General features: G+C 67.8%; 83 protein-coding genes and 1 riboswitch. Of the genes, 33 read left to right on the top strand and 50 right to left on the bottom strand.

The genetic code is table 11. The annotated features are described in order from the left end of the window. Nucleotides 1–627: acyl-CoA dehydrogenase family protein (locus PMI12_RS00825; RefSeq protein ID WP_007827996.1), on the bottom strand; the 627-nt coding region annotated here is incomplete at its 3' end. 34 nt (nt 628–661) lie between these two features. Further along, nucleotides 662–1,774 carry a CaiB/BaiF CoA transferase family protein gene (locus PMI12_RS00820; RefSeq protein ID WP_007827994.1) on the bottom strand — a complete coding sequence of 371 codons (1,113 nt, stop codon included), beginning with the start codon at nt 1,772–1,774 and terminating at the stop codon, nt 662–664. 255 nt (nt 1,775–2,029) lie between these two features. On the opposite strand from PMI12_RS00820, the gene PMI12_RS00815 reads away from it, so the two are divergent. Further along, nucleotides 2,030–2,266, top strand: a complete 237-nt coding sequence (locus PMI12_RS00815) for a hypothetical protein (RefSeq protein WP_007827992.1) — start codon at nt 2,030–2,032, stop codon at nt 2,264–2,266. Between the two features lie 9 nt (nt 2,267–2,275). Here the strand turns inward: PMI12_RS00815 and PMI12_RS00810 are convergent, their stop codons facing one another. From PMI12_RS00810 to ruvB, 3 genes are all read right to left on the bottom strand, one after another. Beyond that, a complete protein-coding gene (locus PMI12_RS00810) occupies nt 2,276–3,145 on the bottom strand; it encodes a UDP-2,3-diacylglucosamine diphosphatase (RefSeq protein ID WP_042672564.1) in 870 nt (289 codons plus the stop codon). 124 nt (nt 3,146–3,269) lie between these two features. Beyond that, nucleotides 3,270–4,232 (bottom strand): CDF family Co(II)/Ni(II) efflux transporter DmeF, encoded by a 963-nt coding sequence (gene dmeF, locus PMI12_RS00805; protein ID WP_007827989.1) that lies wholly within the window; start codon nt 4,230–4,232, stop codon nt 3,270–3,272. A gap of 5 nt (nt 4,233–4,237) precedes the next feature. Then, nucleotides 4,238–5,302, bottom strand: a complete 1,065-nt coding sequence (gene ruvB, locus PMI12_RS00800) for a Holliday junction branch migration DNA helicase RuvB (RefSeq protein ID WP_042672563.1) — start codon at nt 5,300–5,302, stop codon at nt 4,238–4,240. 99 nt (nt 5,303–5,401) lie between these two features. Here ruvB and PMI12_RS00795 point away from each other — a divergent pair, with 99 nt between their 5' ends. The 7 genes from PMI12_RS00795 (at nt 5,402) to PMI12_RS00765 (ending at nt 11,972) form a co-directional block, all read left to right on the top strand. After that, on the top strand, nt 5,402–6,019 hold the full coding sequence (locus tag PMI12_RS00795; protein WP_007827985.1) for a CDP-alcohol phosphatidyltransferase family protein: 618 nt from the start codon (nt 5,402–5,404) through the stop codon (nt 6,017–6,019). Between the two features lie 32 nt (nt 6,020–6,051). After that, complete coding sequence (locus PMI12_RS00790) at nt 6,052–7,818, top strand: bifunctional alpha/beta hydrolase/class I SAM-dependent methyltransferase (protein ID WP_007827983.1); 1,767 nt, start codon at nt 6,052–6,054, stop codon at nt 7,816–7,818. Then, nucleotides 7,815–9,164 (top strand): phosphatase PAP2/dual specificity phosphatase family protein, encoded by a 1,350-nt coding sequence (locus PMI12_RS00785; RefSeq protein ID WP_007827982.1) that lies wholly within the window; start codon nt 7,815–7,817, stop codon nt 9,162–9,164. Before PMI12_RS00790 ends, PMI12_RS00785 begins: the two co-directional genes overlap by 4 nt. Beyond that, a complete protein-coding gene (locus PMI12_RS00780) occupies nt 9,154–9,600 on the top strand; it encodes a hypothetical protein (protein ID WP_007827980.1) in 447 nt (148 codons plus the stop codon). The genes PMI12_RS00785 and PMI12_RS00780 overlap by 11 nt, the downstream gene beginning before the upstream one ends. Nucleotides 9,601–9,724: 124 nt before the next feature. Beyond that, a complete protein-coding gene (locus tag PMI12_RS00775; protein ID WP_007827978.1) occupies nt 9,725–10,435 on the top strand; it encodes a lysophospholipid acyltransferase family protein in 711 nt (236 codons plus the stop codon). Beyond that, nucleotides 10,432–11,388: a phosphatidate cytidylyltransferase gene (locus tag PMI12_RS00770; protein ID WP_007827976.1), complete on the top strand. Its 957-nt coding sequence runs from the start codon at nt 10,432–10,434 to the stop codon at nt 11,386–11,388. The genes PMI12_RS00775 and PMI12_RS00770 overlap by 4 nt, the downstream gene beginning before the upstream one ends. Next, on the top strand, nt 11,385–11,972 hold the full coding sequence (locus PMI12_RS00765) for a YdeI/OmpD-associated family protein (protein ID WP_007827974.1): 588 nt from the start codon (nt 11,385–11,387) through the stop codon (nt 11,970–11,972). Before PMI12_RS00770 ends, PMI12_RS00765 begins: the two co-directional genes overlap by 4 nt. An 87-nt stretch (nt 11,973–12,059) precedes the next feature. Here PMI12_RS00765 and ruvA read toward each other — a convergent pair whose 3' ends face one another. Next, nucleotides 12,060–12,632: a Holliday junction branch migration protein RuvA gene (gene ruvA, locus PMI12_RS00760; RefSeq protein WP_007827972.1), complete on the bottom strand. Its 573-nt coding sequence runs from the start codon at nt 12,630–12,632 to the stop codon at nt 12,060–12,062. A gap of 29 nt (nt 12,633–12,661) precedes the next feature. Between ruvA and PMI12_RS00755 the strand changes: the two genes are divergently transcribed. Both PMI12_RS00755 and ybeY read left to right on the top strand, forming a co-directional pair. Then, nucleotides 12,662–13,609 (top strand): PhoH family protein, encoded by a 948-nt coding sequence (locus PMI12_RS00755; RefSeq protein WP_042672571.1) that lies wholly within the window; start codon nt 12,662–12,664, stop codon nt 13,607–13,609. A 1-nt stretch (nt 13,610) separates the two neighbouring features. Then, nucleotides 13,611–14,078, top strand: a complete 468-nt coding sequence (ybeY, locus tag PMI12_RS00750) for an rRNA maturation RNase YbeY (RefSeq protein WP_007827968.1) — start codon at nt 13,611–13,613, stop codon at nt 14,076–14,078. 10 nt (nt 14,079–14,088) lie between these two features. Here the strand turns inward: ybeY and dtd are convergent, their stop codons facing one another. Continuing rightward, nucleotides 14,089–14,532, bottom strand: coding sequence for a D-aminoacyl-tRNA deacylase (gene dtd, locus PMI12_RS00745; RefSeq protein WP_007827966.1), 444 nt, complete (start codon nt 14,530–14,532; stop codon nt 14,089–14,091). Then, nucleotides 14,529–15,446, bottom strand: a complete 918-nt coding sequence (locus PMI12_RS00740) for a cation diffusion facilitator family transporter (RefSeq protein WP_007827964.1) — start codon at nt 15,444–15,446, stop codon at nt 14,529–14,531. The genes dtd and PMI12_RS00740 overlap by 4 nt, the downstream gene beginning before the upstream one ends. Nucleotides 15,447–15,598: 152 nt before the next feature. On the opposite strand from PMI12_RS00740, the gene PMI12_RS00735 reads away from it, so the two are divergent. Both PMI12_RS00735 and PMI12_RS00730 read left to right on the top strand, forming a co-directional pair. Continuing rightward, nucleotides 15,599–16,135, top strand: coding sequence for a FecR family protein (locus PMI12_RS00735; RefSeq protein ID WP_007827961.1), 537 nt, complete (start codon nt 15,599–15,601; stop codon nt 16,133–16,135). Continuing rightward, nucleotides 16,132–16,752 carry an OmpA family protein gene (locus PMI12_RS00730; protein WP_007827959.1) on the top strand — a complete coding sequence of 207 codons (621 nt, stop codon included), beginning with the start codon at nt 16,132–16,134 and terminating at the stop codon, nt 16,750–16,752. The genes PMI12_RS00735 and PMI12_RS00730 overlap by 4 nt, the downstream gene beginning before the upstream one ends. Before the next feature lie 8 nt (nt 16,753–16,760). Here PMI12_RS00730 and tyrS read toward each other — a convergent pair whose 3' ends face one another. Further along, nucleotides 16,761–17,969, bottom strand: a complete 1,209-nt coding sequence (gene tyrS, locus PMI12_RS00725) for a tyrosine--tRNA ligase (RefSeq protein WP_007827958.1) — start codon at nt 17,967–17,969, stop codon at nt 16,761–16,763. 184 nt (nt 17,970–18,153) lie between these two features. Here tyrS and PMI12_RS00720 point away from each other — a divergent pair, with 184 nt between their 5' ends. After that, nucleotides 18,154–19,500: a M23 family metallopeptidase gene (locus PMI12_RS00720; RefSeq protein ID WP_007827955.1), complete on the top strand. Its 1,347-nt coding sequence runs from the start codon at nt 18,154–18,156 to the stop codon at nt 19,498–19,500. 44 nt (nt 19,501–19,544) lie between these two features. Beyond that, nucleotides 19,545–20,669, top strand: a complete 1,125-nt coding sequence (locus tag PMI12_RS00715) for an anhydro-N-acetylmuramic acid kinase (RefSeq protein ID WP_007827953.1) — start codon at nt 19,545–19,547, stop codon at nt 20,667–20,669. 6 nt (nt 20,670–20,675) lie between these two features. Here PMI12_RS00715 and mdtD read toward each other — a convergent pair whose 3' ends face one another. The 4 genes from mdtD to rplM all read right to left on the bottom strand — a co-directional run bounded on the left by mdtD (nt 20,676) and on the right by rplM (nt 23,598). Continuing rightward, a complete protein-coding gene (gene mdtD / locus PMI12_RS00710) occupies nt 20,676–22,100 on the bottom strand; it encodes a multidrug transporter subunit MdtD (RefSeq protein ID WP_007827951.1) in 1,425 nt (474 codons plus the stop codon). An 80-nt stretch (nt 22,101–22,180) separates the two neighbouring features. After that, nucleotides 22,181–22,546: an iron-sulfur cluster insertion protein ErpA gene (erpA, locus tag PMI12_RS00705; protein ID WP_007827949.1), complete on the bottom strand. Its 366-nt coding sequence runs from the start codon at nt 22,544–22,546 to the stop codon at nt 22,181–22,183. Nucleotides 22,547–22,761: 215 nt separating this feature from the next. Beyond that, nucleotides 22,762–23,154, bottom strand: coding sequence for a 30S ribosomal protein S9 (gene rpsI, locus PMI12_RS00700; RefSeq protein WP_007827948.1), 393 nt, complete (start codon nt 23,152–23,154; stop codon nt 22,762–22,764). Nucleotides 23,155–23,166: 12 nt separating this feature from the next. Continuing rightward, nucleotides 23,167–23,598, bottom strand: a complete 432-nt coding sequence (gene rplM, locus PMI12_RS00695; RefSeq protein ID WP_007827946.1) for a 50S ribosomal protein L13 — start codon at nt 23,596–23,598, stop codon at nt 23,167–23,169. Nucleotides 23,599–23,795: 197 nt separating this feature from the next. On the opposite strand from rplM, the gene PMI12_RS00690 reads away from it, so the two are divergent. After that, nucleotides 23,796–24,746 carry a 23S rRNA (adenine(2030)-N(6))-methyltransferase RlmJ gene (locus PMI12_RS00690; RefSeq protein ID WP_007827944.1) on the top strand — a complete coding sequence of 317 codons (951 nt, stop codon included), beginning with the start codon at nt 23,796–23,798 and terminating at the stop codon, nt 24,744–24,746. A 12-nt stretch (nt 24,747–24,758) separates the two neighbouring features. Here the strand turns inward: PMI12_RS00690 and PMI12_RS00685 are convergent, their stop codons facing one another. From PMI12_RS00685 to ahcY, 4 genes are all read right to left on the bottom strand, one after another. After that, the gene (locus PMI12_RS00685) at nt 24,759–25,379 is read right to left on the bottom strand and encodes a septal ring lytic transglycosylase RlpA family protein (RefSeq protein ID WP_007827928.1); all 621 of its coding nucleotides are present in this window, start codon (nt 25,377–25,379) and stop codon (nt 24,759–24,761) included. 62 nt (nt 25,380–25,441) lie between these two features. Further along, nucleotides 25,442–26,266, bottom strand: coding sequence for a methylenetetrahydrofolate reductase [NAD(P)H] (gene metF, locus PMI12_RS00680; protein WP_007827926.1), 825 nt, complete (start codon nt 26,264–26,266; stop codon nt 25,442–25,444). 10 nt (nt 26,267–26,276) lie between these two features. Further along, nucleotides 26,277–27,071 (bottom strand): TlyA family RNA methyltransferase, encoded by a 795-nt coding sequence (locus PMI12_RS00675; protein WP_007827924.1) that lies wholly within the window; start codon nt 27,069–27,071, stop codon nt 26,277–26,279. A 10-nt stretch (nt 27,072–27,081) separates the two neighbouring features. Next, nucleotides 27,082–28,521: an adenosylhomocysteinase gene (ahcY, locus tag PMI12_RS00670; RefSeq protein WP_007827922.1), complete on the bottom strand. Its 1,440-nt coding sequence runs from the start codon at nt 28,519–28,521 to the stop codon at nt 27,082–27,084. 65 nt (nt 28,522–28,586) lie between these two features. Beyond that, nucleotides 28,587–28,655: riboswitch (S-adenosyl-L-homocysteine riboswitch) on the bottom strand. 197 nt (nt 28,656–28,852) lie between these two features. On the opposite strand from ahcY, the gene phaP reads away from it, so the two are divergent. From phaP to PMI12_RS00655, 3 genes are all read left to right on the top strand, one after another. Further along, on the top strand, nt 28,853–29,344 hold the full coding sequence (gene phaP / locus PMI12_RS00665; protein WP_007827921.1) for a TIGR01841 family phasin: 492 nt from the start codon (nt 28,853–28,855) through the stop codon (nt 29,342–29,344). A 231-nt stretch (nt 29,345–29,575) separates the two neighbouring features. Then, a complete protein-coding gene (locus PMI12_RS00660) occupies nt 29,576–31,510 on the top strand; it encodes a trypsin-like serine protease (protein WP_237726024.1) in 1,935 nt (644 codons plus the stop codon). Nucleotides 31,511–31,660: 150 nt separating this feature from the next. Then, entirely contained in the window at nt 31,661–33,295 is a 1,635-nt protein-coding gene (locus tag PMI12_RS00655) for a peptide chain release factor 3 (protein WP_007827916.1), read from the top strand. 9 nt (nt 33,296–33,304) lie between these two features. On the opposite strand, the gene PMI12_RS00650 is transcribed toward PMI12_RS00655, so the two are convergent. From PMI12_RS00650 to PMI12_RS00640, 3 genes are read right to left on the bottom strand one after another with little or no spacing between them, the layout of a single operon-like run. After that, nucleotides 33,305–34,108 (bottom strand): ABC transporter permease, encoded by an 804-nt coding sequence (locus PMI12_RS00650; RefSeq protein ID WP_007827914.1) that lies wholly within the window; start codon nt 34,106–34,108, stop codon nt 33,305–33,307. A gap of 1 nt (nt 34,109) precedes the next feature. Then, complete coding sequence (locus PMI12_RS00645; RefSeq protein WP_042672570.1) at nt 34,110–34,946, bottom strand: ABC transporter permease; 837 nt, start codon at nt 34,944–34,946, stop codon at nt 34,110–34,112. 8 nt (nt 34,947–34,954) lie between these two features. After that, nucleotides 34,955–35,950, bottom strand: a complete 996-nt coding sequence (locus PMI12_RS00640) for an ABC transporter ATP-binding protein (RefSeq protein WP_007827910.1) — start codon at nt 35,948–35,950, stop codon at nt 34,955–34,957. Nucleotides 35,951–36,044: 94 nt separating this feature from the next. On the opposite strand from PMI12_RS00640, the gene PMI12_RS00635 reads away from it, so the two are divergent. Beyond that, nucleotides 36,045–36,893, top strand: coding sequence for an HAD-IIB family hydrolase (locus PMI12_RS00635; RefSeq protein WP_007827908.1), 849 nt, complete (start codon nt 36,045–36,047; stop codon nt 36,891–36,893). A 36-nt stretch (nt 36,894–36,929) separates the two neighbouring features. On the opposite strand, the gene PMI12_RS00630 is transcribed toward PMI12_RS00635, so the two are convergent. The 4 genes from PMI12_RS00630 to PMI12_RS00615 all read right to left on the bottom strand — a co-directional run bounded on the left by PMI12_RS00630 (nt 36,930) and on the right by PMI12_RS00615 (nt 41,678). Continuing rightward, nucleotides 36,930–37,904 carry a Bug family tripartite tricarboxylate transporter substrate binding protein gene (locus PMI12_RS00630; protein WP_007827906.1) on the bottom strand — a complete coding sequence of 325 codons (975 nt, stop codon included), beginning with the start codon at nt 37,902–37,904 and terminating at the stop codon, nt 36,930–36,932. A 128-nt stretch (nt 37,905–38,032) separates the two neighbouring features. Continuing rightward, entirely contained in the window at nt 38,033–39,073 is a 1,041-nt protein-coding gene (locus tag PMI12_RS00625) for a histone deacetylase family protein (RefSeq protein WP_042672556.1), read from the bottom strand. Between the two features lie 7 nt (nt 39,074–39,080). Beyond that, nucleotides 39,081–40,130 (bottom strand): ornithine cyclodeaminase, encoded by a 1,050-nt coding sequence (locus PMI12_RS00620; protein ID WP_007827902.1) that lies wholly within the window; start codon nt 40,128–40,130, stop codon nt 39,081–39,083. A gap of 135 nt (nt 40,131–40,265) precedes the next feature. Continuing rightward, nucleotides 40,266–41,678 (bottom strand): aminotransferase-like domain-containing protein, encoded by a 1,413-nt coding sequence (locus tag PMI12_RS00615; RefSeq protein ID WP_007827899.1) that lies wholly within the window; start codon nt 41,676–41,678, stop codon nt 40,266–40,268. Between the two features lie 163 nt (nt 41,679–41,841). Between PMI12_RS00615 and gabT the strand changes: the two genes are divergently transcribed. From gabT to PMI12_RS00580, 7 genes are read left to right on the top strand one after another with little or no spacing between them, the layout of a single operon-like run. Next, a complete protein-coding gene (gene gabT, locus PMI12_RS00610; RefSeq protein ID WP_007827897.1) occupies nt 41,842–43,134 on the top strand; it encodes a 4-aminobutyrate--2-oxoglutarate transaminase in 1,293 nt (430 codons plus the stop codon). Nucleotides 43,135–43,161: 27 nt separating this feature from the next. Continuing rightward, on the top strand, nt 43,162–44,256 hold the full coding sequence (locus PMI12_RS00605; protein ID WP_007827894.1) for an ABC transporter ATP-binding protein: 1,095 nt from the start codon (nt 43,162–43,164) through the stop codon (nt 44,254–44,256). A 55-nt stretch (nt 44,257–44,311) separates the two neighbouring features. After that, complete coding sequence (locus PMI12_RS00600) at nt 44,312–45,340, top strand: ABC transporter substrate-binding protein (RefSeq protein ID WP_007827892.1); 1,029 nt, start codon at nt 44,312–44,314, stop codon at nt 45,338–45,340. Nucleotides 45,341–45,394: 54 nt separating this feature from the next. Continuing rightward, nucleotides 45,395–46,618, top strand: a complete 1,224-nt coding sequence (locus PMI12_RS00595; protein ID WP_007827890.1) for an ABC transporter permease — start codon at nt 45,395–45,397, stop codon at nt 46,616–46,618. Between the two features lie 22 nt (nt 46,619–46,640). Continuing rightward, nucleotides 46,641–47,459 (top strand): ABC transporter permease, encoded by an 819-nt coding sequence (locus PMI12_RS00590; RefSeq protein ID WP_007827888.1) that lies wholly within the window; start codon nt 46,641–46,643, stop codon nt 47,457–47,459. 14 nt (nt 47,460–47,473) lie between these two features. Next, a complete protein-coding gene (speB, locus tag PMI12_RS00585; RefSeq protein WP_042672569.1) occupies nt 47,474–48,433 on the top strand; it encodes an agmatinase in 960 nt (319 codons plus the stop codon). A 37-nt stretch (nt 48,434–48,470) separates the two neighbouring features. Then, nucleotides 48,471–49,949 carry an NAD-dependent succinate-semialdehyde dehydrogenase gene (locus PMI12_RS00580; RefSeq protein WP_007827884.1) on the top strand — a complete coding sequence of 493 codons (1,479 nt, stop codon included), beginning with the start codon at nt 48,471–48,473 and terminating at the stop codon, nt 49,947–49,949. Nucleotides 49,950–49,988: 39 nt separating this feature from the next. Here PMI12_RS00580 and uvrA read toward each other — a convergent pair whose 3' ends face one another. Further along, entirely contained in the window at nt 49,989–55,838 is a 5,850-nt protein-coding gene (uvrA, locus tag PMI12_RS00575) for an excinuclease ABC subunit UvrA (RefSeq protein WP_042672552.1), read from the bottom strand. Nucleotides 55,839–56,016: 178 nt separating this feature from the next. On the opposite strand from uvrA, the gene PMI12_RS00570 reads away from it, so the two are divergent. Then, nucleotides 56,017–57,132, top strand: a complete 1,116-nt coding sequence (locus PMI12_RS00570; RefSeq protein WP_007827880.1) for an ABC transporter substrate-binding protein — start codon at nt 56,017–56,019, stop codon at nt 57,130–57,132. An 18-nt stretch (nt 57,133–57,150) separates the two neighbouring features. On the opposite strand, the gene PMI12_RS29135 is transcribed toward PMI12_RS00570, so the two are convergent. The 5 genes from PMI12_RS29135 to PMI12_RS00550 all read right to left on the bottom strand — a co-directional run bounded on the left by PMI12_RS29135 (nt 57,151) and on the right by PMI12_RS00550 (nt 60,665). Continuing rightward, entirely contained in the window at nt 57,151–57,297 is a 147-nt protein-coding gene (locus tag PMI12_RS29135) for a hypothetical protein (protein ID WP_007827873.1), read from the bottom strand. Between the two features lie 119 nt (nt 57,298–57,416). Further along, nucleotides 57,417–59,111 (bottom strand): MFS transporter, encoded by a 1,695-nt coding sequence (locus PMI12_RS00565; RefSeq protein WP_007827871.1) that lies wholly within the window; start codon nt 59,109–59,111, stop codon nt 57,417–57,419. Between the two features lie 170 nt (nt 59,112–59,281). Further along, complete coding sequence (locus PMI12_RS00560) at nt 59,282–59,926, bottom strand: 2-hydroxychromene-2-carboxylate isomerase (RefSeq protein WP_007827868.1); 645 nt, start codon at nt 59,924–59,926, stop codon at nt 59,282–59,284. Then, on the bottom strand, nt 59,923–60,180 hold the full coding sequence (locus tag PMI12_RS00555; RefSeq protein WP_007827867.1) for a DUF1289 domain-containing protein: 258 nt from the start codon (nt 60,178–60,180) through the stop codon (nt 59,923–59,925). The genes PMI12_RS00560 and PMI12_RS00555 overlap by 4 nt, the downstream gene beginning before the upstream one ends. Continuing rightward, nucleotides 60,177–60,665: a YbaK/EbsC family protein gene (locus PMI12_RS00550; RefSeq protein ID WP_007827866.1), complete on the bottom strand. Its 489-nt coding sequence runs from the start codon at nt 60,663–60,665 to the stop codon at nt 60,177–60,179. Before PMI12_RS00550 ends, PMI12_RS00555 begins: the two co-directional genes overlap by 4 nt. 394 nt (nt 60,666–61,059) lie before the next feature. On the opposite strand from PMI12_RS00550, the gene nirB reads away from it, so the two are divergent. The 4 genes from nirB to PMI12_RS00530 are packed head-to-tail and all read left to right on the top strand — an operon-like array spanning nt 61,060 to nt 66,570. Next, the gene (gene nirB, locus PMI12_RS00545; RefSeq protein ID WP_007827865.1) at nt 61,060–63,591 is read left to right on the top strand and encodes a nitrite reductase large subunit NirB; all 2,532 of its coding nucleotides are present in this window, start codon (nt 61,060–61,062) and stop codon (nt 63,589–63,591) included. 20 nt (nt 63,592–63,611) lie between these two features. Continuing rightward, nucleotides 63,612–63,953, top strand: coding sequence for a nitrite reductase small subunit NirD (nirD, locus tag PMI12_RS00540; protein ID WP_007827864.1), 342 nt, complete (start codon nt 63,612–63,614; stop codon nt 63,951–63,953). Nucleotides 63,954–64,004: 51 nt separating this feature from the next. Beyond that, nucleotides 64,005–64,817: a formate/nitrite transporter family protein gene (locus PMI12_RS00535; protein WP_007827863.1), complete on the top strand. Its 813-nt coding sequence runs from the start codon at nt 64,005–64,007 to the stop codon at nt 64,815–64,817. A gap of 10 nt (nt 64,818–64,827) precedes the next feature. Further along, a complete protein-coding gene (locus PMI12_RS00530) occupies nt 64,828–66,570 on the top strand; it encodes a bifunctional protein-serine/threonine kinase/phosphatase (RefSeq protein WP_007827861.1) in 1,743 nt (580 codons plus the stop codon). 15 nt (nt 66,571–66,585) lie between these two features. On the opposite strand, the gene PMI12_RS00525 is transcribed toward PMI12_RS00530, so the two are convergent. The 15 genes from PMI12_RS00525 to PMI12_RS00455 all read right to left on the bottom strand — a co-directional run bounded on the left by PMI12_RS00525 (nt 66,586) and on the right by PMI12_RS00455 (nt 83,255). Next, nucleotides 66,586–67,506, bottom strand: coding sequence for a hydroxymethylglutaryl-CoA lyase (locus PMI12_RS00525; protein ID WP_007827858.1), 921 nt, complete (start codon nt 67,504–67,506; stop codon nt 66,586–66,588). 168 nt (nt 67,507–67,674) lie between these two features. After that, nucleotides 67,675–67,980, bottom strand: coding sequence for an acylphosphatase (locus tag PMI12_RS00520; RefSeq protein ID WP_007827848.1), 306 nt, complete (start codon nt 67,978–67,980; stop codon nt 67,675–67,677). 10 nt (nt 67,981–67,990) lie between these two features. Next, on the bottom strand, nt 67,991–69,160 hold the full coding sequence (locus tag PMI12_RS00515; protein ID WP_007827846.1) for an acyl-CoA dehydrogenase family protein: 1,170 nt from the start codon (nt 69,158–69,160) through the stop codon (nt 67,991–67,993). Further along, nucleotides 69,157–70,383, bottom strand: coding sequence for a CaiB/BaiF CoA transferase family protein (locus PMI12_RS00510; protein ID WP_007827844.1), 1,227 nt, complete (start codon nt 70,381–70,383; stop codon nt 69,157–69,159). Before PMI12_RS00510 ends, PMI12_RS00515 begins: the two co-directional genes overlap by 4 nt. Before the next feature lie 121 nt (nt 70,384–70,504). Further along, nucleotides 70,505–71,521, bottom strand: a complete 1,017-nt coding sequence (locus PMI12_RS00505; protein ID WP_007827841.1) for a Bug family tripartite tricarboxylate transporter substrate binding protein — start codon at nt 71,519–71,521, stop codon at nt 70,505–70,507. 25 nt (nt 71,522–71,546) lie between these two features. Further along, the gene (locus PMI12_RS00500; RefSeq protein WP_007827840.1) at nt 71,547–71,936 is read right to left on the bottom strand and encodes a cupin domain-containing protein; all 390 of its coding nucleotides are present in this window, start codon (nt 71,934–71,936) and stop codon (nt 71,547–71,549) included. Then, entirely contained in the window at nt 71,933–72,682 is a 750-nt protein-coding gene (locus PMI12_RS00495) for an IclR family transcriptional regulator (RefSeq protein ID WP_007827839.1), read from the bottom strand. The genes PMI12_RS00500 and PMI12_RS00495 overlap by 4 nt, the downstream gene beginning before the upstream one ends. 92 nt (nt 72,683–72,774) lie before the next feature. Then, nucleotides 72,775–73,695 (bottom strand): 2-hydroxyacid dehydrogenase, encoded by a 921-nt coding sequence (locus PMI12_RS00490; RefSeq protein WP_007827838.1) that lies wholly within the window; start codon nt 73,693–73,695, stop codon nt 72,775–72,777. Nucleotides 73,696–73,883: 188 nt separating this feature from the next. Continuing rightward, nucleotides 73,884–75,974, bottom strand: coding sequence for an acetyl/propionyl/methylcrotonyl-CoA carboxylase subunit alpha (locus PMI12_RS00485; protein ID WP_007827837.1), 2,091 nt, complete (start codon nt 75,972–75,974; stop codon nt 73,884–73,886). Beyond that, a complete protein-coding gene (locus tag PMI12_RS00480; protein WP_007827835.1) occupies nt 75,967–76,638 on the bottom strand; it encodes a DUF4126 domain-containing protein in 672 nt (223 codons plus the stop codon). The genes PMI12_RS00485 and PMI12_RS00480 overlap by 8 nt, the downstream gene beginning before the upstream one ends. A 9-nt stretch (nt 76,639–76,647) precedes the next feature. Beyond that, nucleotides 76,648–77,439 carry an enoyl-CoA hydratase/isomerase family protein gene (locus tag PMI12_RS00475; RefSeq protein ID WP_007827833.1) on the bottom strand — a complete coding sequence of 264 codons (792 nt, stop codon included), beginning with the start codon at nt 77,437–77,439 and terminating at the stop codon, nt 76,648–76,650. After that, nucleotides 77,436–78,599, bottom strand: coding sequence for a hypothetical protein (locus tag PMI12_RS27780; protein ID WP_007827831.1), 1,164 nt, complete (start codon nt 78,597–78,599; stop codon nt 77,436–77,438). The genes PMI12_RS00475 and PMI12_RS27780 overlap by 4 nt, the downstream gene beginning before the upstream one ends. Before the next feature lie 36 nt (nt 78,600–78,635). After that, a complete protein-coding gene (locus PMI12_RS00465) occupies nt 78,636–80,261 on the bottom strand; it encodes a carboxyl transferase domain-containing protein (RefSeq protein ID WP_007827821.1) in 1,626 nt (541 codons plus the stop codon). Further along, the gene (locus PMI12_RS00460; protein ID WP_081502599.1) at nt 80,258–81,937 is read right to left on the bottom strand and encodes an AMP-binding protein; all 1,680 of its coding nucleotides are present in this window, start codon (nt 81,935–81,937) and stop codon (nt 80,258–80,260) included. Before PMI12_RS00460 ends, PMI12_RS00465 begins: the two co-directional genes overlap by 4 nt. A gap of 145 nt (nt 81,938–82,082) precedes the next feature. After that, nucleotides 82,083–83,255, bottom strand: a complete 1,173-nt coding sequence (locus PMI12_RS00455) for an isovaleryl-CoA dehydrogenase (protein ID WP_007827817.1) — start codon at nt 83,253–83,255, stop codon at nt 82,083–82,085. Between the two features lie 139 nt (nt 83,256–83,394). On the opposite strand from PMI12_RS00455, the gene PMI12_RS00450 reads away from it, so the two are divergent. Then, nucleotides 83,395–84,423 (top strand): AraC family transcriptional regulator, encoded by a 1,029-nt coding sequence (locus tag PMI12_RS00450; RefSeq protein WP_007827815.1) that lies wholly within the window; start codon nt 83,395–83,397, stop codon nt 84,421–84,423. 16 nt (nt 84,424–84,439) lie between these two features. Here PMI12_RS00450 and PMI12_RS00445 read toward each other — a convergent pair whose 3' ends face one another. The 4 genes from PMI12_RS00445 to PMI12_RS00430 all read right to left on the bottom strand — a co-directional run bounded on the left by PMI12_RS00445 (nt 84,440) and on the right by PMI12_RS00430 (nt 88,081). Further along, entirely contained in the window at nt 84,440–84,769 is a 330-nt protein-coding gene (locus tag PMI12_RS00445; RefSeq protein ID WP_007827813.1) for a thioredoxin family protein, read from the bottom strand. Between the two features lie 21 nt (nt 84,770–84,790). Beyond that, nucleotides 84,791–85,483, bottom strand: coding sequence for an HAD family hydrolase (locus tag PMI12_RS00440; RefSeq protein WP_007827811.1), 693 nt, complete (start codon nt 85,481–85,483; stop codon nt 84,791–84,793). Between the two features lie 53 nt (nt 85,484–85,536). Further along, nucleotides 85,537–87,423, bottom strand: a complete 1,887-nt coding sequence (thiC, locus tag PMI12_RS00435; RefSeq protein ID WP_007827808.1) for a phosphomethylpyrimidine synthase ThiC — start codon at nt 87,421–87,423, stop codon at nt 85,537–85,539. 223 nt (nt 87,424–87,646) lie between these two features. Further along, nucleotides 87,647–88,081 (bottom strand): YchJ family protein, encoded by a 435-nt coding sequence (locus PMI12_RS00430; RefSeq protein WP_007827801.1) that lies wholly within the window; start codon nt 88,079–88,081, stop codon nt 87,647–87,649. A 361-nt stretch (nt 88,082–88,442) separates the two neighbouring features. On the opposite strand from PMI12_RS00430, the gene PMI12_RS00425 reads away from it, so the two are divergent. Beyond that, nucleotides 88,443–89,192: a helix-turn-helix transcriptional regulator gene (locus PMI12_RS00425; protein WP_007827799.1), complete on the top strand. Its 750-nt coding sequence runs from the start codon at nt 88,443–88,445 to the stop codon at nt 89,190–89,192. Nucleotides 89,193–89,202: 10 nt separating this feature from the next. Here PMI12_RS00425 and iaaH read toward each other — a convergent pair whose 3' ends face one another. After that, the gene (iaaH, locus tag PMI12_RS00420) at nt 89,203–90,723 is read right to left on the bottom strand and encodes an indoleacetamide hydrolase (protein WP_007827782.1); all 1,521 of its coding nucleotides are present in this window, start codon (nt 90,721–90,723) and stop codon (nt 89,203–89,205) included. Between the last annotated feature and the right edge of the window lie 135 nt (nt 90,724–90,858).

The raw sequence follows: 90,858 nt of genomic DNA, 5'->3' as shown, positions 1-90,858 counted from the left end.
CTTCATGCCGATCTTGTCGAGCACGCGGCCCACGCGGAAGCCCTTGCAACCCTCGGTCTCGACGATGAGGATCGAGGTGCCCTTGGCGCCCTGCGTCGGGTCGGTCTTGCACACCACCAGCACCACGCCGGCCAGGAAGCCGTTGGTGATGAAGGTCTTGGAGCCGTTGACGACATAGCCGCCGTCCTTCTTCTCGGCGCGCGTGCGCACGCCCTGCAGGTCGGAGCCTGCGCCGGGTTCGGTCATGGCGATGGCGCCGACCAGCTCGCCGCGCGTCATGCGCGGCAGGTAGCTGCGCTTCTGCGCCTCGGTGCCGTGGTTGAGGAAGTAGTGCGCCACGATGCTGTGCACCGAGCTGGCCATGCCGGTGAGCGCGCGGCGCGACATCTCCTCGTAGAACACGGCTTCATGGCGAAAGTCGCCGCCGGCGCCGCCGTATTGCTCGGGAATGTCCGCGCACAGCAGGCCGATCGCGCCGGCCTTGCGCCAGACCTCGTGGCCCACGTGGCCGCGCCTGCGGGCTTCCTCGTCGTGCGGGAGCACTTCGGTTTCGATGAAGCGCACCACGTTGTCGCGGTACAGCTCCAGGTCTTCATCGCTCCAGGAGCGGCGGAAATCGATGGCCATGTCGCCTTTCTTCGTTTGTCGTCGGCTTGCTTCGTCAGGAAGCGCACAGCGGAGCGATGGCGTGGGCCGCCACGCCCCAGCGGCGCAGCACGGTCTCGCCGTCGTCGCGCGCGTCGGCCGGAGGCACGACCGGCGCGGTGCGGCTGAAGCGCGGCGCGGGCGCGGGCTGCACCACGCCGCCCACGTTGGCGAAGGTGCCGCGCGCCACGTTGTGCGGATGTTCGGGGGCCTCGTCCCAATCGAGCACGGGCGCGAAGCAGGCGTCGCTGCCCTCGAGCAGCACGCACCACTCGTCGCGCGTGCGGGTGCGGAACAGGTCGGCCATGCGCAGCTTGAGCAGCGGCCAGCGGTCGGCGTCCATCTGCGCGTCGAAGGCGGGGTCGTCGGCGATGCCGCAGCGCTCGCGCAGGAGCGCGTAGAACTGCGGCTCGATGGCGCCCACGGCCACGTACCTGCCGTCGGCGCAGGCGTAGGTGTCGTAGAAATGCGCGCCGCCGTCGAGCATGTTCTCGCCGCGCTGGTTGCTCCACCGGCCGGCCGACTTGAGGCCGTACATCATGGCCGACAGCAGCGCTGCGCCATCGGCCATGGCGGCATCGACCACCTGCCCTTGCCCCGACTGCTTCGCCTCGTGCAGCGCGGCGAGGATGCCGAAGGCCAGCAGCATCGCGCCGCCGCCGAAGTCGCCCACGTAGTTGAGCGGCGGCACGGGCGGCTCGCCCGCGCGGCCGATGGCATGCAGTGCGCCGCTGATGGCGATGTAGTTGATGTCGTGCCCCGCGGCATGCGCCAGCGGGCCGTGCTGGCCCCAGCCGGTCATGCGGCCGTAGACCAGGCGCGGATTGCGCGCATGGCAGGGCGCGGGGCCGAGGCCCAGCCGCTCCATGACGCCGGGGCGGAAGCCCTCGATGAGCACGTCGGCCTTCTCGACGGCATCGAGCACGGATTGCGCCGCGCCTTCCGTGCGCAGGTCGGCCTGCAGCGTGCTGCGGCCGCGCGCGAGGATGTCATGCGCATCGGGCTGCGTGCCCGGGCGGGCGATGCGGATCACCTCCGCGCCCATGTCGGCGAACAGCATCGCGCAGAACGGGCCGGGGCCGATGCCCGCCATCTCGATGACCCGCAACCCCTGCAGTGGACCCGCCATGCCTCGTCTCCTTCGGCTCCGCGCGGAACGCCTGCCGTGTGGCGCCATCTTGGCGCGCAGGCGCCCCGCAGGCATCGTCGGAAGCGACGAATGCGCAGGCGATGAGCCGCGCTTCGCGGCAATCACTAGCGCAGACTTTTGTTTTCATTTACTCGGGATAGTCCGATATCCCGCCGCGCCGGCAGATGTTTCAATTCGTACGGGAGTCGTTCCGGGCGTCACAGAAAAAGTGCGCCACCTTCGAAGGAAGCAACCTTGAGCTCTGTCATTCCCGGCTTCTCGCACGCCAGCGTCGAACGGCTGTGCGACTACGAACTGCCCGAACCACCGGCCCCTGCGCTGCGGGAAGCGGCGGAACCTCCTGGACCCGAGAACCTCGCCCTGGCCTGGTGGCTGTGGATGGACGAACTGGGCAAGAGCATGTTCAGGCACTACGACACCTGGCGCGACCAGCTCGGCCGTACGGCGGACGGCCCGGCCCGCAAGGGCTGAGCGCGTCGTTCAGGTCGCGACGGGTTCGCGCTGCGGCACGGCTTTCGCCGGCACGGGCATGTGCTTTGCCCAGTCGATGATTTCCAGCGTGCCGTCGGCATGCTCGGCCAGCGCGGTCAGGCTCTCGACCCAGTCGCCGTCGTTGCAGTAGAGGATGCCGTCGATGTCGCGGATCTCGGCGTGGTGGATGTGACCGCAGACCACGCCCTGCGCGCCGCGCTTGCGGGCTTCGCGGGCCACGGCCATTTCGAAGTCGCCCACGTAGCTCACCGCGCGCTTGACCTTGCCCTTGAGGTACTTCGAAAGCGACCAGTACGGCAGCCCCATGCGTGCGCGCAGCGAGTTGAGGTGGCGGTTGAGCTTGAGCGTGAATTCGTAGAGCGAATCGCCCACGTAGGCGAGCCACTTGGCGCACTGGATCACGCCGTCGAACAGGTCGCCGTGGATGATCCACAGCTTGCGGCCGTCGGCGGTTTCATGAATCCATTCATCGGCCACGTCGATGCCGCCGAAGTTGTGGTGCAGGTACTTGCGCGCGAACTCGTCGTGGTTGCCCGGAATGAAGATCACGCGCGTGCCCTTGCGCGCCTTGCGCAGCAGCTTCTGGATCACGTCGTTGTGCGCCTGCGGCCAGTACCAGTGCCGCTTGAGCTGCCAGCCGTCGATGATGTCCCCGACCAGGAACAGGGTCTCGCACTCGGTGTGCTTCAGGAAGTCGAGCAGCGCACGCGCCTGGCAGCCGGGCGTGCCCAGGTGCAGGTCGGAGATCCACAGGGTGCGGAATTGCAGGGGTGGACGAGCGCGATCGTCGTCCTCCGGGTCGAGGGCCCGGGTCGCGGTGTCGCGCCATGCGCGAAGGAAAGCGTCGTCGCGTTGCATGGACGGGTAGGCTCCCACCACCGCGTGACCGCATGACGGCACTGCCGTGACATTCCGGTGACGCGCGGCCAGGCATTGGCTTCGCATTTCTCCCTCCCCCGGAACGGGAAGGAGCAAGACCCACTCAATCCACGCAGCGCTGGATTTCGACCGTCGAGTGGCGGATTTCCTCGTGCATCGAGAAGCAGGCGCGCACCTCGTCGGCCGTCAGCGTGGGCGAATGCGTCACCACCGTCAGCGCGCAGGCATACGCGTCGCGCCCCACGCGCCACACATGCAGGTCGGCCACGCGCGTCTTCGAACCGGCCAGCATCGTCTCGACGCCTTCGCGGATTTCTCCGGTGACGGGGTGGTCCATCTCGCGGTCGAGAAGCACCTTGCCGGTTTGCTTCAGCAGCCCCTTGGCCCAGACCGCCACCAGCACCGCGCCGACGATGCCCATCGCCGGGTCGAGCCAGGCCCAGCCGTAGAACCAGCCGCCGAGCAGCGCCGCGATGGCCAGCACCGAGGTGGCGGCGTCGGCGACGACGTGCAGGTAGGCAGAGCGCAGGTTCAGATCGTGGCCGTGATCGCCGTGTGCATGGTCGTGGTCGTGCCCATGTCCGTGGTCGTGCCCGTGATGATGGTGGTGATGCGCCCCGCCCAGCAGCCGCGCGCAGACCAGGTTGACCACCAGCCCCAGCACTGCCACCGAAATGGCTTCGGGGTAGAGGATCGCCGAAGGCGACCACAGCCGCTCCAGCGAGCCGGCCACCATCAGCACCGCGATGCCCAGCAGCACCAGCGCGCTCGCGAAGCCGCCGAGCACCTCGATCTTCCAGGTGCCGAAGGCGAAGCGCGGGTCGCGCGCATAACGGCGTGCTGCCGCATACGCGAACGCGCTCAGCCCGATGGCCAGCGCATGCGAACTCATGTGCCAGCCGTCGGCCAGCAGCGCCATCGAGTTGAACCACCAGCCGGCACCGATCTCGACCATCATCATTGCGGCGGTGATCCACATCACGAGGCGCGTGCTGCGCTCGGCCGAAGAGGTGTCGGCGCCGAAATGATGATCGTGCTGCCAGGCGCTCAGGTCATGGGTGTGCATAAGGTTCAAGCGCCGAAAAGATCGGGCCCCTCGGCGCGGCCCGAAGGCGGCGCCACGCCCAGGTGCCGGTACGCCGCCAGCGTGGCGATGCGCCCGCGCGGCGTGCGCTGCAGGTAGCCCTGCTGGATGAGGTAGGGCTCGATCACGTCCTCGATGGTGTCGCGCTCCTCGCCGATGCTGGCCGCGACGTTGTCGAGCCCCACCGGGCCGCCGTCGAAGCGATGGATCACGGCTTCGAGCAGCTTGCGGTCCATCAGGTCGAAGCCCTGCGGGTCGACGTCGAGCATGGCGAGCGCCCTGTGCGCGATGTCTTCGGTGATGCGGCCATTGCCCTTCACGTCGGCGTAGTCGCGCACGCGGCGCAGCAGGCGGTTGGCGATGCGGGGCGTGCCGCGCGAGCGGCGGGCGATCTCGAAGCCGCCGGCCGTGTCGGTCTCGACCTTGAGCAGGCCCGCGCTGCGATGCACGATCAGCGCCAGCTCTTCGGGCGTGTAGAACTCCAGCCGCGCGACGATACCGAAGCGGTCGCGCAGCGGGTTGGTCAGCATGCCGGCGCGGGTGGTGGCGCCCACCAGGGTGAAGGGCTGCAGGTCGAGCTTGATGCTGCGCGCGGCCGGCCCCTCGCCGATCATGATGTCGATCTGGTAGTCCTCCAGCGCGGGGTACAGGATTTCTTCGACGACCGGGCTCAGCCGGTGGATTTCGTCGATGAAGAGCACGTCGTTCGGCTCAAGGTTGGTCAGCAGCGCGGCCAGGTCCTTGGGCTTCTCGAGCACGGGGCCGGAGGTCTGGCGCAGGTTCACGCCGAGCTCGGCCGCGATGATGTGCGACAGCGTGGTCTTGCCCAGGCCCGGCGGGCCGAACAGCAGCACGTGATCGAGGGCTTCCTGCCGCTTGCGCGCGGCGCCGATGAAGATCTCGAGCTGCTCGCGCACCTTGGCCTGGCCGACGTACTCGTCGAGCAGCTTCGGTCGAAGGGCCCGTTCGATCGCCTCTTCGTTGGGCGAAGCGGGAGCAGCGGACACCACGCGTTGGGGGGCGGGCGCGAAGTCGTCGGTCTGGATGGTCATTGCGAGGGGGTTCTTCGACGGCGAGTTTAGTGCCTGCCACACTGGCAGAATGCTCCGGCCGTGTATCCGGCCATATAACAAGCGAGGAGAAGCCAGCACGTGTCGATCTACGAACTGAAGCCGCGTTTCCAGGCCCTGTTGCGGCCGCTGGTGGTCCGCCTGCATGCGATGGGCGTCACCGCCAACCAGGTCACGCTGGCGGCATGCGTGGTGTCGGTCGCGCTCGGGCTCCGGCTCTTCTTCACGGCGCCTTCTCTGCGTGCCTTCGCGCTCATTCCGCTGTGGATGTTCCTGCGCATGGCCTTCAACGCCATCGACGGCATGCTGGCGCGCGAGCACAACCAGCAGAGCAGGCTGGGCGCCTTTCTCAATGAACTGACCGACGTGGTCTCCGACGCAGCGCTCTACCTGCCCTTTGCGCTGGTGGCGCCGTTCAGCCCGTTCTGGGTCGGCGCGGTGATCGTGCTGGCCGGGCTGAGCGAATTCGCCGGTGCGCTGGGCCCCACGGTAGGCGCCTCGCGCCGCTACGACGGCCCGCTGGGCAAGAGCGACCGGGCCTTCGTGTTCGGCGCGCTCGGCCTGTACGTGGCGCTGGGCTGGCCGCTGCCGGGCTGGACGGCCTGGCTGATGCCGCTGCTGGCCGCGCTGGTGGCCTGGACCACCGTCAACCGCATCCGCCGCGCGCTGGCCGAAGCCGACGCGGCCGGCCGCCACTGAACAAGACAAGATCCAAGGATCACAGGGATTCAATGAACGACACCACTCCACGCCTTGCCGCCGAGCATCACTTCCAGACGCACGACGGCGAATCGCTCTTCTACCGCCACTGGCCGGCCACCGGCGCCACGCGGCGCGGCGCCATCGCGCTGTTCCACCGGGGCCATGAGCACGGTGCACGCATGGCGCATCTGGTCGACGAGCTGGAGCTGCCCGACTTCGACTTCTTCGCCTGGGACGCGCGCGGCCACGGCCGCTCGCCCGGGCAGCGCGGCTACAGCCCCAGCTTCGGCACCTCGGTGCGCGACGTGCAGACCTTCGTGCAGCACATCGGCAGCGCGCACGGCGTGCCCGAGCAGGACATCCACGTCGTCGCGCAGAGCGTGGGCGCGGTGCTGATCGCCACCTGGGCGCACGACTACGCACCCAAGGTGCGCGGTCTCACGCTCGCCTCGCCGGCCTTCAAGGTGAAGCTGTATGTGCCGTTCGCGCGCGCCGGGCTCGGGCTGATGCACAAGCTGCGCGGCCTGTTCTTCGTCAACAGCTACGTGAAGGCGAAGTTCCTCACGCACGACCCCGAACGCATCGCAAGCTACGAGAGCGACCCGCTGATCTCCCGACCCATCGCGGTCAACATCCTGCTGGGCCTGTACGAGGCGGCCGACCGCGTGGTGACCGACGCCAATGCGATCACGCTGCCGGTGCAGCTGCTGATCTCGGGCGCCGACTGGGTGGTGCACCACAAGCCGCAGCACCAGTTCTTCGAGCGCCTGGGCAGCGCGGTGAAAACCAAGACCGAGCTGCCGGGCTTCTTCCACGACACGCTGGGTGAGAAAGACCGGGCGCCGGCGGTGGCCTCGATCCGCGAATTCATCCTGCAGCGCTTCGACGAGCCGGCCGTGCCGGTCGACCGCCGCGAGGCGCACCTGAGCGGCGACACGGCCGACGAATCGCGCGCACTGGCCGAGCCGCTGTCGCCCCTGTCGCCGCGCGGCGCCTACTGGGCGATGACCCGCGCCGGGCTGAAGCTGGGCGGCACGATGTCCGAAGGCATCAAGCTGGGCCACGCCACCGGCTTCGACTCCGGCAGCACGCTCGACTACGTGTACCGCAACCACCCCCAGGGCAGCTCGGCCATCGGCCGCTCCATCGACAACACCTACCTGAACTCCATCGGCTGGCGCGGCATCCGCCAGCGCAAGATCCATGTCGAGGAGCTGATCCGCGTCGCCATGGAGCGCCTGGCCGAAATGCACCGCGAGGTGCGCGTGATGGACATCGCCGCAGGCCATGGCCGCTACGTGCTCGATGCGGTGCTCGCAAGCCCCGTGAAGGCCAGCTCGATCCTGCTGCGCGACTACAGCGACATCAACGTGCGCGACGGTCGCGCACTCATCGCCGAGAAGGGCCTGGAAGACGTCGCGCAGTTCGTGCAGGCCGACGCCTTCGACCGCATGAGCCTCGCCACCGTGGCGCCGCGCCCCACGCTGGCCGTGGTGTCGGGCCTGTACGAGCTGTTCCCCGACAACGAGATGGTGCGCCGCTCGCTCGCGGGCGTGGGTGATGCGGTGGAAGACCGCGGCTATCTCGTCTACACCGGTCAGCCCTGGCACCCGCAGCTCGAGATGATCGCGCGCGCCCTCACCAGCCACCGCCAGGGCGAAGCCTGGGTGATGCGCCGCCGCACGCAGCACGAGATGGACCAGCTGGTGGAAGAAGCGGGCTTCCGCAAGATCGACCAGCGGGTCGACGAGTGGGGCATCTTCACCGTGTCGCTGGCGGTGCGCGTCGCGCAATGACCGCCTCTGCGGCACGACGGCCCTGGAAGCGCGCGGCCGCATGGCTGGTGTTCTTGGGGCCGCTGTTCTATGCGACCTACGGCCTCGCCAACTGGTGGGCCACCACGCGCGCCAACGTTCCGTCGATGGCTTTCGAGTGGGAGCGGCAGGTGCCTTTCTGGCCGTGGACGATCTTCCCGTACTGGACGATCAACGTCTTCTACGCGCTGTCGCTGTTCCTCGCGCGCAGCCGGCACACGCTGGACCGGCATGCGCTGCGGTTGGTGACGGCCACGCTCATCGCCTGCAGCTGCTTCATCGTCTGGCCGCTGCACTTCAGCTTCGGGCAGCCGCCGGTCGAGGGGGCACCAGCCTTCCTGTTCAATGCGCTGCGCGGCTTCGACCAGCCGTTCAACCAGGCGCCCTCGCTGCACATCGCGCTGGCGGTCATCCTGTGGGACTGGTACCGCCAGTTCATTCGGCCCCTGTGGGCGCGGCTGGTGCTGCACCTGTGGGCCTTCGCCATCTGCGCCTCGGTGCTCACGACGTGGCAGCACCACTTCATCGACATTCCGACCGGCGCGCTGCTCGGCCTGTTCTGCGTGTGGCTGTGGCCGCTGGAGCGCGTGGTGTCGATGCCGCGCGCATGGTGCTGCACGCGGGACGCCCAGCGCTGGAAGCTGGCGGGGTTCTACGCGGCCGGCGCGGCGCTGCTCCTGGCTGCCGCGCTGCGTGGCGGCGGCGTCGCGCTGTGGCTCGCATGGCCGGCCGCATCGCTCGCGCTGGTGGCGCTGAACTACGCCGGCTTCGGCGCCCGCGGCTTTCAAATGGACGGCCATGGCCGCATGGCCTGGGCAGCGCGCTGGATGCTGGCGCCCTACCGGCTCGGCGCCGCCGTCAACGCCTGGCTCTGGACGCGCAGGCTGCCTGCCTCGGTCGAGGTGGTGCCCGGCCTGCGGCTCGGCCGCCGCCCGACGCACGCCGAATGGCTGGCCGCCGGGCAGCCCCGGCTGGTGAGCCTGTGCGCCGAGTTGCAGATGCCGGCCGTCGTGCCGCATGCGCGCTGCGTGCCGCTGCTCGACCTGACAGTGCCGCCCACCGTGCGCCTGCAGCGCGCGGCGGCCGTCATCGAAGGCCAGCGGCGCAGCGCGGATGGTGCGACAGTGTGGGTCTGCTGCGCGCTCGGCTTCTCGCGCAGCGCGGCCGCGGCGATCGCCTGGCTGGGCCGCTACGGCGCGGCCGGCGGTGCTGCCCAGGCCGAGGACGCGGTGCGCCGCGCACGGCCGCAGATCGTGCTGCGAGGTGCGTGGCGCCTGTCGCTGGAGCCCTTCAAGCCTTTGCCGGAGGTGCCGCCCCATGACCGATGACAACGAACGAACCACCTGCGCCGCGCTGGCAGGCCTGCTGCGCGCCATCGCGCTGCTGGCCCTCTGGGGCTTCGCGCTCACCTGCATCTCGGCGCTGGTGCTCGCGCTGACGCTGCGCTCGCTCTCGACCACAGCCACCATGGGCTTCGGCGCGATCGTGATCCTCGGCGCGCTGGAGCGCTACTTCGCGTTCCGGTTGCGCTTCGACGAGGCCCTGTTCGACGGCCTCGCGCGCGGCACCGTCGCCTCGCTCGATGCGCTCGATCGCGCGCTCTCGGCCCTCGGGCTGCGCGAGCCGCCGCCGTCGCAGCACGCCCCCCGCCCGCTCGACGACCGCGTGCAGGGCACCCGCCAGCTCATGCAGCGCCACGCCATCGTGGTGGCCTGCCAGAGCGCCCTGTTCCTACTTGCCTTGATGACACAGGACTTGTCATGACTCTCCCCCAGGCTTGCCCACTGCGTGTGGCCTCCTCCCCCCTCGCCGGGGGCCGCACCGGCGGCCCGGCGAAGCCGGTTCCGCGGTGCGCACCGAACCAAGCGCGCACGCCGGAGGCAGCACTTTGAGCGACAGGACAGAAAAGCCCGACAGCACGGTGCTGCGGCGCGGCCTCGCCGTCGTGGCCGGCAAGCTCATCATCGGCGCCGCCGGGCTGCTGACCGGGGTGCGCGCCATCTGGTCGGGCACCACGCCGAAGGCCGAGCAGACGCTGTACTTCGCCAACCACACGAGCCACGGCGACTTCGTGCTGCTTTGGGCCACGCTGCCGCCCGACCTGCGCGGACTCACGCGGCCGGTGGCGGGGCAGGATTATTGGGAAGCCTCGAAGCTGCGCAACTTCATCGGCAAGGACGTGTTCAACGCGCTGATGATCCGGCGCGACGGCTCGGGCCAGGGCGGCAACCCGGTCGACCAGATGAAGGACGCGCTGGAGGGCGGCGACTCGCTCATCATGTTCCCCGAGGGCACTCGCAACACGGGCGAAGACATCCTGCTACCGCTGAAAAGCGGGCTGTTCCACCTGGCGCGCGCCTGCCCCCACGTGCGGCTGGTGCCGGTGTGGATCGAGAACCTGAAGCGCGTGCTGCCCAAGGGCGTGCTGGTGCCGATTCCGCTGGCCTGCACGGTGCGCTTCGGCACGCCGATCACGCTGGCGGAAGGGGAAGAGAAGGTGTCGTTCCTGGCCCGCGCGCGCGCGGCAATGCTCGACCTGCGCCCCGAATACGACCGCCTCGAACCCAACAGCAGGCAGGACGGAGGGACGGCCGCATGATCGAGCTCTCTCCTTTCGCGTGGACCACGCTCAGGCTCTTCGGTGGCGTCTTCGGCGTGCTGGTGCTGGCCTCGTCCATCGGCGCGCTGCTCAAGTGGCGGGTGGCGAGCGGCCAGCCGCATTCGGTGATCGACAACCTCAACTCGCGCGTCAATGCATGGTGGGTGATGGTGGCGGTGATCGGCATTGCCTTCGCCTTCGGCAAGGGCGGCGTGATCGTGCTGTTCTACCTGATCTCGTTCTACGCGCTGCGCGAGTTCATCAGCCTGGCCTACACGCGGCGCGGCGACCACGCGGCGATCGCGCTGGCCTTCTTCGTCGCGCTGCCGGGGCAGTACTTCCTGATCTGGATCGACTGGTACGGGCTGTATTCGATCTACATCCCGGTCTATGCCTTCCTGCTGCTGCCCATCCTGGCGGCGATGGGCGGCGACACGCAGCGCTTCCTGGAGCGCACCTCCAAGATCCAGTGGGGGCTGATGGTGTGCGTGTTCTGCATCAGCCACGTGCCCGCGCTGCTCACGCTGCAGATTCCGGGCTTCGAGGGCCGCAACCTGCTGCTGATCGCGTTCCTCGTGATCGTGGTGCAGGGCAGCGACGTGCTGCAGTACGTGTGGGGCAAGCTCTTCGGCAGGCGCAAGGTGGCGCCCGAGCTGTCGCCTTCCAAGACCTGGGAAGGCCTGGTCGGCGGCGTGGCAAGCGCCACCGCGCTGGGCGCGGCGCTCTACTGGGCCACGCCGTTCAACCCGTGGCAGGCGGCGCTGATGGCGCTCACCATCTGTTTGATGGGCTTCTTCGGCGGCCTCGTCATGTCGGCCATCAAGCGCGACCGCGGCGTGAAGGACTGGGGTTCGATGATCGAGGGCCACGGCGGCATGCTCGACCGGCTCGACTCGGTGATCTTCGCGGCGCCGATCTACTTCCACGCGCTGCGCTATTGGTGGGTGCCGTGAGCACGGAACGCGTTCCGCACGACACGCCGATCGAGTGCAGCAGCGCTGCGTCGTGGGCGCGCTGGCTCAAGCGCCACCACGCCAGCGCCGCCGGCGTGTGGCTGCGCATCGCAAAGAAGGAGAGCGGCATCGCCTCCATCGACTATCCCGCCGCGCTGGAAGAAGCGCTGTGCTGGGGCTGGATCGACGGCCAGCGCAAGAGCGAGGATGCGCAGTACTTCCTGCAGCGCTTCACGCCGCGCACCAGGCGCAGTATCTGGTCGCAGATCAACCGCGCCAAGGTGCTGAAGCTCATCGACGAAGGCCGCATGCAACCGGCCGGCCATGCCGAGATCGAGCGCGCGAAGGCCGACGGCCGCTGGGATGCGGCCTATGAGGGCGTCAGTGCGGCGACGGTACCGCCCGACCTGCAGGCTGCGCTCGATGCGAACAAGAAGGCCGCGAAGTTCTTCGCCACGCTCGATTCGCGCAACCGCTTCGCGGTGCTGTTCCGTACCCAGGGCGCGAAGAAGCCCGAGACGCGGGCGCGGCGCATTGCGCAGTTCGTGGAGATGCTGGCCAAGGGCGAGAAGATCCATCCCTGAGTGCCCCTTCTGGGGCGCGTGCGAAGGCCACCGGGTGCTCCCCTCCACGAATGCCCCCCGTCGGCGTGAGCGCGCCCTGAATCACGCTCACTTCGCCAGCGACTTCAACGCCAGCTTGATCCCCTCGCTCACGGTCGCATCCTTCGGCAGCGCCTTGAGTGCGAGCGCAGCTTCCTTATCGCTATAGCCGAGCGCGACCAGCGCCTGGAGGATGTCGGCCTGCGCGTCCGACGCCGCGTGCGCAGGCAGGCCGATGTCGGCACCGAGCTTGCCCTTGAGTTCCAGCAGAAGCCGCTCGGCGGTCTTCTTGCCGATGCCCGGGATCTTCACGAGCCGGCCCAGTTCCTGCGTCGTGATCGCCTGCGACAGTTCGCCCACGCTCATGCCCGAAAGCAGGCCCAGGGCCGTGCGCGGCCCCACGCCGGTGATCTTGATGAGCTGGCGAAAAGCCGCCCGCTCCTCGGCCGTGCCGAAGCCATAGAGAATCTGCGCGTCCTCGCGCACGACGAAGTGCGTGAGCAGCGACACGCGCTCGCCGGTGCCGGGGAGGTTGTAGAACGTGCTCATCGGCACATCGACCTCGTAGCCGACGCCGTTGCAGTCCACCACCACCTGCGGCGGATTGCGCTCAGCGAGCGTGCCGGTCAGTTTGCCTATCATGGGTGCCCTTTTTCCTTGAAATGTCCGGCGTGATTCTGCGACACACCTTTACCCCACTGAACAACTCGCGCCTCGGCCACCTGTGCGGACCTCTGGACGCGCACCTGCGCCGCATCGAGGAAGCGCTGGGCGTGAAGATCGCGCACCGCCACGAACAGTTCAAGGTCGACGGCCCCAAGGCCTCCGCGCAGCGCGCAATGGACGTGCTGCAGGCGCTGTACGAAATCGCCCAGCGCGTCATCGATCCGGCCGTGGTGCAGCTCACGCTGGCCGGCGACGGCTCGATGCTCGACGGCGACGACGACCTCGCGATGCTCGTCACCCGCCGCACCGACCTGCGCGCGCGCACGCCCACGCAGGCGCTGTACCTCGACAACATCGCCAAGCACGACATTACCTTCGGCATCGGGCCGGCCGGCACCGGCAAGACCTATCTTGCAGTGGCCTGCGCGGTCGATGCGCTCGAGCGCGCCGCCGTGCAGCGCATCGTGCTGACGCGGCCCGCGGTGGAAGCGGGCGAGCGGCTCGGCTTCCTGCCTGGCGACCTGACGCAGAAGGTCGACCCCTACCTGCGCCCGCTGTACGACGCGCTCTACGACCTGATGGGCTACGAGAAGGTGCAGAAGGCATTCGAGCGCAACGCGCTGGAAATCGCGCCGCTGGCCTTCATGCGGGGGCGCACGCTGAACAACGCCTTCGTGATCCTCGACGAGGCGCAGAACACCACCGTCGAGCAGATGAAGATGTTCCTCACGCGCATCGGCTTCGGTGCCAAGGCGGTGGTGACGGGCGACGTGAGCCAGATCGATCTGCCCAAGCAGCAGCTGAGCGGCCTGATCGATGCGGAGCGCGTGCTCAAGCGGGTGAACGGCATCGCGATCACGCACTTCACGAGTGCGGACGTGGTGCGGCATCCGCTGGTGGCGAAGATCGTCGATGCCTACGACGGCCAGCGCAAGCGCGCGGGAGGCCACTGAGATGGCCGCCTCCAGGCTCCCCGCACTTTCGCTCTCGCTGCAGTTCGGGCGCTTCAAGGGCGTGGAACGCCACCGCGCCGCGCTGCCGCGCCACAGCGTGACGCGCTGGATCCGCCATGCGCTCGACATCGACGGCGAGATCACCGTGCGCATCGTCGATGCCGACGAGGGCCAGCGCCTGAACCGCGAGTTCCGCGGCAAGGACTACGCGACCAACGTGCTGACCTTCGACTACGCGCAAAGCCCGCTGGTGATGGCCGACCTCGTGCTGTGCGCGCCGGTGGTGGCGCGCGAGGCGAAGGAAAACCGCAAGACGCTCGCCGACCACTACGCGCACCTGCTGGTGCACGGCACGCTGCATGCGCAGGGCTGGGACCACGAGACCAGCGAGGCCGACGCCGACGAGATGGAAGCCTACGAGATCGAGATCCTCGCGGGGCTGGGCATCCGCAGCCCGTACGGCAAGTAGATGGCGTCCGCTACGCCGCCATCTGCAGCGGGATGGTGACGGGCCCGTCGTTCAGCAGGTGCACCTGCATGTCGGCGCCGAACTCGCCGGTGGCCACCACCGGGTGCGCGGCGCGTGCCTGCGCCACGAAGTACTCGTAGAGCCGGCGTCCCTCATCGGGCGGCGCGGCCTGAGTGAAGCTGGGGCGGTTACCGGCGCTGGAATCGGCCGCCAGCGTGAACTGGCTCACCACCAGCAGGCCGCCGCCGATGTCCTGCACGCTGAGGTTCATCTTGCCGGCGTCGTCCGAAAAGATGCGCAGCTTGAGGATCTTGGCGAGCATGCGGTCGGCCAGCGCATCGGTGTCGCCGCGCTCGGCGCACAGCAGCACGAGCAGGCCCGAATCGATGGCACCGACGGTGCGGCCCGCAATATCGACGCGCGCATTCGCCACGCGTTGAAGAACAGCCTTCATAGGGGGTGATGTTCGCCGGCCTGGGTGGCGCGGGCTTCCATGGTCAGGGGCAGGAGCTGGATCGTGACGCGCAGGCCGGGCACCGCGTCCATCAGGGCCTGCTCCAGTTCGTCGCGCATGCTGGCGGCGTGCTGCAGGGTCCAGTGGCCGGGCACGTGCATGTGCAGGTCGGCAAAGCGGCGCTGGCCGGCGCTGCGCGTCACCATGTCGTCGAAGCGCAGCCGCGTGCCTTCGGGCATGCGGGCGGCAAACGCGTCGAGCGTGGCGCGCACGGTGGCAAGGGTCTCGGCGTCGAGCGCTTCGTCCATCAGACCCTGCGACGAGCGCCACACCAGCTTGACGCCCTCGCGCACGATGTTGAGCGCCACGCCGATGGCCAGCACCGGGTCGAGCCAGAGCCAGCCGCTGAATTGCACGCAGACGATGCCGACGACCACCGCGGCGGAAGTCCACACGTCGGTCATCAGGTGGCGGCCGTCGGCCTCCAGCGCGATCGAGCGATGCGTGCGGGCCGCGCGGAACAGCAGGAAGGCCAGGCCGGCATTGAAGCCCGAACTGATCACCGACAGCGCCAGGCCCCAGCCCAGTTGCTCGAGCGGCTGTGGCGTCAGCAGGCGTTGCACCGAGACCCAGAGGATCGCGATGGCCGCGCCGACGATCAGGATGCCCTCGAAGCCCGAGGAGAAGTACTCGGCCTTGTGATGGCCGTAGGGATGGTCGTCGTCGGCTGGCCGCTCGGCGATGGTCACCATGGCGAGCGCGAACATGGCGCTCGCCAGGTTCACGAAGGACTCCATCGCGTCGGAGATCAGGCCCATCGAGTTGGTCACGTAGCCTGCCAGGCCCTTGAGCACGATCGTGATCAAGGCCACGGCGACGGAAACGCGCAGCAGCGTCTTAGGGGTAAACGTCATGTAAAAATCATCGGAAATTGGGCAATAGGCCACACGAAAAGCGGTAAAAGGCCGCAAGAACTGCCTGAATTATCGGCCCCGTGTCTTCATGTAACGCCTTCGCATTAATATTCGCGACCATTGCGGAACACCGTTTCGCAGAGAGCCCCCTGATGATGAAAAAACTCGTGACCGCCTTGAGCGGCCTGGCCATTGTGGGCTCGGCCGCGCTGGCGCAGGCCCAGACTCCTTCGACCGCCCCGGTGGCGGTTCCCGCTGCCTCGCCCGCACCCGCGCTTGCGCCTGCGGCCCCGGCCAAGGCCGATCCCCAGGCGGGCTTCGTGAAATCCGTGCGCGGCAACGTGCAACTGCTCAACGGCACCGGTGCCACGCGCCCCGCCAGCCCGGGCGATGCACTGGGCACCGTGGACCGCATCGTGACCGGCCCCGATTCGTCCGCCTCCGTGGTGCTGCGCGACGACACGACGCTGGTGGTCGGTCCCTCGTCGCGGCTCGACCTGAAGGAATTCCACTTCGACGGCACGACGTACGAGGGCGGCATGCTGGTCTCGCTGCTGCGCGGCTCCATGCGCATGATCACGGGCCTGATCGGCAAGACCAACCCCGACGCGGTCCGGGTCGAAACGCAGACGGCCACTATCGGCATCCGCGGCACTGACTTCATCGTGCAAGCCGACGGCAAGCCATGACGATCTCCTCCAGGTCCCGCCCCGCATCGCTCTTCATCGCCACGCTGGCAGCCGCGCTTCTTGCCGCCTGTTCGACGCCGGGCACGCGGGTGGTGCTGCTGCCGCAGGCCGACGGCAAGCCATCGGCGGTGGTGGTGCGCGCCAAGGATGGCGAGGAAGTGCTCTCCAAGCCCTACCAGCGCGCCACGGCCGCAGTGGGCGCAAGCGGCGCCCCGGCGGTCGACCAGGTCGATCCGGCCAAGGTACAGGCTGAAAACAAGCCGCTTTTCGACATGCGCCCGCCCCCGCCACAGCGCTACACGGTGTATTTCGATATCGGTGGCACAACGCTGACCCCGGCATCGCAGCAGATCATGACCGAGGCATTGGCCGCTGCCCTGGCGCGCAGCGGCGGCGACATCGTGGTCACGGGCCACACCGACACCAAGGGCAGCGGCGAGCAGAACGACCAGTTGTCGCGCCGCCGCGCGCAGGAAGTGGTCCAGCTCTTCGTGGAGCGCCAGTTCCCGGCCAACCGCATCGAGGCCGTAGGCCGAGGCGAGCGCGACCTGGCCATTCCCACCGCCGACGAGGTGGACGAGCCGCGCAACCGGCGCGTCACCATCGAGGTGCGCTGAGCGGGCGCTCAGCTCAAGGTCACGCGGGCGAACTTGCGCTTGCCGACCTGAACCACGTAGCTGCCCGCAGGCAGCTTCAGGGCCTTGTCGCTGACCACGGCGGAATCGATGCGCACGCCGCCGCCGTCGATCAGGCGGTTGCCTTCCGACGCCGAAGAAGCGAGGTTTGCCTGCTTGAGGAGCTGGGCAATGCCCAGCGGCGCGCCCGGCAGCGACACCTCGGGAATCTCGTCCGGCACGCCGCCCTTGCTGCGGTTGATGAAATCCTGTTCGGCCGTATCTGCCGCCGCCGCGCTGTGGAAGCGCGCAGTGATTTCCTTCGCCAGCGCGACCTTGGCGTCCTTCGGATTGCGGCCACCCTCGATCTCGGCCTTCAGCGCCGCGATCTGCTCCAGCGACTGGAAGCTCAACAGGGTGTACCAGCGCCACATCAGGTCGTCGGAGATCGACAGCACCTTGGCGAACATGGTGTTGGCGTCCTCGCTGATGCCGATGTAGTTGTTCTTGCTCTTGGACATCTTTTCGACGCCATCGAGCCCTTCCAGCAGCGGCATAGTGAGTATGCACTGCGGCTCTTGCCCGTATTCCTGCTGGAGATGCCGGCCGACGAGCAGGTTGAACTTCTGGTCGGTGCCGCCCAGCTCGAGGTCGCTCTTCAAGGCGACCGAGTCGTAGCCCTGCATCAGCGGGTAGAGGAATTCGTGCACCGAGATCGACTGGCCGCCCTTGAAGCGCTTGTTGAAGTCGTCGCGCTCCATCATCCGGGCCACCGTGTACTTGGCGGCGAGCTGGATCATGCCGCGCGCGCCCAGGGGGTCGCTCCACTCGGAGTTGTAGCGGACTTCGGCGATATCGACGTTCAGCACCAGGCGCAGCTGGTCGAAGTAGGTCGCCGCATTGGCCTCGATCTGCTCGCGGGTCAGCGGCGGCCGGGTGCTGTTGCGCCCGGACGGGTCGCCGATGGTGGTGGTGAAGTCGCCGATCAGCGGGATCACCGTGTGGCCCAGGTCTTGCAACTGGCGCATCTTGTTGAAAACCACCGTGTGACCCAGATGAATATCCGGTGCCGTCGGGTCCAGACCGAATTTGATGCGAAGGGGGGTCCCGGTGGCTTCGGAGCGCTGGAGCTTGCGCACCCACTCGTCCTGCGGCAGCAGCTCGTCAGCGCCGCGGAGGGATATTTCTAGCGCGCGTCCTACACTATTTGAGAGGCTCATGGATGTAACAGATTCGGCCTTTACGGGCTTTTTTAGCTGACTTTGGGGGTGCCGAAGCTATACTCAGCCCGACTTTTCAAGCGCCGGATTCTAAGCGGCGCTTTTTTCCGCACCGTCTGCTGCCGCCCTGAACGTACTGGGCCTTGCAGCACGGATTTGCAGAACCTGAGCTGGAATTCACAGTTTGATCAACGGCATTCTTGCCGCCGAGGAGCTACTTGCTTCTCGCGTGGCCTATACATTCCGGACGTATCCCAAGCAGATCACCGCGCTCATCGCGGCGGCGCTGCTGAGCGCCGGCACCCTTGCGGTGGCATCGCTGGGCCCCGACGCCTCCGACCTCCCGGTCCACCAGATCCTCGAAGCGACGGCGCCGGTGTCGTTCGCCGACCAGGGTGAATCGCTCGAGAACTTCAGCTTCACCCTGTTCCGCACCGACGTTACCCGTTCGAGCGACACGGCCGAAGCCCTGATGAAGCGCCTCGGCATCTCCGACCCCGCCGCCACCGCCTTCGTGCGCGGCAGCGTCGAAGCCCGCAACGCGCTGTTCTCGCGCGCCGGCCGCACCGTGACGGCCGAGGCGACGCAGGAAAACCAGCTCAAGAAACTCAGCGCCCGCTGGATTCCCGACGGCGACGGCGGCTTCAAGCGCTTCGTCATCGAGCGCACGCCCACCGGCTTCGCCGGCGTGACCGAGCGCGACACGCTCACGCCGGGTACGCGCCTGGCGAGCGGCACCATCCGCACCTCGCTGTTCGCCGCCACCGACGACTCGCGCATTCCCGATGCGGTGGCGAGCCAGCTGGCCGACATCTTCGCGGGCGACGTCGACGTGCGTGCGCTGCGCAAGGGCGACCGCTTCGCCGTGGTGTACGAGACCTTCGAGGCCGACGGGCAGGCGCTGCGCAGCGGCCGCGTGCTGTCGGCCGAATTCGAGAACAACGGCAAGATCCACCAGGCCGTCTGGTTCCAGCCTCCGGGCGCGGGCCAGAAGGGCAGCTACTACCGCCCGAACGGCGACAGCCTGCGCAAGGCCTACCTGGCGACGCCGGTCGAGTTCTCGCGCGTGTCCAGCGGCTTCGCGATGCGCATGCACCCGATCCTGAACAGCTGGCGCCAGCACAACGGCGTCGACTACGCGGCGCCCACGGGCACCTCGGTGCGCTCGGTCGGCGACGGCACGGTCGATTTCGCCGGCACGCAGAACGGCTACGGCAACATCGTCATCATCAATCACCGCAACAACCAGCAGACGGCCTATGCGCACCTGAGCCGCATCGACGTCAAGGCAGGGCAGGCGGTGAGCCAGGGCCAGACGGTCGGCGCGGTGGGTTCCACCGGCTGGGCCACCGGCCCGCACCTGCACTTTGAATTCCGCGTGGGCGGCGTCTATCAAGACCCGGCATCCATCGCCCAGGAAGGCGGCGCGCCGATCACCGCGGCACTGCGGCCGGCCTTCGAACGCATCGCCGTGGGCGCGCGCACCGAGCTGGCAGCCGCCTTCTCGGTCATCCAGGCCAGCGCCGACTGATTCCGCCGCGCGGCAGGCGACCTCTCTCGAGACCCGATCCAGAGATGGCCGCCAAACTCTTCATCGGCCTGATGTCGGGCACCTCGCTCGACGGCGTCGACGGTGTGCTGGCCGACTTTTCCGGCGGCCGCATCGCGGTGCGGGCTTATGCCACGGCGCAATTTCCCGTGGCCCTGCGCGCCGAACTGCTGGCGCTGAACACGCCCGGCGACAACGAACTGCACCGTGCGGCACTTGCGGGCAACGGACTGGCCCGGGCGTACGCCGGCGTCGTCGCCCAGTTGCTGGCGGACAGCGGCATCGACGCCAGCGCCGTCGCCGCCATCGGCGCGCACGGCCAGACGGTGCGCCACCAGCCGCTCGAGTTCGACGAGGTCGGCTACACCCTCCAGGTCAACAATCCCTCGCTGCTGGCCGAACTGGCCGGCATCGACGTGGTAGGCGATTTCCGCAGCCGCGACCTCGCAGCCGGCGGCCAGGGCGCGCCGCTGGTGCCGGCCTTCCACCAGGCGCTGTTCGCACAGGCCGACGAGACGGTCGCGGTGCTGAACGTCGGCGGCATCTCCAACCTGAGCCTGCTGCCGGCCACCAATGCGGCCAGCGGCATCAGCGTGCTCGGCTTCGACTGCGGTCCGGGCAATGCGCTGATGGACCACTGGTGCCAGACCCACCAGGGCCAGCCCTTCGACCGTGGCGGCCAATGGGCCGCCAGCGGACAGGTGCTGCCCGATCTGTTGGCGCAAATGCTGGCGGACCCGTACTTCGCCAAGGCCCCCCCGAAAAGTACCGGGCGCGATCTGTTCAATCCGACCTGGCTGGCCGCGCAGCTGGGCACGGTGGCGATGGCGCCTGCCGATGTACAGGCGACATTGGCCGAACTGACCGCTCGTGCCTGCGCAGCAGATGTAAGTGGCTATGGAAAAGATAGCAACCTGCTGATCGTGTGCGGAGGCGGCGCCCTCAACGACCACCTGCTGGACCGCCTGCGCGCGCTGCTGCCCGGCGTCGACGTGGCGGCCTCGACCGAACACGGCCTGCCGCCCCAGCAGGTCGAGGCGGCGGCATTTGCATGGCTGGCCCGCGCCACCATCCGGCGCGAGGCGGGCAACCTGGCCAGCGTAACCGGCGCCCGCGGGCCGCGGGTGCTCGGCGCGATCTACCCTGCCTGAAACGGATCAGCCCTGGCCGGAAACCTCCGGCTGCGCAGGGCGTGTCGCGCGCACTTCTGAGGGCAGATGCCAAAAGATCAGCGCAGAAGCCACCGTGATCAGCCCCATGCTTGCGAAAGTGGCCTGGAAAGCATCCAGCGTGTGCGCCGGCGTCTCGGTGCCGAAAATGCCGTGGTAGCCCGTCAGCACGGCGCCCGCGGCGGCAACGCCCAGGCTCATTGCGAGCATCTGCACCATCGACAGCAGGCTGTTGCCGCTGCTGGCCATGCTGCCATCCAGATCCTTCAGCGTGATCGTGTTCATCGCGGTGAACTGCAGCGAATTGACCGCGCCGAAAGCCAGCAGCTGCAGCACATGCAGCGCCATCGGCTGGCCCGGCGCCGTCAGGCCGAAGCTGGCCATCGTGCAGCCCACGAGGATGGTGTTGGCCACCAGCACCTTGCGGTAGCCGTGGCGCGTGATCAACGGCGTGGCGAAGCGCTTCATGGCCATGCCCGCCAGGGCGATCGGCAGCATCATCAGACCGGCGCGCACCGGCGAATAGCCCATCGACACCTGCAGCAGCAGCGGCACCAGGAAGGGCATGCAACTGCTGCCCAGCCGCGAGAACAGGTTGCCGATCAGGCCGATGCTGAGGGTGGGCACATGGAAGAGCGAGGGCGCGAACAGCGGCTCGGGCGTGCGCGCGGCGCGCAGCCAGTAGCCGGCGATGCTGGCGAAACCGAAGATCAGCACGACCATCACGCCGCCCTGGTGCAGGCCCGCGCCGTCGAGCGAAAGCGAAATCGCCACCATGCCAAAGGCCAGCATCGCGTAGCCAACGCTGTCGAAGCGCTTCTGCACGGCACCACGCAGGTCGGGCATGTACTTGAGCGTGGCAATGCAACCCAGCAGCCCCACGGGCACGTTGATCAGGAAGATCCAGTGCCACGAGGCGTACTGCACGAGCCATCCGCCCAGCGTGGGGCCCAGCAGGGGCCCTATGAGCCCCGGGATGGCGACAAAGCTCATCGCCTGCAGGAACCCTCCGCGCGGCACGGTGCGCAGCAGCGCCAGGCGCCCCACGGGCAGCAGCAGCGCGCCGCCCAGGCCCTGCACCACCCGCGCAGCCACCAACTGGCCCAGCCCGTGCGAGAGCGCGCACAGTACCGATCCGGCGGCGAACAGCACGATGGCCGAGAAAAAGACACGCCGGGTGCCGAAGCGGTCGGCGATCCAGCCCGAGGCGGGAATCAGCATCGCCATGGTGAGCGCATAGGCCACCACCACCGACTGCATGCGCAGCGGGCTTTCGCCGAGGCTCGCGGCCATCGCCGGCAGCGCCGTGTTGATGATGGTGGCGTCCAGCGTCTGCATGAAGAAGCCGACTGCGACGAGCCACAGCAGGCTCTTTTGAACGGGATCGGCGGCGGCATCGGCCTTGAAGGTCATGGGCAAGGGAATGAAGCAGGAACTAAAAAGCCGCCCGGAGGCGGCTTTTGGAGGGAAGCTGGGTCAGCAGCATCCAGGCATCAGGCCGAGAAGCTCGATCCGCAGCCGCAAGTGCTGGTGGCGTTCGGGTTCTTGATCACGAACTGGGCACCCTGCAGGTCTTCCTTGTAGTCGATCTCGGCGCCGACCAGGTACTGGTAGCTCATGGCGTCGATCAGCAGCGAGACGCCGTTCTTGGTCATGGTGGTGTCGTCTTCGTTGGTGATTTCATCGAAGGTGAAACCGTACTGGAAGCCGGAGCAGCCGCCACCCTGCACGAACACGCGCAGCTTCAGGTCGGGATTGCCCTCTTCGGCGATCAGGTCGGCGACCTTGGCGGCCGCGCTGTCGGTGAAGACGATCGGCTCGGGCATCTGGGTCTGGATGTTTTCGGCAACGGCGCTCATGGGGTGATAACTCCTAGGGGGCCGGACATGCGGCCAATGAAACGAATGCTACTGCAATGCCGCATTCCCGGCAGGCCGGGTGTGGCGTGCACCCCAATGCAAGTGGGGTCGGACGCCCCCCGCACCAAGGGGCAGCTCCAGCGAAAAGGCACCCGAAGGCGGCCCCGGTAACGAAAAAGCCGCCCGAAGGCGGCTTTGTGTTCGCAGTGAACAGATCAGCGCTTGCTGAACTGCTTGCGACGACGGGCGGAGTGCAGACCGACCTTCTTACGCTCGACTTCACGCGCGTCGCGCGTCACGAAGCCGGCTTGGCTCAGCACGGGCTTGAGCGTCGCGTCGTAGTCGATCAGCGCACGGGTGATGCCGTGGCGCGTGGCGCCGGCTTGACCCGATTCGCCGCCACCGTTCACGTTGACCATCACGTCGAAAGCTTCGAGGTTGTTGGTCAGCGCCAGGGGCTGCTTGGCGATCATGATCGAGGTTTCGCGGCCGAAGAACTCTTGGATGTCCTTGCCGTTGACCGTGATCTTGCCGGTGCCTTTTTTCAGAAACACGCGGGCGACGCTGGATTTGCGACGGCCGGTGCCATTGTTCCATTCACCAATCATTCTCAAGGCTCCTTACAGTTCCAGCACTTTGGGCTGTTGGGCGGTATGCGGGTGCTCAGCGCCACCGTACACCTTGAGTTTCTTGATCATCGCGTAACCGAGCGGGCCCTTGGGCAGCATGCCCTTGACAGCCTTTTCCAGGGCGCGGCCCGGGTGCTTGTTCTGCATGTCGCGGAAGTTCGTCGCCGTGATACCGCCCGGGTAGCCCGAGTGACGGTAGTACACCTTGTCGATCGACTTGGCGCCGGTGACGCGCAGTTGCGCGGCGTTGATGATGACGATGAAGTCACCGGTATCGACGTGAGGCGTGTAAATGGCCTTGTGTTTGCCGCGCAAACGGAGAGCAACTTCGCTGGCTACTCGTCCGAGGACCTTGTCGGTCGCGTCAATCACAAACCACTCGTGCGTCACGTCAGCGGGCTTGGCGCTGAACGTTTTGGTCATGAGTTTTTCTCTTGAAAAGAGGGTTTGGCGGGCCCTTTTCCACGGTCGGCGTTCCTCTGACGGGAATCTCTTAGGTGGGTTTAAAGTCCTCGCCGCGGGGCCACAAAAACGCTGCGAAGCCCGCGATTATATAAAGAATGGCCCTGTGCTGGCAAATTCGCATATGCAGGGCCCAACACCGTTACCATCCTCCCCCTATGTTCAGTTACCGCCACGCCTTCCATGCCGGCAACCACGCCGACGTGCTCAAGCACACGGTGCTGATTGCCACGCTCGACCATCTGCTTGAAAAAGAGGCGGCCCTGACGGTCGTCGACACTCATGCCGGCGCCGGCCTGTACCGGCTCGACGGCGACTACGCCGGCACCAGCGGTGAAGCGGCCGACGGCATCCTGCGGCTTCTTTCGGGCAAGAAAATACCCGATGCGCCAGCCCCCGCCGCGAAGTCCGCTACCAAAAAAGTAGCACCTGAAGCCGAAATTCCAGTCGCCGACGCCATTGCGCGCTACCTGGAAGTGATTCACGACTTCAACCCCAACGGCGGAGCCCGCGTCTATCCCGGCTCGCCATTCATCGTGCAGCACCTGCTGCGCGACCACGACAGGCTCAAGCTGTTCGAGCTGCACCCGACCGACGGCCGCGCGCTGAGCGCCAACATCGCCCAGCTCGAGGCCGGCCGCCAGATCGCCGTGTTGAACGAAGACGGCTTCGGCAGCGCCACCAAGTTCCTGCCGCCGCCCTCGCGCCGCGCGCTGGTGCTGATGGACCCGAGCTACGAGATGAAGACCGACTACGGCCGCGTGCTCGACTTCGCGGCCGAGGCGCTCAAGCGTTTCGCCACCGGCACCTACGCGGTCTGGTATCCGATCATTCCGCGCCCCGAGGCGCACGACCTGCCGCGCCGGCTCAAGACCATGGCGACGAAAGCCGGCAAGTCCTGGCTGCACGCCACGCTGACGGTCAAGTCCAGCAAGATCACGACGGACGCATCGGGCGAAACGCACCGGCCGGGGCTGCCGGCCAGCGGCATGTTCCTGATCAACCCGCCGTACACGCTGAAGCCGCTGCTGGCGGCCGCCCTGCCGCAGTTGGCGGAGCGCCTGGCACAAGACCGGCACGCCGCCTTCTCGCTCGATTCGGGCGGCTGAGCCTTCCGGCCCCTATCTCCGGCGGCGGGGCGGCACGACCGCCTTGCGGCGTGCGGGCGCCGGCGACCTCGCCCGTTGCGGCGCAGCCGGTACTGTTGCGGACGCCAGCACGTCGCCCGCCTCCACCGGCAATCCGCCGCAACGCATCCCCTCGCGATCGACGACCGTCAACGCCACCTGCTTGATGCCCATGCTCGTCAGGCCGATGCGGTCGGCCGCCGCGCGGCTCAGGTCGATCACGCGACCTGCCGCGTACGGCCCGCGGTCGTTGATGCGCACCAGCACCTCGCTGCCGTTGACGAGGCTGCGCACGCACACGCGCGTGTTGAAGGGCAGGGTCTTGTGGGCCGCCGTCATGGCTGCCATGTCGAAGCGCTCGCCGCTGGCGGTCTTGCGCTGATGGAATTGAATGCCGTACCAGGAGGCACCGCCGCGCTCGAAGATTTCCCGCGTGCCCTCATCGCCGGGCACGCCGTCGTCCGGCGGCAGTTCGCCCGTGCCGGACACCGCAAGGTCATAGCGCACCGACGGCACGCTCGAACGCGCCGCCGCGCCCGGAGGCACCGCGATGGCGCGAGGCAAGGGCGTCAGCTTCGCCGTCGCCCCGCCTTCGGCGTCGGTCGCAGGTGGCATGGCGCAACCCGCGAGAACGCAGGTCGCAGCGACGAGCGCTGCACGAAGCCCCGCGCCCCCACTCAATCGAGGCGCTCCAGCACAGCCAGCGTGGCCGCCGACTGGTTCATCGTGTAGAAGTGCAGCGCCGGCGCGCCGCCTTCCTGCAGACGCGCGCACAGGTCGGTGACCACGTCGAGACCGAAGGCCTTGATCGACGCCGTGTCGTCGCCGAAGCCCTGCAGCCGCAAACGGACCCAGCGCGGAATCTCGGCGCCGCAGGCGTCGGAAAAACGCATGAGCTGCGTCGAGCTCGTGATCGGCATGACGCCCGGCACGATCGGCGTGTCAAGCCCCAGCTTGCGCACGTCGTCGACGAAGCGGAAGTAGGCCTCGGGGCTGAAGAAGTACTGCGTGATCGCAGAGTCGGCGCCCGCCTTCACCTTCGTGGCAAAGGCCTGCAGGTCGGCTTCGGGCGAGCGTGCCTGCGGATGGACCTCGGGGTAGCAAGCCACCTCGATGTGGAAGTCGCGGCCGGTCTCTTCGCGGATGAAGGCAACGAGGTCGCTCGCGTACAGGAACTCGCCGCCCATGCCATAGCCGCTCGGCAGGTCACCGCGCAGGGCCACGAGGCGCTTGACGCCCATGGCCTTGAGTTCGGCGAGTTGCTCGCGCACCGTGGCGCGGGTGGCGCCGATGCACGAGAAGTGGCTCGCAGCGTCCACGCCTTCGGACAGGATCTCCTGCACCGCACCGAAAGTGCCCTGGTGCGTGGAACCGCCCGCGCCGTACGTGACCGAGCAGAACTGCGGCTTGCGCACATACAGCTGCTGGCGCGCGGCGCGCAGCTTGACCGCGCCCTCGGGCGTCTTGGTCGGGAAGAATTCGAAACTCAACGGAAGGCGCACCTGCGTCTCCTTAGGAACCGTCGTTAGCGCCGTGAACAGCGCGAACGGCGTGAATGAAAAACTCGCGGTTGCCGTCGCCCCCGGCGATCGGGCTGTCGAACCATTGCAGCACCCGCAGGCCCAGCGCCTTGCAGGCATCGTGCAAGCGCTTCTCGACCACCGCGTACATCGACTCGTCGCGCACGATGCCGCCCTTGCCGACCTGGCCGGGCTGCAGCTCGAACTGCGGTTTCACCAACATCAGCAGGTGGCCGTCGTCGGCCAGGAACTCGACGACCGCCGGCAGCACCAGCGTGAGCGAGATGAACGACAGGTCGCCGACGATCAGGTCGAAGCGTGGATCGAATGGTTCCCCGCCCTCTTCCTGCAAGTCGTCAGCCGAGAGCGCGCGCGCATTGACGCCTTCGATGGGGACCACGCGTTCGTCCTCGCGCAGCTTCGCATGCAGCTGCCCGTGGCCGACATCCACGCCGACCACTTTGGCGGCGCCGCGCTGCAGCAGGCAGTCGGTGAAACCGCCGGTCGACTGGCCCACGTCGAGACACACTTTGCCGGAGGGATCGACACCGCTCACGGCAAGCGCGCCTTCGAGCTTGAGCCCGCCGCGCGACACATACCGGGCCTCGGCCGCATCGACCAGCTCGAGCTCGGCCGATTCGGGCACGTCGTCCTTGTTTTTGGCGACGGAACGCCACGCGTCGCTGGTGCCCGCGTCGCGCCATCGCAAGCCGCCGGCGATGAGCCGCACAGCCTGCGAACGCGACGCGGCCAGGCCGCGCTCTACCAACAGTTGATCGGCGCGCATGCGCTGTCGATCAGTAGCGGTACGTGTCCGGCTTGTACGGACCGTTCTTGCTCACGCCGATGTAGGCGGCCTGCGCGTCCGTCAACTCGGTGAGCATGGCGCCGACCTTCTTCAGGTGCAGGCGCGCGACCTTCTCGTCGAGGTGCTTGGGCAGCACGTAGACCTTGCCGGCCTGGTAGGCGTCGGGCTTGGTGAACAGCTCGATCTGGGCGATGGTCTGGTTCGCGAACGACGACGACATCACGAAGCTCGGGTGGCCCGTGCCGCAGCCCAGGTTCACGAGGCGGCCCTTGGCCAGCAGGATGATCTTCTTGCCGTCCGGGAAGGTGATGTGGTCGACCTGCGGCTTGATTTCTTCCCACTCGTACTTCTCGATCGACGCGACGTCGATCTCGTTGTCGAAGTGGCCGATGTTGCAGACGATGGCCTGGTCCTTCATCTTGACCATCGTGTCGTGCGTGATGACGTCCTTGTTGCCGGTGGTGGTCACGAAGATGTCGGCCTTGTCGGCGGCGTATTCCATCGTCACGACCTTGTAGCCTTCCATCGCGGCCTGCAGGGCGTTGATCGGGTCGATCTCGGTCACCCACACCTGCGCCGACAGCGCGCGCAGCGCTTGTGCCGAGCCCTTGCCCACGTCGCCGTAGCCGGCCACGCAGGCCACCTTGCCGGCGATCATCACATCGGTCGCGCGCTTGATGCCGTCGACCAGCGATTCGCGGCAACCGTACAGGTTGTCGAACTTGCTCTTGGTGACCGAGTCGTTCACGTTGATGGCGCGGAACAGCAGCGTGCCCTTGGCGCTCATCTCGTTCAGGCGGTGCACGCCGGTGGTCGTCTCTTCAGTCACGCCGATGATCTCGGCCGACTTGCGGGTGTACCAGGTGTCGTCCGCGGCCAGCTTGGCCTTGATGGCGGCGAACAGGATGCGCTCTTCCTCGCTGGTCGGGTTGGCGAGCACGCCCAGGTCCTTCTCGGCGCGCTGGCCCAGGTGCATCAGCAGCGTGGCGTCGCCGCCGTCGTCCAGGATCATGTTCGGACCTTCGCCCTTCGAGCCCTTGGGGCCGAAGTCGAAGATGGCGTGGGTGTAGTCCCAGTAGTCCTTCAGCGACTCGCCCTTGATGGCGAACACCGGCGTGCCCGCAGCGGCGATGGCCGCGGCGGCGTGGTCCTGCGTCGAGAAGATGTTGCACGAGGCCCAGCGAACGGTCGCGCCCAGGGCTTGCAGGGTCTCGATCAGCACGGCCGTCTGGATGGTCATGTGCAGCGAGCCCGTGATGCGCGCGCCCTTGAGTGGCTGTGCCTTCGAGAACTCCTCGCGGATGGCCATCAGGCCGGGCATCTCGGTTTCCGCGATCTTGATTTCCTTGCGGCCCCAGGCAGCGAGGGACAGGTCGGCAATCGCCTGGTCGGCGGTCGAAACGGGGGTGGGCTTGAGAACGGCGCTCATGGGAACTCCAACAAAACTGGTTTGAAAGATGCCACTGCCTACGGGGAAAGACTCACCGCGAGAACAGCGGGTGAGCGTGGTTGCGATGTGGTCCGAGCCTCACGCCTGACGGCGCTGCAACGCTCCTCGGAACGGCGGATTGTAGACGGGGGCAACAGGGCCAGCCAACCGCGCGGGTATCCCGCATGCCGGAAGGCAAGTTCCGCCACGACCAAGGGAAATCCCGCAGGCAAATTTTCCGGACGGGCCCCTCTGCGATGCCCGCCCGGCGTATCGTGGCACCGGTCCTTGTCACCCCTTACCGTTCACACGACACCAGGAGATAGCGCCCATGGCCACTGCCAAGAAAGCCGCCGCGAAGAAGACCACTGCCAGCAGCAGCACCAAGGAGGCCCCCAATGCCGCCGAGATGCTCAACCCACTGAAGAACCTCAAGGCCATGACCGACCGCCTGCAGGACCTCAACCTGACCGGTGGCGCGAGCAAGCTGCTCGAAAGCGGGCAAAAGGACCTCCAGGCGCTGATGCAGGCAAATGAGAAGTCCTACCAGGGCCTGCAGACCGTGGTGCAGCGGCAGACGGAAATGATCAAGAGCGCCATCGCCGAGTGGCAGACGGCCGCCAAGGAAATGCCCGGCAAGGATGCCAAGGCCAACCTCGCCAAGCTCGACGAACTCGGGCGCCAATCGTTCCAGCGCGCCATCGACGACATCAAGGAACTGGCCAATCTCGCCGCCAAGTCGCAGGCCGATGCCTTCGAGCTGGTGCGCCAGCGCATCCAGGCCAATGTGGACGAGGTAACCAAGATGCTCCAGCGCAAATAGAAACTTGGCGTAGTAATTATTTAGTTTTGATTCTTTTTAGACAACGCCACCTGATCGGGCAATCCATGCGCTGATTTGTGGCGGAATTTCGCATTTCCGCGTCATTTGCACAGCAGACGCACGGCGAATTTTAAAGAAAGGCCTTGCCTTACCGGACAATTGCGTGTCAATACGTAACGTCCAGGGAGGCAAGGTATGCGCGCAAGCGTCGGAATAAGTTTGAGCACGGTCATGTTGTCAGTTCTGCTGACCGCATGTGGAGGATCAGGCAGCGGCGGTGGATCTGTTCCATCCGCCGCGGTGTCGGGCACCGAAACGGCAGTCAAGACTGCGGAGCCAAGCCCTCCCGCCAGCGCTGCCCCCGTACTGATCGAGTCGAGGGTGCAGTCGCCGGAACTCGCGGCAACCGACGTCAGCCCCTTCAAGGATCGTCCCGTGGGGCGTGCCCCGACGCCACGGCATGTGGTTCTGCCAGCACTTCCGCCAGAGAGCGCCCTTCTCCAGAAGTCGGCCCCCGCGATCTTTGGCACTCCCACCAAGGTCGGTGTTGCACGCCGGATTGCCGAAACTGCGAGCGTCCAGGCCGTGTCCAGCATGATGAGCTGGACGCCTTCGGAACGGGGAGGCAAAGTGGCCGCTTTGCGATTCGCATCACCGAATGCGAAAGGTGTTCGCATCGGCCTGCGTGTCGAGAGCCTTCCCCCGGGCACCATGGTGCGCTTCTACGGCGACGCGAGCCCAAAGATCTACGAGGTATCCGCGCGGGAAATCCTCACGGTCATTCAGCGCAATCTCGACGCGGGCGATTCGAGCGACAACGCGCGCACCTTTTGGTCGCCCAACATGGGCGGTGAAGCCCTCACCGTCGAGATCGAGGCCCCACCCAACGCCGTGCTCGAAGCGGTCAAGGTGGCGGTGCCCATGCTGTCGCATGTGTCCATCGACATCACCAAGCAGGACTCGCTGGAGAAAGTGGGTGAAGCCGGCTCATGCAATCAGGACGTTACCTGTGCCTCCCAATACGACACCCTCAGCAAGTCCGTTGCGTTGATGGACTTCATCGACAACGGGAGCAACTATGTATGCACCGGCACCTTGCTCAACGACCGCATGTCGACCGGCACGCCATATTTCCTGAGCGCAAACCATTGCATTTCCAACCAGACGGTCGCATCGACTCTCTACACCTACTGGTCCTACAAGTCCGCCAGCTGCAACAGCACGCAGGTCAGTCCTGCGCTGACCGCCATGACCTCCGGCGCCACGCTGCTCTATGCGGAGCCGACGACCGACACGTCCTTCATGCGGCTGAATTCGCAACCGCCGGCCGGTGCGCTGTTTGCCGGTTCAAGCCCCTTCGACCCCAGTTCATTTGACGGCATTCAGGGCGTCTATGGCGTGCATCACCCTAAAGGCGATTTGCAGAAGTACAGTGAAGGCGACTATCTCGGAACTGCGGCTTGTACAAGTTCAAACTGCTCTTCTTCAACAGGAAGCAACGCCAAGTTTCTGGCAGTGAGATGGAATCGGGGCGTGACCGAGGGCGGCAGCAGCGGGTCGGGGCTGTTCCGGAGACTCAATGGCAAAGACTATCTCGTCGGGCAATTGTTGGGCGGAGCGTCTTCGTGCAGCCAGCCCGGCGGGTATGACTTCTACGGGCGCTTCGATCTCCCCTTCAACGCCGCGCTGCAGCCGTGGCTCAACGCACCCTCTACGACGGTGCGTACGGCCATCTACCGCTTCTACAACACTGGAACAGGCGCGCACTTCTATACCTCCAACGTGCCGGAGCGCGACCTCGTCATCACAAGGCTGCATGGGTACAACTACGAAGGCCCTGCCTTCTTCGCGTTTGGTGCTGCAGCAGCAGGCACCAGCCCGGTTTATAGGTTCTACAACACGCGCACTGGCGCGCACTTCTACACGATGAGCGAGCAGGAGCGCGCTAATGTGCAGGCCACCATGCCCTGGTATTCGTACGAGGGCGTGGCCTGGTACGCCAACACCTCGCAGACCGGCGGTGCCACCCCGATGTTCCGGTTCTACCAGACGAAGGTCCAAACTCACTTCTACACGATCAACGCAAGCGAGCGGGACAGCGTCCAGCAGAATCTTCCGATGTACACCTACGAAGGGGTTGCGTATTTCGGTTGGACGAACCTCTGATCCACGTAGCGCCGCGGCTACGCGGCGCCACCGGATCGGGTGTTCGATCATGAAATTCACTGCCACGGCAGGCCTTGAGCTGGGAATCCAGCACGGGCTCGCCGCTGGCAGATGCACATCTGCGAAAATCGCGGGTTCCCTGGAGTTCCCGTGTCATCCCCCTTCCTAGCCGAAACCCGCCGCCGCCGCACCTTCGCGATCATTTCCCACCCTGATGCCGGCAAGACCACGCTGACCGAAAAGCTGCTGCTTTTCTCCGGCGCGATCCAGATCGCCGGCTCGGTGAAGGCGCGCAAGGCCTCGCGCCATGCGACCTCCGACTGGATGGAAATCGAAAAGCAGCGCGGCATCTCGGTGGCCTCGTCGGTCATGCAGATGCTGTACCGCGACCATGTGATCAACCTGCTCGACACGCCCGGCCACAAGGACTTCTCCGAAGACACCTACCGCGTGCTGACGGCCGTCGATTCGGCCCTGATGGTGATCGACGCCGCCAACGGCGTGGAAGCGCAGACGCGCCGGCTGATCGAGGTCTGCCGCCAGCGCGACACGCCCATCATCACCTTCGTCAACAAGATGGACCGCGAAGTGCGCGAGCCGCTCGACATCCTCGACGAAGTGGAGCGCGAGCTCGGCATGCCCTGCGTGCCGATGACCTGGCCAGTCGGCCAGGGCAAGTCTTTCCGCGGGATCATGAACCTGCGCACGCAGGCGATGACGGTGTTCGAGTCGGGCAGCGAGCGGCTGCCGCAGGACTTCGAGACCATTCCACTGAGCGAGCGCGACACGCTGGTCAAGCGCTTCGGCGCCGACTTCGAGCACGCCATGGAAAGCATGGAGCTGGCCACCGGCGCCTCGCCGACCTGGGACCGCGAAGCCTTCCTGGCCGGCAAGCAGACGCCGGTGTTCTTCGGCTCCGGCGTGAACAACTTCGGCGTGATGGAAGTGCTCGACGCGCTGGTCGACCTCGCGCCCTCGCCGCAGTCACGCACCAGCACCACGATGGTCAACCGCCAGCCGGTGGTGAAGGAGATCCAGCCCGAGGACAAGGATTTCGCGGGCGTGGTCTTCAAGGTGCAGGCCAACATGGACGCCAACCACCGTGACCGCATCGCCTTCGTGCGCATGGCCTCGGGCAAGTACACGCCGGGCATGAAGCTCAAGGTGCAGCGCACGGCCAAGGAACTGCGCCCGACCAGCGTCGTGACCTTCATGAGCCAGCGCCGCGAGGCGGTCGAAGAGGCCTACGCGGGCGACATCGTGGGCTTCACCACCCACGGCGGCGTGCAGCTGGGCGACACCATCACCGACGGCGCGAGCCTGCAGTTCACCGGGCTGCCCTTCTTCGCGCCCGAGCTGTTCATGACCGTGATCCTCAAGAACCCGCTGCGCACCAAGCAGCTACAGCAGGGCCTGGCCCAACTCGGCGAGGAAGGTGCGATCCAGGTGTTCCGCCCCGAGGTCGGCGGGCCGATGCTGCTGGGTGCCGTGGGGCAGCTGCAGTTCGAAGTGGTGCAGCACCGCCTGAAGGCCGAGTACGACGCCGACGTGCGGCTCGAAGGCTGCCAGTACACGGGCGCGCGCTGGATCACGGCCGACACGCCGGCCGAGTTGCGCGAGTTCGTCAACGCCTATCCGGTGCGCATGGCCAAGGATGCGGCGGACACGCTGGCCTTCCTGTGCACCTCGCCTTACGACGTGCGGCTGGCGCAGGAGCGCTTTCCGAAGATCCACTTCCATCCGCTGCGCGAGCACGCGGGTTTGGCGCTGCAGAAGGCGGGCTGAAGCGGCGAGCTAGCTGCCGGTCGAGGCGTAGTGGCGCAGCCCGATGCGCCATGCGCCGAATGCCGCCGCCAGGAACACGAAACCGGCGAGCGGCGACGCCATGCCCACCCAGGCCGGCGCGCCCAGCGGGTCGGGCTTACCGAGGATCGCGAGCGCCGGGTAGTACGCGACGCAGGCCAGCGGCACGACGAAGGTCAGCACGCGGCGGAACCACTGCGCATAGAGCGCCAGCGGGTATTGCGCCGCCTGCACGCCGCCGTAGGTCAGCACATTGGCGATCTCCAGGCTCTCCACGGTCCAGAACGACAGCGTGCCCTGCAGCACCAGGATGCCGAGGAACAGCGCCACGCCGCCGGCCAGCGCGAACAATCCGATGCCCACTGCGGCCGGCGTCCAGCCGATGTCCGCCTGCACCGTCGCGAACGCCAGCACGAGGCCGCCCTGCAACAGCCGGCCCGCGCGGCTGATGCGGAAGTCGTGCCCCATCAGTTGCAACGCGACCGGGCGCGGGCGCAGCAGCAGCCGGTCGAAGGCGCCGGTGCGAAGGAACTCGGTGCCCAGCGTGTCGAAGCCGCGGCCCAGCGCGTCGGCCACCGCGAACATGCAGTTCACGAGCCCGTAGAACAGCGCCACTTCCCCGAGGCGCCAGCCCTGCACTTCGCCGAAGCGGTGGAACAGCGCCCACACCGCGATGACCTCGATGCCGGTGCCGAGGAACTGCCCCAGCGTCAGCATCAGCGCCGAGGCCGGGTAGCGCGCCTGGCCGCCGAGCGAAGCCTTCACAAGGCGAGCAAGAAGCGCGATGGACCCCATGTCAGCCGCCCTGCACTTCCAGCCTGCGCATCGTGCGGTCCATGGCGGCATGGCCCAGCGCGACCAGCACCGCGATCCAGAAGCACTGCAGTCCGAGCCCGGCCAGCGCATGCGGTCCGCTCATCAGCCCGAAGTAGAGCCGCGCGGGAATGTCGACCACGCCGGCCAAGGGTTGCATCAGCAGCGCTGCCTGCCAGGCGTCAGGCAGCAGCACCAGCGGCAGCAGGTTGCCCGAGAACACGATGACGACCGGGCCCGCCAGCGCGTTGATGCCTCGCTCGTTGAGCGCCGCGACCGTCGCGATGTTGAGCAGCATCACCATCGCGGTCGACAGCAACAGTGCGAGGACGGCCGATGCGAGGAACGCGACCGCGGCGGCAAGGCTCGCCGGCGGCTGCCAGGCCCAATCGCCCAATCCGGCCAGCGGCAGCGCGACGGCCGCGAAGGCGGCCATCAGCGCCACGCGCGGCAGCACGCGGGCCGCAATCCAACCCGCGCTGCGCACGAACCACAGCGCATAGGCATCCACCGGCCGCAGCCGGTCGTAAGCCACAGCGCCGGTGCGCACGGCCTGCGCCACCTCCGGGTCGCCGAGCCACGGCACCAGCACGAGCAAGCCCTGCGAGAGCCAGCTGTAGGTGATCGCCTGCGCGAGCGACATCGGCGTGCCGGCCATCGACGCGCCGCCGTAGAAGGCCGCCAGCACCATCACCTTGATGCCGCCCCACCAGCACTGCGTGCCGAAGCCCGCGAGCGCCGCCGTGCGGTACTGCAGCATCTGCAGGAAGCGAGACGCGAAGGCCGCGACGTAGGGGCGCACCAGTTCGCGCACGGGCATCGGCATCATCACGCTTCGGCCGCCCCATGCATCGCATAAAAGCGTGCGATGACGGCCTCGATCGCCAGGCCTTCAAGGCGGATGTCCTCCACCGCATGCGTGGCCGCGATGCGCGCGATCAGCGCGGGCGCCGTGGTCACGGCCGGATCGAAGTCCAGCACCAGTGTCTGCCCGTCGCGCGAATGCATCCTCGCGCCGGCCACCCGTTCGGGCAGCTCGACGTCCTGCGCGAAGTCGACCACCAGCCGCCGCTCCGCCATCACCTGCGCGCGCAGCGCCTCGACCGGGCTGTCGGCCAGCACGCGGCCGTGGCCGATGATGATCACGCGCCGGGCCAGCGCCTCGATGTCGTGCATGTCGTGCGTCGTCAGCAGCACGGTGGTGCCGCGCTCGCGGTTGGCGCGGCGCACGAAGTCGCGCACCGCCAGCTTCGACGGTGCATCGAGCCCGATGGTCGGCTCGTCGAGGAACAGGATGTCGGGCTCGTGCAGCAGCGCCGCAGCGATCTCCGCGCGCATGCGCTGGCCCAGCGAGAGCTGCCGCACCGGCTGGTCGAGCACGCGTTCCAGGTGCAGCAGCGCGACCAGTTCGTCGCGCGTGCGGCGGTAGCGCTGCGGGTCGACGCGGTAGATGTCGCGCAGCAGGTCGAAGCCGTCGCCCACGGGCAGGTCCCACCACAGCTGGGTGCGCTGACCGAAGACCACGCCGATGCGCGCCACGTGGCGCTCGCGGTCGGCGAAGGGATCGCGGCCGTCGATCTCCACGCGCCCGCCGTCGGGCCGCAGGATGCCCGCGAGGATCTTGATGGTGGTCGACTTGCCCGCGCCGTTCGGCCCGATGAAGCCCAGCAGCTCGCCCCTCTCCAGCGCGAACGACACGCCCGACAGCGCCTCCACCGTGCGGTGCCGGCGCTGCACGAGCCCGCGCAGTGCGCCCATCACGCCGGGATCGCGCTCGGAGATTCGATAGGTCTTGCGGAGGTGGTCGACGAGGATGTGAGGCATGGAAGGCGCCGCTCCGGCCTCGATGGCGCGGCAGGGGGCGGGATGCTACACGAAAGCGCCGCTACGATCACCGACTCCCCAAAAGATGCACGCCATGCCATCGCAGTCGCCTCCCTTGCCCTCCCCGCCCCATCACCTGCTGCCGCTGGCCCAGTGGCCGGCGGCCGCGCGCAGCGCACTCGTGGGCGTCTTCACCGACATCGACGACACACTGACCCACGAAGGCGCGATCACGCCCGATGCGCTGCAGGCGCTGGGCGACCTCAAGGCCGCGGGCCTTTGCGTCGTGGCGATCACCGGCCGGCCGGTGGGCTGGAGCCTGCCCTTCGTCAACACCTGGCCCATCGACGCCATCGTGGCGGAGAACGGCGCTGTGGCGCTGCTGCCCTCGGCCGACGGCCGCGTCGAGAAGCGCTACCAGCAGGACGCCGCCACGCGCGCCGCCAACTTCGCGCGCATGCAGGCGGTGCTGGAGCGCATCGAGCGCGAGCTGCCGGGCGTGGGCCGCGCTACCGACTCGCCGGGGCGCGAGACCGACATCGCCATCGACCACAGCGAGTTCGTTCAGCTGAGCGACGCAACGATCGCTCAGGTGGTGGCGTTGATGCGCGGCGAGGGCATGCACGCCACCGTGAGCAGCATCCACATCAACGGCTGGTATGGCGACAACGACAAGCTCGAAGGCGCGCGCTGGATCACGCGTGAGCTGTGGGGCCGCGCCCTCGACGACGAGATGGACCGCTGGGCCTACGTGGGCGACTCCACCAACGACCAGTTGATGTTCCGCACCTTCGCGCACAGCATCGGCGTGGCGAACGTGGCGCGCTTCGTGCCGCAGCTGGAACACCTGCCGCGCTATGTGACGCAGGGCGAGCGCGGTGCGGGGTTTGCCGAAGCAGCGCGCGCGATCATCTTGGCGCGCCCTGGCCTCGACACTGGCTGACCGGGCCGACGGGCAATCTGGATGAAAGCCGCAGGCTTACTTCTCCTTGGCCAACCCCAGCTTCTCGATCACCACCTTCTCCCGCACCACCGTGTCCTGCGCAAACTTGGTGTACTGCGCCGAACTCATGTAGTTAGGCAGCATGTCGTAGCGCCCCAGCGCCGCTACGTAGCTCGGCTCTTCCATCGCCTGCTTGAACGCGTCGTGCAGCTTCTTCACCACTTCGGGTGGCGTGCCCTTGGGGGCGCCGATGCCGAAGGGCGAGTTCTGCACCACGTCGTAGCCAAGTTCCTTCAGCGTCGGCGCGTCGGGGAACTTCGCGAGGCGCTTCTCGCCCCAGGTGTTCAGCACGCGCAGCTTGCCGGCCTCGACCTGCGGCGCGAAGCCGGTGCTGTCGGCGGCAGCCATGAGCTGACCACTGACCACCGCGAGCATCAGGTCGGCGCTGCCCTTGTAGGGCACGTGCTGCAGCTCGATGCCGGCCTTCTGCGCGACGATCTCGGTGGTCAGGTGCGGGCTGGTGAGGTTGCCGGTGGAGCCGTACGTCAGCTTGCCGGGGTTGGCCTTGGCGTAGGCGACAAAGTCGGCCCAGGTCTTGAAGGGGCTGTTGGCAGGCACGACGATGCCGAAGGCATAGCCCGTGACGTTGATGACGTACGTGATGTCCTTGAGCGGATCCCAGTTGATCTTGGTGGTGTAGCCCATGCGGAACACGCCCAGCGGGATCTGCGCGACGGTGTAGCCGTCGGGCTGCGAGGTCTGCAGCGCCTGCGCGGGCAGCGTGCCGGCGGCGCCGGGCTTGTTGTCGACGATCACCGGCTGGCCGAGGATCTTGCTCGCGTTGTCGGCGAGCTGGCGCATGGTGATGTCGGTCGGGCCGCCGGCCGGAAACGCGACGATCAGCTTGATGGGCTTGGTGGGAAAGCCCTGCGCGAAGGCCGCTATCGGAAAGGCGAGGCTGCAGGCAGCGAGCGTGGCGGCGGTACGGAGGAAGGTGGAGCGGCGGAGCATGGCTGACGGGGGTCCTGACTTTGAAACCGCCAATTGGGCCTTGCCCCGTTGGCGAAGGCAATCGGGGCTCCCCTGATTTCCACGGGGAAACCCGGGCCATCGTCACATCCGAGACGCCCGCGCGTCAGCTACGCCTGCTCGAAGCCTTCGAGCACGTTGACGGCGTTGATGCCCACCTCGGCCACCGCATAGCCGCCCTCGAAGACGAACACCGTGGGCAGGCCCGCGCGCGCGAGGTCTTCGCCCATGCGCAGGTAGTCGTCGCTCCCGAGCCTGAAGCCCGCGACCGGGTCGCCCTCGAAGGTGTCGACGCCGAGCGAGAGCACGAGCGCGCCGGCCTTCACCGCCGCGATGCGCTCGAGCGCGGTCTTCAGCGCCGCGCGCCACGCCGAGAAGTCCGTGCCGCGCGGCAGCGGCAGGTTATGGTTGAAGCCCTCGCCCCTCCCCGCGCCGCGCTCGTCGGCATGGCCCAGGTAGTACGGATAGTCGGTCAGCGGATCTCCGTGCAGGCTGGCGAAATGCACGTCGCTGCGCTCGTAGAAGATGGCCTGGGTGCCGTTGCCGTGGTGGTAGTCCACGTCGAGCACGGCCACGCGCTCGACGCCCGCATCGCGCAGCGCCTGCGCCGCGACCGCGGCGTTGTTGAGAAAGCAGTAGCCGCCGAAGAAATCGGCGCCCGCATGGTGGCCCGGCGGCCGCGTGAGCGCGAAGGCGGCGCGCTCGCCGCCAACGACGCGCTGCGCCGCGGTCCACGCGCAGGCCGCGCCATGGCGCGCCGCGGCCCAGCTGCCCGCCATCAGCGGCGTGCCGGCATCGAACGAGAACAGCCCCATGCGCGCCGGAAAGCTCTTCGGCAGCACATCGGTGCGCATGCCGCGCGTGGGCCAGTACGAGGGCAGCGCATCGCGCGACACGTTGGACGGGTCGAGCGCCACCCACTCATCCCACGCATGCGCGATGAAGTCCAGGTAACGCGGCGCATGCACCTTGGCCAGCAGCGCCTCGTCGAAGGCATCGGGCGCCTGCAGCGCGCCGAGGCGGCGGCGCTCCAGCTCGTGTTTCACATGGTCGACGCGGGCCGGAACCTCGAAGCACGGCACGAGTTCGCCGCGGAACATTTCGACTCTGCCCTGGTGAAGAACGTGCTGGTCGTTGTAGATCGTGAGCATGCCGCCATCATGCCGCACGCCGCAGCACCGCCCGGCGCCGGCCCGAGGCCGTGAGGCCGAACAGGTCCTTCGGGTCGTCGAGCTCGGGCACCAGCGCGATCTGCTGGCCGATGCCGCGCTCGGTGGCGAGGCGCTGTATGTAGCGAAGCGCCGTGTAGTCTTCCAGCGCGAAGCCGACCGAGTCGAACAGCGTGACCTGTGTGGGAGTTTCGCGGCCGGGCACTTCGCCGAGCAGCACGCGCCACAGCTCGTGCACCGGAAAGTCGGCCCCCACCTGCTGGATCTCGCCCTCCACGCGGGTCTGCGGCTCGTACTCGACGAACACGCGCGCCTTGTACAGCACGTCGGGGTGCAGCTCGGTCTTGCCGGGCGAATCGCCGCCCACCGCATTGATGTGCATGCCCGGCTCGATCATGTCGGGCGTGAGCACGGTCGCGCGCCCCTGGCAGGCGGTGACGGTGGTGACGATGTCGGCGCCGCGCACGGCATCCGCCACGGAGCCCGCGCGCACGATGTCCAGCGGCGTGCACGCCGACAGGTGCCGCACCAGCTTGTCGGTGGCGTGCGGATCGGTGTCGTACACGCGCACTTGCTCGATGCCCAGCAGCGCATGGAAGGCCAGCGCCTGGAACTCGCTCTGCGAGCCGTTGCCGATCAGCGCGAGGCTGCGCGAACCGGGCCGCGCCAATGCCTGGGCGGCCATGGCCGAGGTGGCGGCCGTGCGCAATGCGGTGGTGAGCGTGAGTTCGGAAAGCAGCACCGGGTAGCCCGTGTCGACTTCCGCCAGCACGCCGAAGGCCATGACGGTCGGCAGCCCGAGCTGGGTGTTGTTCGGATGCCCATTGACGTACTTGAAGGCATAGGCGCCGTCGTCGGCCACCGGCATGAGCTCGATCACGCCGAGGTGCGAATGGCTGGCCACGCGGGCCTTCTTGTCGAACTCGCGCCACCGCAGGAAATCGTCGCGCAACGCGTCGGCCAGGGCCGTGAGGAACTGCGGAACGCCGGTCTCGTCCACCAGGCGGACCAGGCTGTGAACATCGATGAAGCGGGTCATGGCATGGCTCCTTGCGTAGCCCTGCCGCGGCGCTTCATCCCCTCACATGTTTACTCCACCATGGCTGGTTCAGGATGCGCCTGCGCCAAGGGTTGAAGCCATTGTGCGCCTGCTTGCGCGACATTGCGAGCGACGTCAGTCGTACCTGCGCTGTTCTTCGATGCTGCGCTCCAGGAAGCGCCAGAGCCGCTCGTCCTCGCTGAAGGCCACGTTGAAGCGCAGCCAGCCGGTGGGATGCGGATTGACCAGGAACAGCTGGCCCGGGCCGAGCATGATTCCCTCGGCCGCGGCGCGCCGCGAGAGCTCGGAGCTGTCGGCGATGTCGGGGTGCCGGGCCCACAGGTACATGCCGGCCGCGGCCTCATGGAACAGCTCGAAGCCCAGCGCGTCCAGCCGCCTCGCGACGCTGCCCTGCGCCTGCGCGAGGCGGTCGCGCAGCGCCTTGAGATGCTTGCGCCAGCGGCCGTCGGTGACGGTGCCGAAGGCCAGGCGCTCGGTGATGTCGGAGGAGGTGAGGCCCGAGACCATCTTGAGCTGCGCCAGCTCATCGAGCAGCTCCGGCTGCGCGACCACGTAGCCCACGCGGATGTTCGGCGAGATGGTCTTCGAATAGCTGCCCACGTAGACCACGCGGCGCAGCTGCCCCAGGCTGGCGAGCGAGGGGCGCATCGACGCGTCCATCTCGGCGTAGATGTCGTTCTCGACCAGCGTGAAGTCGTGCGCCTGGGCCAGCTGCAGCAGTTGCACCAGCTGCGGCAGCGAAGCCATCGAGCAGGTCGGGCTCTGCAGCCGGGGCTGGGTGAAGAAGGCCTTGGGCCGGTGCTGAGCGAGCAGCGCCTCGAGCGCGGGCATGTCGTAGCCCGAAGGGATGCGCGGCACGCCGATGATCTCCACGCCCAGGAAGCGCAGCATGAACATCAGGTTCGGATAGCCGGGGTCGTCCACCAGCACCGCATCGCCCGGCTTGAGCAGCCGGCGCGCGACCAGGTCCAGGGCCTGGCTGGAGCCCTGGGTCAGCAGGACCTGGGCGGCATCGACCACGATCTGCTGCTCCGACAGCGCCTCGGCCGTCGCCATGCGCAGCGCCATGTGGCCGAAGGGCAGGCCGTAGCCGCCGATGTCGGTGCCTTCGGAGGCGAGGTGGCGCAGGCTGCGGCGCATGCCGTCCTCGAACAGCCAGTCGTGCGGCAGCCAGCCGCAGCCGGGCTTGAGCGGCAGGTTGCGGTTTTCGAAGATCTGCTGAAGGTACCAGCGGGCGTCGAAGCGGGGGTCCGGGCGGGGCGTGCTGGCCGCGCCGGCGGCGCTCTCGTCGCTGCGCCGCTTGACGAAGAAACCCGCGTTGGCGCGAGAGACCAGCAGGCCCTGGGCCACCAGCCGGTCATAGGCCTCGACCACCGTGAAAACACTGACGCCGTGCGCCGCGGCAAAGGCGCGGATCGACGGCAGCTTGCTGTCGGCCTTGAGCTTCTGGGAGCCGATCAGTCCGCGCAGCCCTTCCACGATCTGGCTTACCAGCGGCGTCGGCTGTTCGGGGCGAAGAATGAGCATCGGGGGGCGTCTCCGGCAGTCCGGGCTGCACCATATTGAGGAAAGTATGTACAGGATACAAGACCAGTACAGTCTTCCGGGCGATCACTTCCGGTGTACATGGCTGGATCGATTCGCGCGACCTAGAGTGCCGGCATTCCTCCTTCAAAGCACAGGTCGTACCATGCAACGCGAACCCAATCTCAGCAATGCCGCCCTCATGGCCCGCCGCAGCGCGGCCGTCGCCCGCGGTGTGGGCCAGGCCCATGAAATCTTCGTCGCCCGCGCCGCCAACGCTGAACTGTGGGACGTCGAGGGCCGCCGCTACATCGACTTCGCCGGCGGCATCGCGGTGCTCAACACCGGCCACTGCCACCCGGAGATCAGTGCCGCCGTGAAGGCGCAGGTCGATCTCTATTCGCACACCTGCTTCCAGGTGGTGGCCTACGAGCCCTATGTGGAGCTGGCCGAGCGCCTGAACGCACTGGCGCCGGGCGCGTTCGCGAAGAAGTCGATCTTCCTGAGCACCGGTGCCGAGGCGGTGGAGAACGCGGTCAAGATCGCCCGCGCCCACACCCGGCGCCCCGGCGTCATCGCATTCACGGGCGGCTACCACGGCCGCACGATGATGACGCTCGGCCTGACCGGCAAGGTCGCCCCCTACAAGATCGGCTTCGGCCCCTTCCCGGGCGAGGTGTTCCATGCGCTGTACCCGAACGCGCTGCACGGCGTGAGCGTGGACGACGCCCTGCACTCGGTCGAGCTGCTGTTCAAGAACGACATCGAGCCCGAGCGCGTGGCGGCCTTCATCCTGGAGCCGGTGCAGGGCGAGGGCGGCTTCTACGTGGCGCCCAACGACTTCGTCGAAGGCCTGCGCGCGCTGGCGGACCGCCACGGCATCCTCATCATTGCCGACGAGGTGCAGACCGGCGCGGGCCGCACCGGCACCTGGTTCGCCAGCGAGCAGTGGCCCGTGGCGCCCGACCTGATCACCACCGCCAAGTCGATGGCGGGCGGCTTCCCGATCTCCGGCGTGGTGGGCCGCGCCGAGGTGATGGACGCTCCCGCGCCTGGCGGCCTGGGCGGCACCTATGCCGGCAGCCCCATCGGCTGTGCCGCGGCACTCGCGGTGCTCAAGGTGTTCGACGACGAGCAACTGCTCGCGCGCAGCCGGGCGCTGGGCGAACGGCTCACGGCCGGCCTGCGCCGCATCGCGGCCGGCGAGCCGGCCATTGGTGACGTGCGCGGGCTCGGCGCCATGGTGGCCATCGAGCTGTTCGAGCAGGGCGATACCGCGCGGCCCGATGCCGCACTGACCCGCCAGGTGGTCGCGGAGGCGGCGCGGCGCGGGTTAATCCTGCTGTCATGCGGCACCTACGGCAATGTAATTCGTGTACTGGTGCCGCTCACGGCATCCGACTTGCTTGTGGACGAAGGCCTGGCGCTTCTCGCGGACAGCTTCGCCGCGCTGCGCTGATCGACCGATCCTTTCCCGGAATCCTCCATGACAGCAGAACCCTTGGTGCGCTTCCAGCGCGTCCAGAAGACCTACGACGGCGAACACCTGGTGGTGCGCCAGCTCGACCTGGACATCCACCGCGGCGAGTTCCTGAGCCTGCTCGGGCCTTCGGGGTCGGGCAAGACCACCACGCTGATGATGCTGGCGGGCTTCGAGTCGCCGACCTCGGGCGAGATCCTGCTCGACGGCAAGCCGATCACCCGCACGCCGCCGCACAAGCGCAACTTCGGCATGGTCTTCCAGAACTACGCGCTGTTTCCGCACCTGAGCGTGGGCCAGAACGTGGCCTACCCGCTCACCGTGCGCAAGGTTTCGAAAGACGAGCAGCAGCGCCGCGTGCAGCGCGCGCTCGACATGGTGCAGCTGCGCGGCATGACCGACCGCCTGCCCGGCCAGCTCTCGGGCGGCCAGCAGCAGCGCGTGGCGCTGGCGCGCGCGCTGGTGTTCGAGCCGCAGCTGGTGCTGATGGACGAGCCGCTCGGCGCGCTCGACAAGCAGCTGCGCGAGCACATGCAGCTCGAGCTCAAGGACCTGCACCGCCAGCTCGGCGTGACCTTCGTCTACGTGACGCACGACCAGGGCGAGGCGCTCACCATGAGCGACCGCGTGGCAGTGTTCAACGAAGGCGTGATCCAGCAGTTGGACACGGTCGACCGGCTCTACGAGACGCCATCCAACCGCTTCGTGGCCGGCTTCGTCGGCGACAGCACCGTGCTCAGGGGCCAGCTGGACCGCGGCGGCGAGCACGCCGAGATGAAGCTGCCCGACGGCCGCGTGCTGCGCGGGCTCAACGTCGGCGGCGCGGCCGCGGGTGCGGCCGTGGAGGCCTGCATCCGCCCCGAGCGCGTGGTGCTGCACCGCCGGCCGGAGACGCAGGGCACCAACATGCTCGCCGCCGAGGTGGCGCGCGTCATCTACTACGGCGACCATCTGCGGCTCTTGTGCAGCGTCGGCGGCGGCCAGACCGAAGCCACCGTGAAGCTGCCGCTGGACGGCCTCGACGGCGCCGCTGCGCCGCGGGCCGGCGAAGCGGTGGTGCTCGAATTCCCCACCGCGCACGCGCGCATCTATGCCCCCTGATCCCGGTCCGTTGTTGTTCCCTCGTTTCCTTTCATCACCCAGGAAGATTTCCATCATGAAAAAGACATTCCTCGCCTGCATCGTCGCCGCCAGCTTCGCGCTGCCGGCCCTCGCCCAGCAGCAGCTCACCGTGGTCAACTTCGGCGGCGCCAACGCCAATGCCCAGAAGAAGGCCTATTACGAGCCCTACGAGAAGACCGGCACCAAGATCATCCCGGTCGAATACAACGGCGAACAGGCCAAGATCAAGGCCATGGTCGAAACGAAGAAGGTCACCTGGGACGTGGTCGAAGTCGAATCGCCCGACGCGGTGCGCGGCTGCGACGAGGGCCTGTTCGAGAAGCTCGACTATTCGAAGATCGGCAGCAAGGCCGACTTCCTGCCGGCCGCGGTCACCGACTGCGGCGTGGGCCTGTTCGTGTGGTCGACCGTGATGGCCTACAACGGCGAGAAGCTCAAGACCGCGCCCACCAGCTGGGCCGACTTCTGGGACGTGAAGAAGATCCCCGGCAAGCGCGGCATGCGCAAGGGCGCGCGCTACAACCTCGAGTTCGCGCTCATGGCCGACGGCGTGAAGCCGGCCGACGTGTACAAGGTGCTCGCCACCAAGGAAGGCGCCGACCGCGCGTTCAAGAAGCTCACCGAGCTGAAGCCCAACATCCAGTGGTGGGAAGCCGGTGCGCAGCCGCCGCAGTTCCTGGTGGCCGGTGACGTGGTGCTGACCACGGTGTACAACGGCCGCATCGACGCGGCCAACCGCGAAGGCCGCGACCTCAAGATCTACTGGCCGGGCGGCATCTACGACCTCGACTACCTGGTGATCCCGAAGGGCGCCCCGAACAAGGAAGCCTCGCTGAAGTACATCCAGTTCACGATGCAGCCGGCCAACCAGGCGGTCTATGCCCAGAGCATCGCCTACGGCCCCACCAACACTAAGGCGCTGGCCTCGCTCAGCCCCAAGGTGCTGGCCGACCTGCCGACCTCGGCGGCCAACGCCAAGGATGCGCTGCAGTTCAGCGTCGGCTTCTGGGCCGACCAGGGCGAGGCGCTCGAGAAGCGCTTCGCATCCTGGGCCACGCAGTAAACGAACGGCGCGAAAAAGGCCATGCACGCGGCAACGTCTGTCCCCCAGGTTTCGATGCAGGCTCCGCCCGGCGAGCTTCGGCGTGCGCTGGGGCGCGCCGAAGCCCGCCGCAAATGGCGCGCCTTTGCGCTCACGGTGCCGCTGCTGGTGTTCCTGCTGCTGACCTTGCTGGTGCCCATCGTGGCGCTGCTGCAGCGCGCGGTCGAGAACCCCGAGGTGGCCAACGCGCTGCCGCGCACCGTGCGTGCGCTCGACGGCTGGAACCGCAAGGAGGCGCCCGCGCCAGCGGCCTTTGCGGCCATGGCAGCCGATCTCGCCCAGCTGCCCGACAGCTCCGACGCGGGCGCCCTGGCGCGCCGCCTCAACACCGAGATCGCAGGCGCCCGCTCGCTGGTGATGGGCACCTTCCGGGCGCTGCCGATCGCCGGCACGCCGGAAGAAGTCAAGGCGCGCATGCTGGAGCTCGACCCGCGCTGGGGCGAGGCGCCGTACTGGCAGGCGATCGCCAAGAACGGCTCGCGCTGGACGCCCGACTACCTGCTCGCCTCGGTCGACCTGCGGCGCGACGTGGCCGGCGAGATCGAGCGCATGCCCGCCGACCAGCGCGCCTTTGCCGGCATCCTGCTGCGCACCTTCCAGATCAGCGCCGTCGTCACCTTCTTCTGCCTGCTGCTGGCCTATCCGCTGGCGTGGTGGCTGTCGACGCTGCCGGCGCGCAAGGCCAACGTGCTGATGATCCTGGTGCTGGTGCCGTTCTGGACTTCCATCCTGGTGCGCGTGGCTGCCTGGATCGTGCTGCTGCAGTCCGAGGGGCTGGTCAACCGGGGCCTCATGGGCATCGGCCTGACCGACCATCCGCTGGCGCTGCTGTTCAACCGCACCGGCGTGATCATCGCGATGGTGCACATCCTGCTGCCCTTCATGATCCTGCCGCTCTACAGCGTCATGAAGAGCGTGCCGCCCACCTACCTGCGCGCAGCCGTCTCGCTGGGCAGCTCGCCGCTGGCGGCCTTCTTCCGCGTGTACGTGCCACAGACCTACCCGGGCATCGGCGCCGGCGCGCTGCTGGTCTTCATCCTGGCGATCGGCTACTACGTGACGCCGGCGCTGCTCGGCGGCGCGGACGACCAGATGCTGAGCTACTACATCGCGCGCTACACCAACGTGGAAATCAACTGGGGCATGGCGTGCGCGCTGGGCGCCGTGCTGCTGGTGGCCACGCTGGTGCTCTATGCCGTCTACCGCCGCATCGGCAAGGCCGAGCTGAGCCTCGGATGAGCCGCACGAAAGACAGACGAACATGTTCAAGCTTCCCCAATTCCCGGCCTATGCCACCTTCGCCGACAAGCTCGGCTGGTGGCTGGTGCGCGCCGGCTGCGTCGCGGTGCTAGCCTTCCTGCTGGCGCCGATCCTGGTGGTGATTCCGCTGTCGTTCTCCGACAGTTCGTTCCTGGCCTACCCGATCCCGGGCTGGTCGCTGCGGTGGTATCGCAACCTCTTCGAATCGCCCGAGTGGGCGCGTGCGGCGCGCAACAGCTTCATCGTCGCGCCGGCCGCCACGGTGCTGGCCACCGTGCTGGGCACGCTGGCGGCGGTGGGGTTGTCGCGCACGAGCTTCGCCTTCAAGGGCCTGCTCATGAGCGTGCTGATTTCGCCGATGGTGGTGCCGATCGTGGTGGTGGGCGTCGCCACGTACCTCTACTTCGCGCCGCTCGGCCTGGCCGACACCTACCTTGGGCTGATCGTGGTGCATGCGGCGCTGGGCGCACCTTTCGTGCTGACCACGGTGCTCGCCACGCTGGCCGGCTTCAACCAGAACCTGGTGCGCGCATCGCTGAGCCTGGGCGAGACACCGTTCAGGACTTTCATGCGCGTCACGCTGCCGGTGATTGCGCCGGGCGTGATCTCGGGCGCACTGTTCGCCTTCGCCACCTCGTTCGACGAAGTGGTGGTCACGCTGTTCCTCGCGGGGCCCGACCAGGTCACGCTGCCGCGCCAGATGTTCACCGGCATCCGCGAGAACATCTCGCCCACCATCGCCGCCGTGGCGACGCTGCTGATCATCTTCACCACCACGCTGCTGCTCGCGCTCGAATGGCTGCGCGGCCGGCGGCGCTGAACCCGCTCCACACGATGCCGATCACCACGACACCGAACCAGCCGCTCGGCGGCAACACCATGCCGCGCTTCGCCGGCCCCGGCACGATGATGCGGCTGCCGGCCGCAACTTCGCCGGAGGGGCTGGACGCGGCGTTCATCGGCGTGCCGCTGGACATCGGCACTTCCAACCGTCCGGGTGCACGCTTCGGGCCGCGCCAGATCCGCGCCGAATCGGCGCTGCTGCGCCCCTACAACATGGCCACCGGCGCGGCGCCTTTCGACCGGCTGAACGTGGCCGACTTGGGCGACGTGCCGATCAACACCTATTCGCTCGAAAAGTCGATCGACATCGTTTCGACCTTCTACGACTCGGTACTGGCCGCCGGCTGCGCGCCGCTGACGCTGGGCGGCGACCACACCATCGCGCTGCCGATCCTGCGCGCGGTGGCGCGCAAGCACGGCCCGGTCGCGCTGGTGCACGTCGATGCGCATGCGGACGTGAACGACGACATGTTCGGCGAGCGCATCGCGCACGGCACGCCGTTCCGCCGCGCCGTCGAGGAGGGCCTGCTGGCCTGCGACAAGGTCTGGCAGATCGGCCTGCGCGGCACCGGCTATGCGGCGGACGATTTCGACTGGCCGCGCGAGCAAGGCTTCACGGTGGTGCAGGCGCACGAGGTCTGGTACCAGTCGCTCGCGCCGCTGATGGCGCAGGTGCGCGAGCGCATCGGGCCGACTCAGCCGGTCTATATCAGCTTCGACATCGACGGCATCGATCCTTCGTTTGCTGGCGGCACTGGCACTCCGGAGATCGGCGGGCTCACCGTGCCGCAGGCATTGGAGATCGTGCGCGGCTGCCGCGGGTTGAACGTGGTGGGCGCCGATCTGGTGGAGGTCAGTCCGCCCTACGACACGAGTGGAAACACTGCGCTGCTCGGGGCCAACCTCCTTTACGAAATGCTCTGCGTACTCCCCGGTGTACCTTTCCGCTGACACCGGCTACTCATTTCTCCCAGGACAACACGACACCATGGACACGAAGACTTCCCCTCTCTCGCTGCTGAACGACCCGACCCTGCTCAAGACCGATGCGCTGATCGCCGGCGAATGGACAAAGGGCGCCAGCCGCTTCGACGTGAACGACCCGGCCACCGGCCTGAAGCTCGTCGACGTGGCCAACCTCACGCGCGCGGACGCCGAGCTCGCCATTGCCGCTGCCGACAAGGCGCTCGCCGCTTGGCGCGGCAAGACCGGCAAGGAGCGCAGCATCGTGCTGCGCAAATGGTTCGACCTGTTGACCGCCAACACCGAAGACCTCGGCCGCCTCATGACCGCCGAGCAGGGCAAGCCCTTCGCCGAGGCCAAGGGCGAGGTCGCCTACGCCGCCAGCTTCGTCGAGTGGTTCGCCGAAGAGGCCAAGCGCGTGAACGGCGAGGTGCTGCCGCAGTTCGACAACAACCGCCGCCTGCTGGTGATGAAGCAGGCCATCGGCGTGTGCGCGGCCATCACGCCGTGGAATTTTCCGCTCGCGATGATCACCCGCAAGGTGGCGCCGGCACTGGCCGCAGGCTGCACGGTGGTCATCAAGCCGGCCGAACTCACGCCGCTCACCGCACTGGCTGCGGCCGAGCTGGCGATGCGCGCGGGCATTCCAGCGGGTGTGCTCAACGTGCTCACGGCCGACAGCGCCAACAGCATCGCGATCGGCAAGGCGCTGTGCGAGAGCGACGTCGTGCGCCACCTGAGCTTCACCGGTTCCACCGAAGTGGGCCGCATCCTGATGAGCCAGTGCGCGCCGACGGTCAAGAAGCTGTCGCTCGAACTCGGCGGCAACGCGCCCTTCCTGGTGTTCGACGATGCGGACGTGGACTCGGCAGTCGATGGCGCGATGGCCAGCAAGTACCGCAATGCCGGCCAGACCTGCGTTTGCGCGAACCGGCTGTATGTGCAGGACGGCATCTACGACGCCTTCGTCGAGAAGTTCGCGGCCAAGGTCAAGGCGCTCAAGGTCGGCAACGGCTTCGATGACGGCGTGGTACAGGGTCCGCTGATCGAGGATGCGGCCCTCGACAAGGTGCAGCGCCACGTCGACGACGCCGTCGCCAAGGGCGGCAAGGTGCTCGCGGGCGGCCACCGGATGCAGGGCCAGTTCTTCGAGCCGACCGTGGTTGCCGAAGCCACCTCCGACATGCTGTGCGCGCGCGAAGAAACCTTCGGTCCCTTCGCACCCGTGTTCCGATTCAAGACCGAGCAGGACGGCATCGATGCGGCGAACAACACCGAGTTCGGCCTCGCGAGCTACTTCTACACCCGCGACGTGGGCCGGATCTTCCGCGTGGCGGAAGCGCTGGAATACGGCATGGTCGGCATCAACGCCGGCGTGATCGCCACCGAGCATGTGCCGTTCGGCGGCGTGAAGCAGTCGGGCCTGGGGCGCGAGGGCTCGCACCACGGCATGGACGACTACGTGGAGATCAAGTACCTCTGCCTGGGCGATATCCAGAAATAGGAAACGAGGAAGGGCGGGGACAGCGCCCCGCCCTGCCCGCTATCGCGCCAGCACCGGCGCCAGGGCCACCCCCGTGTGCGTGCCGAGCCGCACCACTTCCTCCGGTGCCGCCGCGGCCACGATGCGCCCGCCGGCGTTGCCACCCTCGGGCCCGAGGTCAAGGATCCAGTCGGCCTCGGCGATCAGGTCGAGGTCGTGCTCGATCACCACCACGCTGTGGCCGCCGTTCACCAGCCGGTGCAGCACGTGGATCAGCTTCTCGACGTCGGCCATGTGCAGGCCCACGGTCGGCTCGTCGAGCACGTACAGCGTGTGCGGCGCCTTCTGGCCGCGGCGGGTGATGTCGTCGCGCACCTTGCTGAGCTCGGTCACCAGCTTGATGCGCTGCGCCTCGCCGCCCGAGAGCGTGGGCGAAGGCTGCCCCAGCGTGAGGTAGCCGAGCCCCACGTCCTTCAGAAGCTGCAGCGGGTGGCTGATGTTGGGCATGGCCGCGAAGAACTCGACCGCCTCGTCCACTTCCATCTGCAGCACCTCGCCGATGCTCTTGCCGCGCCAGCTCACGGCCAGCGTCTCGGGGTTGAAGCGCGCGCCGTGGCACACCTCGCAGGGCACCTTCACGTCGGGCAGGAAGCTCATCTCGATGGTGCGCACGCCCGCGCCCTCGCAGCCGGGGCAGCGGCCTTCGCCGGTGTTGAAGCTGAAGCGTGCCGGGCCGTAGCCGCGCGCCTTGGCTTCGAGCGTGTCGGCGAACAGCTTGCGGATGGTGTCCCAGAAGCCGATGTAGGTGGCCGGGCAGCTGCGCGGCGTCTTGCCGATGGGGGTCTGGTCGACCTCGAGCACGCGGTCGATGGACTCGTAGCCCTCGACGCGGTCGCAGCCGGACCAGGCCGGGCGCTTGCCCGCGGCATCGGCGTCGCGGCCGGCCTTGGTCATGCGCTGGACCACGATGGCATGCACGCTGGCCAGCAGCACGTCGCGCGCCAGCGTCGACTTGCCCGAGCCGCTCACGCCGGTGACCACCACGAGGCGGTGCAGTGGCAGCGTGGCCGTCACGTCCTGCAGGTTGTGCAGGTCGGCGCCGTGCACGGTGAGCCATTGGCCGCTCTCTTCGGCCTTCGGGTCGGGCAATGGAACCAGGCGCCGCGCATGCAGTGGATGCCGGATCGCATCACGCAGGTAGCGTCCGGTCTGCGAATCGCTCGCCTGCTGGATGTCGGCCACCGAGCCCTCGGCCACGAGCCGGCCGCCGCGCTTGCCCGCGCTCGGGCCGATGTCGATGATGTGGTCGGCGCGGCGGATGGTGTCTTCGTCGTGCTCCACCACCACCAGCGTGTTGCCCTTGTCGCCGAGTTTGTGCAGCGCGTCGAGCAGGATCTGGTTGTCGCGCGCATGCAGGCCGATGGTCGGCTCGTCGAGCACGTAGCACACGCCCTGCAGGTTGCTGCCCAGCTGCGCCGCCAGGCGGATACGCTGCGCCTCGCCGCCCGAGAGCGTAGGCGCGCCGCGGTCGAGCGTGAGATAGCCCAGGCCCACCTCTTCCAGAAACTCCAGACGGCTCCTGATCTCGGGCACCAGGTCGCGCGCGATCTCGGCTTCACGGCCCGCGAGCGCCAGCCCTTCGAACCACTGCCGCACCTCGGTCACGCTCATGCGCGCGAGTTCAGTGATGCCGATGCCGCTCAGGCCATCCGCCGGCGAGGCGCCGAAGCTCACGGCGCGCGCCGTGGCGTTCAGACGCGTGCCCTCACATGTCGGACAGGCGGTGTCGGCCAGGTCTTCCACCTCGGGCTCGGCGAAGGTCTGCTCGCGGCCCTTGTTGTCGTCATCGCGGATGGAATCGTCGAAGACCTTGCGCTGGTCCTTGCTGAGCTTCACGCCCGTGCCCACGCAGTCGGGGCACCAGCCATGCTTGCTGTTGTAGCTGAACAGGCGCGGGTCGAGCTCGGCGTAGCTGGTGCTGCACACGGGGCAGGCGCGCAGCGTGGAGAACACGTTCACACGGCCGATGCCCGAGGCCGACACGCCGGCCATCATCGCGGCCTTGAGCCCGTCGAGCTCGCTCAGCACATGCACCACGCCCTTGCCGTGTTCGAGCGCCTTGGCAAGCGCCTCGCGCAGCTCGGTTTCCTTCGCGGGCAGCACGTCGAGGCTGGCCACCGGCAGCTCGATACTGTGCTCCTTGAAGCGGTCGATGCGCGGGAAGCCGGTGGTCGGCAGGAAGTCGCCGTCCACGCGCAGGTGCGTGAAGCCGCGCGGGCGCGCCCAGTCGGCCAGCTCGGTGTACACGCCCTTGCGGTTGCTCACCAGCGGCGCGAGCAGGCCGATGTGCTGGCCCTTGAAATTGCGCATCAGCTGCGCGGCGATGCTGTCGGGCGTCTGCGGCTGCACGGCGGCGCCGTCGTGGATGCAGTGCTGGATGCCCAGCTTCACGTACAGCAGGCGCAGGAAGTGCCAGACCTCGGTGGTGGTGCCCACCGTGCTCTTGCGGCCGCCGCGCGACAGGCGCTGCTCGATGGCCACGGTCGGCGGAATGCCGTACACCGCGTCCACCTCGGGCCGGCCGGCCGGCTGCACGATGCTGCGCGCATAGGCGTTGAGCGATTCGAGATACCGTCGCTGCCCTTCGTTGAACAGGATGTCGAAGGCCAGCGTCGACTTGCCCGAGCCGCTCACGCCCGTCACCACGCTGAACTTGCCGCGCGGAATGTTCACGCTGAGGTTCTTGAGGTTGTGCTCGCGCGCATTGACGATCTCGATCGCATGGCCGCCGGGCGCCGTCTTCGCATTGGCGATGTAGCGCCGCGCGGCGCGCTCGGCCACCTTGTAGGCCTCGGGGCCGATCGCCAGGTCGTAGTCGGCCAGCGCCGCGCCGGTGAGCGAGGCGCGGTTCTCGCGCAACTGCTCGGGCGTGCCCTCGGCCACCACCATGCCGCCGCCCTCGCCGCCTTCGGGGCCGAGGTCGATGCACCAGTCGCTGGCGCGGATCACGTCGAGGTTGTGCTCGATCACGATCAGCGAATGGCCGGCGTCGAGCAGCTTGCGCAGCGCGCGCATCAGCCGCGCGATGTCGTCGAAGTGCAGGCCGGTGGTCGGCTCGTCGAACAGGAACAGCGTGCCCCGGCGCGCCACCGACTGCTTGCTCGCGGTCGCGCTCTTCGCCGCTTCGGCGAGGAAGCCCGCGAGCTTCAGGCGCTGAGCCTCGCCGCCTGAGAGCGTCGGCACGGGCTGGCCGAGCTTGACGTAGTCGAGCCCCACGTCGGAGATCGGCTGCAGCACGCGCAGCACGTCGCGGTCGGCCTCGAACACCGCCGCCGCCTCGGCCACGGTAAGGTCGAGCACGTCGGCCACGTTGTAGCTCCTGCCCTTTCGCTCCACGCGCACTTCGAGAATTTCGGGCCGGTAGCGCTTGCCGTCGCAGTCGGGGCAGCGCAGGTAGACGTCGGACAGAAACTGCATCTCGACGTGCTCGAAGCCCGAGCCGCCGCAGGTCGGGCAGCGCCCGTCGCCGGAGTTGAAGCTGAACTTGCTCGCGGTGTAGCCGCGCTGGCGCGAGAGCGCTGCGGTGGCGAAGATCTCGCGGATCGCGTCCCATGCGCCCACGTAGCTCGCGGGGTTGGAGCGCGCGGTCTTGCCGATCGGCGACTGGTCGACGAAGACCACGTCGCCGAGGTGATCGGCGCCGAGCATGCGGTCGTGTGCGCCGGGCGTTTCCGTGGCCTTGCCGAAGTGACGCATCAGCGCAGGCGCCAGCACGTCCTGGATCAGCGTCGATTTGCCCGAGCCGCTGACGCCGGTGACGCACACCAGCCGCGCGAGCGGGAACTCGACCGTGACGTTCTTCAGGTTGTGCTCGCGCACGCCTTCGAGGATGAGCCGGTGCGTGTTCTCGCTCACGAGCCGCTTGAAGCCCATGCCGATCTTCTTGCGCCCGCCCAGGTATTGGCCGGTGAGCGTGTCGGCGTCGCGCAGCTGGTCGGTGGTGCCGTCGAACACGATCTGCCCGCCGCGCGCGCCGGGGCCTGGGCCCATGTCGATCACGCGGTCGGCCGCGAGCATCACCGCCGGGTCGTGCTCGACCACGACCAGCGTGTTGCCCGCATCGCGCAGGCGCAGCATGGCCTCGGTGATGCGGTTCATGTCGCGCGGGTGCAGGCCGATGCTGGGCTCGTCGAGCACGAACAGCGTGTTGACCAGCGAGGTGCCGAGCGCGGTCGTGAGGTTGATGCGCTGCACCTCGCCGCCGCTCAGCGTGCGGCTCTGGCGGTCGAGCGTGAGGTAGCCGATGCCGACGTCGTGCAGGTAGCGCAGGCGGGTGGTGATTTCTTCGAACAGCAGCTTCAGGGCCTGTGCTTCCCCGGTCTTGGCTCCTTCCCCCGCTGGGGGAAGGCTGGGATGGGGGCTCGCGGCCTCATTCGAGGCAGCAGGGCTTGCAGGCGCTGCCGGCCCCCACCCCTGCCCTCCCCCGGCGGGGGAGGGAGAAACACCCATGCGGTCGAAGAATTTACGCAGCCGCTCGATCGGCAGCAGCATCAGGTCATGCAGGCACAACCCCGGCAGTGCCTCCAGCTGAGCCCGCGTCCACTTCGCCCCCGTCGGCATGAATCGCTTCCCGGGCGGCAACACCGCGTCTGCATCTTCCTTGCTGCCGATGCGCCAGATCAGGCTGTCGAGCTTCAGGCGCGCGCCGCTGCAGGTCGGGCATTGCGTATAGCTGCGGTACTTCGACAAGAGCACGCGGATGTGCATCTTGTAGGCCTTGCTCTCCAGGTAGCCGAAGAAGCGCCGCACGCCATACCACTGCTTGTTCCAGTTGCCTTCCTTGTAGTTGGGCGTGCCCTCGATCACCCAGTGCTTCTGCTCCTCGGTGAGCTTGTTCCAGGGCGTGTCGCGCGGGATGCCGGCGGCCTCGGCGTGGCGCATGAGGTCGTCCTGCGCTTCTTTCCACGCGGGCGTCTGGATGGTCTTGATGGCGCCGGCGCGCAGCGTGAGCTTGTCGTTCGGGATCACGAGGCCCAGGTCGACACCGATCACGCGGCCGAAACCGCGGCAGGTGTCGCAGGCGCCCACGGCCGAATTGAACGAGAACATCGACGGGATCGGGTCGGCGTAGCGGATGTCGCTCTCGGGGCAGTGCAGGCCGGTGGAGAACTTCCACACGTCCGTCGGCGCGTTTTCCTCGGCGCCGGTCGCATGCACGGTGACGCGCCCGCTGCCGCGCTTGAGCGCCACCTCGATCGCCTCGACCACGCGCGCCCGCTCGGCGCCCGATGCACGGAAGCGGTCGGCCACCACGTCGAGCACCTTGCGCGGACCGGTGGGCGTGGCCACCTCGCGCTCGGCCTGCACGCGCGTGAAGCCGCTGGCCGACAGCCACTGCGTCACTTCCTCGGCCGTGGTGCTCGCTGGCAGCTCGACCGGAAAGGTGACCACGAGGCGCGGATCGCCCGCAGCCGCCGCGCGCTCGACGATCTGCGCGTAGATGCTGTCGGGCGAGTCGTGGCGCACCGGCAGCGCGGTTTCGCGGTCGAACAGGTTGGCCGCGCGCGCGAAGAGCAGCTTCAGGTGGTCGTTCAGCTCGGTCATCGTGCCGACCGTGGAGCGCGAGGAGCGCACCGGGTTGGTCTGGTCGATGGCGATGGCGGGCGGCACGCCCTCCACCTTGTCGACGGCCGGCTTGTCCATGCGGTCCAGGAACTGGCGCGCGTAAGCGGAGAAGGTCTCCACGTAGCGCCGCTGGCCTTCGGCGTAGAGGGTGTCGAAAACGAGGCTGGACTTGCCCGAGCCGCTGGGCCCGGTGACCACCGTCATCTCGCCGGTGCGGATGTCGAGGTCGAGGTTCTGGAGGTTGTGCTGGCGCGCGCCGCGAATCCGGATGGAGCCCTGTGTCATGAGTGCCTTGGGGGGTGGGGCAAACATTCTAGGGAGTGGCTCATGACGGGTTCGTGCAGTACTTCACAAGGTCGGTGGCTTCGCAGGGGTTTGTCCGGATGGAGTTGAAGATACTTTTAGAAACAAATAGCACATTTGTTTTCGATTGCTTCCGAGCTTGTCGAGAGGAGAAATTTCCATGAAGAAGATGACGCGCACGCTGTGTGCCGCCGCGCTGCTGGCACTGTCGGCGGCCGGCGCTCCGGCGCAGATCCTGATCGGCCAGACCGCCGGAATGACCGGCTCGGTGGCCGCGGGCGTGAACGAGACCATCGGCGGCGCCCAGCTGGTGATCGATGCGGCCAATGCCCAGGGGGGCATCCACGGCGAGAAGATCGAGATGATCCGCATGGACGACGCTTTCGACGTCAAGCGCGCCAGTGAGAACGCCCGCGTGCTGATCGAGGACAAGAAGGTGCTGGCGCTCTTCATGAGCCGCGGCACGCCGCACTCGCAGGCCATCATCCCGTGGCTCGACAAGTACGACGTGGCGCTCATCGGCCCCTCGACGGGCGCGATGGTGCTGCACAAGCCGCTGCAGAAGCACGTGTTCAACGTGCGCGCCACCTACCAGCGCGAGGCCGAGAAGGCGGTGCAGCACCTGCTGACCATCGGCCTCACGCGCATTGCGGTGGTGCATGTGACCGACTCGTTCGGCGCGGACGCGCTCGAGGGTGCGATGACCGGCTTCACCAAGGGCAAGGCCAAGCCGGTCGTGACCATTCCGGCCGACCGCGAGAAGCCCGACTACAAAACCATCGTGCCGGCCATCAAGGATGCCGATGCACAGGCCGTGGTGTGGATCGGCTCGGGCGTCGCCGTGGTGGACGGCATCAAGGCGCTGCGCGCCGCGGGCTCCGCGGCGCAGGTGGTCACGCTGTCGAACAACGCTTCGTCGGGCTTCATCAAGCAGCTGGGCGACGCGAGCCGCGGCGTGATCGTGACGCAGGTGTTCCCGAACGAGCGCTCGCTCGGCCAGCCGATGGTGAAGGAAGCCCTGGCCCTCGCGCAGGCCAAGGGCCAGGCCGAACTGTCGCCGGCCACGCTCGAAGGCTTCGCCTCGGCCAAGGTGCTGGTGGAGGCGCTGCGCCGCGCGGGCCCCAAGCCCACACGCGCAAGGATCGTGGCGGCGCTCGACAGCCTGCGGGGCTACGACCTGGGCGGCGGGCTCGAGGTGAGCTACTCGCCGCAGGATCACAGCGGCATCGATTTCGCGGACCTGTCGATCATCAGCGACGGCAAGTTCAAGCGCTGACCGCTGCGCGGCGCCTTCCTACTTCGGCGCGGCGGCGGGCGCCGTTTCGTGCGCTGCGTCGGCGCCATGCTTCTCGCCCGACATGTCGACCTTGTCGCCGGCCTTGGAAATCACGAACAGAGCGATGGCGGCAAAGACGATGAAGCCGACGGCGAGTTTCCACATGGGTGCTGTCTCCTGACGAGGTTGATTCAAGGGGCTCAAGAAAAAGGCTTCATGCGGTTGGCATGAAGCCTCTTTGTTGAACGGAGGGCGGATGGCGCCCTCCTCTGCGCGAGCAGCGATCAGTCGTTGGCGTAGATGTCCACGTTCTTCGTTTCGCGGATGAAGAGCGTGCCCACCACCAGCGTGACGCCGGCGATGATGATCGGATACCAGAGGCCGTTGTACATGTTGCCGGTGGAGGCCACGATGGCGAAGGCGGTGGTTGGCAGCAGGCCGCCGAACCAGCCGTTGCCGATGTGGTACGGCAGGCTCATCGAGGTGTAGCGGATGCGCGTGGGGAAGAGTTCCACCAGCATCGCGGCGATCGGGCCGTAGACCATCGTCACCAGCAGCACCAGCCAGAACAGCAGCAGCACCGTCAGTACCTTGTTCATCTTCGCGGGGTCGGCCTTGGCCGGGTAGCCCGCGACCTTCAGGTCTTCGGCCACGCTCTTCTTGAAGGCGGCGATTTCCTTGGCGGAGCCCTCGTCGAACTTGGAGTTCACGACGTTGCCGACGGGCGCCTCGACCGACTTGTCGCCGATCTTCACGACGGCCTTCGAGCCCGGCGCGCCGGCCACGTTTTCATAGCTCACCGAGTTCTGCACCAGGTAGCGCTTGGCGATGTCGCACGAGCTCCTGAAGTCGATCTCGCGGGCCACCGGGTTGCCCTGGAACGAGCAGGTCGCAGGGTCGGCCGTCACCGTGACGCCGGCCGTGGCCTGTGCACGGGCCAGGTCGGGGTTGGCGGCTTCGGTCAGCATCTTGAAGACCGGGAAGTAGGTGACCACGGCCAGCAGGCAGCCGGCCATGATGATCGGCTTGCGGCCGATCTTGTCGGACAGCGTTCCGAAGACCACGAAGAACGGCGTGCCGATCAGCAGCGCGGCGGCGATCATCAGGTTGGCCGTGGTCGCATCCACCTTGAGCTGTGCCGTCAGGAAGAACAGCGCATAGAACTGGCCCGAATACCAGACCACGGCCTGGCCTGCCGTGAGGCCGACCAGCGCCAGGATCACGATCTTGAGGTTCTTCCACTGGCCGAAGGATTCGGACAGCGGCGCCTTCGAGGTCTTGCCCTCGGCCTTCATCTTCTGGAAGGCCGGCGACTCGGACAGCGAGAGCCGGATCCACACCGACACGCCGAGCAGCAGGATCGACACCAGGAACGGAATGCGCCAGCCCCAGTCGTTGAACACCGCTTCGCCCATGCCTTCGCGAACGCCCAGGATCACCAGCAGGCTCAGGAACAGGCCGAGCGTGGCGGTGGTCTGGATCCACGAGGTGTAGGCGCCGCGCTTGCCGTGCGGCGAGTGCTCGGCCACGTAGGTGGCGGCGCCGCCGTACTCGCCGCCGAGCGCGAGGCCCTGCAGCATGCGCAGCGCGATCAGGATCACCGGCGCAGCGACGCCGATGGTCGCGTAGCTGGGCAGCAGGCCGACGATGAAGGTCGACAGGCCCATGATCAGGATCGTCACCAGGAAGGTGTACTTGCGCCCGATCATGTCGCCCAGGCGGCCGAACACGATGGCACCGAACGGACGCACCAGGAAGCCCGCGGCGAACGCCAGCAGCGCGAAGATGAAGGCGGCGCCCGCATCGAGGCCGCTGAAGAACTGCTTCGCGATGATCGCGGCGAGCGAACCGTAGAGATAGAAGTCGTACCACTCGAACACGGTGCCGAGCGAGGAGGCGAAGATGACCTTCTTCTCCTCCGAGGACATGGGCCGGGGGGCCGGATGCGGCACTCCCCGTGAATCTAGTGTGGCTGCCATTGCGTCGTCTCCTGTGTGTGTGCGTTCATGCGGCGCCCGACTGTTTCGGGACCGTGAGGCATTCTTGGAGGCGCGACTGACCCGAGCCTTGCGCGAAACTGAACCGGTGCTTACGGTTTAAGGTGAAACCCGCGGGGCGCGTTTCAGGTTGTAAGAAATCCGGGGGTCACTCAGTTTTTGCTGCTGCGCAGCAGGGACGGGCGCTGGTCCGCCGAGGTCCATTGCGGGCCGTCGAACCACGCGTCGCCCGACAGGTAGGCGCGCAGCATCTGCAGGCCGTCGAAGCCCCAGAACAGGCGGCCGTCGACCACATAGGCGGGCGTGCCGAACACGCCGAGCTGCAGGGCCTCGTCGGTGTTGCGCTTGAGGAGGGCCTTGCTCTCGTCGCTGTTCGCGTCGCGCTTCGGCGCCAGCTGCGCGGTGAGCGCGGCGAGGCGCGCGGCGTCGCCCGCGTCTTCGCCGCCGCGCCACACATGGCGGAAGATGGTCTCGGCCACGAAGCGGCTGATGCTGCCGTCGTCACTCGTCGACACTGCCAGCCGCAGGTGAGGCAGCGGGTTGTAAGGGTGCGAGGCGGGCATCTCGATCCGGATGCCGTTCGTGTGGCCCAGCCAGAGCACGTGGCGGTAGGTCCAGCTGCGCTTCGACGGAATCTCCGCCGGCCCGAGCTGGCCGTGCTGCTTGAGCAGCGCCCCCAGCAGCACGGGCTTGTAGGCCACGCTGCAGCTCAGGCCTTCGAGCGCCTCCGGCAGGTGCTCGAACGCGAGGTGCGCGTAGGGCGAGATGAAGTCGAGATAGAAGTCGATGTGCTTCATGCGGCGTTGTCTCCTGAAGCGCGCCAGATGCCGGCCCGCGCCCGCAACTCTATCGCGCGCCACACGTGGCGTCGCGTTTCGTCCTCCATCCGGCTCCAGCCAGCGATCTCCGGGATGGTGCGCAAACACCCTTCGCAGAAGCCGCTCAGGCGGTCCATGCGGCACACGGAAGAGCACGGCGAGGGCACGTCGTCGGCCATGGCCTGCACGGCCACGGCGCGCTCGGCCAAGGTCTCGGCCTCGTCGAAGTTCACACCACGTCCGCCACCGGCGCGCCGGTGAGCTTCTCGAGGTCGTGCGGGCGCAGCTGGAACACCGCATGCGGATGGCCCGCGGCCGCCCAGATCTCCTCGAAGCGGAACAGCTCGCGGTCGATCAGCACCACGGGCTTGGTCACGTGCCCGACCGGCGACACGCCGCCGATGGTGAAGCCGGTGCGCGCCTTCACGAAGTCGGCGTCGGCGCGGCCGGTCTTGCCGACCAGCGCATCGACCTTCTTCTCGTCGACGCGCCTGTCGCCCGAGGTAATGACCAGCACCGCCGCCTCATCGCTCTTGCGGCGGAAGATGATGCTCTTGGCGATCTGGCCGACCGAGATGCCGAGCGCGTCGGCCGCCTGCTGCGCGGTGCGGCAGGCGTCGTCGAGCATGCGCGGGGCATGCGGATGGCCGGCGTCCTGGAGCACGCGCGAGACGCGCTGGACACCGTCGGGAAGGGAATGGAGTTCGGAGCCGCACATGGCAGGTTCAGCAGGTTCTGGGTTCATCGAGGCCCCAGAGCATACGGAAAAGCCTGCGCCGCCGCCCGGGGTGCACCAATGCGAAGAGCGTCGCGGCGCCAAGGCGCACGACGCCCGTGCGTCCGGTGCCGGGCCCGGGGCGGTTTCGGTGCGCAACCGGCCGGCCAGGGCGGCCGCGGCACCCGCACGATCGGGCATGGATATTGCTTATCCCTCGATTCACAGTGCCTCCGCTAACGACGGCGGGGTTCAAGCGAGCCGGCGGCCGACAAGCCGCGAACTCGTCTGCTCCAACCCAATTTCGCATCCGTTCCGTCGCGGGGCTCTGCTGCCGCTGTCTGCCACGACAGCGCGGCGCTGCACCTTCAAGGGCCGGCTGCGTGCAGGACCCCCAATGAAGATCGCAGTCATCGGCCACGGCATGGTCGGCCACAAGTTCCTCGAGCAACTCCACGAGCTCGGTGTCGCGAACGCGCAAGTCACCGTGCTGTGCGAGGAGCCCCGCCCGGCGTACGACCGGGTTCACCTGTCCGAGTTCTTCGCCGGCAAGACGGCGGAAGACCTGTCGCTCGTCGAGCCGGGCTTCTTCGAGCGCAGCGGCTTCACGCTGCGCCTGGCCGCGCGGGCGGCAGCCATCGAGCGGCGCAACAACACCGTCACCACGGCCGACGGCGAAGTGGTGCACTACGACAAGCTGGTGCTTGCGACGGGCTCCTTCCCCTTCGTGCCCGCCGTGCCCGGCCGCGACCGCCCGAACTGCTTCGTCTACCGCACCATCGAGGACCTCGAGGCCATGAAGGCCTGCGGCGCCCGCTCGAAGAGCGGCGTGGTCGTCGGCGGCGGCCTGCTGGGCCTGGAATGCGCCAAGGCGCTGCGCGACATGGGCCTCGAAACCCACGTCGTGGAGTTCGCACCGCGCCTGATGGCCGTGCAGGTCGACGAAGGCGGCGGCCGCGCCCTGCGCAACAGCATCGAGGCAATGGGCCTGCACGTGCACACCGGCCGCAACACGGTGGAGATCACCGACGGCGCGACCGCCCGCCACCGCATGGTGTTCGCCGACGGCACGCACCTGGAAACCGACATGATCGTGTTCTCCGCCGGCATCCGTCCGCGCGACGAACTGGCGCGCCAGAGCGTGCTGGCCGTCGGCCCGCGCGGCGGCGTGGCGGTCGACAGCCACTGCCGCACCAGCGACCGCAACATCTACGCGATCGGCGAATGCGCGTCGTGGAACGAGCAGACCTTCGGCCTCGTCGCACCGGGCTACGACATGGCCCGCGTGGCCGCCAGGCACATCGCCGGCCAGGACGACGCCGCCTTCACCGGTGCCGACATGAGCACCAAGCTCAAGCTGATGGGCGTGGACGTTGCAAGCATCGGCGACGCGCACGGCAAGACGCCGAAGTCGCGCGCCTACCAGTACGTCGACGAGCGCAAGCAGATCTACAAGAAGATCGTCGTCAGCGAGGACGGCAAGCAGCTGCTGGGCGCGGTGCTGGTCGGCGATGCCGCCGAGTACGGCACGCTGCTGCAGATGGCGCTCAACGGCATCGCGCTGCCCGCCGACCCTGAATTCCTGATCCTGCCGTCGAGCGACGGCAAGGCCAAGCCGGGCCTGGGCGTCGATGCGCTGCCCGACACCGCGCAGATCTGCTCGTGCAACAGCGTCACCAAGGGCCGGATCTGCGAGGCCGTGGGCGAGGGCGCGTGCACCGTCGCCGAGCTGAAGGCCTGCACCAAGGCCGGCGCCACCTGCGGCGGCTGCGTGCCGCTGGTCACGCAGGTGATGAAGATGGAGATGTCCAAGCGCGGCATGGCGGTCAACAACCACCTGTGCGAGCACTTCCCCTACTCGCGCCAGGAGCTCTACCACCTGATCCGCGTGGGCGAGATCCGCAGCTTCGCCGACCTGCTGGCAAAGCACGGCAAGGGCCTGGGCTGCGACATCTGCAAGCCGACGGCCGCGAGCATCTTCGCTTCGTGCTGGAACGAGTTCGTGCTGAAGAAGGACCTGGCCAGCCTGCAGGACAGCAACGACTACTTCCTCGGCAACATCCAGAAGGATGGCACCTACTCGGTGGTGCCGCGCATGCCGGGCGGCGAGGTCACGCCCGACGGGCTGATCGCGGTGGGCCAGGTGGCGAAGAAGTACGGCCTGTACACCAAGATCACAGGCGGTGCGCGCGTGGACATGTTCGGTGCGCGCGTCGAGCAGCTGCCCGCCATCTGGGAAGAATTGATCGCGGCCGGCTTCGAATCGGGCCATGCCTACGGCAAGTCGCTGCGCACGGTGAAGAGCTGCGTCGGCTCCACCTGGTGCCGCTACGGCGTAGACGACAGCGTCGGCCTGGCCGTGGAACTGGAGAACCGCTACAAGGGCCTGCGCGCGCCGCACAAGATCAAGTTCGGCGTGTCGGGCTGCACCCGCGAATGCGCGGAAGCGCAGGGCAAGGACGTCGGCATCATCGCGACCGACAAGGGCTGGAACCTCTACGTGTGCGGCAACGGCGGCATGAAGCCGCGCCATGCCGAACTGCTCGCGAGCGACCTCACCAAGGCCGAGCTGATCCGGCTGATCGACCGCTTCCTGATGTTCTACGTGCGCACGGCCGACCGCCTGCAGCGCACCAGCACGTGGCGCGAGAACCTCGAGGGCGGCCTCGACTACCTCAAGGATGTGCTGCTGCAGGACACGCTGGGCCTCGGCGACGAGCTGGAAACACAGATGCAGCGCGTGGTCGACACCTACCAGTGCGAATGGAAGACCGCGGTGAACGACCCCGTCACGCGCCAGCGCTTCCGCTCCTTCGTCAACAGCGAGAAGCCGGACGAGCACATCGTTTTCGTGCAGGAGCGCGGCCAGATCCGCCCCGCCCGCGTGGAAGAGCGCGGCGAAGCCGCCTCCGACGTCTCGATGGCCTGAAGAACACCCAAGGAAATCCCATGACCCAAGACAAGCTCCAGTGGACCCCGGTGTGCGCGGCCACCGACATCCTGCCCGACACCGGCGTGTGCGCGCTGGTCGACGGCGTGCATGTCGCGATCTTCAGCGTCGGCCATGAGCAGGCGCTGTTCGCCATCGACAACATCGACCCGAAAGCGGGGGCCAGCGTGCTGTCGCGCGGGCTGGTCGGCAGCCTGGGCGAGCGCATCGTCGTGGCTTCGCCGCTCTACAAGAACCACTTCGACCTGCGCAGCGGCGAATGCCTGGAAGCGCCCGAGCACTCGGTGCGCGCGCATGCCGTGCGCGTGCAGGAAGGCCGCGTGCTCGTCGCGCTGGCTTGAGGCCCCAGTCTCCCTTTTCAGTTTCGTCTCCATCGCTTCCAAGGAACCAGAATGGCCTATCTAGCCCCCGCCGAATTCGTCACCAAGATGGTGGACGCCGGTGAATCCAAGCTGCTGATGTCCACGCGCGACACGCTCATCCGCTCGTACATGGCGGGCGCGATCCTCGCGCTGGCGGCGGCCTTTGCCGTGAGCATCACCGTGAACACCGGCAATGCGCTCGTTGGCGCGATGCTGTTCCCGGTGGGCTTCATCATGCTGTACCTGCTGGGCTTCGACCTGCTGACCGGCGTGTTCACGCTGGCACCGCTGGCCGTGCTCGACAAGCGCCCCGGCGCCACCTGGGGCGGCGTCATGCGCAACTGGGGACTGGTGTTCACTGGCAACTTCGCGGGCGCGCTGACGGTCGCGGTGTTCATGGCCGTCATCTTCACCTTCGGCTTCAGCGAGGCGCCCAACGCCATCGGCGAGAAGCTCGGCCACATCGGCGAAGGCCGCACCATCGGCTACTCCGCGCATGGCGCCGCCGGCATGCTCACGTTGTTCATCCGCGCCGTGATGTGCAACTGGATGGTTTCGACGGGCGTGGTGGCGGCCATGATGTCGACCACCGTGTCGGGCAAGGCGATCGGCATGTGGATGCCGGTCATGGTCTTCTTCTACATGGGCTTCGAACACTCGATCGTCAACATGTTCCTGTTCCCCACCGGCCTGATGCTGGGCGGCAAGTTCACGATCATGGACTACCTGATCTGGAACGAACTGCCCACGGTGCTGGGCAACCTCGTCGGCGGCCTGACCTTCGTCGGGCTGACGCTCTACTCCACGCACTACAAGACGGCGCCCAAGCGCGCCGCCAGCTGAGCCGGCCTGGATGCCGCGCAAGGCATTGCGCGTGACGCTCGGCCAGCATTCGCTGGCAGGGCGCAAATCGCCGGTCAACCAGGACTTCCACGGCGCCATGCTGCCCGAGGGGGCGCTGCGCGCCTCCAAGGGCATCGCGGTGGCGCTCGCCGACGGCATCGGCTCCAGCCGCGTGAGCCAGGTGGCGAGCGCGGCGGCCGTGCGGGGCTTTCTCGACGACTACTACGCAACCTCCGACGCGTGGTCGGTGCGCCGCTCCGCGCAGCGGGTGCTGGACGCCACCAACTCGTGGCTGCATGCGCAGACGATGCGCAGCGACGCGCGCTTCGACAAGGACAGCGGCTACGTCTGCACCTTCAGCGCGCTGATCCTCAAGGGCCGCGACGCGCACCTGCTGCACGTCGGCGATGCGCGCATCTACCGGCTGCATGCCGGCGCGCTGGAACAGCTCACCGAAGACCATCGCGTCAACGTGTCGTCGGCCGAGTCGTACCTCGGGCGCGCTCTGGGCGCGGGCGCCAATGTGGAGATCGACTACCGCTGCTGGCAGGCTGAGGCGGGCGAGGTCTACCTGCTGGCCACCGATGGCGCGTACGCGCATCTCGACAGCGGCACGGTGAACGAGGTGCTCGGCCGCTGCGGGGACGATTTCGACGCGGCCGCCCGGCTGCTGGCAGAAACCGCGCAGGCCAAGGGCAGCGACGACGACAGCACGGTCCAGCTGCTGCGCATCGACGAGCTTCCCGAAGCCGACGCGCCGCATGCGCAGCTGCAGCGCGAAGGCCTGGCGCTGCCGCCAGCCCTCGCGCCGAGGGACCGCTTCGAGGGCTTCACGCTCGTGCGCGAGATCCACATGAGCGCGCGCAGCCACGTGTACCTGGCCACCGACGAGGCCACGGGCCAGCCGGTGGTGCTGAAGCTCCCGTCGATCGACCTGCGCGGCGACCCCGACTACCTCGACCGCTTCGTGCTCGAGGAATGGGTGGCGCGGCGCATCGACAGCCCGCACGTGCTCAAGGCCAGCACCGTCGAACGCACGCGCAGCCACCTGTACGTGGCCATGGAGTACGTGGACGGCCAGACGCTGGCGCAGTGGATGGTCGACCACCCCCGGCCCGCGCTGGACAGCGTGCGCGGCATCGTCGAGCAGCTGGCGCGGGGCCTGCAGGCGCTGCACAGCAAGGAAATGCTGCACCAGGACATGCGCCCCGAGAACGTGATGATCGACCGCACGGGCACCGTGAAGATCATCGACCTCGCCGCCACCCACGTCGCGGGCCTGTCCGACGGCAGCGGCGAGCGCCGGGCGCTCGCCATCGAAGGCACGCTGCAGTACACCGCGCCGGAATACTTCACCGGCCATGGCGGCACGGCCCGATCCGACCTGTTCTCGCTGGCGGTGATCGCCTACCAGATGCTCGCCGGCCAGCTGCCTTACGGGCTGCAGGCGTCGCGCATCCGCTCACCCGCCGATGTCGGCCGGCTGCGCTATGTGCCGGTGCGGCATTTCCGTCCCGACCTGCCTGCGTGGGTCGATGCCGTGCTGCAGAAGGCGCTGCAGCCGCAGGCGGCGAAGCGGCAGGAGGCGGTGTCCGAATTCGCGCACGACCTCAGGGCGCCGGGGCCGGAGTTTCTTCGCCCGCGGTCACCCGCGCTGATCGAGCGCCGGCCGGTGCTGTTCTGGCAATGCACGACGGTCCTGCTGGCCGCGGCGGTGATCGTGCTGCTCGGGCTGCGCGCCTTCGGGCGCTGAAGAAGACGAAGCCGCTCAGCCGGCGCGCTTGGTGCGGATCGCCTTCGACGCGCGCGAGTTCGGTTCGCGGCCCAGCGCCTCGCTGATGTAGACGCCCGCGTCGATCAGCTTGTCGAGATCGATGCCGGTCTCGATGCCCATGCCGTGCAGCATGTAGACCACGTCTTCGGTCGCCACGTTGCCCGTTGCGCCCTTCGCGTAGGGGCAGCCGCCGAGGCCGGCCGAGGACGACTGGAAATTCCACACGCCCAGTTCGAGCGCCGCCAGCGTGTTGACCAGCGCCTGCCCGTAGGTGTCGTGAAAATGGCCGGAAACGGCATCGACATCGAAGTGCGCCAGCGTGGCCTCCATCGCCCCTTGCACCTTGCGCGGCGTGCCCACGCCGATGGTGTCGGCCACGTCCACGCGCTGCACGCCAATGCCCTTCATCAGCTGCGCGAGGTAGCCGACCTTGGCCGGCGCGATCTCGCCTTCATACGGACAGCCCACGGTGCACGACATCGCGCCGCGCACGTGGATGCCCTTCTCGCGCGCCGCGGCCACCACGGGCGCGAAGCGTTCGATGCTCTCGGCAATCGAGCAGTTGATGTTCTTCTGGCTGAAGGCCTCGCTCGCGGCGCCGAACACCACGATCTCGTCGGGCCATTCCTCGCGCGGCGCGGCGATGGCGGCCTCGAAGCCCTTCATGTTGGGCGTGAGCACCGAGTAGCGCACGCCGGGCTTGCGCACGATGCCATGCATCACCTCGGCGTTGTCGGCCATCTGCGGCACCCACTTGGGCGAGACGAAGCTGGTGACCTCGATCTCCTTCAGGCCCGCGTCCTGCAGGCGGTGCACGAGGCCGATCTTGACCTCGGCCGAGACGGGCTGCTTTTCGTTCTGCAGGCCGTCGCGCGGGCCGACGTCGACGAGCTTGACGCGGGTGGGGAGTTTCATGGGATGTCTCTTGTGTCGCGGGAGGATGAAAGGCCGTCGGCCATTGTCCGACACATGGAAATGCCCTGCCAGGCACACAGGCCGCGGAAGGTAGCAATGCGCGCCTGCGGGGTTGCAAATGGTGCCAACCGCACGGCACCCGGGCTCGGACGCAGACCGAAGCGGGCGCTAGACGGTTCCCCGCTGCTCGAAGCCGCCGGGCATGCCGCCCGCGGCGACAGCGTCGAGGCGCTCGTCCACGTCGACCGCATCCACGCGCGCACCGTCCGGCCCCTGCTGCGCCCAACGGACCAGCGCTTCGACCGCGCCAGCCTCGCCGATCGCCAGCGCTTCCACGCTGCCGTCGCGCCGGTTGCGCACCCAACCCTGCACGCCGAGCCGCTGCGCGGCCTGCACCATCGACCAGCGATAGCCCACGCCCTGCACGACGCCGCGGATGACGAGGTGGCGAGCGACGGTGATGGCGTTGTTCATGGCATTGCGATCAGTACGACTTGGGCAGCCCCAGTGCCTTCTCCGCGATGAAGTTCAGGATCATCTGCGGGCTCACCGGCGCGATGCGCGGGATGTAGCTCTCGCGCAGCAGGCGCTCCACATGGTATTCCTTCGCATAGCCCATGCCGCCCAGCGTGAGGATCGCGTTCTGGCAGGCATCGTGCGCCGCCTCGGCCGCGAGGTACTTGGCGGCATTGGCCTCGATGCCGCAGGGCTCGCCCGCGTCGTACAGCGTGGCGGCCTTGAACACCATCAGGTCGGCGGCCTCGAGGTTGGCCCAGGCCCGTGCGAGCGGATGCGCCACGCCCTGGTTCTGCCCGATGGGCCGGCCGAACACGATGCGCTCCTGCGCGTACTGCGAGGCGATGCGCAGCGCCGCGCGGCCGATGCCGATGGCTTCCGCAGCGATCAATATGCGCTCGGGGTTCAGGCCGTGCAGGATGTACTCGAAGCCGCGCCCTTCCTCGCCGATGCGATCCTCCTGCGGCACTTCGAGCCCGTCGATGAAGAGCATGTTCGAATCCACCGCCGCGCGGCCGAGCTTGTGGATCTCGCGCACCTCGACCTTGCTGCGGTCCAACGCCGTGTAGAACAGCGTGAGGCCTTGCGTGGGCTTCTTCACCTGGTCGATCGGCGTGGTGCGCGTGAGGATGAGCATGCGGTCGGCGACCTGCGCGGTCGAGATCCATATCTTGCGGCCGTGCAGCAGGTAGCTGCCGCCGGGCTGGCGCACCGCCTGCGTCTTGAGGCTGGTGGTGTCGAGCCCCGCGTCGGGCTCGGTCACGGCGAAGCAGGCTTTCTCGGTGCCCGCGATCAGCGGCGGCAGGAAGCGCTGGCGTTGGGCCTCGCTGCCGAACACCACCACCGGGTTGAGCCCGAAGATGTTCATGTGCACCGACGATGCGCCCGACATGCCCGCGCCCGACGCGCTGATGGCACGCATCATCAGCGCCGCCTCGGTGATGCCGAGCCCCGCGCCGCCCTGCGCCTCGGGCATCGCGATGCCGAGCCAGCCGCTCGCTGCAACGGCGCGGTGGAATTCATGCGGGAACACGGCGCGATCGTCGTGGTCGCGCCAGTAGTCGGCGGGGAAGTCCTCGCAGAGGCGTTCGATGGCCGCGACCAGCGAGCGCTGGTCTTCGTTCAGGGAGAAGTTCATTCTTTGCTGTCCTTCGGTGGGTCGGGTTGCAGCGTGACGCCGCGTTCGAGCATGCGGGCAATAGCCTCGTCGCCATATCCCGCTTCGCGCAGCAGCTCCACGCTCTGCTCGCCGATGCGCGGCGCGGGCCGGCGGATGGCGGTGGGCGTGGCGCCGTAGCGGCCGACCGGCGCGAGGGTGCGGATGCGGCCCTCGGTCGGGTGGTCGAGCTCGGGGTAGAAATCGACGGCGCGCAGGTGCGGATCGTCGAGCAGGCTCTCGGTGCTGTGAAGGCGCGCGACGGGGATATCGGCAGCATCGAGCGCGGCGAACCATTCGTCGCTGGTGCGCGTGGCCATCGCTTCGGCGACGAAGGCGTACACCGCGCCGATGTTCGCGGCGCGCGCGGTGTGCGTGCCGAACATCGGCGAATCGCGCAGCCCGGGGCGGCCGATCAGGTCGAAGAAGGCCTGCCAGTGCTTGTCGTTGTAGATCAGCACGCTGAGGTAGCCGTCGGCCGTGGCGTAGGGCTTGCGGTGCGGTGCGAGCAAGCGCGCATAGCCGGTGGGGCCGAGCGGCGGCTCGAAACTGTGGCCGCCGAGGTGGTCGCCCATGACGAACTGCGAGAGCGCTTCGAACATCGGCACCTCGACCGCCTGGCCCTTGCCGGTGCGTTGCGCGTGCAGCACGGCGGCGAGCAGCGCGATGGCGGCCTGCAGTCCGACGGCGCGGTCGGCGAGCGTGACGGGTGCATAGCGCGGTTCGCCGCCGCTTTGCTGCGCGAACAGCGAGGCCACGCCTGCCGCGCCCTGGATCAGGTCGTCGTACGCGGGCCTGCCGGCGTAGGGCCCCTGCTCGCCATAGCCGAAGGCGCCGAGGTAGACGATCTTCGGATTGGCCCCGGCCACCGCGTCGTAGTCAAGCCCGAGCCGCGCCATCGCCTGCGGCCGCGTGTTGTAGATCAATGCATCGCAACTTGCCGCGAGCTTCAGGCAGGCCTCGCGCCCTTCGGGCTGCTTGAGGTCGAGCACGATCGAACGCTTGTTGCGGTTGAGGTGCAGCGCCATCGCGCCCATGCCGGGGTGGCGCATGGGGCCGACAGCGCGCAGGTTGTCGCCGCCGGGCGGCTCGACCTTGATGACGTCGGCGCCGAGGTCGCCGAGCGTCTGCGTGGCGTAAGGCCCCATCACCACGGCCGTGAGGTCGAGGATGCGGATGCCTTGGAGAGGTCCGGAGGTGTTCATGTCTTCGCTCCTTCCCCCGCTGGGGGAAGGTCGGGACGGGGGCAGGCAGGGCGCCAAGCAGGGACGCCGCTTGCCCCCACCCCTGCCCTCCCCCAGCGGGGGAGGGATAAAGTCGGATCACTCATTCGGGTTGAATCCCCGCAGCCTGGATCAGCTTCTTCCATTTCGCCAGTTCCGACACCGTGAACGCCCCCAGCTCCTCGGGCGTACTGCCGAAGGCATCGAAGCCCAGCTTGCTCACGCGCTCGCGGAAGGCCGCGCCGTTCGCCATCTCCGACAGCGCCTTGTTGAGCTTCAGCACGATGTCGCGCGGCGTGCCGGCCGGCGCGAACACGCCGTTCCACGAGGTGATGTCGAAGCCTTTCAGCTCGGGCGTGTCGGCCAGCGGCGGCAGCTCGGGGAAGAGCTTGGTGCGCTCCTGCGTCGTGACCGCAATCGCGCGCATCTTGCCGGCCTTCACCGTCGCAAGGCCCGCGGCGAGGTCGACCACCATCATCGACACCTGCCCGCCGATCAGGTCGGCAATGGCCGGCGGCGTGCTCTTGTACGGCACGTGCAGCATCGGCACGCCGCTCATGCGCGACAGCGTGGCGCCGCTCACGATGCCGGTGCTGTTGCCGCTCGCATAGGTCAGCTTGCCGGGGTGCGCACGTCCCCAGGCCAGCAGCTCGGCCACGCTCTTCACGGGCAGGTCGTTGTTCACCACGAGCATGAACGGCAGGTTGCCCATGCGGCTCACGGGCGCGAAGTCTTTCACCAGGTCGTAGGGCAGCGACTTCATCAGGCTCGGGTTGGCCGAGTGCGTGGTGTTGGTGGTCATGAACAGCGTGTAGCCGTCGGGCGGCGCCTTGGCCACGGCTTCGGCGCCGATCACGCCGTTGGCACCGGCCTTGTTGTCGACGATGACCGAGCCCTTGAGCGCCTCGCCCAGCATCTGCGCGGTGATGCGTGCCACAGCGTCGGTGCCGCTGCCGGCCGCGAAGGGCACGACGATGCGTATCGGCTGCTTCGGGTAGCCGTCCTGCGCAAAGGCCCAGGGCACTGCGCTGGCGAGGCCCGTGGCGGCACCGATGGAAATGAAACGGCGGCGGTTCGCCACCGCGACCGATGGCTCGGTCGCGTTCTTCGTTGTCTGCATTTGCTTGTCTCCGGGTGGTTGTCGTTCAGGGCCGGATCACGCGCTCCGGCAATTCCTCGTACGGCGGGCTGTAGATCACCAGCACGCGCACCGGCTCGTCGCTCACCACCGTGAAGGTGTGCATCGCGTCGGCCGGAAAAAAGCAGCTGTCGCCAGGGTGCAGCTCCTGCCGCTGGCCACCCACCTCGGCGACTGCACGGCCTTCGAGCATGTAGCAGACCTGCTCGATGCCCGGGTGCGCGTGCGGCAGCGCGCCCTTGCCCTTCTGGATGTGGCCGACCAGCACTTCGAGCTGCTTCGCGCCCACGGTCTCGGGGCCGATCAGGCGCTTGTTGAGCGTGCCGGTATGGTTGGCCGGGTGGTAGCCGTCGATCTCGTCCTCGCGGACGAAGTAGCGGGGGGTGCTTGCAGTCATCGGGGACTTTCGGTCTTGGGTTCGATGGCGAGGCAGGCCGAGCGCAGCATCGCCGCGATCTCCTCGATGCGCGCCTCCATGCGGTAGCGCGGACCGGCGACCGAGATGGCATAGGCCTCGCCGCCGATGCGCAGCGGCCAGGCCAGGCCGATCAGGTCGGGAATGCTTTCGCCGAGGTTGCCGTACCAGCCGCGCGCGGCAGAGCGCTGCAACTCGGCTTCGATGGCATCGGCGGCGGTGAGCGTGGCGTCGGTCAGCGGCGCGAGCGTCATGCCGTCGAGCAGCTTGCGGCGCGCTTCGGGCGTGAGCGTGGAGAGCAACGCACGCCCCAGCGAGTTGGCGTAAGCCGGGCGCGTCTCGCCCGACTCGGCCGTGTAACGAATGCTCTGCGGCGCGCTCAGCACTTCCAGGTACACCACCAGGCCCGCATCGCGGAACTTGGCGAACACCACGGTTTCGCGCGCAGCATCGCGCAACTCCTCGAGCGTGGCCTTCACCCGGTCGAGCACCGGGTCGTGGGCGGCGATGACCTGCGCCATCGCGAGCAGCCGGCCCGTCGGGTAGTAGCCCTGGCGGCGGCCGGTTTCGTACATGTAGCCCTGCTCTTCGAGCGTGCGGATCAGGCCCAGGCAGCTCGACACCGGCATGTCGAGCAGGCGCGCCATCTCGGACAGCGCCAGCGGCTGCTTCTCGCGAGCGAAGAGCTCGACGATCTCGATCACGCGGAATGCAGTTTTCACAGTCATGAAAATATTTTCATGTTTATGAAAAATCGGCGCTTCGGGGTTTCCCCTGCCCGCCTTGCGCCGCGGCGGGCTCGCAAAAGGTGACGCCGCCGTCAGTACCCGCGCGCCGGATCGACCACGCCGGCGATCGGCAGGCCCTGCTCCATCGCCCGGATCTTCCCGGCGATCTGCGCAATGGACTCCTCGCGCAGCGTGCGCGCCGAGCCGTGCGGCGTCACGGTGATCTTGGGATGCCGCCAGAAGGCGTGGTCGGCCGGCAGCGGCTCGACCTGGAACACGTCGAGCGTCGCGCCCGCGAGCTGGCCGGCGTCGAGCATCGGGATCAGGTCGTCTTCCACGAGGTGCGCGCCGCGCGCGATGCTGATCAGGTAGCCCTCGGGCTTCAGCTTGCCCAGCGTGTCGCGGTTGAGGATGCCGCGCGTCGCCTCCGTCAGCGGCAGCAGGTTCACGAGCACGCGCGTGGACGACAGGAACTCGTCGAACTGCGCCTCGCCGCTGAACACGCGCACGCCGTCGATCTCCTTCGGCGAACGGCTCCAGCCCAGCACCGGAAACTCGAACTGCGCGACCGCCTTGGCCACGCGCTCGCCGAGCACGCCCAGACCCATGATCCCGACCGGGAAGTCGCGCCGCAGCTTCGGCTTGCGGTAGCTCCACTTGCCCTCGCGCGCATCGGCCTCGTAGGCGTCGAGCTCGCGGAAGTGGCGAATGAGCGTGTGGCAGACGTACTCCGCCATCTGCACCGACATGCCCGCGTCGTCGAGCCGCACGATGCGCGTGTGCGCCGGCACCTTCAGCTTGAGCAGCGCATCGACGCCCGCGCCGATGTTGAAGATGCCGCGCAGCTTCGGCTGCTCGTCGAGAAACTCCTGCGGCGGCGCCCACACCACGGCATGGTCGGCCTGCGGCGCGCCGGGCCTCCAGGCCTCGATGACGGCATCGGGTAATTCGGCCTTGAGGCCCTCGATCCAGGGGTCCGGGCGGTTGTCGGTGAGGTAGACGGTGATTCGCATGGGGACGAATCTTAGTGAAGGCGCTGGCGCGGCGTTCGGGCCGCACGCGAAGGAGATCAGGGACGGCGTCAGCGACGGGGTGGTGGGCTGACCCCGGGGGTCAGGGGGTCAACCCGCCTTGATGCGGCGACGGCGCCACAGCACCCCAGCTGATACGGGCGGACGCCCGCAACGGGGTTAACTATTTTTCAGGCTGCGGCGGCACTCATTCGCAACAATTCCTCGCCTTCGGCCACCTGCTCGCCCGGCGCGAACATCAGCTCGTCCACCGTGCCGTCGGCCGGTGCCGCGATGGTGTGCTCCATCTTCATGGCCTCCATCACTGCGAGCGGCTGGCCGCGGCTGACCTTGTCGCCGGCCTTGACGGCAAAGGACACGACCTTGCCGGGCATCGGTGCCGTGAGCCGGCCGCCTTCGGCGTGGGTGTCGCCCGCATGGGCGAGGCGGTCGATGGCGGTAATCTTCGTCGCGCCTTTCGAGGCGAAGACGTGGGCCGTGGCGCCGTCGACGTGCACGTCGAGCGTCTGGCGCGTGCCGGCGAATTCGACCTCGAATTCACCGCTCGGGAACTGGCCGATGACCAGCGGGCCTTCGGCACCGCCGGCTTCGAGCCACAGGCCGCCGTCGCGCTTGTAGGTCAGCAGGGCGGTCTGCTCGGCACCGCGGAACTCGAAGTCGAAGTGGCGCCGGTACTCGCCCAGCGAGCGCCAGCCGTCGCGCCGCGCAAAGGGATCGGGCATCTTCGCGGGCCACTCGGTGATCAGCGTACGCGTGATCGCGGCGGCCGCGGCCAGCGGCAGTCCCAGCGGCTCGCGGTCGAACAGCACGGCGCGCTCGCGCTCGATCAGCGCGGTGTCGAGGTTCGCCTTCGAGAACGACTCGGTCGCCAGGATGCCGCGCAGGAACTGCACGTTGGTCGACACGCCCACGATCTGCACTTGCGCGAGCGCCGCATCGAGCCGGGCCAGCGCCTCGGCGCGCGTGCTGCCGTGCACGATCAGCTTGGCGATCATCGAGTCGTAGAAGGGCGAGATCTCGCCGCCCTCGCGCACGCCGTCGTCGATGCGCACGCGGCTGCGCTGGAAGGCGGTCGCCTGCGGCTTGCGATACACGCGCAGCGTGCCGGTGGCGGGCAGGAAGTTGTTGTCGGGGTTCTCGGCGCAGATGCGCGCCTCGATGGCGTGGCCGTGGATCTGCAGCTCCGCCTGCTTCGCGGGCAGCGTCTCGCCCGAGGCCACGCGCAGCTGCCATTCGACGAGGTCCTGGCCGGTGATCGCTTCAGTGACGGGGTGCTCGACTTGCAGCCGCGTGTTCATCTCCATGAAGAAGAAGTTCATCTCGACGGAATCGGCCCCCACGCTCGGCACTGATGTGTCCTCGCTGCCCCCCGAGGGGGCGCTCGCTTGCTTGAGGCGGCCCGGCGCTGCGCGAGTTTCGCGCTGCTCGACGATGAACTCGACCGTGCCAGCGCCGACGTAGTTCACGGCGCGCGCCGCAGCGACGGCGGCCTCGCCCATCTGCTTGCGCATCGCCTCGGTCATGCCCGGCGCGGGCGCTTCTTCGAGCACCTTCTGGTGGCGGCGCTGCACCGAGCAGTCGCGCTCGAACAGGTACACGTAGTTGCCGTGCGTGTCGCCGAATACCTGGATCTCGATGTGGCGCGGGCGCTGCACGTACTTCTCGATCAGCACCGCGTCGTCGCCGAAGCTGTTGATGGCCTCGCGCTGGCAGGAGGCGAGCGCGGCGGCGAAGTCTTCCGCCTTGTCGACTGCGCGCATGCCCTTGCCGCCGCCACCCGCGCTGGCCTTGATGAGCACCGGGTAGCCGATGCGGTCGGCCTCGCGCTGCAGCAGCTGCGGGTTCTGGTCGTGGCCGTGGTAGCCGGGCACCAGCGGCACGCCGGCCTTTTCCATCAGCTGCTTCGACTCGGCCTTCAGCCCCATCGCCTTGATGGCCGAGGGCGGCGGGCCGATGAAGACCAGGCCGGCGTCGGCGCAGGCCTGCGCGAACTCTTCGTTCTCGCTCAGGAAGCCGTAGCCCGGATGTACGGCCTCGGCGCCCGTGGCCTTGGCCGCTTCGAGGATCTTTTCCCAGCGCAGGTAGCTGTCCTTCGGGGCACTGCCGCCGAGGTGCACCGACTCGTCGCAGGCGCGCACATGGTTGGCATGCGCGTCGGCATCGGAGTACACGGCGACCGTGCGAATGGCCATGCGGCGTGCCGTTGCAGCGACCCGGCAGGCGATCTCGCCACGGTTGGCAATCAGGATCTTCTTAAACATTCGGAGTGTCTCCCGGAGGATTCTTTTTCAGTTGAAACGCGGGCACGACGCCCGGATCGGGTCGGCCGCTGAAGATGCGGGCCACGCGGCTGAACAGCGCCTTGAGGAAACGCCAGCTCTTGCGGATCAGCCACACGCTGAGCACCAGCACGAAGACGAACAGCACCAGAAAGACCAGCGGATGCGCCACCGCGAGCCACAGCCCCGCCGGCACCATCGTGTCTTCGACCAGCGAAGCACCCACGTTCGAGAACGGCTCGGGCGAGGTGTTGATGGCCGCGCGCGTCGTCGCCTTGGCCGCGTGCGCGGTGGCAGCGAAGCTGCCGCCCAGCAGCGCGGCGACGATGGCCATCACACCATGGTCGGCGCCGAACACGCTGGCTGCGAGCGCGGCACCGGCCGGGATGCGGATGGCGGTGTGCACCACGTCCCACAGCGAATCGAGGCCGGGGATCTTGTCGGCGAAGAATTCGACGAACACCATGAAGCCACTGGCTGCGATGACCACCGGATGCGCCAGCAGTTGCAGCCCGCTCGGCAACGGCACCCAGCCGAAGTAGCCGACAAGTCCGGTCAGCAGCACGACGAGGTAGAGCCGCACGCCACTGGCCCAGCCGATGGCGGCGGCCAGTGCGAGCAGCTGGGGCATGTCGAGTGCGTTCATCGCGTGTGCTCAGCGGCCCAGCCAGGACGGCTTGCGCTTCTGCAGGAAGGCCTGCACGCCTTCACGGCCTTCCTCGCTCGCGCGGATGTCGGCGATGCCTTCGACGGTCTTCGCGATCAGCGCGTCGTCGATCTCGCGGCCGGCCACGTCGGCGATCAGTTGCTTGCACGCGCGCACGGCGGCCGGACTTGCACCGGTCAACGCCTTCACGAGTTCGTCGACCTTGGCATCGAGCGCATCGGCGGCAACCACTTCATGCACGAAGCCGATGCGATGCGCTTCGGACGCAGTGAAGCGCTCGGCCGTGAGGAAGTAGCGCTGCGACGCGCGGGTGCCCATGGCGCGCAGCACGTAGGGGCTGATGGTCGCGGGCACGAGGCCGATCTTCACTTCGCTCAGGCAGTACCAGGCCGTGTCCACGCTCACGGCCATGTCGCAGGCCGCGACCAGCCCCATGCCGCCCGCATACACGTCACCCTGCACGCGCGCGATGGTGGGCTTGGGGCACTCGGCGATGGTGCGCAGCATGGCGGCCAGCTTGCCCGCATCGGCGATGTTCTCGTCGCGCGTGTAGTCGGCCATGCGGCGCATCCAGTTGAGGTTGGCGCCCGCACAGAAGGCCGGGCCGTTCGCGCCGAGCACGATGGCTTTCACCTGCGGCGCGGCGCCGGCTTCGGTGAAGGCCTGCGTCAGCTCTGCGATGACGACATCGTCGAAGGCGTTGCGGGCATCGGGCTGGTCGAGCCAGATGCGGGCGACGGCGCCTTCTATTTGGAGATCGAGTTTTTCGAAATCACTCATGGAGTACGTGCGTCCTGTTGAATCCTGGAGAGTTGGTTGACGCGGCCGATGCGCTGGCGCGGGTCGGACTTCCACACCACGCGATCGTCCACGGCATAGAGCCAGCAGGTCTTTCCTTCGCGTTCGCAGGTGTTCAGGACATCGGCCATCGCCGCACCGCCGGAAGCGAAGGCCGCGCTGCCATCGGCCGCGACGGCAAAGGCGCGCGGCAGGGGCAAGGCAAGGAATCCAAGATAGCGGTCCCTGCTCTGCTCACGCACGGGCACCACGGAGGAATCGTTGACGTCGGCAAAGTGGCTGTCGGTCGGCAACCTGTAGAGATTGGCGACGGGACCCTCGGTTGCCACTTTGCGTTCGGCTGCAGCAGGCTTGGGCTTCTGATAGACCACGGTGTAATCGACCGCGTAGACACTGCACTCCCCGTGGTGGCGCTCTGTGCAATATTCCAGCGCCCGCTGCGTCGGATCCGACGGCCGGTTGATGTCGCGCGGCACCAGGCCATCAGCCCAGTGGACCCAGGAACTGTCGCCAGACCGCCGAATGACGAGGGTCCGCGGTGGCTTGCTCTGCAGGAATTTCTGATACGCCGTACGACCTTCCGCGTTCAGCCCCGGAACGGCATCGACGTCATCGACCCCGACACTTGCTGTCGCCATCGCGCCGCCATCGCCCCCCGCCACTCCGCGCAGATGCACTTCAGCGCTTCCGGTGCCCGCATGGCATTCATAGGCCCCGGGCGTCGACAGCAGGGCGCCTTCGTAAAAACTCTCGACCTGCGTCACCGTGTGCACGCCACGCGCCCGCGCCGCCTGGGCCAGCGCCACCAGCGTATTGCGCATGGCCTCGCGGCAGGTCTCTTCGTCGCTGCGGATCACCGGCCGGCCGTCGCCGTAGCGCTGCGTGGTGGAGTACGGCCGGGCATAGCTTTCGGCCTTGAGCATCTGCGACTGCGACACCAGGGGCTGCGGCGTGGCGGCAAAGCGAAGCTGCACGTCGTTGCCGATGGCCTCGCGCGTGGCGGGCTGCTGCATCACCGGATAGATGGGCAGCACCAGCCGCGTGTCGCGGGCAAGCGCGGGCATGGCCAATGTCGCCAGGCAAGCAGAAAGCACGAGAAAGCCGACTCCCAGCTGACTTGTACCAAGGGGTTTCGAGATCATGGGATCACTTCCTGTTCGAAGCCGGCGGAGGCCGACTTACATGCGGAAGATACCGAATTTCGGTTCTGGAATGGGTGCGTTGCGCGCGGCCGCGAGGCCCAGCGCCAGCACCCGCCGCGTATCCGCCGGATCGATGATCCCGTCATCCCACAGCCGCGCGGTCGCGTAGTAAGGATGGCCCTGGTCTTCGTACTGCTGGCGGATCGGGGCCTTGAAGGCTTCTTCCTCTTCCTTGCTCCAGCTGCCGCCCTTGAGTTCGATGCCGTCGCGCTTCACCGTAGCCAGCACGCTCGCGGCCTGTTCGCCGCCCATCACGCTGATGCGTGCGTTGGGCCACATCCAGAGGAAGCGCGGGCTGTAGGCGCGGCCGCACATGCCGTAGTTGCCGGCGCCGAAGCTGCCGCCGATGATGATCGTGAACTTGGGCACGTTGGCCGTGGCCACGGCCGTCACCATCTTGGCGCCGTGGCGCGCAATGCCTTCGTTCTCGTACTTGCGGCCCACCATGAAGCCGGTGATGTTCTGCAGGAACACCAGCGGGATCTTGCGCTGGCAGCACAGTTCGATGAAGTGCGCGCCCTTCTGCGCCGACTCGCTGAACAGGATGCCGTTGTTGGCGACGATGCCCACGGGCATGCCCTCGATCTCGGCGAAGCCGCAGACCAGCGTGGCGCCGAAGCGCGCTTTGAACTCGTGGAACTCGCTGCCGTCGACGATGCGCGCAATGATCTCGCGCACGTCGAAGGGCTTGCGCGTGTCGGTGGGAATCACGCCATAGAGTTCTTCGCGCGGGAATGCAGGTGCGCGCACCGGGGTGTTCGCCGGCGTTGCCGCCGCGGCCTTCGCGTTGAGGTTGGCCACCGCCGAGCGCGCGAGCGCCAGCGCGTGCAGGTCGTTCTGTGCGAGGTGGTCGACCACGCCCGACAGACGCGTGTGCACGTCGCCGCCGCCCAGGTCTTCGGCCGTCACGACCTCGCCGGTGGCGGCCTTCACGAGCGGCGGGCCGCCCAGGAAGATGGTGCCCTGGTTCTTCACGATGATCGATTCGTCGCTCATCGCCGGCACGTAGGCGCCGCCGGCCGTGCACGAGCCCATGACCACCGCGATCTGCGGAATGCCCTGGGCGCTCATGTTGGCCTGGTTGAAGAAGATGCGGCCGAAGTGGTCGCGGTCCGGGAACACCTCGTCCTGGTTCGGCAGGTTGGCGCCGCCCGAGTCGACGAGGTAGATGCAGGGCAGGCGGTTCTGCTCGGCGATCTCCTGCGCGCGCAGGTGCTTCTTGACCGTCATCGGGTAGTAGGTGCCGCCCTTCACGGTCGCGTCGTTGCACACGATCATGCAGTCGACCCCGTTCACGCGGCCGATGCCCGCGATGAGGCCGGCGCCCGGCGCCGACTCCACGCCCTTGCCGTCGAGGTACATCGCATGCGCGGCCAGCGGCGCGATCTCGAGGAAGGGCGTGCCCGGGTCGAGCAGCTCGGCGACGCGGTCGCGCGGCAGCAGCTTGCCGCGCGACGTGTGCTTGGCGCGCGCGGCCTCGCCGCCGCCTTGCTCCACTTTGGCGAACTGCTGGCGCAGGTCGTCGACCAGCGCGCGCATCGCTGCGGCATTGGCCTGGAAGTCGGCCGAACGGGCATTCAGTTTGGTTTCGAGTTGGCTCATGCTGTCTTTTCTTGGCTGAGGCCGAGTTGCTCGGTCATGGCATCGCGGATCTTGAATTTCTGGATCTTGCCGGTCACCGTCATCGGGAACTCGGTGACGAACTGGATGTACTTCGGCACCTTGTAGTGCGCGATCTGGCCCTTGCAGAAATCGCGGATCTCGGTGTCGGTTGCGGTCTGGCCGGGCTTGACGATGATCCAGGCGCAGAGTTCTTCGCCGTACTTTTTATCGGGCAGGCCGACCACCTGCACGTCCTGCACCTTCGGGTGGCGATACAGGAATTCTTCGATCTCGCGCGGGTAGATGTTCTCGCCGCCACGGATCACCAGGTCCTTGATGCGGCCGACGATGTTGACGTAGCCCTCGGCGTCCATGGTGGCGAGGTCGCCGGTGTGCATCCAGTGCTCGGCGTCGATGGCTTCGCGCGTCTTCGGCTCGTCTTCCCAGTAGCCGTGCATCACCGAGTAGCCGCGCGTGCAGAGCTCGCCCGATTTTCCGACCGGCATGATCGCGCCGGTCTCGGCGTCGACGATCTTCACTTCGAGGTGCGGCTGCACGGTGCCCACGGTCGACACGCGGCGGTCCAGCGGCGTGTCGGTGCTGCTCTGGCAGCTCACGGGGCTGGTCTCGGTCATGCCGTAGGCGATGGTGATTTCGCTCAGGTGCATCTCGCTGACCACGCGCTTCATCACCTCGATCGGGCACGGCGAGCCGGCCATGATGCCGGTGCGCAGCGTGGACAGGTCGAACTCCTTGAAGCGCGGATGGTCGAGCTCGGCGATGAACATCGTGGGCACGCCGTGCAGGCCGGTGCACTTCTCGGCCTGCACCGTCTCGAGCACGGCGAGCGGGTCGAAGCCGTCGTTCGGGTACACGATGGCCGAGCCGTGCGTGAGGCAGGCGAGGTTGCCCAGCACCATGCCGAAGCAGTGATAGAGCGGCACCGGAATGCACAGCCTGTCGACGGGCGACAGCTTCATGCACTCGCCGATGAAGAAGCCGTTGTTCAGGATGTTGCGATGCGTAAGCGTCGCGCCCTTTGGAAAGCCCGTGGTGCCGCTGGTGAACTGGATGTTGATCGGATCGGTGGCTTTGAGCGTCTTCTGCACCTGTCCCACGCGCGGATCGGCGGCATCGCCGCTCGCGAGCAGCTGCGAGAAGCGCTGCATGCCGGGCTGCTCGTCACCCTGGCCGGGCTTGTCGATCCAGAAGGTGTGCAGCAATTGCGGCAGGCGCTGGGGGCCGAGTTCGCGCAGCATGCCGAGGTAGTCGCTGGTCTTGAACTGCGCCATCGTCACCAGCGCCTTGCAGCCGACCTTGTTGAGCGCGTATTCGAGCTCGGAGGTCCGGTAGGCGGGGTTGATGTTGACGAGGATCAGGCCGACCTTGGCGGTGGCGATCTGCATCAGCACCCACGCGACGTTGTTGTGCGACCAGATGCCGACACGGTCGCCGGGGGCGAGGCCGAGGTTCAGCAAGGCGCCGGCGAGGCGGTTCGATTCGGTCTGCAGCTCGCGGTAGGTGAAGCGCTGGCCTTCATGGCGGCTGACGAGCGCCTCGCGGTCGGGCTGCTTCGCAACCATGTCGTCGAAGAAGTCGCCGATGGTCTGTCCGATGAGGGGGACGTCGGTGGCGCCCTTGCCGTAGCTCTCGGTCAGTGCTGCAGTCATGTTCATTTCCTTGTCTCCGTTTGTCTTGCTCCTTCCCCCTCTGGGGGAAGGCTGGGATGGGGGCTCGCGGCGCCTGTTCGGTGCAGTGCCTCATCGAACGCCGCTTGCCCCCACCCCCGCCCTCCCCCAGAGGGGGAGGGAGAAAAACATCCTAGGCCGTTTCCGAAAACAGCTCGCGCCCGATCAGCATCCGCCGGATCTCGCTGGTGCCGGCCCCGATCTCGTACAGCTTGGCATCGCGCCACAGCCGTTCCACCGGAAACTCCTTCGTGTATCCCACGCCGCCCAGCGCCTGGATCGCCTCGCCGGCCATCCACGTGGCCTTCTCGGCCGAGTACAGGATGGCGCCGGCCGCGTCCTTGCGGAAGGTGCGCGCATGGTCGTTGCGGTCGCAGGCCTTGCCCACGGCATACACGTAGGCGCGCGTGGCCTGCCACGTCGAATACATGTCGGCCAGCTTGCCCTGCATGAGCTGGAACTCGCCGATGCTCTGGCCGAACTGCTTGCGCTCGTGGATGAAGGGCAGCACCGCGTCCATGCACGCCGCCATGATGCCCAGCGGGCCGCCCGAGAGCACGGCGCGTTCGTAGTCGAGGCCGCTCATCAGCACCTTCGCGCCCATGCCTTCGCCGCCGAGCACGTTCTCTTCGGGCACTTCGCAGTTGTCGAAGAACAGCGGGAAGGTGTTGGAGCCGCGCATGCCGAGCTTGTCGAGCTTGGTGCCGGCCGAAAAACCTTTGAAGTTCTTTTCGACGATGAAGGCCGTCATGCCGCGCGCGCCCATCTCGGGTTCGGTCTTGGCGTAGATGACCAGCGTGTCGGCGTCGCCGCCGTTGGTGATCCACATCTTGCCGCCGTTGAGCACGTAGTAGCCGTTTTTCTTCTCGGCCTTGAGCTTCATGCTCACCACGTCGGAGCCGGCGTTGGGCTCGCTCATGGCCAGCGCGCCGACGTGCTCGCCGCTCACCAGCCTGGGCAGGTATTTTTTCTTCTGCGCCTCGCTGCCGTTGCGGTGGATCTGGTTCACGCACAGGTTGGAGTGCGCGCCGTACGACAGGCCCACCGAGGCCGAGGCGCGCGAGACCTCTTCCATCGCCACGATGTGCGCCAGGTAGCCCAGCTCGGTGCCGCCGTACTCTTCCTTCACCGTCATGCCGTGCAGGCCGAGCTCGCCGAGCTTCTGCCAGAGGTCGTGCGGGAACAGGTTGTCGCGGTCGATGGCGGCGGCGCGGGGTGCGATCTCGTGGGCGGCGAAGTCCTGGATCGCGCTGCGCAGCGAGTCGATGTCCTCGCCCAGGTCGAAGTTCAGGCCGGGATCGTGCATGTGTCTTGTCTCCTCTGAAGGGTCTGCGCAGTGCTACCCGCGCTGGATGGCGCTTGCGAAAGATCGCAGCTTACGCCTCGCTGTTTCGCAATTGGCGCCACAATGGTTGCAAATTGCGCCACGCCCGATCCGCATATCCATGTCGTCCCCGTCCTTCCTGAGACCTGCCCGCGCCGTCACGCCGATGGCCTTCGTGCGAGCCATCGTGCAGGGCTACGAGCGCTACGGCAAAGACCCGGCCGAGGCCCTGAAAGCGGCACAGATCACGCCGCGCGATCTGGCCCGCCCGGGCGCGCGGGTCACGGCCGCGCAGTTCGAGGCGCTGTCGGGCCATGCCATGCAGGAGCTCGACGACGAGGCGCTGGGCTGGTTCTCGCGGCGCCTGCCCTGGGGCAGCTACGGCATGCTGTGCCGTGCCTCGCTGACCTCGCCCGACCTGGGCGTGGCCATCAAGCGCTGGTGCCGCCACCACCGGCTGCTGACCGAGGACATCGGCCTGGCGCTCGAGGTGGCGGGCGGCGTGGCCACCTTGCGCATCACCGAGAACCGCCCGCTCGACGATGCCTTCCGCGAGTTCTGCCTCGTGACCAGCCTGCGCTTCATGCACGGCTACATGTGCTGGGCCATCGACTCGCGCATCTCGCTGCGCAGCGCGACCTTTCCATTTGCCGCGCCGCCGCACCGCGACGCCTACGCGCCGATGTTCACGCCCGAGGTTCGCTTCGACGCGCCCAAGGCCGGCATCAGCTTCGACGAACGCTACCTCGCCCTGCCGCTGCAGCGCGACGAACGCGCGCTGCGCACCATGCTCAAGCGGGCGCTGCCACTGACCATCCTGCAGTACCGGCGCGACCGCCTGCTGGGCCAGCGCGTGCGCGAGCTGCTGCGTTCGCGTGCGAGCGAGGCCACCACGGCCGAGGCGCTGGCTGCGCTGCTCAACGTGTCGAGCCGCACGCTGCACCGGCAGCTGCACGAGGAAGGCACGTCGCTGCAGGTGCTCAAGAACGAGGTGCGCCACGAGGTCGCCGTGGAACAGTTGCGGCGCACGACGCGCCCCATCAAGCAGGTGGCGCTGGCGGTGGGGTTTCGCAACGAGAAGAGTTTTTCGCGCGCATTCCTGCAATGGACAGGGCATGCGCCGCGCGACTTCCGGCAGCGGGGGCTGTAGGCAGCCCCCGCCGTGCTCAGGCGGCTGGGGCGTCGATCAGCGCGAGCGCGTCGGCAATCGACTGGCTGTCTTCCGGACGCACCAGCTTCGCGACTTCCTTGCCGTCACGCATGAACACCAGCGTGGGCCAGAGCCGCACGTTGAACGAGCGGCCCAGCGGGCGGCCGCTTCCGTCTTCCACCTTGATGCGGCGCACGCCCGGGTACTTGGCAAAGGCCTCGGCGATATTCGGCTGCGCGGCCTTGCAGATGCCGCACCAGTTGGTGCCGAACTCGACCACGGCGGGGCCGGCGAGTGCATCGATTTCGCTGCGATCGGGCTGCTCGGTCTTGTATTCGGAATTCATGCCCTTCATTCCACCAGAAACTCAGGCCGCCTGCAGGCCATAGCCCGAAAGCAGCGCCGGCAGTTCAGCCATGTCGCTGAACACCTTGACCGCGCCCACGCTCAGCAACGGGCCGGGGCCGCTGTGGCCCGATTCGCCCGTGCTGTAGCCGAACACCGTGGCACCGGCGGCCACGCCCGCCATCGCACCGGTGACGGTGTCTTCGACGATGGCGCAGCGCTTCGGATCGACCCCGAGGGCTTCAGCGGCGGCGAGGTAGACATCGGGATGCGGCTTGGAGCGCGGCATCTCGTGGCCGCTGAAGATGCGGCCCTCGAAACAGTCGAGCAGGCCGACCTTGGCCAGCTGCAGCTCGACCTTGTGGCGGTCGGCACCCGAGGCACAGGCAATGCGGCCCTTGAGCCTTGCATGGATGTCCCGGATGGCCGCAGGGGCGTTGGGTATCGCCGTGAGAGTGCGTTCGAGGGCTTCGTTGCGGCGCGCCCGGAACGCCTTCAGCCACTCGGCGGTGATGGCGAAGCCCGTCTTCGATTCGATGAGGGCGGCTTCGTCCTTCACGGCCTTGCCGGTGAAGGTGTTCATCGACTCTTCGGTGGTGATGTGCCAACCGAGTTCGCCGAGCATTTCGGCGAGCACGCGGTTGGTGATGGGTTCGGAATCGACGAGAACGCCGTCGCAGTCGAAGAGAACTGCGGAGAAGGGGAAGAGGGTCATTGCGCTGCAGGGTTCGGGGGAGTTCCCCATGGTAGCAACGACCCCGGGCGCGCTCAGGCCGCCGGCTTGATCGGGATGTAGATTTCGCCCCCGCCCGCCATGAATTCCCTGGACTTCTGCTCCATCCCGTCGGCCAGGGCCTCGGCCTCGGCCACGCCCTTCTTCGCGGCGTACTCTCGGACCTCCTGCGTGATCTTCATCGAGCAGAACTTCGGGCCGCACATCGAGCAGAAGTGAGCGACCTTGCTGGAGTCCTTCGGCAGCGTCTCGTCATGGAATTCGCGCGCCGTGTCCGGATCGAGGCCCAGGTTGAACTGGTCCTGCCAGCGGAACTCGAAGCGCGCCTTGCTCAGCGCGTCGTCGCGCGAGCGTGCGCCCGGATGGCCCTTTGCCACGTCGGCCGCATGCGCGGCGATCTTGTACGCAATGATCCCCTGCTTCACGTCGTCGCGGTCGGGCAGGCCCAGGTGTTCCTTGGGCGTCACGTAGCAAAGCATCGCGGTGCCGGCCCAGCCGATCATCGCGGCGCCGATGGCGCTCGAGATGTGGTCGTAGCCCGGCGCGATGTCGATGGTCAGCGGGCCGAGCGTATAGAACGGCGCCTCGTGGCAATGCTTGATCTGCTCGTCCATATTGGCCTGGATCATGTGCATCGGCACGTGGCCCGGGCCTTCGATCATGGTCTGCACGTCGTGCTTCCATGCGACCTGCGTGAGCTCGCCCAGCGTGCGCAGCTCGGCGAACTGCGCTTCGTCGTTGGCATCGGCGCCCGAGCCCGGCCGCAGGCCGTCGCCCAGCGAGAAGCTCACGTCGTACGCCTTCATGATGTCGCAGATGTCCTCGAAGCGCTCGTACAGGAAGCTCTCCTTGTGGTGCGCGATGCACCACTTGGCCATGATCGAACCGCCGCGCGAGACGATGCCGGTCATGCGGTCGGCCGTCAGGTGGATGAATGGCAGCCGCACGCCCGCGTGGATGGTGAAGTAGTCGATGCCCTGCTCCGCCTGCTCGATCAGCGTGTCGCGGAAGATCTCCCAGGTCAGGTCCTCGGCCACGCCGCCCACCTTCTCGAGCGCCTGGTAGATCGGCACGGTGCCGATGGGCACCGGCGAGTTGCGCACGATCCAGTCGCGCGTGGTGTGGATGTTCTTGCCGGTCGAAAGATCCATCACGTTGTCGGCGCCCCAGCGGATCGCCCACACGAGCTTCTCGACCTCTTCCTCGATGCTCGACGTGACGGCGGAGTTGCCGATGTTGGCGTTGATCTTGACCTTGAAGTTGCGGCCGATGGCCATCGGCTCGACTTCGGGGTGGTTGATGTTGGCCGGAATGATGGCGCGGCCGCGCGCCACCTCGTCGCGCACGAACTCGGGCGTGATGATGCGCGGAATCTGCGCGCCCATCGGGTTGCCGGCCACGCGCTTCGCGCGCGCCTCGTTGGCGAGGTATTCGGCCATCCACTCGCGCTTGCCGTTCTCGCGCAATGCCACGTATTCCATCTCGGGCGTGACGATGCCGCGGCGCGCGTAGTGCATCTGCGTGACATTGGCACCCGACTTGGCGCGGCGCGGCGTGCGCTGCAATGCGGAAGCTCCGGCGCGCAGTTCGGCCAGGCGCTGGGCGTCGTGGTCATGCGCATGCTTCAGGCCTTCGTCGAGCGCCTGGTGCGAACGGCCTTCGTAGATCTCGGTGTCGTTGCGCTCGGCGATCCATGCATCGCGCACGCCAGGCAGGCCGCGGCGCACGTCGATCTCGACCTTGGCATCGGTGTACGGGCCGGAGGTGTCGTAGAGCGACACGGTCTCGCCGTTGGTCAGCAGCACGTCGCGCACGGGCACGTTCAGGTCGGGCCGGCTGCCCGGGATCAGGCACTTGTGCGACGCGGGAAAGGGCTCGCGCGTGAGCGAAAGCAGCGAGGTGAACTTGTCGGGGGCATTCATGGCAGGCACTCCTTGTTGAGGAAAGGGTGCTCCGCAATCGCTCGGTGGGCTTTGGAGAAACCCGTCACGGAAGGGGGAGTGACGGACCGAAGCCAGGGAGTGCAGCTCTTCTTACGCCGGTATGACCCGGATCAAGTTCGCGGGTCGGCTGCTTTGCCATCTCAGCACGCCACATGCGTACACCCCGGAGCGGGGCCGATTGTGCGGGCCTGCGCCCGGCGCGTCAACCCAGGGGCTGCTGCAGGTCGCCGTCCAGGTAGTACCAGCGCCCGTCCTCGCGCACGAAGCGGCTGCGCTCGTGCAGGCGCGTGGCGGCGCCCGTGGCCGCGCTGCGCTGGCGCGCGACGAATTCGATCTCGGCATGGTCCGCGTCGAGCACCGAGCGCGAGCGGATGTCCAGCCCCAGCCATTTGACGCCCGGCTCGAACTCGATCGAGGCCGGCCGCTTCGACGCATGCCAGGTGGCGAGCAGGTAGTCGCCGCGCTCCAGCACGAAGGCCGAATAGCGCGAGCGCATCAGCGATTCGGCGTCGGGCGCGGGCGTATTCTGGAAATCGTCGAGGTAGCGGCCGCAGCACAGGGCGTAGCCGATGGGCTTGTCGCGGCGGTCGGTGCGGCCGCAGGGGCAAGGTCCGGTGGTGGGATCGATGGCGCTCATGGAGACCGCTATTGGAACACCTCGCGGCCCGGGTGCCGACAGGGCAAGCCCCGAAACCGGTCGATCGGGCGCGTTTGCGCTGCCGCGCGGGGTTCCTGCGGGCATTCACCCTTGGCGCGGCGCTTGCTGGACGCTAGGGTCTGTCATCAATCAAACGCCCTCGCGAACCCCTGCTGCGCGGTGCAGGGGTTCCCTCCGGGCTGGCCCCGCCATACGGCGTCTGCTTTATCGGCCGGCTTGCCCATGGGTGGCCATGGGCCGCGCCGCCCTCCGCACATCCACCGCATGGCGGGGCCAGCGCGAGGGCGTTTGATTGATGACAGACCCTAGCGCTGCAACGACCCCATCGAGAAAACCGGCGATGTACCTCACAGGCACTGAACAGCACGCCCTGCGCGGCGTTTTCGCGCTGCTGGCGGAAGACGACCACGGCGAACGGGAGATTCGCGAGCATCTGGGCCGGGCCCTGCTCGACCTGCTGCACGCGGACCAGTTCGCCTCCTTCGTGTGGGATGCCGGGAGCGGCAACTTCGGCGCGCGCGTGGCGCTGCACATGGACCCTGCCAACCTCGACCGCTACGCGCAGTGGCATCAGCACCACGACCCGATCACCTTCGTGCTGCAGTCGCGCCGCCGCGCCACGCGCGTGACGGAGGTGATGCCGCAGCGCGAACTGATGCGCACCCCCTTCTTCAACGACTTTCTCGCGCGCGACGGGCTGCACTGGGGCATGAACCTGCACGCCTTCGAGGGCGGGCGCGCACTGGGCGACCTGCGCATCTGGCGCCGCAAGGGCCGCGGCGATTTCGGCGATCACGAGAAGGCGCTGCTGGACCTGATCGAGCCGGCGTTCGCGGGCGCCCTGCAACGGGCGCAGCGCGCGGCGGCTTCGGCCGCGGCAGTGCCCGCGCCCGCCGCATGGACTTTGCTCAGTGCACGCGAGCAGGAAGTGGCCCGCTGCGTGCGCGAAGGGCTCACCGACAAGGAGATCGCGCGTCGCCTCGCAGTAGGCGTGCCCACCGTGCGGACCTACCTGCGGCGCATCTTCGACAAGCTGGGCATCGAGCGTCGCTCGGCGCTGGCAGGCTGGGTGGCGCCGCCCGCGCGCTGACCCGGCGCGCTTACTTCGGCGCCGGCAGGCGGCCCAGTACTTTTTCCACCGCGAGGCCCACGGCCAGCAGCCTGCGGTCGCTGCCGGCCGGCCCGTCCAGCTCCAGGCCCACGGGCAGGCCGCTGGTGGCGCCAAGGCCGGAGGGCAGCTGCACGCCCGGAATGCCGGCATTGCTGCCGGGGTCGGTGTTCCGGATCAGCGCGCCGAAGTTCTCGGGGCTGCTGGCTTCGGGCGCCGCGGCCAGCGCCACGCCGGGCACCGTCGGGAACACCAGCGCATCGAGCCTGTGCTTCGCGAAGGTGTCGCGGTAGAGCTTGCGCAGCGCGGGGCGAGCGACGCGCATCGCGTGCTCGTAGGCCGGCCTGGCGTCGACCACGCCGCTGGCGGCGGGCAGCTTGCGCGGGACAACGAAGGCCTCGAAGGTGCCCTTGACGTCGGGGCTCGCAATGCCGGCCGTGAGCTGCGCGATGTCGATGCCCGTGCGGTACTTCGCGAGGTAGGCCGCCATGTCGTCGTACGCCTCGTAGAGCGCGAGCGGGAAGCCGACCGCGCCGTTGAGCTCCATCAGCCCCGGCATGTCCACGTCCACCAGCGTGGCGCCGGCCGCGCGCAGTTTCGCGAAAGCGGCGTCGGTGGCGGCGCGCGTGTCGGTGTCGAGGCCGGCCTGGAAGGCGGGCACCACGCCGAGCCGCACCCGCTTCAGATCGGCCGGCTTCAGCGGAGCGCCGCCGGCAATGATGCTGTCGAGCAGCGCCACGTCGGCCATCGATTGCGCCATCGGCCCTGCGGTGTCGCGCGTGTGCGAGATCGGCGCAATGCCTTGCTGCGGATAGCGCCCCACCGTGGGGCGCAGCGACGCGCAGCCGTTGAACGCACACGGAATGCGCACCGACCCGCCCGTGTCGGTGCCCAGCGCGGCCGGCGCCATGCGCGCGCCCAGCGCGGCGCCATTGCCCGACGACGAGCCGCCCGCGATGCGGCTCGGGTCGTAGGCATTGCGCACGCCCACCTCGGGGCCGGTCTGGAACGCGGGGTTGTAGCCGGTGACGCCGAAGGCCAGCTCGTGCATGTTCGTCTTGCCGAGCACGACGGCGCCGGCCGCGCGCAGCCTGGCGACCACCGGCGCGTCGGCGGTCGGCACGAACCCCTTGAGCGCGGGCGTGCCGGCTGTCGCGGGCAGGCCCCGCACCTGGATGTTGTCCTTGATGGCCACCGGCAGCCCGGCCAGCGGCGTGCAGGCGCCGCCGCGCTTGCGCAGTGCATCGGCGGCGCGCGCGGCTGCCAGGGCGCCGGCTTCGTCGAGCGTGACGAAGGCGTTGAGGTTCGCCTTGGCCTTGGCCTGCGCGAGGTAGGCCGACACCAATTGCTCGCTGGTGACGGTGCCGGCGCACAACTGCCGCACGGCTTCGGTCGCGGTCAGTGTGGCGATATCGGGGACGGCAGGCTGGGCATTGGCGCAGGGGCCGAGCGCAGCGGCGAGCGGCAATGCCGCAAGCCATGCGGCGCGGGAGACGGGGGTGGCAGAAGTCATGGCAAGGCACTCCGTGAAAGAGGCAGCCATGGTGCGCCGGCGCGGGGCGCCTGTCTGTCATCCAAACCGATGACAGACAGGCGGCGTCGCTCACGCGAGAGCGCGTTGGATCAACAGCTTCTGGATGTCCGACGT

Origin of the sequence: Variovorax sp. CF313 (assembly GCF_000282635.1) — a bacterium.
Classification (GTDB): Bacteria; Pseudomonadota; Gammaproteobacteria; order Burkholderiales; family Burkholderiaceae_C; genus Variovorax.
The sequence above is the reverse complement of the archived record's forward strand: the minus strand, read 5'-3'. Positions and strand labels throughout refer to the sequence as shown.

Coding starts and splice junctions, on each gene's coding strand:
- PMI12_RS00535 (WP_007827863.1), top strand. CDS start 64,005: ATGGCCTATCTAGCCCCCGCCGAATTCGTCACCAAGATGGTGGACGCC.
- PMI12_RS00580 (WP_007827884.1), top strand. CDS start 48,471: ATGGACACGAAGACTTCCCCTCTCTCGCTGCTGAACGACCCGACCCTG.
- PMI12_RS00605 (WP_007827894.1), top strand. CDS start 43,162: ATGACAGCAGAACCCTTGGTGCGCTTCCAGCGCGTCCAGAAGACCTAC.
- tyrS (WP_007827958.1), bottom strand. CDS start 17,969: ATGAGCCTCTCAAATAGTGTAGGACGCGCGCTAGAAATATCCCTCCGC.
- PMI12_RS00560 (WP_007827868.1), bottom strand. CDS start 59,926: ATGAAGCACATCGACTTCTATCTCGACTTCATCTCGCCCTACGCGCAC.
- PMI12_RS00520 (WP_007827848.1), bottom strand. CDS start 67,980: ATGAACAACGCCATCACCGTCGCTCGCCACCTCGTCATCCGCGGCGTC.
- ybeY (WP_007827968.1), top strand. CDS start 13,611: ATGGCCGCCTCCAGGCTCCCCGCACTTTCGCTCTCGCTGCAGTTCGGG.
- PMI12_RS00685 (WP_007827928.1), bottom strand. CDS start 25,379: ATGCCACCTGCGACCGACGCCGAAGGCGGGGCGACGGCGAAGCTGACG.
- iaaH (WP_007827782.1), bottom strand. CDS start 90,723: ATGACTTCTGCCACCCCCGTCTCCCGCGCCGCATGGCTTGCGGCATTG.
- PMI12_RS00450 (WP_007827815.1), top strand. CDS start 83,395: ATGTCGTCCCCGTCCTTCCTGAGACCTGCCCGCGCCGTCACGCCGATG.
- PMI12_RS00790 (WP_007827983.1), top strand. CDS start 6,052: ATGAACGACACCACTCCACGCCTTGCCGCCGAGCATCACTTCCAGACG.
- PMI12_RS00715 (WP_007827953.1), top strand. CDS start 19,545: ATGGCCGCCAAACTCTTCATCGGCCTGATGTCGGGCACCTCGCTCGAC.
- dmeF (WP_007827989.1), bottom strand. CDS start 4,232: ATGCACACCCATGACCTGAGCGCCTGGCAGCACGATCATCATTTCGGC.
- ruvA (WP_007827972.1), bottom strand. CDS start 12,632: ATGATAGGCAAACTGACCGGCACGCTCGCTGAGCGCAATCCGCCGCAG.
- PMI12_RS00740 (WP_007827964.1), bottom strand. CDS start 15,446: ATGACGTTTACCCCTAAGACGCTGCTGCGCGTTTCCGTCGCCGTGGCC.
- PMI12_RS00590 (WP_007827888.1), top strand. CDS start 46,641: ATGTTCAAGCTTCCCCAATTCCCGGCCTATGCCACCTTCGCCGACAAG.
- PMI12_RS00515 (WP_007827846.1), bottom strand. CDS start 69,160: ATGAACTTCTCCCTGAACGAAGACCAGCGCTCGCTGGTCGCGGCCATC.
- PMI12_RS00445 (WP_007827813.1), bottom strand. CDS start 84,769: ATGAATTCCGAATACAAGACCGAGCAGCCCGATCGCAGCGAAATCGAT.
- PMI12_RS00735 (WP_007827961.1), top strand. CDS start 15,599: ATGATGAAAAAACTCGTGACCGCCTTGAGCGGCCTGGCCATTGTGGGC.
- PMI12_RS00635 (WP_007827908.1), top strand. CDS start 36,045: ATGCCATCGCAGTCGCCTCCCTTGCCCTCCCCGCCCCATCACCTGCTG.
- rplM (WP_007827946.1), bottom strand. CDS start 23,598: ATGACCAAAACGTTCAGCGCCAAGCCCGCTGACGTGACGCACGAGTGG.
- thiC (WP_007827808.1), bottom strand. CDS start 87,423: ATGAATGCCCCCGACAAGTTCACCTCGCTGCTTTCGCTCACGCGCGAG.
- PMI12_RS00525 (WP_007827858.1), bottom strand. CDS start 67,506: ATGAAACTCCCCACCCGCGTCAAGCTCGTCGACGTCGGCCCGCGCGAC.
- PMI12_RS00625 (WP_042672556.1), bottom strand. CDS start 39,073: ATGCTCACGATCTACAACGACCAGCACGTTCTTCACCAGGGCAGAGTC.
- PMI12_RS00675 (WP_007827924.1), bottom strand. CDS start 27,071: ATGCGCGCCGATCAACTGTTGGTAGAGCGCGGCCTGGCCGCGTCGCGT.
- PMI12_RS00660 (WP_237726024.1), top strand. CDS start 29,576: ATGTTGTCAGTTCTGCTGACCGCATGTGGAGGATCAGGCAGCGGCGGT.
- PMI12_RS00480 (WP_007827835.1), bottom strand. CDS start 76,638: ATGAACGCACTCGACATGCCCCAGCTGCTCGCACTGGCCGCCGCCATC.
- PMI12_RS00630 (WP_007827906.1), bottom strand. CDS start 37,904: ATGCTCCGCCGCTCCACCTTCCTCCGTACCGCCGCCACGCTCGCTGCC.
- ahcY (WP_007827922.1), bottom strand. CDS start 28,521: ATGAGCGCCGTTCTCAAGCCCACCCCCGTTTCGACCGCCGACCAGGCG.
- speB (WP_042672569.1), top strand. CDS start 47,474: ATGCCGATCACCACGACACCGAACCAGCCGCTCGGCGGCAACACCATG.
- dtd (WP_007827966.1), bottom strand. CDS start 14,532: ATGAAGGCTGTTCTTCAACGCGTGGCGAATGCGCGCGTCGATATTGCG.
- PMI12_RS00785 (WP_007827982.1), top strand. CDS start 7,815: ATGACCGCCTCTGCGGCACGACGGCCCTGGAAGCGCGCGGCCGCATGG.
- rpsI (WP_007827948.1), bottom strand. CDS start 23,154: ATGATTGGTGAATGGAACAATGGCACCGGCCGTCGCAAATCCAGCGTC.
- PMI12_RS00500 (WP_007827840.1), bottom strand. CDS start 71,936: ATGACTGCAAGCACCCCCCGCTACTTCGTCCGCGAGGACGAGATCGAC.
- PMI12_RS00645 (WP_042672570.1), bottom strand. CDS start 34,946: ATGCCCGTGCGCGAACTGGTGCGCCCCTACGTCGCGGCCTTCGCGTCT.
- mdtD (WP_007827951.1), bottom strand. CDS start 22,100: ATGACCTTCAAGGCCGATGCCGCCGCCGATCCCGTTCAAAAGAGCCTG.
- ruvB (WP_042672563.1), bottom strand. CDS start 5,302: ATGACCATCCAGACCGACGACTTCGCGCCCGCCCCCCAACGCGTGGTG.
- PMI12_RS00455 (WP_007827817.1), bottom strand. CDS start 83,255: ATGCACGATCCCGGCCTGAACTTCGACCTGGGCGAGGACATCGACTCG.
- PMI12_RS00495 (WP_007827839.1), bottom strand. CDS start 72,682: ATGACTGTGAAAACTGCATTCCGCGTGATCGAGATCGTCGAGCTCTTC.
- PMI12_RS00595 (WP_007827890.1), top strand. CDS start 45,395: ATGCAGGCTCCGCCCGGCGAGCTTCGGCGTGCGCTGGGGCGCGCCGAA.
- gabT (WP_007827897.1), top strand. CDS start 41,842: ATGCAACGCGAACCCAATCTCAGCAATGCCGCCCTCATGGCCCGCCGC.
- PMI12_RS00550 (WP_007827866.1), bottom strand. CDS start 60,665: ATGTGCGGCTCCGAACTCCATTCCCTTCCCGACGGTGTCCAGCGCGTC.
- PMI12_RS00615 (WP_007827899.1), bottom strand. CDS start 41,678: ATGCTCATTCTTCGCCCCGAACAGCCGACGCCGCTGGTAAGCCAGATC.
- PMI12_RS00640 (WP_007827910.1), bottom strand. CDS start 35,950: ATGCCTCACATCCTCGTCGACCACCTCCGCAAGACCTATCGAATCTCC.
- PMI12_RS00600 (WP_007827892.1), top strand. CDS start 44,312: ATGAAAAAGACATTCCTCGCCTGCATCGTCGCCGCCAGCTTCGCGCTG.
- PMI12_RS00490 (WP_007827838.1), bottom strand. CDS start 73,695: ATGCGAATCACCGTCTACCTCACCGACAACCGCCCGGACCCCTGGATC.
- PMI12_RS00770 (WP_007827976.1), top strand. CDS start 10,432: ATGATCGAGCTCTCTCCTTTCGCGTGGACCACGCTCAGGCTCTTCGGT.
- PMI12_RS00425 (WP_007827799.1), top strand. CDS start 88,443: ATGTACCTCACAGGCACTGAACAGCACGCCCTGCGCGGCGTTTTCGCG.
- phaP (WP_007827921.1), top strand. CDS start 28,853: ATGGCCACTGCCAAGAAAGCCGCCGCGAAGAAGACCACTGCCAGCAGC.
- PMI12_RS00570 (WP_007827880.1), top strand. CDS start 56,017: ATGAAGAAGATGACGCGCACGCTGTGTGCCGCCGCGCTGCTGGCACTG.
- PMI12_RS00430 (WP_007827801.1), bottom strand. CDS start 88,081: ATGAGCGCCATCGATCCCACCACCGGACCTTGCCCCTGCGGCCGCACC.
- PMI12_RS00460 (WP_081502599.1), bottom strand. CDS start 81,937: ATGAACATGACTGCAGCACTGACCGAGAGCTACGGCAAGGGCGCCACC.
- PMI12_RS27780 (WP_007827831.1), bottom strand. CDS start 78,599: ATGATCTCGAAACCCCTTGGTACAAGTCAGCTGGGAGTCGGCTTTCTC.
- PMI12_RS00530 (WP_007827861.1), top strand. CDS start 64,828: ATGCCGCGCAAGGCATTGCGCGTGACGCTCGGCCAGCATTCGCTGGCA.
- erpA (WP_007827949.1), bottom strand. CDS start 22,546: ATGAGCGCCGTTGCCGAAAACATCCAGACCCAGATGCCCGAGCCGATC.
- PMI12_RS00485 (WP_007827837.1), bottom strand. CDS start 75,974: ATGTTTAAGAAGATCCTGATTGCCAACCGTGGCGAGATCGCCTGCCGG.
- PMI12_RS00465 (WP_007827821.1), bottom strand. CDS start 80,261: ATGAGCCAACTCGAAACCAAACTGAATGCCCGTTCGGCCGACTTCCAG.
- PMI12_RS00440 (WP_007827811.1), bottom strand. CDS start 85,483: ATGACCCTCTTCCCCTTCTCCGCAGTTCTCTTCGACTGCGACGGCGTT.
- PMI12_RS00510 (WP_007827844.1), bottom strand. CDS start 70,383: ATGAACACCTCCGGACCTCTCCAAGGCATCCGCATCCTCGACCTCACG.
- PMI12_RS00690 (WP_007827944.1), top strand. CDS start 23,796: ATGTTCAGTTACCGCCACGCCTTCCATGCCGGCAACCACGCCGACGTG.
- PMI12_RS29135 (WP_007827873.1), bottom strand. CDS start 57,297: ATGTGGAAACTCGCCGTCGGCTTCATCGTCTTTGCCGCCATCGCTCTG.
- PMI12_RS00620 (WP_007827902.1), bottom strand. CDS start 40,130: ATGACCCGCTTCATCGATGTTCACAGCCTGGTCCGCCTGGTGGACGAG.
- PMI12_RS00565 (WP_007827871.1), bottom strand. CDS start 59,111: ATGGCAGCCACACTAGATTCACGGGGAGTGCCGCATCCGGCCCCCCGG.
- PMI12_RS00730 (WP_007827959.1), top strand. CDS start 16,132: ATGACGATCTCCTCCAGGTCCCGCCCCGCATCGCTCTTCATCGCCACG.
- nirB (WP_007827865.1), top strand. CDS start 61,060: ATGAAGATCGCAGTCATCGGCCACGGCATGGTCGGCCACAAGTTCCTC.
- PMI12_RS00650 (WP_007827914.1), bottom strand. CDS start 34,108: ATGGGGTCCATCGCGCTTCTTGCTCGCCTTGTGAAGGCTTCGCTCGGC.
- PMI12_RS00475 (WP_007827833.1), bottom strand. CDS start 77,439: ATGAGTGATTTCGAAAAACTCGATCTCCAAATAGAAGGCGCCGTCGCC.
- PMI12_RS00820 (WP_007827994.1), bottom strand. CDS start 1,774: ATGGCGGGTCCACTGCAGGGGTTGCGGGTCATCGAGATGGCGGGCATC.
- PMI12_RS00505 (WP_007827841.1), bottom strand. CDS start 71,521: ATGCAGACAACGAAGAACGCGACCGAGCCATCGGTCGCGGTGGCGAAC.
- PMI12_RS00780 (WP_007827980.1), top strand. CDS start 9,154: ATGACCGATGACAACGAACGAACCACCTGCGCCGCGCTGGCAGGCCTG.
- uvrA (WP_042672552.1), bottom strand. CDS start 55,838: ATGACACAGGGCTCCATCCGGATTCGCGGCGCGCGCCAGCACAACCTC.
- nirD (WP_007827864.1), top strand. CDS start 63,612: ATGACCCAAGACAAGCTCCAGTGGACCCCGGTGTGCGCGGCCACCGAC.
- PMI12_RS00810 (WP_042672564.1), bottom strand. CDS start 3,145: ATGCAACGCGACGACGCTTTCCTTCGCGCATGGCGCGACACCGCGACC.